86 protein-coding genes and 2 tRNA genes (2 of these 88 only partly in view) are annotated in these 115,343 nt (G+C 41.2%); 50 read left to right on the plus strand and 38 right to left on the minus strand.

Translation table 11 applies throughout. The features are described from left to right. Window positions 1–256: the beginning of an SCO family protein gene (locus MWU82_RS01185; protein ID WP_215947736.1), read on the minus strand. The gene continues 419 nt to the left of window position 1, outside the view; the window shows 256 of its 675 coding nt (coding positions 1–256); the start codon lies at window positions 254–256; its stop codon lies beyond the left edge, outside the window. 163 nt (window positions 257–419) lie between these two features. Here MWU82_RS01185 and rseP point away from each other — a divergent pair, with 163 nt between their 5' ends. The 3 genes from rseP to MWU82_RS01200 all read left to right on the plus strand — a co-directional run bounded on the left by rseP (window position 420) and on the right by MWU82_RS01200 (window position 2,582). Then, the gene (gene rseP, locus MWU82_RS01190; protein ID WP_215947737.1) at window positions 420–1,736 is read left to right on the plus strand and encodes an RIP metalloprotease RseP; all 1,317 of its coding nucleotides are present in this window, start codon (window positions 420–422) and stop codon (window positions 1,734–1,736) included. 104 nt (window positions 1,737–1,840) lie between these two features. Further along, window positions 1,841–1,914: transfer RNA gene (locus tag MWU82_RS01195), tRNA-Asn, on the plus strand. Window positions 1,915–2,252: 338 nt separating this feature from the next. After that, on the plus strand, window positions 2,253–2,582 hold the full coding sequence (locus tag MWU82_RS01200) for a YegP family protein (RefSeq protein WP_215947759.1): 330 nt from the start codon (window positions 2,253–2,255) through the stop codon (window positions 2,580–2,582). A 284-nt stretch (window positions 2,583–2,866) separates the two neighbouring features. On the opposite strand, the gene MWU82_RS01205 is transcribed toward MWU82_RS01200, so the two are convergent. Next, complete coding sequence (locus tag MWU82_RS01205; RefSeq protein WP_247094933.1) at window positions 2,867–3,478, minus strand: RNA polymerase sigma-70 factor; 612 nt, start codon at window positions 3,476–3,478, stop codon at window positions 2,867–2,869. Between the two features lie 112 nt (window positions 3,479–3,590). Here MWU82_RS01205 and MWU82_RS01210 point away from each other — a divergent pair, with 112 nt between their 5' ends. From MWU82_RS01210 to MWU82_RS01250, 9 genes are all read left to right on the plus strand, one after another. Next, window positions 3,591–4,760 (plus strand): FecR family protein, encoded by a 1,170-nt coding sequence (locus MWU82_RS01210; protein ID WP_247094934.1) that lies wholly within the window; start codon window positions 3,591–3,593, stop codon window positions 4,758–4,760. Between the two features lie 108 nt (window positions 4,761–4,868). After that, window positions 4,869–8,291, plus strand: a complete 3,423-nt coding sequence (locus MWU82_RS01215) for a TonB-dependent receptor (RefSeq protein ID WP_247094935.1) — start codon at window positions 4,869–4,871, stop codon at window positions 8,289–8,291. 10 nt (window positions 8,292–8,301) lie between these two features. Next, a complete protein-coding gene (locus MWU82_RS01220; protein WP_247094936.1) occupies window positions 8,302–10,083 on the plus strand; it encodes a RagB/SusD family nutrient uptake outer membrane protein in 1,782 nt (593 codons plus the stop codon). Between the two features lie 448 nt (window positions 10,084–10,531). Further along, complete coding sequence (locus tag MWU82_RS01225) at window positions 10,532–12,112, plus strand: arylsulfatase (protein ID WP_247094937.1); 1,581 nt, start codon at window positions 10,532–10,534, stop codon at window positions 12,110–12,112. A gap of 29 nt (window positions 12,113–12,141) precedes the next feature. Further along, window positions 12,142–13,731 (plus strand): sulfatase, encoded by a 1,590-nt coding sequence (locus MWU82_RS01230; RefSeq protein ID WP_247094938.1) that lies wholly within the window; start codon window positions 12,142–12,144, stop codon window positions 13,729–13,731. A 22-nt stretch (window positions 13,732–13,753) separates the two neighbouring features. Next, entirely contained in the window at window positions 13,754–15,670 is a 1,917-nt protein-coding gene (locus tag MWU82_RS01235; protein ID WP_247094939.1) for a glycoside hydrolase family 97 protein, read from the plus strand. A 67-nt stretch (window positions 15,671–15,737) separates the two neighbouring features. After that, the gene (locus MWU82_RS01240) at window positions 15,738–17,330 is read left to right on the plus strand and encodes an alpha-L-fucosidase (RefSeq protein WP_247094940.1); all 1,593 of its coding nucleotides are present in this window, start codon (window positions 15,738–15,740) and stop codon (window positions 17,328–17,330) included. Next, on the plus strand, window positions 17,317–18,810 hold the full coding sequence (locus MWU82_RS01245; RefSeq protein WP_247094941.1) for a sulfatase: 1,494 nt from the start codon (window positions 17,317–17,319) through the stop codon (window positions 18,808–18,810). The genes MWU82_RS01240 and MWU82_RS01245 overlap by 14 nt, the downstream gene beginning before the upstream one ends. A 70-nt stretch (window positions 18,811–18,880) precedes the next feature. Further along, on the plus strand, window positions 18,881–19,876 hold the full coding sequence (locus tag MWU82_RS01250) for a family 43 glycosylhydrolase (protein ID WP_215947773.1): 996 nt from the start codon (window positions 18,881–18,883) through the stop codon (window positions 19,874–19,876). Window positions 19,877–20,021: 145 nt separating this feature from the next. Here MWU82_RS01250 and MWU82_RS01255 read toward each other — a convergent pair whose 3' ends face one another. Next, on the minus strand, window positions 20,022–22,394 hold the full coding sequence (locus MWU82_RS01255) for an outer membrane beta-barrel family protein (RefSeq protein WP_247094942.1): 2,373 nt from the start codon (window positions 22,392–22,394) through the stop codon (window positions 20,022–20,024). A 206-nt stretch (window positions 22,395–22,600) separates the two neighbouring features. On the opposite strand from MWU82_RS01255, the gene MWU82_RS01260 reads away from it, so the two are divergent. The 3 genes from MWU82_RS01260 to MWU82_RS01270 all read left to right on the plus strand — a co-directional run bounded on the left by MWU82_RS01260 (window position 22,601) and on the right by MWU82_RS01270 (window position 25,646). Continuing rightward, window positions 22,601–23,617: a histidine kinase gene (locus tag MWU82_RS01260; protein WP_247094943.1), complete on the plus strand. Its 1,017-nt coding sequence runs from the start codon at window positions 22,601–22,603 to the stop codon at window positions 23,615–23,617. Next, a complete protein-coding gene (locus MWU82_RS01265; protein ID WP_215947775.1) occupies window positions 23,614–24,321 on the plus strand; it encodes a LytTR family DNA-binding domain-containing protein in 708 nt (235 codons plus the stop codon). Before MWU82_RS01260 ends, MWU82_RS01265 begins: the two co-directional genes overlap by 4 nt. A 287-nt stretch (window positions 24,322–24,608) precedes the next feature. After that, entirely contained in the window at window positions 24,609–25,646 is a 1,038-nt protein-coding gene (locus MWU82_RS01270) for a LacI family DNA-binding transcriptional regulator (RefSeq protein WP_215947776.1), read from the plus strand. Between the two features lie 62 nt (window positions 25,647–25,708). Here the strand turns inward: MWU82_RS01270 and MWU82_RS01275 are convergent, their stop codons facing one another. From MWU82_RS01275 to MWU82_RS01320, 10 genes are all read right to left on the minus strand, one after another. Beyond that, window positions 25,709–27,319 carry an altronate dehydratase family protein gene (locus MWU82_RS01275; RefSeq protein ID WP_247094944.1) on the minus strand — a complete coding sequence of 537 codons (1,611 nt, stop codon included), beginning with the start codon at window positions 27,317–27,319 and terminating at the stop codon, window positions 25,709–25,711. A 34-nt stretch (window positions 27,320–27,353) separates the two neighbouring features. Further along, window positions 27,354–28,799, minus strand: coding sequence for a tagaturonate reductase (locus MWU82_RS01280; protein ID WP_247094945.1), 1,446 nt, complete (start codon window positions 28,797–28,799; stop codon window positions 27,354–27,356). A 320-nt stretch (window positions 28,800–29,119) separates the two neighbouring features. After that, window positions 29,120–30,163 (minus strand): Gfo/Idh/MocA family oxidoreductase, encoded by a 1,044-nt coding sequence (locus MWU82_RS01285; protein WP_247094946.1) that lies wholly within the window; start codon window positions 30,161–30,163, stop codon window positions 29,120–29,122. A 156-nt stretch (window positions 30,164–30,319) separates the two neighbouring features. Next, window positions 30,320–31,594, minus strand: a complete 1,275-nt coding sequence (locus MWU82_RS01290) for a TRAP transporter large permease (protein ID WP_247094947.1) — start codon at window positions 31,592–31,594, stop codon at window positions 30,320–30,322. Beyond that, window positions 31,591–32,055, minus strand: a complete 465-nt coding sequence (locus tag MWU82_RS01295; RefSeq protein WP_247094948.1) for a TRAP transporter small permease — start codon at window positions 32,053–32,055, stop codon at window positions 31,591–31,593. Before MWU82_RS01295 ends, MWU82_RS01290 begins: the two co-directional genes overlap by 4 nt. A gap of 4 nt (window positions 32,056–32,059) precedes the next feature. Beyond that, a complete protein-coding gene (locus tag MWU82_RS01300; protein WP_215947782.1) occupies window positions 32,060–33,040 on the minus strand; it encodes a TRAP transporter substrate-binding protein in 981 nt (326 codons plus the stop codon). 238 nt (window positions 33,041–33,278) lie between these two features. Continuing rightward, window positions 33,279–33,905, minus strand: coding sequence for a phosphoribosyltransferase family protein (locus MWU82_RS01305; RefSeq protein WP_215947783.1), 627 nt, complete (start codon window positions 33,903–33,905; stop codon window positions 33,279–33,281). After that, window positions 33,898–34,566 carry a dienelactone hydrolase family protein gene (locus MWU82_RS01310; protein WP_215947784.1) on the minus strand — a complete coding sequence of 223 codons (669 nt, stop codon included), beginning with the start codon at window positions 34,564–34,566 and terminating at the stop codon, window positions 33,898–33,900. The genes MWU82_RS01305 and MWU82_RS01310 overlap by 8 nt, the downstream gene beginning before the upstream one ends. A gap of 422 nt (window positions 34,567–34,988) precedes the next feature. After that, entirely contained in the window at window positions 34,989–35,354 is a 366-nt protein-coding gene (locus MWU82_RS01315) for a hypothetical protein (RefSeq protein ID WP_215947785.1), read from the minus strand. Window positions 35,355–35,761: 407 nt separating this feature from the next. Beyond that, a complete protein-coding gene (locus tag MWU82_RS01320) occupies window positions 35,762–37,027 on the minus strand; it encodes a PQQ-dependent sugar dehydrogenase (RefSeq protein ID WP_247094949.1) in 1,266 nt (421 codons plus the stop codon). Window positions 37,028–37,223: 196 nt separating this feature from the next. On the opposite strand from MWU82_RS01320, the gene MWU82_RS01325 reads away from it, so the two are divergent. Further along, window positions 37,224–40,250, plus strand: a complete 3,027-nt coding sequence (locus MWU82_RS01325; RefSeq protein WP_247094950.1) for an aminotransferase class III-fold pyridoxal phosphate-dependent enzyme — start codon at window positions 37,224–37,226, stop codon at window positions 40,248–40,250. 168 nt (window positions 40,251–40,418) lie between these two features. On the opposite strand, the gene MWU82_RS01330 is transcribed toward MWU82_RS01325, so the two are convergent. The 12 genes from MWU82_RS01330 to MWU82_RS01385 all read right to left on the minus strand — a co-directional run bounded on the left by MWU82_RS01330 (window position 40,419) and on the right by MWU82_RS01385 (window position 56,344). Next, a complete protein-coding gene (locus MWU82_RS01330) occupies window positions 40,419–41,696 on the minus strand; it encodes a DUF3570 domain-containing protein (RefSeq protein WP_247094951.1) in 1,278 nt (425 codons plus the stop codon). Between the two features lie 7 nt (window positions 41,697–41,703). Further along, on the minus strand, window positions 41,704–41,913 hold the full coding sequence (locus tag MWU82_RS01335; RefSeq protein ID WP_215947789.1) for a DUF4266 domain-containing protein: 210 nt from the start codon (window positions 41,911–41,913) through the stop codon (window positions 41,704–41,706). 4 nt (window positions 41,914–41,917) lie between these two features. Then, window positions 41,918–42,817 (minus strand): FAD:protein FMN transferase, encoded by a 900-nt coding sequence (locus MWU82_RS01340; RefSeq protein WP_247094952.1) that lies wholly within the window; start codon window positions 42,815–42,817, stop codon window positions 41,918–41,920. 86 nt (window positions 42,818–42,903) lie between these two features. Next, on the minus strand, window positions 42,904–43,338 hold the full coding sequence (locus MWU82_RS01345) for a thioredoxin family protein (RefSeq protein ID WP_247094953.1): 435 nt from the start codon (window positions 43,336–43,338) through the stop codon (window positions 42,904–42,906). A 35-nt stretch (window positions 43,339–43,373) separates the two neighbouring features. Then, the gene (locus tag MWU82_RS01350) at window positions 43,374–43,823 is read right to left on the minus strand and encodes a Rieske 2Fe-2S domain-containing protein (protein WP_247094954.1); all 450 of its coding nucleotides are present in this window, start codon (window positions 43,821–43,823) and stop codon (window positions 43,374–43,376) included. Window positions 43,824–43,968: 145 nt separating this feature from the next. After that, on the minus strand, window positions 43,969–44,877 hold the full coding sequence (locus tag MWU82_RS01355) for an alpha/beta hydrolase (protein WP_247094955.1): 909 nt from the start codon (window positions 44,875–44,877) through the stop codon (window positions 43,969–43,971). 934 nt (window positions 44,878–45,811) lie between these two features. Beyond that, window positions 45,812–47,044 (minus strand): Gfo/Idh/MocA family oxidoreductase, encoded by a 1,233-nt coding sequence (locus MWU82_RS01360; RefSeq protein ID WP_215947793.1) that lies wholly within the window; start codon window positions 47,042–47,044, stop codon window positions 45,812–45,814. A 336-nt stretch (window positions 47,045–47,380) separates the two neighbouring features. Further along, window positions 47,381–49,231: a right-handed parallel beta-helix repeat-containing protein gene (locus tag MWU82_RS01365; protein ID WP_247094956.1), complete on the minus strand. Its 1,851-nt coding sequence runs from the start codon at window positions 49,229–49,231 to the stop codon at window positions 47,381–47,383. Window positions 49,232–49,312: 81 nt separating this feature from the next. Then, the gene (locus MWU82_RS01370) at window positions 49,313–51,613 is read right to left on the minus strand and encodes a glycoside hydrolase family 95-like protein (protein WP_247094957.1); all 2,301 of its coding nucleotides are present in this window, start codon (window positions 51,611–51,613) and stop codon (window positions 49,313–49,315) included. Window positions 51,614–51,630: 17 nt separating this feature from the next. Beyond that, window positions 51,631–54,441: an NPCBM/NEW2 domain-containing protein gene (locus tag MWU82_RS01375; protein ID WP_247094958.1), complete on the minus strand. Its 2,811-nt coding sequence runs from the start codon at window positions 54,439–54,441 to the stop codon at window positions 51,631–51,633. Window positions 54,442–54,765: 324 nt separating this feature from the next. Further along, on the minus strand, window positions 54,766–55,602 hold the full coding sequence (locus MWU82_RS01380; RefSeq protein WP_215947797.1) for a sugar phosphate isomerase/epimerase: 837 nt from the start codon (window positions 55,600–55,602) through the stop codon (window positions 54,766–54,768). A 13-nt stretch (window positions 55,603–55,615) separates the two neighbouring features. Further along, on the minus strand, window positions 55,616–56,344 hold the full coding sequence (locus tag MWU82_RS01385) for a phytanoyl-CoA dioxygenase family protein (protein WP_247094959.1): 729 nt from the start codon (window positions 56,342–56,344) through the stop codon (window positions 55,616–55,618). A gap of 85 nt (window positions 56,345–56,429) precedes the next feature. Between MWU82_RS01385 and MWU82_RS01390 the strand changes: the two genes are divergently transcribed. Continuing rightward, window positions 56,430–57,290 carry a helix-turn-helix domain-containing protein gene (locus MWU82_RS01390; protein WP_247094960.1) on the plus strand — a complete coding sequence of 287 codons (861 nt, stop codon included), beginning with the start codon at window positions 56,430–56,432 and terminating at the stop codon, window positions 57,288–57,290. A gap of 595 nt (window positions 57,291–57,885) precedes the next feature. Here MWU82_RS01390 and MWU82_RS01395 read toward each other — a convergent pair. The 4 genes from MWU82_RS01395 to MWU82_RS01410 form a co-directional block, all read right to left on the minus strand. Beyond that, window positions 57,886–59,394 (minus strand): RagB/SusD family nutrient uptake outer membrane protein, encoded by a 1,509-nt coding sequence (locus MWU82_RS01395; RefSeq protein WP_247094961.1) that lies wholly within the window; start codon window positions 59,392–59,394, stop codon window positions 57,886–57,888. Window positions 59,395–59,414: 20 nt separating this feature from the next. Beyond that, on the minus strand, window positions 59,415–62,822 hold the full coding sequence (locus tag MWU82_RS01400) for a TonB-dependent receptor (protein ID WP_247094962.1): 3,408 nt from the start codon (window positions 62,820–62,822) through the stop codon (window positions 59,415–59,417). A 123-nt stretch (window positions 62,823–62,945) separates the two neighbouring features. Beyond that, window positions 62,946–64,190 (minus strand): FecR domain-containing protein, encoded by a 1,245-nt coding sequence (locus MWU82_RS01405; RefSeq protein ID WP_247094963.1) that lies wholly within the window; start codon window positions 64,188–64,190, stop codon window positions 62,946–62,948. Window positions 64,191–64,290: 100 nt separating this feature from the next. After that, the gene (locus MWU82_RS01410; RefSeq protein WP_247094964.1) at window positions 64,291–64,881 is read right to left on the minus strand and encodes an RNA polymerase sigma-70 factor; all 591 of its coding nucleotides are present in this window, start codon (window positions 64,879–64,881) and stop codon (window positions 64,291–64,293) included. A 224-nt stretch (window positions 64,882–65,105) separates the two neighbouring features. Between MWU82_RS01410 and MWU82_RS01415 the strand changes: the two genes are divergently transcribed. The 17 genes from MWU82_RS01415 (at window position 65,106) to MWU82_RS01495 (ending at window position 89,589) form a co-directional block, all read left to right on the plus strand. Further along, a complete protein-coding gene (locus MWU82_RS01415) occupies window positions 65,106–65,972 on the plus strand; it encodes an AraC family transcriptional regulator (protein ID WP_247094965.1) in 867 nt (288 codons plus the stop codon). A 103-nt stretch (window positions 65,973–66,075) separates the two neighbouring features. Next, complete coding sequence (locus MWU82_RS01420; protein ID WP_215947804.1) at window positions 66,076–67,398, plus strand: L-fuconate dehydratase; 1,323 nt, start codon at window positions 66,076–66,078, stop codon at window positions 67,396–67,398. Between the two features lie 49 nt (window positions 67,399–67,447). Next, entirely contained in the window at window positions 67,448–68,224 is a 777-nt protein-coding gene (locus MWU82_RS01425) for an SDR family oxidoreductase (RefSeq protein ID WP_215947805.1), read from the plus strand. Between the two features lie 132 nt (window positions 68,225–68,356). Beyond that, a complete protein-coding gene (locus MWU82_RS01430) occupies window positions 68,357–70,600 on the plus strand; it encodes an alpha-L-fucosidase (protein ID WP_247094966.1) in 2,244 nt (747 codons plus the stop codon). 34 nt (window positions 70,601–70,634) lie between these two features. Further along, complete coding sequence (locus tag MWU82_RS01435; protein WP_247094967.1) at window positions 70,635–72,986, plus strand: PDZ domain-containing protein; 2,352 nt, start codon at window positions 70,635–70,637, stop codon at window positions 72,984–72,986. Between the two features lie 12 nt (window positions 72,987–72,998). Next, entirely contained in the window at window positions 72,999–74,582 is a 1,584-nt protein-coding gene (locus MWU82_RS01440; protein ID WP_247094968.1) for an arylsulfatase, read from the plus strand. A gap of 99 nt (window positions 74,583–74,681) precedes the next feature. Further along, entirely contained in the window at window positions 74,682–75,542 is an 861-nt protein-coding gene (locus MWU82_RS01445) for a fumarylacetoacetate hydrolase family protein (protein WP_247094969.1), read from the plus strand. A gap of 30 nt (window positions 75,543–75,572) precedes the next feature. Beyond that, a complete protein-coding gene (locus MWU82_RS01450; protein WP_247094970.1) occupies window positions 75,573–77,723 on the plus strand; it encodes a TIM-barrel domain-containing protein in 2,151 nt (716 codons plus the stop codon). 21 nt (window positions 77,724–77,744) lie between these two features. Then, the gene (locus MWU82_RS01455) at window positions 77,745–79,139 is read left to right on the plus strand and encodes a sialate O-acetylesterase (RefSeq protein ID WP_247094971.1); all 1,395 of its coding nucleotides are present in this window, start codon (window positions 77,745–77,747) and stop codon (window positions 79,137–79,139) included. A gap of 26 nt (window positions 79,140–79,165) precedes the next feature. Next, window positions 79,166–80,506, plus strand: a complete 1,341-nt coding sequence (locus MWU82_RS01460; RefSeq protein WP_247094972.1) for an alpha-L-fucosidase — start codon at window positions 79,166–79,168, stop codon at window positions 80,504–80,506. Window positions 80,507–80,530: 24 nt separating this feature from the next. Next, a complete protein-coding gene (locus MWU82_RS01465) occupies window positions 80,531–82,090 on the plus strand; it encodes a sulfatase (protein ID WP_247094973.1) in 1,560 nt (519 codons plus the stop codon). Between the two features lie 7 nt (window positions 82,091–82,097). Next, complete coding sequence (locus tag MWU82_RS01470) at window positions 82,098–84,473, plus strand: alpha-L-fucosidase (RefSeq protein ID WP_247094974.1); 2,376 nt, start codon at window positions 82,098–82,100, stop codon at window positions 84,471–84,473. Between the two features lie 19 nt (window positions 84,474–84,492). Continuing rightward, a complete protein-coding gene (locus MWU82_RS01475) occupies window positions 84,493–85,275 on the plus strand; it encodes an SDR family oxidoreductase (RefSeq protein ID WP_247094975.1) in 783 nt (260 codons plus the stop codon). 59 nt (window positions 85,276–85,334) lie between these two features. Beyond that, a complete protein-coding gene (gene fucP / locus MWU82_RS01480; protein WP_247094976.1) occupies window positions 85,335–86,645 on the plus strand; it encodes an L-fucose:H+ symporter permease in 1,311 nt (436 codons plus the stop codon). Between the two features lie 60 nt (window positions 86,646–86,705). Beyond that, window positions 86,706–87,035, plus strand: a complete 330-nt coding sequence (locus tag MWU82_RS01485; protein ID WP_215947815.1) for an L-rhamnose mutarotase — start codon at window positions 86,706–86,708, stop codon at window positions 87,033–87,035. 38 nt (window positions 87,036–87,073) lie between these two features. Continuing rightward, the gene (locus MWU82_RS01490) at window positions 87,074–88,333 is read left to right on the plus strand and encodes a DUF6786 family protein (RefSeq protein WP_247094977.1); all 1,260 of its coding nucleotides are present in this window, start codon (window positions 87,074–87,076) and stop codon (window positions 88,331–88,333) included. A 98-nt stretch (window positions 88,334–88,431) separates the two neighbouring features. Beyond that, on the plus strand, window positions 88,432–89,589 hold the full coding sequence (locus MWU82_RS01495) for an alpha-hydroxy acid oxidase (protein ID WP_247094978.1): 1,158 nt from the start codon (window positions 88,432–88,434) through the stop codon (window positions 89,587–89,589). Window positions 89,590–89,646: 57 nt separating this feature from the next. Here MWU82_RS01495 and MWU82_RS01500 read toward each other — a convergent pair whose 3' ends face one another. The 7 genes from MWU82_RS01500 to MWU82_RS01530 all read right to left on the minus strand — a co-directional run bounded on the left by MWU82_RS01500 (window position 89,647) and on the right by MWU82_RS01530 (window position 99,957). Beyond that, window positions 89,647–90,660 (minus strand): LacI family DNA-binding transcriptional regulator, encoded by a 1,014-nt coding sequence (locus MWU82_RS01500; RefSeq protein WP_215947818.1) that lies wholly within the window; start codon window positions 90,658–90,660, stop codon window positions 89,647–89,649. A 206-nt stretch (window positions 90,661–90,866) separates the two neighbouring features. Next, window positions 90,867–92,351, minus strand: a complete 1,485-nt coding sequence (locus tag MWU82_RS01505; protein WP_247094979.1) for a sodium:solute symporter — start codon at window positions 92,349–92,351, stop codon at window positions 90,867–90,869. A 285-nt stretch (window positions 92,352–92,636) separates the two neighbouring features. Then, window positions 92,637–93,860, minus strand: coding sequence for an exo-alpha-sialidase (locus MWU82_RS01510; protein WP_247094980.1), 1,224 nt, complete (start codon window positions 93,858–93,860; stop codon window positions 92,637–92,639). A gap of 80 nt (window positions 93,861–93,940) precedes the next feature. After that, window positions 93,941–95,101 (minus strand): sialidase family protein, encoded by a 1,161-nt coding sequence (locus tag MWU82_RS01515; RefSeq protein WP_247094981.1) that lies wholly within the window; start codon window positions 95,099–95,101, stop codon window positions 93,941–93,943. A 76-nt stretch (window positions 95,102–95,177) separates the two neighbouring features. Next, window positions 95,178–96,365: a sialidase family protein gene (locus MWU82_RS01520; protein WP_247094982.1), complete on the minus strand. Its 1,188-nt coding sequence runs from the start codon at window positions 96,363–96,365 to the stop codon at window positions 95,178–95,180. Window positions 96,366–96,456: 91 nt separating this feature from the next. Continuing rightward, on the minus strand, window positions 96,457–98,238 hold the full coding sequence (locus MWU82_RS01525) for an L-fucose isomerase (protein ID WP_247094983.1): 1,782 nt from the start codon (window positions 98,236–98,238) through the stop codon (window positions 96,457–96,459). Window positions 98,239–98,271: 33 nt separating this feature from the next. Continuing rightward, a complete protein-coding gene (locus tag MWU82_RS01530; protein WP_247094984.1) occupies window positions 98,272–99,957 on the minus strand; it encodes a ribulokinase in 1,686 nt (561 codons plus the stop codon). A 288-nt stretch (window positions 99,958–100,245) separates the two neighbouring features. Here MWU82_RS01530 and MWU82_RS01535 point away from each other — a divergent pair. Both MWU82_RS01535 and MWU82_RS01540 read left to right on the plus strand, forming a co-directional pair. Continuing rightward, window positions 100,246–100,317 (plus strand) — tRNA-Arg (locus MWU82_RS01535). A 236-nt stretch (window positions 100,318–100,553) separates the two neighbouring features. Continuing rightward, the gene (locus tag MWU82_RS01540; protein WP_247094985.1) at window positions 100,554–101,813 is read left to right on the plus strand and encodes a site-specific integrase; all 1,260 of its coding nucleotides are present in this window, start codon (window positions 100,554–100,556) and stop codon (window positions 101,811–101,813) included. A 418-nt stretch (window positions 101,814–102,231) separates the two neighbouring features. On the opposite strand, the gene MWU82_RS01545 is transcribed toward MWU82_RS01540, so the two are convergent. Further along, entirely contained in the window at window positions 102,232–103,143 is a 912-nt protein-coding gene (locus MWU82_RS01545) for a helix-turn-helix domain-containing protein (RefSeq protein ID WP_247094986.1), read from the minus strand. Between the two features lie 380 nt (window positions 103,144–103,523). Here MWU82_RS01545 and MWU82_RS01550 point away from each other — a divergent pair, with 380 nt between their 5' ends. From MWU82_RS01550 to MWU82_RS01615, 14 genes are all read left to right on the plus strand, one after another. Then, the gene (locus tag MWU82_RS01550) at window positions 103,524–104,240 is read left to right on the plus strand and encodes a Crp/Fnr family transcriptional regulator (RefSeq protein WP_247094987.1); all 717 of its coding nucleotides are present in this window, start codon (window positions 103,524–103,526) and stop codon (window positions 104,238–104,240) included. Between the two features lie 87 nt (window positions 104,241–104,327). Beyond that, a complete protein-coding gene (locus MWU82_RS01555; protein WP_247094988.1) occupies window positions 104,328–105,074 on the plus strand; it encodes a hypothetical protein in 747 nt (248 codons plus the stop codon). A gap of 256 nt (window positions 105,075–105,330) precedes the next feature. Further along, window positions 105,331–105,783, plus strand: a complete 453-nt coding sequence (locus MWU82_RS01560) for a nuclear transport factor 2 family protein (protein ID WP_247094989.1) — start codon at window positions 105,331–105,333, stop codon at window positions 105,781–105,783. Window positions 105,784–105,811: 28 nt separating this feature from the next. Then, window positions 105,812–106,261 (plus strand): nuclear transport factor 2 family protein, encoded by a 450-nt coding sequence (locus MWU82_RS01565; RefSeq protein ID WP_247094990.1) that lies wholly within the window; start codon window positions 105,812–105,814, stop codon window positions 106,259–106,261. Between the two features lie 14 nt (window positions 106,262–106,275). Next, window positions 106,276–106,893 (plus strand): flavodoxin, encoded by a 618-nt coding sequence (locus tag MWU82_RS01570; protein WP_247094991.1) that lies wholly within the window; start codon window positions 106,276–106,278, stop codon window positions 106,891–106,893. Window positions 106,894–106,936: 43 nt separating this feature from the next. Beyond that, window positions 106,937–107,380: a putative quinol monooxygenase gene (locus MWU82_RS01575; RefSeq protein ID WP_247094992.1), complete on the plus strand. Its 444-nt coding sequence runs from the start codon at window positions 106,937–106,939 to the stop codon at window positions 107,378–107,380. Between the two features lie 115 nt (window positions 107,381–107,495). Continuing rightward, entirely contained in the window at window positions 107,496–107,963 is a 468-nt protein-coding gene (locus tag MWU82_RS01580) for a (2Fe-2S)-binding protein (protein WP_247094993.1), read from the plus strand. Window positions 107,964–107,981: 18 nt separating this feature from the next. Then, window positions 107,982–110,240 carry a molybdopterin cofactor-binding domain-containing protein gene (locus tag MWU82_RS01585; RefSeq protein ID WP_247094994.1) on the plus strand — a complete coding sequence of 753 codons (2,259 nt, stop codon included), beginning with the start codon at window positions 107,982–107,984 and terminating at the stop codon, window positions 110,238–110,240. A gap of 575 nt (window positions 110,241–110,815) precedes the next feature. Further along, window positions 110,816–111,106 (plus strand): helix-turn-helix domain-containing protein, encoded by a 291-nt coding sequence (locus MWU82_RS01590; protein ID WP_247094995.1) that lies wholly within the window; start codon window positions 110,816–110,818, stop codon window positions 111,104–111,106. Further along, window positions 111,100–112,293 carry a virulence-associated E family protein gene (locus MWU82_RS01595; RefSeq protein WP_247094996.1) on the plus strand — a complete coding sequence of 398 codons (1,194 nt, stop codon included), beginning with the start codon at window positions 111,100–111,102 and terminating at the stop codon, window positions 112,291–112,293. Before MWU82_RS01590 ends, MWU82_RS01595 begins: the two co-directional genes overlap by 7 nt. Before the next feature lie 227 nt (window positions 112,294–112,520). Continuing rightward, window positions 112,521–113,384, plus strand: a complete 864-nt coding sequence (locus MWU82_RS01600) for a toprim domain-containing protein (RefSeq protein WP_072859860.1) — start codon at window positions 112,521–112,523, stop codon at window positions 113,382–113,384. Window positions 113,385–113,469: 85 nt separating this feature from the next. Further along, window positions 113,470–113,766: a mobilization protein MbpA gene (mbpA, locus tag MWU82_RS01605; RefSeq protein ID WP_072859859.1), complete on the plus strand. Its 297-nt coding sequence runs from the start codon at window positions 113,470–113,472 to the stop codon at window positions 113,764–113,766. Further along, on the plus strand, window positions 113,763–114,629 hold the full coding sequence (locus MWU82_RS01610; RefSeq protein WP_072859858.1) for a relaxase/mobilization nuclease domain-containing protein: 867 nt from the start codon (window positions 113,763–113,765) through the stop codon (window positions 114,627–114,629). Before mbpA ends, MWU82_RS01610 begins: the two co-directional genes overlap by 4 nt. 20 nt (window positions 114,630–114,649) lie before the next feature. Beyond that, the gene (locus tag MWU82_RS01615) at window positions 114,650–115,114 is read left to right on the plus strand and encodes a DUF6730 family protein (protein WP_072859857.1); all 465 of its coding nucleotides are present in this window, start codon (window positions 114,650–114,652) and stop codon (window positions 115,112–115,114) included. A 49-nt stretch (window positions 115,115–115,163) separates the two neighbouring features. On the opposite strand, the gene MWU82_RS01620 is transcribed toward MWU82_RS01615, so the two are convergent. Beyond that, window positions 115,164–115,343, minus strand: partial view of a hypothetical protein gene (locus MWU82_RS01620; RefSeq protein ID WP_072859856.1) — the 3' portion only. It continues 168 nt past the right edge of the window; only the last 180 of its 348 coding nucleotides appear in the window; its start codon lies off the right edge, out of view — the gene reads right to left on this strand; its stop codon occupies window positions 115,164–115,166.

A 115,343-nucleotide genomic window follows, 5' to 3' on the forward strand; every position in this document is an offset into this window, starting at 1 on the left:
TATAAATTTTGTTCTCGTAGTCTTTTTGGGTCACCAATTTTCCGTTCTGATTGGTCAATGCAAAATCGGCAATGGTGTGGTATTTTTTTACGTGCTGCAGGGTGCTGTCCACCAATTCGAAGTTTACCATGGCTGGTTGATAGACAGGCAGAATTTCTTTAGGTTGAAGGGCATTGTAAAAGAGGGTAATGATTACAGCCGAAACTATCAGAAGTACAATGCCGAAGAATTTGAATTTGGCAAAAAACGAACGCATTTTTTTTTGGTAAAGGTAAGGTAGACGGCAATATATTTCAAGCAACTAAAGGGCGATCCCTACTAAATGTTTCTTAAAAAGACCTTTGGGGGAATAGTTTTTTTTTTAAGACCATGTAATAATGTACTTTTGTGCGTTTTTAAAGTTTTAAAAAAAATACTTAATGACGTTAGCAATACAGATTGTACAGTTTGTACTTATCATATCCATTTTGGTGATCCTTCACGAATTGGGCCATTTTCTTCCCGCAAAATATTTTAAGACGAAAGTAGAAAAGTTCTATTTATTTTTTGATGTCAAGTTTTCCCTTTTCAAGAAGAAAATTGGGGATACTGAGTACGGAATTGGTTGGTTGCCCTTGGGCGGTTATGTAAAGATAGCCGGAATGATCGATGAGAGTATGGATACCGAGCAAATGAAGCAGGAGCCGCAGCCCTGGGAATTCCGCTCCAAGCCGGCTTGGCAACGTCTTATCATAATGACAGGCGGGGTTATTGTAAACTTTTTGTTGGCTTGGGTAATATATACTACTATGTTGGCAAGTAATGGTGATACCTATATACCGTCCGATAATTTAAAATATGGAATTCTGGTGGACTCAATTGGAGAACAGTTGGGGTTGAAGACCGGAGATCAAATTTTAATGGTGGATGATAAGAAGACCAGAAAATTCAACGAGGCGGTTTTAGATATCATTCTTGGGGATGAGGTAACGGTTAAAAGGGATGGCCAGGAAATTACCGTTCCCTTGTCGGATGAAGGCAAGGAGACCGTTTTTGCTACCCAGGGTAAAAATTTCTTGGATTATAGAAAAAAGGCGATAATTGCTAAAGTGGTTCCCAATTCGGTAGCCGAAAAAGCAGGCCTATTGCCAGGAGATGAAATAATTGGGGTAAATGGGGAGTCCACGGAGTTTTGGGATGAATTGGTAACAAAAATAAAGAGCTCTGCCAATCAGGAATTAGACATTAGCGTATTAAGGAACGGTACTACCAAGCATTTGGGATTGACTGTTCCCGATGAAGCTGTAATAGGGATAGAGTTGGATATTACCGATATTAGGGTTACCGATAATTATAGTATTCTTGAGGCCATTCCTGCGGGCTATAAGCGTACCATTCAGGTATTGACGGATCAAATAAGGCAATTTAAGGTAATCTTTAATACCAAAACAGGTGCTTACAAACAGGTTAAAGGACCAATTGGAATTGTAGAATTAATGCCGGAAACTTGGAATTGGACCTTCTTTTGGAACTTTATGGCCATGTTCTCGGTTTGGTTGGCATTTTTAAATATTCTGCCAATTCCGGCATTGGACGGGGGGCATGTAATGTTTTTATTGTATGAAATAATTTCTGGTAGAAAGCCTAGTGAAAAAGTATTGGAAACCGGCCAAATAATTGGTTTTGTTATACTTATGGGGCTTATGGCAGTGGTATTTGGGAACGATATCTGGAATATCATCAAGAAGTTTTTATAGGGGAAATAAATATTTTTAAAATTTAGGTGCAAAACAGCCATTTTTTGTTTGGCGTATTTGAAAAAACATTTATATTTGCACCCGCTTAGGCGATAAAAATACACTCCTCCTTAGCTCAGTTGGTTAGAGCATCTGACTGTTAATCAGAGGGTCCTTGGTTCGAGCCCAAGAGGGGGAGCAAAAAATAAAAGAGCTGCACGAAAGTGTGGCTCTTTTATTTTTACCCGTTTGGAGCGAGAAGTTTACCCTGAGCGGAGCCGAAGGGAGCCCAAGAGGGGGAGCAAAAGTGGAAATCCAACTTATGAAAATAGGTTGGATTTTTTTGTTTAAGGCATATTCTACAGTGTCAAACGGATTTTGACCGATTGTTGTGTTTATGCAAAAATTGTCCAATGTCTTCTATAAACCAAGTTCTTATTATGTTTTATAACAGATCTTATCGTGGGCGCTAGATCATTTATTCAAATGAACGTCAAAAAATATATTATATTTAAGTCTTAAAATAAAATATTACAAATGGGAAAATTTGAAATTAAAAAAGACAAATCCGGACAGTTTCGGTTCAATTTAAAGGCATCCAATGGACAGATCATTTTGGGAAGTGAGGCGTATACTACCAAAGCAGCTTGTGATAACGGGATATCATCCGTAAGAACAAATTCGCAAGAAGATGGCAGATATGAGCGCAATACGGCCAAAGATGGCAGCCCATACTTTAACCTCAAGGCATCCAATGGTCAAGTAATCGGCAAAAGCGAAATGTATTCAAGTTCCTCTGCCATGGAAAATGGTATTGCTTCTGTTAAGAAAAATGCACCTGAAGCTACAGTTGAGGATAACTCATAATGGTCTTTGGAACAACAACAGTACATGTTGATAATTACCAGGAAAGGCAGTCATAAAGGCTGTCTTTTTTATTTTTTAACCATTTAGTAAGAGAGGTTTACCCTGAGCGGAGCCGAAGGGGGCTAACAAAAACGGGATCCAATCTATTTAGTAGGTTGGATTTTTTGTGGCAATTAAGCATTCTTTATATTATAAGGGCTTTTTCAATAAGTTCTTTATAAGCCACTTAAACAATGTTCTAATTGTTCAATTAATGCATACTATGGAAGAGAATATATTCGGAGCTATTTCTTTCCAATAGATAGTTGATCGTTTTTTAGGGTTCTAAATATGAGGAATAGAACCTGATGCATTTCCTCTCCTATTGATTGCCTCAGGATAGAAAAAGCTTTAGTGATATGGGCCTCGACCGATTTAATAGATACTTGCTTATATTCGGCGATTTCTAAATTGGTGAGTCCATCTTGCTTACTTAGTATAAATATTTCTTTACATTTTGGAGGTAGGTCCTGAATTGCCCGTTTTACTAATTTTATTCTTCGTTCAAAGGCATGTCCATCTTCATTTTCTACCATGGTGGTAAGGGCATCAATATATTTTTTCTCTAAGGGAACTACTAATTTCTGTTTGCGGTATTCGTCTATAAATTCGTTGTAGACCGACTTATAAAGAAAACTCCTAATTTCAAAATCGGTTTTTAACCGATTTCGTTTCTTCCAGGTACGAATAAAAACATTTTGGACAATGTCTTCAGCAGCTTTCTCATCATTTATAAGACTATAGGCATAAATACATAGCTTATGATGGTACGTATCCACTAGAAACGTATAAGCATTGGAATCCCCTGATTTCAGAGCTTCAATCAATTGTAGGTTGTCAAAATATTCGAATGGCATATGGTAATTTGGTAATAATAGTCGGTTAATTTGGGCAATTTATAAAAAAATGCATTTAAAAGTTAGGGTATTGTAAAATTGATACGTATTAATTGTAAATAGTACGTTTCTAATGAGCAATAAAAAAGCAAAGGAGCTAATTACCAAATTCCTGACACGTCAAGCCTCGGCAGCCGAGTTGGATATGTTAGCAGTATGGTTGCAAGATGCTGAAAACGAAAAATTGTTCAAAGACTATGTCCAAACAAATTATGCCATTGAACACGAAATGAGACAATTTGATCCCAATAGATTAAAAACCAAATTGCAGCAATTAATGGACGAAGAGATTAAGGCTGTTAGACGAAAAAAGATCCGTAAAATTATTAACTATTCGGCTGCAGCAATTGTCACGGTTTTATTGGCCACTGGCTATTTTCTTAAGAACAACAGTTTTAATGAGCCCATTGAAACGAAACCCAGAATAATTAGTAATAATATTAATGTTGGATCTAACAAAGCCACTTTGACCTTGGATGACGGTTCTCAAGTTGTCTTGGGAAAAGGGAACGCCTATAAAACACAAAATGTTCACAGTTCTGGTGAAAAAATTGTCTACGGAACAGACAGAAGTAATATTGCAAAAGAGGTCTATAACTATTTAACTGTACCAAGAGGTGGGCAGTTTCATCTGATATTATCTGATGGTACCGAAGTTTGGTTAAATTCGGAGTCCCAACTTAAGTATCCTGTGTACTTCAAAAAAGGCCAAACCCGTAAGGTAGAACTGGTATACGGAGAAGGATACTTTGCTGTTTCCCCGAGTACGGAACATGAAGGTTCAAAATTTGTAGTTTCCAACAAATCCCAAGAAATTGAGGTGTTGGGTACCGAATTCAATATTAAGGCCTATAAGGAGGAAGCAAATATTTATACCACCTTGTTAGAGGGTAAGGTTGTAGTTAGTACTACAAATGGAAAACGAGAACTGGAACCCTCACAACAAACGAACTTAAATCTTAATGATAACAGCATGCAAGTTGCTACCGTTAATGTTTATAACGAGATTTCATGGAAAGACGGCGTTTTTAGTTTTAGAAAAAAGCCTCTAGGGGAGATTATGAAGGTGTTATCGCGCTGGTATGATATGGATGTTAATTTTGAAAATCCTGAGCTGGAAAAAGCAGGGTTTAACGGAGTGTTGGGTAAAGATCAGAAAATAGAAGATATATTGAATACTATAAAAAATTTCAGAGTTATAAAGGACTATGAAATTATTAATAAAACAATACTCTTAAAATGAAAATAATTTTTAAAAAAGGGAGCGAAGGAGAACATTTAGCGGTGCATCAACTTCGTCCCTTTAAAGCGTATTACTTAAACCAATGTCTAACCAATACCATGTAAATTTATGAAAATTAAATTAATTCAGTCCCGGTCGTTTGTCCGGATGCGGGTGCTATTTATGATGATGAAAACCTTTATTTTTTTATTGTGTACAACCGTTTTTGGGATAACTACGGAAACATCATTTTCTCAGGAGAAAGTAACTATAGATGCCGACAAGGTAGTTTCTGTAGATGAGGTCTTTGATATTATTCAAAACCAGACCAAGTATCGTTTCTTATACCCTGACGATCTATTTGAAAATGCTCCACAAGTACAATTGAAGAAAGGAGAGATTGGGGTGGATGAGCTTCTAAAACAAAGTTTGTCCAAGAGTGCTGTTGAATTTGAGCTGTCCAGAAAAAATCGCATTGTGATTCGGGAACGGCATACCAATACCTTGCCTACCGCAGAAGTTTCGCTGCAGCAGCAACAATATGAAGTTTCGGGTACTGTGACAGATCAGGAAGGTCAGCCCTTGCCAGGTGCAAATATTGTTGAAAAAGGAACATCCAATGGGGTAACTGCCGATTTTGACGGGAATTTTTCAATTCAATTGGAAAGCGAGAAAGCCACATTGGTTGTGTCGTATATCGGATTTGCTTCAAAAGAAGCGCAGCTTGATGGACAAGCTTCAATAACTATTGTGCTGGAGGAATCTGCAGCCGGATTGGAAGAAGTTGTAGTCGTGGGTTATGGCACTCAGAAGAAAGAGACTGTCACCGGGTCTGTGGCTACTGTTCAGTCCGAGGATGTTACGGTAACGCCCTCTCCTAATCTACAACAAAACCTTCAAGGTAGATTACCTGGGTTAAACCTTAACCTAGGCCAAGGACGTCCCGGAGCCGATGGTTCTACAATAAATATTAGAGGTTTTGGAGCTAATGGCTCAGGAGGTAATCAGGGGGAAAGTCCCTTAATTATTGTTGATGGCTTTCAACGCGACTTTTCACAACTTGATCCAAACGAAATAGAATCGATATCTGTTTTAAAAGATGCGGCAGCTGCGGTATATGGAGTTAGGGCCGGTGCCGGTGTTATTTTGGTCACTACTAAAAGAGGTAAATTGGGAAAGCCCGTGGTTACTTATAATACCACATATTCACTTGCTGATTTTACGAGTTACCCTAAGTTTGCAGATTACCAAGGTTATTTAAAAGCTGTTTTACAGCATAGGGATGGTAGTAATGACGGGGTTGTTGATAACATTACTAGTGAAAGATTGGCATTGCTAGAAGCGGGGGATCCTGGGACGGATTGGTTTGATGTAATTACTAATCGTTTTGCTCCACAGGCTCAGCACAACTTAAATGTAAGGGGGGGTAGTGAAAAAATAAAATACTTTACCTCAATAGGCTTCTTGGATCAAAAGACAATATGGGCATCAGGAGATTTTGGCTATGAGCGTTATAATGGTTCTATAAATCTAGATTTTGAGGTTTCAGACAATCTTTCTGCTGCGGTTCAATTAGGCTGGAGACGTGAATTACGAAGTTCCGATAGGTCTTTTGAGTCAAGTGATTTATTTTCCATTGGTTGGTCTAATCCAGCTTTCCCTAGTTCTTTGCCAGATCCGGATAAAGTGCCTGGAGCTAATATTGATAATCCGCGTAGTCCACTCTCAGCTACTAGGAGAGATATTGCAGGTTATGATGATACCAGAACAGATAATATTAATGCTTCGGCAGAATTAACGTATAAAGTTCCTGCTATAAAAGGGTTGAGTTTTACAGGAAGAGCTGGTTATTTACAAGTTTATAGATTTCGTAGTGTTTTATCAAAGCCATACGATTTATGGTACTTAACAGATACTGGTTATAAAAATCAAGTTGGTAGAGAGCAAACTACATTGAGTGAGCAAACCTATAGATTTGAACGCTTAACTACCAATATAAGTGCAAATTATAATACTAGTTTTGGAGAACATAACTTAAATGCACTTCTACTTTTTGAAAGTATTAGTGAGCAAACAAGAGATTATAGTGCTAACGGAAATGATTTATTGTCTAGTGCAACTCCCTTTTTATTTGCTAACAATCCAGATTTTGCCACTGTGTCAGGCGGAGGATCAGAATTAGGAAGGTCAGGTATTGTTGGACGTTTAAATTATGACTATGCAAGTAAATACCTATTAGAGTTGTCTTTTAGACAAGATAAATCATCATTCTTTCCAGAAAATTCTAGAACTGGTTTTTTTCCAGGAATATCTGCTGGTTGGGTACTGTCTAAAGAGAATTTCTTAAAGGAATCAAAGGCAATAAACTTGTTAAAATTAAGAGGGTCCTATTCTCGCTTAGGAAATGATGGATCAAATACCTATGATTATATTGATGGTTATGAACAGTTAAGAGGCGAAGACGGATATGTTTTTAATGGAGATTACCAATCTGTAATACGTACGTTAGGTATTCCTAACCCCCGTATTACTTGGCAACTAAGTGATTTGTACAACGCAGGTTTGGAAATGAAATTTGTGAACAATAGGTTGGGACTAGAAGTTGATGCGTTTTACAGAAAAAGAAGTCAATTGTTGGCTTTAGATCCTGGAGTGGTAATTGTAAATACGTCAGGAGCCCAATTACCTTTTGAAAATATAGAAGAAAGAGATAATAGAGGTTTTGAAACTGCATTAAATTTTAGAGGGGGTAAGGAAGATTTTAAATATAATTTTTCTGCAAATGCTTCTTGGTCTAGGGAAAAATGGGTAAAAAACTTTAGTGACCCAGAAGAATTTATTACTGAGGACAGAGAGCGCATAAATAAACTAAGTGGCAATTGGATAAATAGAACTTTTGGCTATGCTTTTGATGGCTTTTTTACACAAGAAGAAATTGATAATTTAACAATAGATTATTTTAATGGTCAAAGTCCTAACCTAAGAGAGGGTGATATTAAAATAAAGGATACTAATAATGATGGCAAAATTGATCAAGATGACCGAATACTAATAGGTCGTAATACAGTACCTGAGATCTTATATGGTTTTAACACAGAGCTTAAATATAAAAACTGGGATTTTACTATGTTTTGGCAAGGGGCTTCCAATTTTAACCAGAACTTTAGCGGTCAACAAATAGGTATTTTTGTGCAAAATAGCGGTACTGCCACACCTTACCAATATATTGTAGATAATTTATGGACAGCTGAAAATAATGGAGTTGGGGCAGAATTTCCTCGGGATTTAACGGGTCCTACCAATAGTTTAACGCTCGATAAATACTTTATGGATTCTGGTTACTTACGCCTAAAGAATCTCGTTGTTGGTTATTCTCTGCCAAATGAAATTTTGGAGAAATCTGGAATTGATAATATAAGACTATCAGTTAGTGGAACCAATATATTAACCTTTGATAAATTAGGTGTATTTCCATGGGATCCCGAAACGGGGGGTGTTAATAATTACCCCGCACAACGTCAATATACACTTGGTTTAAACGTAAGTTTCTAAAAAATAAAAAATGAGAAAAATAAAGATTTTAGTTATAGTTTCCTTGTTGGCCAATATGGCATGTCAAGACCCTTTGGATGCAACAAGATTGGATGTAATCTCAGCAAATGTGGTATGGGATGATGCTAATTTAGTTGATGCCTATATGGCCGATGTATTCAATAGAATAGATGTGGTGTACCAACCAGAGTATGGTAGAGTAAATAATGAGCTTTATGCGGAAACCAGTCTTGGGGCTGAAGGTCGATTTAGGGGTCCTGCGAACGGTTATTCAGATGTAGGCGGTAGTGTTAATGGCAGCAATACAGATCATGTCATGGCTTATTGGAGATGGCAGCTAATGCGTGTTGTTAACGAGGCCATAGCACGATTATCTGATGAAAATAGCGGTTTAACCACGGAATATCGTGAACAGCGTTTGGGACAGGCATTTTTTTCTAGGGCGATAATGTATTTTCAAATGGTAAAACGTTATGGTGGTGTGCCTATTATTTTAGAAATACAAGATGTAAGTTTAGACCCAGAGTTACTTAAAGTCCCAAGAAGTACGGAAAAAGAAACATACGATCAAGTATTAAGTGATTTCAATAAAGCAATAGCCTTATTGGAAGATAAGCCATTGGGTGGTTGGGAGCCAAATCTTGACGCTGCTATTGCATTTAAAAGCCGTGCTGCTTTATATGCGGGCAGTATCGCAGAGTTTGATGACTTACTTCCTATGAAAAAGGATGGTTTAGTTGGCATTAGCGCTTCTAACGCAGACAACTATTATACTCAATCCTTGGAAGCTTCAAAACTTTTAATGCCAGCACCTTTTGGTACGGGCACTTACCAGTTAAGACCTGGCGCTACATCATCTGAATATCGTCAAATATTTGACGATATTGGAAGTGCTAATGATACTGAGAGTATAATGTTTCAGCAGTTTAGCGGGCAAGGAGGAATCACCAATAGTTTGGATACGCATACTTTGCCTAGGGCACTCCCTGACCATGCTAACTGGGGAGCAGCTGAAAATGTATATTTTGAAACTATTACTTGGTTTGATTATAAAGATGGTACTGAAGGAGAACAATTACCTGATGGATCAGGAACTTTAGAAGACAATATAGGGCCAAATACATTTTATGACCTGAAAGAATTATTTGATGCTAGAGATCCACGGTTTAAAGCTTCAATTGGTTATCCGGGAATGGTTTACGCTGGGGCACCTGCATATTTTCATGAAGCAGTTACAGATCCTGCGGCTGCCTCTGCTGCTGGAGTGCCTACATCGTCTCCACGTCAAAACCGAATTCAATCGGCGTTAGCAGCCTATAAACTAGCAAACACAGCAACACCTGTCGTAGCTTCTGTTCAAAGTAATAACCCGCTTATGATAATGAGACTGGCAGAGATTTATTTAAATTATGCTGAAGCCGCTTTTGCTTTAGGACAAACTGATAATGCTTTGGATGCGGTAAATGCAATTAGAGAAAGAGTTGGTATGCCATTGTTAAGTACGATAACCTTTGACGATATAGTGAATGAACGTAAGTTGGAATTAGCATTTGAAAGACATAGGTATTGGGATTTAAAGCGATGGAGAATAGCTAGTGATTTTTTAAATCAACAATATACTGGTGTTCAATTTACATGGGATGTTGCAGCTGATACGTACTCCATTACAAGAAAAACGAGTACGGAATCTGTAGTGCGTCTATTTAAGCCACAAGATTATTATTTGCCTATTCCAGTAGATGATATTGAAAATAACGATGTTCTGATCCAGAATCCTGGATTTGAGCTTTAGTATATTCCTTATGATTTAGATTCGAAATCTTGCATCCAAAAAAACCAAGACAATTTGTTTTGATGATATGTATGCCTGAACCTATTAAAATCCGAGGTACAATTAACGTGTTATAAATTAGTAGTTTTATTTTTTAAAGGGCAGATTTTTGATCTGTCCTTTTTTTCCACTAATTCCTTTTGCTATTCCTATGGCCGTCTGGCTTCGGCATTACCTAGGTAGTGTTAGGTGTTTTTTCATATAGCAGGATTTTTTAATGTCATGAATATTTTAACTATTAAGCCTTTAAAATCATTCGTTCATGCAAAAAAAGTACCACAAGAGGTGCTTTTACTAGTGGCAGTATCAATATCCTTTGTCTAATTTTAAAAAATTTAAAAATGATTTTTTTAGAAAAAGTCTAGGGATTCCTAAAAGCAAATTAAACAACATCTAAAGTATTTCACTTATGAAAAAAGTATTCAATTTTATTACAATACTGTTCGTTTTCTCCCAACTCTCCGTCCATGCCCAAAGGAATAAAGCAACGACAGAAAAAAGAGCAGCCCAAAACCCCAATATCATCTACATCCTTGCAGATGACCTGGGTTATGGCGATGTTAAAGCTTTTAACCCCGAAGGTAAAATTGCCACCCCAAACTTGGACGCTATGGCGGCCAATGGGGTTAAGTTTACCGATGCCCATACTTCATCGGCGGTATGTTCTCCAACTCGCTACGGCATATTGACTGGGCGATATAATTGGAGAACCTCCTTGAAGAGCTTTGTGCTAAGCGGTTATTCAAAATCCTTGATAAAACAAGAACGTACCACCATTGCCGAAATGCTTAAAACACAGGGCTACAATACAGCCTACGTAGGCAAATGGCACTTGGGCTGGGACTGGGATATTCAGGATAAGAATCCCAACTTAGAGCATAATAAACTTAATGCAAACCCAGAGGTGAACTTTGCCTCTCCCGTTAAAAATGGCCCAGCTACCCATGGGTTCGACTATTCCTTTGGTTTTTGTGGCTCCCTTGATATGGCGCCCTATGTATATGTGGAGAACGATATGCCTACTATGGTGCCGACCAAGACCACCGTATCGGTCGATGAAAAAGGCATTTGGAGAAAAGGACCTACTTCAGACGATTTTGTTCATGCTACCGTGCTTCAGGATCTGACGGACAAGGCCGTTAAATATATCGATGAAAAGGCCAAGGGCAAATCCCCGTTCTTCTTATATTTCCCATTGCCCGCACCACACACACCCATTTTACCAACCACGGAATTTTTGGGCAAGAGCAATACCAATATGTACGGCGATTTTGTAATGCAGGTAGATGATGTGGTAGGCCAAATAAGGGCCGCCCTTAAAAAACAGGGCATATCCGAAAATACTCTCTTGGTGTTTACCAGTGACAATGGCTGTTCTCCAAAGGCCGATTTTGAAGAGCTTGCCAAAGTAGACCATGATCCCAGCTATGCTTTTAGGGGAACCAAAGCCGATATCTTTGAAGGAGGGCATCATGTACCTTTTATAGTAGAATGGCCTAATAAGGCTCCAAAAAATACAAGTACGGACAAAATTATCTGTACCACCGATTTTTTTGCCACTTGCGCAGAATTGACGGGGTATAAAATTAAAGATACCGAGGCGGAGGATAGTTATAGTATGCTGTCTCTTATACAAGGGAAAAAGGATGAGGAAATACGTGAATATACCGTACATCATTCCATAAATGGATCTTTTGCCATCAGACAGGGCTCTTGGAAGTTGAGTATTTGTCCCGGTTCCGGAGGTTGGAGCTACCCAAGGCCACAGGATATAAAACAAGAGAAACTGGATTTGCCCGCTATGCAGCTATACAATTTGGCGGCCGATATTGGGGAAACAAAAAATTTGATAGCCCAATTCCCGGAGAAGGCGGCAGAGCTTAAGTCGGCCCTAAAAAAAATCATTCTCGATGGGAGGAGTACGCTTGGAGCCAAACAGGAAAATGATGGTATGGAAGGTTGGGAGCAAATAGAAGGTATTATAAATTAAATTTTCAACTATTCAAACTACACAAGTCCATGCGAAGGTTTTATATATCCATTCTCTCCTTTCTTTTGGTATTCACTGTTTCCTGTCAAAAACAGGAAAGTAAGGGTCAACCCAATATTGTTTTCATCCTTGCCGATGATTTGGGCTATACAGACCTGAGTTGTATGGGCAGTACCTACTATGAAACACCCAACATAGACAGGATAGCAGATCAAGGAACTATTTTTACCAATGGGTATGCCGCCAGTAGGGTCTGTAGTCCCTCACGGGCAAGTATAATGTCCGGTAAATTTACTGCTAGACACGATATTACGGTACATATTGGGTCCCCTTCCGGTGAAGCTTGGCGAAAAAGGAATCGCTTTACAAAACTGCTTCCTGCAGAATATACCCATAACCTGCCCAAGGAGTATATTACCATGCCCGAAGCGTTGAAACAGCACGGTTATAAAACTTTTTTTGCCGGAAAATGGCATTTGGGGGACAAGGGTTCCTGGCCCGAAGATCATGGATTTGATATCAACGTAGGCGGCTGGACGTCCGGAGGGCCAAGGGGAGGTTATTTTTCTCCCTATGAAAATCCGAATTTGGAAAACCTGAAGGATGGGGAGAACCTCTCGCATCGCCTTGCCAAGGAAACGGTGAAATTCATTCAAGAAAATAATCCTCAGAAAACCGGAAAACCCTTTTTTGCCTATCTTTCCTTTTATGCAGTGCATTCGCCCATTCAGACCACTCAGGAAAAATGGAAGAAATACCGGGACAAGGCAGTGCAACAAGGAGTGGCGGAAAGCGCCTATAGCATGGGAAAATTTTTGCCCATTCACCAGGTGCAGGACAACCCAATTTATGCTGGCTTGGTAGAGCAAATGGATGAGGCTGTTGGGCAGGTGCTTTCAGCACTCGAAGAGTTGGGGCTTGAGGAAAATACCATTATTGTGTTTACGTCCGACAATGGAGGGGTGGCAGCGGGGGATAATTTTTCTACCACTAACAAACCCTTGCGGGCTGGTAAGGGATACCAGTTTGAGGGCGGTATAAGGGAACCCTATTTTATCAAAATTCCCGGTCTCTCCAAGGGAGGTGATAGAATTGACTATCCCGTTTCCGGAACAGATTTTTATCCCACATTCTTGGAGTTGGCAGGTGCACAACAGCTTCCAAAACAACATAGTGATGGCATTAGCCTTCTCCCTTTGTTTAAAGGGGAATCATTGGCCGAGCGTGCCCTTATCTGGCACTTCCCGCACTACGGTAACCAAGGGGGGGAACCTTCTTCCATTATTCGTAGGGGCAACTGGAAACTTATTCATTACTATGAGGATGGAAGAAAAGAACTCTATAACCTGTCTAAAGACCTTGGTGAGACAACGGATGTTGCGGCGGACTATCCTGATAAGGTACAAGAGCTGAATAAGGAGTTGTTCGACTATCTAAAAGAGGTGGGGGCCAAATACGCAAAGCCCGATCCTGAATATTCAGAAGAAAAGGCCAGGGAGTTTTTGCACAAAATGGAATATGAAAAGATGCCTGCACTGGAAAAACAACGGATGGAAATGTTATCCAATGATTTTGATCCCAACAACAACTGGTGGGGCAGTATGGTGACCAAAGATTAAAAATGTATAAATTAAAATTATAATGATAGTGCGAAGAATGTTCTTTTTTATTGCCTTGCTGACAGCGTTGGTATCTTGCCAAAAATCCCTGGATAATATCAACCTTACTTCTCCAGATGGTAATCGTTCTATAGAGATACAACTTGTTGATAATAAGTTGAATTATCAGGTTGGCTCTCAAGGTGTAGAACTTGTCGGGACTTCGGAATTGGAAATAGTACCAAACGCGAAGGTGACTATCTTGAATGCCACAGAAATTGAAAAAGACGATAGCTGGAATCCTGTTTGGGGGCAGCAAAGCAGCATCCGTGACCATTATAAAGAACTTCAATTGGATCTAAATATCGATGGAGTAGAGGGAAAATTGTTGGCCAGGGCGTATAATGAAGGAGTTGCTTTTAGATTTGTCCTCAACGAAGGCGAGAAACCAAAGGAGGCCATTTTTAAATGCACTTACAATTTGCCCAACGGAAGTAATTATTTTACACCAGCAGGCGAAAGTGAACCATTGGGCCCCGTGGATTATAAAGGACTCACCGATTATTTACAGGACAAAGGTCCTAAAAAGAAAAAAATTAGTGTGCCTTTAGTGGTTGAATCTACAGACCAATCCTTTATGGCATTATTGGAGTCGGATCTTTATGTGGCCAATGGTATGGATCCCATGCATCTTGATGTTGGGGGGATGGAAGGAAAAATTGCATCAATTAACAAAGTAGTATTAAGTGAAAAGGAATGGACCAGTCCTTGGCGGGTAATTCTTTTTGGGAAATCGGCTGGCGACCTTGTGGTGAACACAGTGCCCATCAATTTGGCAAGTCCGTCCAAACTTGATAATACGGATTGGATAAAGCCCGGAAAGACCTTGTGGGATTGGCGGGTTCATGGTTACACCGCTCCTGATGGGTTTGTGTATGGCATTAATACCGAAAGCTATTTCCGTTTCATCGACTTTGCCGCTGAAAAGGGAATCGACTATTTTCTTATCGATGATTCCTGGTATAAGGAGGTAACCAAAGGGCATTTTGAGCTTTCTGATAAACTGGACCTGAAAAAGGTAATCGATTATGCCGCGGAAAAGGAGGTAGATCTAATGTTGTATTATGACAGGAGGCATGGAGAATATGGGGATGATGAACTTTTTCCTTATTACCAGTCTTTGGGAATGAAAGGCATCAAATACGGATTTATGGGCAGTAATGTGGATTTTACCAGGGAGGCCATTCAGAAAAGTGCAGCAAGTGAGTTGCTGATCGATTTCCATGACAGTCCGGTACCTTTTACAGGAATACGACGTACCTACCCTAATGCCATTACTCGGGAATACTGCCATGCCCAGCAAGATTCACGTAGGGCCTTTACCCCCGAGTCGTTCATTAAAATGGCACTGATAAACGCCATCACCGGTCCTTTGGATATGAACAACGGCAATTTTGATCTAACGGGGATCAACAGTGGGCTACGACAAAAAGGCCCACGGGAAACAAATACTTATTTTTCAACCGTGACCTCCGAAGCAGCTAGAACGCTTATCATTTTCAGTGGTTTGGTCTGTATCCCAGATGCCCCGGAAGCGTATGAAGCCAAGGCCGATCTTTTCGAATTTATTCAAAAATTGCCTGTTGGGAAATGGGACGAGAGCAAGATCCTGCATTCCAAAATAGGCGAATATATTACAACGGCAAGGCGCCACGGTAAAGAATGGTTTATTGGAAGCGTTTATAACCAACAGGGAGGAACTCTGGACATTGATCTCGACTTTTTGGAGGCCGATAAAGAATACGATATCACCTTTTATGAAGACACTAGTGAAACCCATTGTAAGACCAATCCAGAAGCTTACCAGGTTAGGAACGGCAAAGTTAAAAAAGGAGATGTTATTAAGGCCGTAATGGCACCGGGAGGCGGACATTGTATGTGGATACGGCCAACAAAATAAACATCCTTTTAAAGATAGTAGGTCAAGATTTTGAAACCGCGTATAAGTAAATCCAAATAGATAAAAAATGAGAATTAAAAATTCAATCTTATTTGCCATTACAACATTATTATTGGTGTCCTGCAATTCAGAAAAAAAGAAAGAAACTACTGTAAAATTACCTTATGACGGTAGTTGGGAATCCCTTCAAAAAATGCCAGTACCCGATTGGTTCAATGACGGGAAAATAGGAATCTTTATTCATTGGGGGCCATACAGTGTTATCGGTCACCGTAAAGAAGGAAGAGGGTATGCAGAACACGTTCCTAAACTTATATACGAAGATTCAACATATTATTATAACTATTTAAGAGAGCGTTGGGGTGCCGCACCTCCGGAGTTTGGTTACAAGGATATTATTCCCGAGTTTAAAGCTGAAAATTGGAATCCTGACGACTGGGCTAAACTCTTTGCCGAGGTCGGTGCAAAATACGTGGTATTAACAGCAGAGCATCATGACGGCTGGGCCAACTGGGATTCGGACCTTACGCCTTGGAATGCCATGGACATGGGGCCCAAAAGGGATATCGTAGGTGATTTGGGAAAAGCGGTTAAGAAACAAGGTTTAAAATATGCTCCATCCTATCATAGGGAAAGACATACCAGCTTTTTTACCACCGAAAAGTACGTGGTAGACGCAGAGGCACGGCCAGATATCCTTGAGGAAATTAAGCGTGTTCCGGAGGCGGAATCACTCTATGGACCGTTTGGTTTCAGTAAAGAGGCCGTGGATGAATATGTAGCTCGGTGGAAAGAAATTCAGGAGAAATACCAACCCGACTTTTTATGGATAGACGATATTCCTATTTTTACCAGGGATGGGAACGATACTCGAAAAAACCCCCAGGAATTTAAGCCAGTAATCCAATATCTCTATGACCAGTGTCGTCTTATGATCACCGATTTTATGAATAATGGAGTGGAAAGGGGGCAGGAAGTCTATGTTAACAACAAGGGAGGCAATAGAAACTGGCCCGATGGGGTAGGCTGTTTGGAAAAGGACAACCTTAAACTGGACGTAATTGGCCCAAAATGGCAGAGCTGTACCACCTTTGGTACCTCCTTTGGATATTTGGAAAACGACACTTACAAGACCGTAGAAGACGTTATTAAGGAGATGGTAGAGGTAATTTCCAGAAATGGTAACTTTTTGGTAAATATCGGACCCAAGGCTGATGGCACTATTCCAGAGGAGCAATTGGAGCGACTGAACGAAATGGGTAGGTGGCTGGAAATAAATGGGGAGGCCATTTATGGAACCCGCTATTGGAAGGTAAATGAACAGGAAAAGGGAAATCTTGCTTTTACTACCAAGGGAACAAAGCTCTTTGCAATTGCATTGGAAAAACCAGTGAATTCTATAGTTATTGAAGCTACCAAAGGATGGGCAGAGAATGAAGTGAAGTCGGTTAAACTTCTAGGATCCGAGGCTGAGGTTAAATGGAGCATAACGTCTGAAGGCTTGGAGATTATATGCCCTGCAGACTTGGGAAAAAGTAAATATGCCTGGTCCTTTGAAATAGCAACAAATAGTGTACAACACGCTCCCAATGCCATACAAACGGATGCGAATAAGGCGTTGAAAGGGACCAAAAAGGTAGATTTGGATGGGAATCATTAAAAAGGCGATAGCGGTCGTTCTCGGTTGTTGGATACTGTCTTCCTGTAAGTCAGAAAAAAGGCCGAACATTATTTTCATCATGGCAGATGACCTAGGGTGGCAAGATGTGGGCTTTATGGGGAGTAATTGGTTTGAAACCCCCAATCTGGATCAGCTGGCAGGGGAAAGCCTTGTCTTTAGCAATGCCTATATGTACCCCACCTGTTCCCCTTCACGGGCAGCTTTGTTAACGGGTAAACAGTCGTTTAGGACGGGAATATACAATGTGCCGGTACTGGAGAAAGGGGATAACCAACACAATATATTTTCGCGTTGGACGGTTGACCTGGAACATACCATGTATTCAGAACCTTTAAAAAATGCAGGTTACCGATCCATCCACCTGGGAAAATGGCATGTGGTAGGTCCCAATCCAGAAGAGGAAACAGATTATCCATTTGAAAAACCCTTAAAGCAACCTGCCAACGGAAACTTGGATTGGTTGGCAGACCACTTATCCATCGATATTCAAAAATACTATCCTTTGGGAAAGGGGTTTCATGAGAACGTAGGAGGCACCTGGTGGGGCGATCCTGCCCGCGGGTATACGGAAGGCTATAAATCTAAAAGCGGTGGTTATAAGGCCCCTTTCAAGAATCCTTTTATTGGGGACAGGGACAATGATGAATGGTTGACCGACCGGTTGACCGATGAGGCCATCAATTTTATTGAACGCAATAAACAGCAACCCTTTTTGGTGAACCTTCACTATTATGCACCACATCGCCCTACAGTGCCAAGAAACAAGGAGTCGTTTCAGAAATTTATGGATAAAGCGGCTGATTCCATAACAGGTCAAGGAGAAAATAACCGTGAAGAAATTGCCGGCTACGCCACAATGATAGCCTCTATAGATGAAAATGTGGAGCGCATTTTTGATTATTTGGATCAGGAGGGGTTGAGGGAAAATACCATAGTGATATTCACTTCCGATAACGGATTTAACGGTTTGCAGAGCGGCACAAATACCTTGCGCGGTGCCAAAGGAACTATTTACGAAGGCGGCATACGGGTACCTGCTTTTGTAAATTGGAAAGGTTATGTTGAGGCCGGGGTTTCAGAAACCCCGATATGCGGAATGGACTATTTTCCCACATTTTTAGAGTTGGCCCAGGTGAAGGGTTATGAGGGAAAACTTGATGGGGAAAGTTTGCTGCCTTTGTTGAAAAAAGCTGCATTTAAAGAGCGGGCGCTATTTTGGCATGTGGCAAGTACCTATAAAAATCCGCCCTGTTCCATAATCAGAAAGGACAAATGGAAGCTGATCCAGTATTTAAACGATGGTAAGGTAGAATTGTACAACTTGGAAAAAGATTTAAAGGAAGCTCATAATTTGGCGGAAAATAATCCTGAAATAGCTTCCCAATTGTTGAATGAACTAATAACTTGGCGAAAAAACAATAAAGTGCCGCTTCCGCCGGCGTCCGTACTACCATTTTAAAGAAAAATTCATAACAAGAAAACTTATGCAAAAATCAGTTAAAAAACCCCTGAATGTAATAAATGTTTGTATGGCATTATCAATACTATTTTTGACAAGCTGTAAATCCAAAATCGAGGAGAAACCAAAAGAAGTAGAAGAAGTTGCAAGTCAATCACAGGCAGCGACTACCACATTTACCTATCAGGAGATTCCGGGCATAGGAATAGACAGTCTGTACAACAGACGGGACAATAGTGATGTTATAAATGTAGGGGACACCTATTATGTGTGGTATTCTCGAATGGATAGACCAACAACGGCAGGGTATTGGGCAACCATTTGGTATGCTACCTCAAAGGATGAGGGGCGTACCTGGGAGGAGCAGGGCATGGCCTTGGATGTTGGACAGCAGGGCGAATTTGACAGCCACTCTGTTTTTACCCCCAATATATTGGCCCATAAGGGAAAATATTATTTGTATTACACGGGTGTAAAACCTACCCCAGGTAATGCAAAAAAGGAGTTTGAAAATAATTCAACGAACGACTTTACCGCCATTGGCCTGGCAGTTGCCGATAGCCCGGAAGGTCCTTTCGTTAGGGTCAAAAACAATCCGATTTTGGAAGTTAGTGAGGTACCCGAGGATTTTGATAGTTACCGGATAGATGATGCCAGTTTGTTGGTAAAGGATGATAAAATTTGGTTGTATTACAAGGGTCGCTCTATTGTTCATGGAAAAAAAGGGCCCGGGCTCACAAAAATGGGGGTCGCTTTGGCCGACCAACCAGAGGGACCTTATAAAAAGCACCCCGAACCCTTGATCGATAGAGGACATGAAGTATTGATCTGGAACCAAAATGGTGGGATTGCTTCCCTGGCATCACTGAGTAAATCCATACATTGGGCCAAGGATGGAATTAACTTTTCCCCAATAGAAGAAAATCTAAAGAAAATTCCAATAGCTCCAGGCCTTTATCGCCCACATTTGGAGGATGGCAACCAGGTCAAAGAAATTCCGGGATGGGGTATTTCCCTTAAGGGCAAAAAAGGAGTCGTCTACCTAGAGCGTTTCGAAATGGAGTAATAGGGATAGGGCTCCCACTAAAAATTGGTTAGTGCTCATTGGGAACTGGGGCATTATACCAAATTAGTTCCTGACGATCCAAACAAAAAAATCCAACCTATTCAACTAGGTTGGATTTTTTTGTTAGCCCATACGAGGACTTTGTTTACCTTCTACGTTGTCCGGAATACTGCATGGCCTCTCCCTTACCGAAGCCATAGCTAAAGCCAAGGGCCACAAATGTGCCTCTTTGACGGCGATTGTAAACCTCGTAATTGGCCTGGGCAATTTGGCTCTCGTCCACCCTAGAGGCGAATAGGTCCCTTACGCTTAAATTGAGGACGGCCTTGCCTTTCATTATATTTTTTCGAAGCCCCATATCCATAAACAGCATATCACTAACGTCACTTTGTACCGTTTGGTAACTGGACTGATAGTTGCCTGTCATTTCCAAATCGAAATCGGAAGGAAGTTTAATTTTTGTCATTAATTTGGAAGTCCATTGTTGGTTGCTAAAATCGAAAACCGTGGTCTCGAAGATGCCATCCCTTTGAAATTGATTATAATTAAAATCCCCGTTCAAGGTTAGCCATTTGGCAGGACTATACTTCGCATTGAATTCTATTCCAGTAGCTTTATTGGTTCCAATATTCTCTGGCTTGGTGGTGCTAACGTTGTTTTCGAAGGTAGTAATACGCTCTATTACGTCTGTGGTATAGCGGTGGTACACCCCAAAATTTATACTGGCAGGACCTAAAAGGTAAATACTGGTAATTTCATAGGAATCGGTAAATTCGGGCTGTAGGTCGGGATTACCCTGGCGTACGCTATAATTGTTTCGGATATTGAAAAAGGGATTCAAATCCCACATTCTTGGTCGGTAAATACGTTTGGAGTAACCAGCTTGAACGGAAACCTTGTCGCTAAATTTATAGGAGCTGTGAAGACTGGGAAAAAAATTACCGTAGTTTTGATCGTTAGTCGAGCTTGTAGTAACAAGCAAGGTATTCTGATCGGTCTGTTCCAAGCGTAAGCCTCCCTTTATGCCCCATTTTTTTCCTTCATATGAACCGGTACCGTATAGGCCTAGCACTTTTTGATCGAATTCAAAGACGTTGGTCAGACCGGGGTCGTTAACAAAGGCACCGTCGGTGAAATTATTTACCTCATAATCATTGCTTACGTCGTTCATGACATATTGCGCCCCTGTTTCCAAGGTCCACTCGTCAGTTATAGGATTGGTATAATCCAGTTTAAAGGTAAATATAGCTTCTTTAAAATCTGTTCTAGTCTGCTGTCTGCTATCATTGTCATCCCCGGAAATGGTGGTATTCAAGAATTCGGAGGATTGGTCCTTCCCAAAGAAATTTCCTAAGCCACTAAAAAGCAGGGTATGGTCCTCATGGTTCTCGAAATCCTTTTTATACTGTAGTTCATACTGAAATTTAGGATTTTTTGCGTCTGTAACTTCGGTTCGCTCCCATTCTGAGCTAATGGTATTGTTGGAGTCTAAGGCCACAAAACTGGTGTTGGAGGGTTGTTCCTCTATTTCCATGGCAAAGTTGCCTGAGAGAGTTAGTACGTTGTTGTCATTAATGTGATAATCGGTTCCAAGGACTATATTATAATAGGTTTCATTTCGGTACTCGGTACCATTACTAAGAATGGTGGTGTTGTTTTCCAAATCTACGTTTCTGGTTTCAAGGTCGTTGGGCATATCCCTAAGGCCTATTCCCAATTGCGTGAACAGGTTAAAATTCTCTGTTCTTCTGTTTAGGCTTACCCCAACACTATGGCTATCAGGCGCCCCAGTATTCACCGAGATGGAGCCATTGAGTCCTTTGCGCTCCTCCTTTTTTAAAACGATATTGATTATACCTGAAGTCCCTTCGGCATCATATTTGGCTGAAGGGTTGGTCATTACCTCAATCTTTTCAATCATATCTGCCGTAATAGTTCCCAGGGCATTTCCTTCTTCACTAGCAATGATGGATGGCTTTCCGTTGATGAGAATCTGAACTCCCTGGCTCCCCCTCAGACTAATGCGACCTTCAATGTTAACGTTAACGGATGGAACATTGTTTAAAACTTCCAAGGCACTTGCCCCAGTAGTACTAAGATCTTTGCCTACGTTGAATACTCGTTTGTCCAATTTAAATTCGGTACGTGAAACCTCGCCCTGTACCACTACTTCCTGTAGTTGTTCTGCATCCTCTGTAAGGGCAACCTTCCCTAAATCTATAGTTTTACCCTGTGTTGGTGGCGGTCCAAATGTTTTGGTCCGGAAACCTAGAAAACTTACCTCTATATAATAGTCGGACGCATCGGTCTCCAAGCTAAAACTGCCATCATCCATAGTGGTAGTGCCATCTATTGGTTTTTTGGTTTCGTTATCGCCGACCATTACCGTTGCATAGGCAATAGGCTGTCCGCTGGATTCCTCCACCACAGTTCCCTTTATGGTTACCTGTGCCATGGCAACAGGGCAATAGAGTATGAATGAAGTAGCGATTAACAATTGTACCAAAATTTTTTTCATGGCTTCCTTTATTAATTTTAATTGTAAGAATTACAAAGATTCATTTTTTTACCGAGATGAGAGGGGTATTTTCTGTGAACGACAAAAGTATTCCATTGAACGACAGCGGGTAGTTTTTATGTAGGGCATACGCCGTTTGGGGGTTTAATTTTGCCGTTGACGTAGCACTATTTTTTGAAATGGGAGCAATAGCTTAGATTTGGATTATGAAAAAAGCCATGATTTCCAGGAAGGAACTGTTCTTTCAAGTCGTGCTCCATATCCTGGTGCTGCTTTTCTATTCCTTCGACAAGAACAATCCGGGGATTACCTTTGCCCAACTGGTTTTCTTTTTGGTCTATACCGTTTTTGCCGCTTTTATTACCTACTTCCTAATGCCCAGATTTTTATACCGAAAAAAATATTGGCAGTTTTTGGGATTGGTGGTTTTGGTGTTGTTTGGTGTGATTTGGGCCGAAGAGCTTTTGGAACTGGTTTTTTATCCAGGAACCAAAAGAGCAAGAATTGTTCCTGGGATTTATTATGCCGTTTTCGATGTTTTGCCGGTAATTGGAATTTTGTCGGGATTTAAGTTTGCTTGGGATGCCATAAGTTCCCAAAGTGAAGTAGAAAAGTTAAAAATGTCGGCACAGGAAAATGAACTACAATTTTTAAAATCGCAGATTAACCCACATTTTTTGTTCAATAATTTGAACAATCTTTACTCATACGCCATTGATAATTCCCCTAAGACACCTACCATTATTTTGGAACTATCCTCGGTATTGCGGTATATGTTGTACGATTGCAAGGAGAAGTATGTGCCGCTATCCAAGGAAATAGAACACTTAAAAAACTATACCCAATTAAGTGAATTGCAGATTGAAAATAGGGGAACCGTAGATTTTAAAACAGATATTATAGGGTCCGGATACCGAATTGCGCCGCTAATATTGACCGTATTTGTGGAAAATTCCTTTAAGCACAGTACCGCTAGTCAATCAGAAGATATTTTTATCAGCGTAGATATCCAAGTATCTGAAAATGGCCTATTACAATTTGAATGCTCCAATTCCTTTCGGCGTGAAACCAATACTGACGATCTTTCCCATGGCATAGGTCTTCAGAACGTTAAAAAGCGTCTAGGGCTTATTTATCCTGGAGCCCATAGTTTATCAATTGAGGAAACAGATACCACGTATTCTGTTAAGTTGAACATTGATCTTAATAAGGGAAGCGCATGATCCGTTGCATAATCATAGAGGACCAACCGCCCGCACAGCGTGTACTACAAAAGTATATAGGTGAAATGAAGAGTTTGGAGCTCAAGGCTACTTTCGCGGATGCCCTCAAGGCCATGGATTATCTAAAAGCGGAAGAGGTAGACCTTATTTTTTTGGATATCCATTTGCCCAAGATTTCGGGAATGGATTTTTTAAAGACTTTGAACAAGAAACCTCATGTGATATTAACCACGGCCTTTTCAGAATACGCACTTGAAAGTTATGAATATCAAGTGACGGATTACCTGTTAAAACCATTTTCTTTTGAACGCTTCGTAATGGCCGTTTCCAAAGTTCCTGCACCTAATTTACAAAGATCTACCGCGGAAAGGGATTTGGAAAGGAAGACAGTTCCAGAGGTGATTTTTATAAAGTCGGGCTACGAGCATCTTAAAATTGCAGTTGCAGATATTTTTTATATCCAATCCGAAGCGGACTATACCGAAATTTTCACCACTGAAAAAAAACATCTGACCTCCCATTCCTTAAGGTATTGGTTGCAGACCCTACCATTGGACCAGTTTGCCCAGGTACATAAATCCTATATCGTGAATACACGGCAAATTGTGAAGGTATCTGGAAAGCGTATCATTTTTGACAAGGAAACGTATGTACCTATTGGGCGCGCCTTTAAGGAAGATTTTGTAGAAAAGTACTTGAAGTAAGGGTTAAGGATAGACAATTGTACCTAAAGCTCCTTAATCATGGCTCCCAAATTACACCTTCAGCTTAAATTGCAATCGATTACAATCTAATGGTTAAAATAGTATATCTTGCCAAGGTTATACCTAAACGCTCTTTAAAAGGAAGGCCTTGTCCAATAGAAGACGGGAAAAGGAATGCGCACCTATTGCATTTATTTCCTTTAATTTTATGCCTGTTTAGGACTAAGTTTGTTCCCAATTAATAGCTGACAATAGTGATATTGTTTAAGAACCAAGTTAGATAATTCATGAAAAAGAAAACGACCATATACGACATAGCGACAAAACTTGGTCTCACTGCTGCAACCGTTTCCAGGGCCCTGAACAACAATACCAAAATAAGTGTAAATACTCGCAAGCTGGTTCTGGAGACTGCCTTGGAAATGAATTATGAGCAGAACAAGTTGGCTTTGGCCCTTAAAAGCGGTAAGAGTTATAATGTAGGCGTTATTGTTCCAAGGATAGATAGTAATTTCTTTTCATCGGTTATACGTGGTATTGAAGAAGAATTGTACCCTAAGGGTTACCACGTAATAATCTGTCAGACCCACAACCAGGAACATATAGAAAACGAAAAAATAAATTCGCTTGTAAATGTGCAGGTGGATGGCATATTAATGTCTATTTCCAATGCCAATCTGGAAGAAAATAAGGGGTTTAACAAACTTCTAAAAAATAAAAAAACGCCTTTGGTCTTTTTTGATAGGAAGAAGGATATAAAAGGTATCAGTTCTGTAACCATTGATGATTTTAAAGGTGGTTACGATGCTACCAAACATTTGTTGGACCAAGGTTGTAAGCGTATAGCACACCTATCCAACGATCGGAATTTTGAAATATTTAGGAATAGATATTTAGGTTATAAGCAGGCCTTGGCTGATAATGGAATTGATTTTGATGAAAGCTTGGTTATTGAAACACAGAGTAACGTTCTTGATGGCAGAAGAGCTGCCCGCCATCTTTTGGATATGAAAACTCCACCAGACGCTATATTTTCTTCCAGCGATTTCGCTGCTTTGGGAGCTATTCAGGAAATTAAGGAAAGTGGACTTAATATTCCCGAGGATATTTGCGTAGTAGGTTTTTCCAATGAACCCTTTACCAGATTTATGGAACTTACTACCATTACAACTGTTGATCAATTTCCGCTGGAAATGGGAAGAACCGCCGCTCAGGTTTTTTTGGAAGAAGTAAGCAATACTGAGGACACTAAAATAACCAAAAACGTGGTGTTGACACCCCAACTGATTATTAGAAAATCTTCATTAAAACAGAAAGAAGGTTAAAGAATTATTTAAATTCTTCAACCTTCCATTATTTTATAATTAGGGCAATTGTCTAACAAATATTATAAAGACACTCCTCTACGCCAAGGAATAAAATCATTTTGATTTAATAATTTGGCTTTGGTCTGAATTTTTCCACTGGCCACTTCGATTATAAAGTCCAACATTTCTCCTGCCATTTCTTCAATAGTTTTTTCACCCCGTATTACCGCTCCGGTTTCAATATCAATAATATCGGGCATTCTTTCCATTAGTTCCGTATTGGAAGATACTTTTATAATTGGGGCAATAGGATTTCCTGTTGGTGTTCCCAATCCTGTAGTAAACAGAACTACGTTGGCACCTGAACCTACCATGGCCGTAGTACTTTCCACATCGTTTCCGGGAGTACACAATAGGTTAAGACCGGGTTTGGTAATGTATTCGCCATAGTCCAAAACATCTTGGATAGGAGAGGTGCCTCCTTTCTTGGCAGCTCCTGCAGATTTCATGGCATCGGTAATTAAGCCGTCCTTAATATTTCCTGGCGAAGGGTTCATGTCAAAACCAGAACCTGCGTCTACAACAGATTTTTCGTAGGCCTTCATTAACTTTAGAAACTTCTGGCCCTTATCGTCTTCAACACATCTATTTACCAATTCCTGTTCTACACCACATAGTTCCGGAAATTCTGATAGTATGGCCGTACCATTAAGTGCTGCCAATAAATCTGAAACGGCCCCCAAGGTGGGATTTGCGGATATACCTGAAAATCCATCCGATCCCCCACATTCCAGGCCAACCCGTAATTTGGACAATGGAGCAGGTCTACGTACTGCATTATTGGCCTTTTTAATGGCTTCAAAGGACTCTTTGACAATGGCCGATAACATCTCATCCACCGTACCCATTTGCTGTTGTTCAAATATGAGTACAGGTTTGTTCAAGTTGGGATTTATGGTGTGCAAAGCTTCTTTAAAAACACTTATTTGAAGGTTTTGGCAACCCAAGCTCAATACGGTGGCGCCAGCCACATTTGGGTTATTTACATAGCCTGCCAGTAATTTGGCCAAACTTTCGGAATCTTGCCTTATGCCGCCACAACCCCCTGGGTGGGTTATAAATTTTACATCAATATTGTCAAATACATTACTGGAATTGTTTTCAACGGAAGTTTCTTCCGCAGTGTTGTTCACCAAGGAACGAAGCAACATTTGATGTGGATTCACTTTTTGTTTTAAAAGCTCCTTTTCAAAAACTTCCTTTAAGATTTCGATGTTCCTGTTTTCACAAAAAACCAAGGGGAAAAATAGCCATACATTTTCGGTACCTACCTGTCCGTCTTCACGATGGTACCCTAAGAATGTTCGATCCTTCCACTTCTCCACATTGGGGGCGGTCCAACCTATGGTTTCCGTTTTTCCAAAAACTTTTTCGCTCTGGTGCTTAACATTTTCTGTAGTTAAAACATCTCCTTTTTCTATGACACCATTGGCGCTTCCTACGAGTACACCGTACATAAAGATAAGGTCTCCGGATTCAAATTTTTGCAGGGCAATTTTATGCTTTAATTTGATATCGGATATCACAGTAATTTCCTCACCTTCAAATGATATTACTTCCCCTGCCTTTAAATTAACCAAAGCAACTGCAACGTTGTCCGATGAATTTACCTTTATAATTTTACTTTTCATTTTATCTTCCTCTTATAAGTTTTACTCTAATGGTTTAAAACCTTTTACTGTAATTGGCAAAGCCTACTTCAATACCATTTGCATCAATTTCTTCCAAAGCTAGGGCAACTGCTTCGGTGAGATTTTCCACCTGGGTTAAGTCCTCCCCCCAATACGATGTATTGCTCAAGGTTTTTTTGGCGATATCCAAATAATTATTGGATTTCCAGATTTGTGCAAATGCCTCCACTATGTCAGCACTATCATTTACTGGTAAATCCGCGCCCTTCCAGGTTCCCTTATAAAATCGGATTAAGGCCGCGAAGGCGAAGGTTAGGTTTGTTGGTAATTTTTTGTGGATGTCTATGTATTCCAATAAGCTTGGCAATACCCTCACCTTAAATTTTGAAATTGAATTTAACGCAATACTGGATAAGTTATGAATAATAAACGGATTTCTAAATCGGTCTAAAACCTCTTCCGCAAAGCTGTCCAGCTCTTCTTTTCCCATAGGAAGCGTATGGTTTATTTCATTAAAAATGGCATCATTCACAAACTTGCCGGTAAAGGCGTTATCCACGGTTTGTTTTACCGTTGTATTCCCATATAAAAGGGAAAATGGTACCATTGAGGTATGTGCACCGTTTAATATTCGGACCTTCCTAGTTCTATATGGCTGCATATCCTTTACAATCTTAACGTCCAGATCCGTTTTATGAAAAGGTAATTTTTCTTTAAGCTTATCCTCTCCTTCAATGACCCAAAGTAGAAATGTTTCCGCAGCTACTATTAAATTGTCCTTATAGGATAGTTGGGCATTGTAATCTTCAATTTCATCCTTTGGGTATCCCGGTACTATACGGTCTACCAAGGTGTTATGGAATGTGGAATTTGTGGTAAGCCAGGTTTTAAAGTCTTGGCCCAGTTTCCAGTCATCGGAGTATTTCAATACTATTTCCTTGAGTGTATCAGAATTATAATTGATTAGCTCACAAGGAATTATAGTTAGGCCTTTATTGGCATCGCCTTTAAAATGTTTGAAACGTTCATACAATAGCACCGTTAATTTAGCGGGAAATGAACTTGGTGGCTGCATATCCAATGTGTCTGTGGCAACATAAGCTATACCGGCTTCCGTAGTATTGGAAATAATAAACTGAAGTTCCTCTTCCTTGGCCAAACTTAAGTAGTCCTTGAAATTGCTGTAAGGGTCAATACCTTTTACAATATTGGTAATAAGCTCTTTATGCTGAATTTCCTTACCTTTCTGTATTCCTTTCAAAAACAGGGTATAAAGTCCATCTTGCTCATTAAGCATTTTTACCAAACCTTTTTCAATAGGTTGGACCACCGCAATCCCGGCATCAAAATTAGCTTTCTGATTTAATTTTTGGAAAGCAAAATCCACAAATGCCCTTAAAAAGTTTCCTTCCCCAAATTGTACGATCTTAATTGGTGGGGTCGACTCTAAATTGGTGTTTTTTCTGTTTAATGGTTGCATATTACTTTTTTAAAATGTTATTATGTCTTGAACCGATTATCCTATTGGATGCACTTAAGCTTTTATAATCATATCCATGCAATAATGTAATCGATTGCACAAATGTAGTGGAAATTATTTTATATCCAATTTTTTCCATCTTGGTTCTAATAGTTTTATTTTGATTTAAGGTGATTTGAGCCAAGAAAATAAAAGGTATTTAGCTTGAGGCTCTTCCCAAGTGCCAACTGTCCACAGGACTTGATTGTCGCTCTTGGGTCTTTTCAACACCAGTGTATTTAACGGAGGCAGTTAATTCCTATTTCAAAATCAGTTCCCATCTATAATTCCACGACCCTCTTTTCCTTGTTGCTTTTCAGAGCCGCCTCGATTATTTTTATAACGTTCATGCCGTCTGTTGCGGAGACTGGGACCGACTTGTTATTTCTTAAAGCTTGGTAGATACCTTCGTAATACGCCATATAGTCCCCATTTAAAGTTGGGACGTATTCCTTGATAATTTTACCATCCTTTTCTGTATGCAACATTCCTTTTTCTTTTTCCGGTTCTGCTCCCCAGTTTTGTGTACCTGGTGTTTTTTCTGCCTGAAGGGCAGCCTCCTGTACATCGGCTTTGGATTTTATAAAAGAGCCTTTGGTTCCGTGAAGAATATTTCCAGGCAAAGCCTCACGAACGTAATAGCTGGATTTCAATATTACCCTATGGTTGTTATAGAACAATTTTACATCAAAATAATCCCCTACCTTGGAATTGGGGCGAAAGGTGTCCAGATCGCCGAAGACGGCATTTGGCATACCAAACAACATCAAAGCCTGATCTATCAAATGTGAACCCAAGTCATATATACTTCCAACGGCGGCCGTGGGTATTTCCTTATGAACCTTGTAACTCAGCCCTGGGTCATAACGATCATAATGGATTTCCGCCTCTACAATATTTCCTAGCCAGCCCTCATCCATTACTTTTTTTACCGTCTTAAAATCACTGTCATATCTTCTATTGTGAAACACAGAAAGTGTTACCTTTTTCTCCTTGGCCAATTGGGTCAATTCTTCCGCCTGTGCTACGGTAGCCGTAAAGGGCTTTTCTACAATTACGTTTTTCCCTGAATTTATGGCCTGTTTGGTAAAATCATAATGCGTTACACTTGGTGTATTTACCACTACCAATTCTATATTTTTATCTGCCAACAATTCCTCCAAGGTGCGGAAGGTTTTTATATTTGGATATTTGGCCTGGGCGTTGTTCTTGGTTCTCTCCCAAACTCCGTATAAATTAAATCCGGGATGTACTTCAATGAAGGGGGCGTGAAAAACGAATCCACTCATTCCAAAAGAGCATAAGGCTGTATTTATGGGTTTCATAGGCTTAATTTTAAGTATATTAATTTATAGGTTTTAGATAATAACCGACTAAGAAATTATCCTTTGTAAAAATTTTATGTTTCATTTAGGGGCCTGAAATATCAATTTTCCTTCAATTTTAAAACAAGGTTTGAACCTTATCTGACTGTTTAAAAATCAATCGATAAACAAGTTTGGCAATGCTAAGGAGAACCACGGAAATAACGTAACTAAAATCAGCACCAAAAAGCTTACCAACAAAAATGGTAGACCAGCTTTACTTACTGCACCAATGGAAATTTTTCCAATACTGGAAGCCACAAAAAGGCAAACCCCCACAGGAGGAGTTGTTAATCCTATAATTAAATTGAGAACGGCTATCACGGCAAAGTGGATCGGGTCCACATCCACGGCAACCGCCACTTTTAAAAGGATTGGAAAAAGTATCAATAAGGCGGCAATGGTCTCCATAAAGGTGCCTACCACGATCAATAGCAGATTGATCAGAAGTAAGACTACATATTTATTGTCCGAAAACCCCAAGATTTCCTTGGATATCTCTTGTGGAATTTGCTCTGTAATCAAGATATAGCCAAAAAGGTTGGCAAAACCCACCAAGACCATAAGGGAGGCCGAAGTCTTCATGCTGTCCAGGATAATGACCTGTGTGTTTTTCAAATTCAATTTTTTATACACGAATTTGCCAATAATCATAGCATAGACTACAGCGATAATCGAGGCCTCAGTTGGCGTAAATATTCCGCCCACAATTCCATATAGGATAATAAAGGTCATCAACAACGACCAAAAGGTATCCACAAAACTGCGTGCTACATCCCTTAGGCTACTGCGCTTATGTTTTGGGTATTTTTTTCGCTTGGATATAAAATAGGCGGTAAACATAAGACCAACGCCCAATAACAATCCAGGGAGTGCTCCTGCCAAAAACAATTTCCCTACGGACAGGCCGCTCAAGGTTGCGGCGATGATCATGGGCACGCTGGGGGGAATTATGGGCCCTATGGTGGAGGAAGCTGCTGTAACAGCACATGAAAAGTCCGTATCGTAACCTTGCTTTTTCATAGCAGGGATCATAATGGAGCCCATACTGGCCGTATCCGAAATGGCCGTACCGGAAATTCCTGCAAAAAGCATTGAAGCACCAATATTGACCAGGGAAAGTCCACCGCGAATATGACCTAAAAGATGGTTGCAGAACTTAATTATTTTTTCAGTGAGCCCACCTTGGTTCATCAGATTTCCAGCAAGTATAAATCCAGGAACACTGAGCAGTACAAAGACATCTATGCCCGAGTACATTTTCATGGGTACAATGATCAAAGGAACCCCTTTGATAACCAAATAGCTTAAGCAGGCAAGTCCCAAGGCAAAGGCAATAGGAAAGCGAAGTATCAGACCAAGAATAAAAACGACAACGAGTATCCAAATCATGGTCTAGAATTTTTCATAATTTTCATAATTTTTCTAAGGAGATAATAACTTATTGATATAGACATTATAAAGATGCTAAAGAAGGCTATACCCATATTGAAGCCCATACTAGGGGATTTTTCAGGTATTCCCAAAATCACGAATTTAATGGCGTATATGGCCATAACCACAAAAAGAATTAGGGTAATTGAGGGTACTGCCAGGTTTAATGTTTTTTTGATCCTTTCTGGAAAACGCTCGTAAAACATGTCCAAATGCACGTAAAATTCATTCTTCATGGCCAGACCTGCGGCGAACGACATGGCATAAATAAAGAAAAGACGTGAGGCCTCCTCTGTCCAAGGTGGGGTATTTATGGGTGTAAAACGACAGATTATTTGAAGCAGCACAGTAAACAACAGACCATATGTACTTAATAAGGTCCCCATTTTAAGCAGGCGGCCAATGGTTTTATTTAACATCGTTTTAGTCTTTTTTAAGTTCTCGATATATTTTTTGTATTTCGGGAGAGAGGCTTTCATAAATAGCTTTCTCACTTTTTTTTGCAAAGGCTTCTTTGTCCACTTCTATAAATTGCATGCCCTCAGCCTTTAATTCCTCCTGTACATTCTTTTCGTTTTCAAGATAGAGCTGGTGTTCATAGGCTTGCATTTCTTTCCCTGCCTGTAGAAAAATTTCCTGAAGGTCTGGGGGCAGCTTCTGAAATTGCTTTTCACCCACTACGGGGTACACCCAACTAATAACATGTCCTGTTAGGTTGAGGTATTTCTGTACCTCGGAGAAACCTGCGTTATGGATCATGGCGAAGGGATTTTCCTGGGCTTCGATAGTGCCCTGTTGTAGTGAAGTAAACACTTCGGAAAACGCCATGGGAGTTGGTTTGGCACCGAGAGCGCTCCAAGTGGTTACAAATGCGGGGACATTGGGTACCCTAATGATAAGTCCTTTTAGATCGTCCGGATGGCGTATTGGTCTATTCGAGGTTAAATGCCGTGGCCCACGTTCAAAATGGCCAAGAGCGCGTAAGCCTGCCTTTTTAATCATTTCCTCTTCCATTAATTTCCCGACGGGACCATTAATATAGCGATTCATATCAGTGGAATCCTTCATTAAAAAGGGTAACTCGCAGAATGTAGCCACTTCAAACCAATTGGTCAAGGTAGACCCGGTGGTGGTCATATCGATAACTTCGGCCTGGATTAGTCGAATGGCCTCGATCTCTTTGGCCAATTGTTCCGAGGGGTACAGCTCCACCTTGATGCGCCCATTGGAACGTTCTTCCACAATTTCTGCAAAATAGGCAAAGGCTTTGAACCAGGCATGGTCTTCATTGACCAATAGAGCGGTCCGCATTAAAAACTCGGGTTCTTTTTTTTGTGTTTCACATTGGGTGAAGAGGAATATGGAGAAAAAAAGGATTATTAATGTAGCAAGGAAACGGGCCATCCGAAATGGATTTATCATGGTATTGGTCCTAAATTGATTATTCCTTATAAATATAACTATTTAGTTTTAACAGCCATAAAAGTTACATGGGGACAAATAGGAAAAATAAAATTTCTTGAATTCAGAGAGAATCTTTTGGCAAGTCAATCAATAATTATGAATTAATACTGTTACTAAGGACTATCTCTTCTTGATGAAGTGCAGGAATAAGTGCTTGGACCAGCGCTTATAACCTTAATTATGCATCAAAATCTTCCAATATTTTAATGGCTTCTTCGTCGGACACCTGATCAAAATCCATATAAAACTGTCCTACGGCCTGAAAATTAAAGGGTGTCTCCAAGCATACTACTTCGCTTATATAGGGAGCGGCATTTAATTTTTGTACTGTTGATTTGGGAGCCACTGGTATGGCAATTATTATTTTTTGCGGCTTTTGGTCATAGACCAGCTGGGCGGTGACCCGTATTGTATTGCCAGTGGCTATTCCGTCGTCGATTATGATTACAATTTTATCCTTTAAGGCTATGGGAGATCTATTTTTAAAATATTGGGCTTGTCTTTTTCTTAGCTTTTCGCGAAGACGTTTCTTTTCTTTCTCTATATAAGCGATAGAAATTTCAATGTTATCGTCTAGGATAATATTGTTGAGGTTAAGAGCCCCGATTGCAAATTCCTTGTTGAAAGGATGACCAATTTTTTTGGAAAGGGCAACATCCAATCTTGCGTTAAGTGATTTGGCCACAATGGCCCCCAAGGGTAATCCGCCCCTAGGGATTGCCAAAACAACAACGTTCTCTCTGTCTTTATATGAAATTAACTTGTTTGCTAACTGCAGCCCGGCATCGATTCTGTCCTTAAACATTTTTTATAGGTTTTTTAGTTATCAGCCATTTCTTAAACCAGGTTGCGGAGAGTTCGGCCACCTTTTCCAGCTTTCCTGGTTCCTCAAAAAGATGGCTTGCCCCTGGTATGGTTTCAAATTTTTTTTCACATTCCACTTTAGCATAGGCCTTGATATTTAATTCCAGGACTGCCGAATCCTTTCCACCAACAATAAATAAGGTTGAAGCTGTAACCTCGGGTATTTCGTCTAAGGCAAGGTCTGGTCTTCCGCCCCTGGAGACAATGGCCTTTATATCATCCTTAAAAAAGGCGGCCGCTCCTATGGCCGATGCCGCCCCGGTACTGGCCCCGAAATAGCCCAAGGAAAGACTCTTTGTTTCTTTTTGTAGTTGTACCCATTTTGTTGCTGCTATTAAGCGTTGGGTCAATAGGTCAATATTGAACCGGGTTTCGTAGTTTTCGTCTTCGCTTTCGGTCAATAAGTCGAGCAATAAGGTAGCCAGTCCCTGTTGATTAAGTATGTTGGCAATGAAATTATTTCTGGGGCTAAGCCTACTGCTACCACTACCGTGGGAGAATATGACCAAACCCTTGGCATTTTCAGGGATGTACAAATTAGCCTTTAATGTTAGTTGATTTAGAGGAATGGCAATGGCGTTATTTTTTTCTTTTTCTAACATTATAATACTATTATGGATTGAGTACTCTTAGGGGATGTTTCAGGAATTATTCCCAAACACACCAACTTTCGTTCACAACAATTTTACGGCCCAGATGGCGGTCTTTTTGGATTGGGAAAAATAGTTGTCGGCTTTACCGACAATTATTAAAGTAGAGTAATTATATAGGTAAAACAATGATATAGGTCATATGCCAATACCGTTGGGGATTAAGGCCTTTAGGTTCCGTAGTGGGACTGTTTGTCCGACACGCTTTAAGTTTAGGAATAAATTTGTTTATGGGAAAGATGTTATAGAATTACCATATATTTTATTCCAAAAAGAAAAAAACCCTTAGGATTAAGGGTTTTTAATTTAAATAAGAATGCTTTTAGCTTTGCCGCACTATTAAGTTTTGGCAACCTAAGTGCTATACTTGCCGACTAAAGTCTGACCAGCTCTTCTGTGTCAATAGCTTCTTTAAGTTTGGCCTTTATATAGCTATGGCTATTAAAAAAGCGCTTTCCGTTTTGTCGCTTTAGGTGCACTACCTTACTGCCATCTGGCATCACTTTCATTTTAGAAACGATCACTTTGCTTTGGAAAAGTGTTTTGTAGTTTGGGATTCCCCCTTTCTTAATGATAAAATTCATCCTTGGCACTTCTATATGTTCATACAGATTTGCTGAGGGACTTCCAATCATTAATACCGAACCAACTTCCAAATCATCAATTTCGTTTGTTGTTGTTGATGCCTGCAGTAACGTCATACCGCAAAAAAAATAAAGTGCTGTTAATACTGTTTTCATAGTTTTACAGGTGTTTTTTAATTGTTTAATCATTTTTACCGTCTAAAAATAATAATTATGGAATATTTATTTTCTTAAGATTTTCATAAATCGGACCTTACAAATGTTTAATTATAGAGCAGGTAATTTTACAAAGGTTGTTTGGTGGAATCCACCGATATCTTTGTAATTGAAGGATGGCGAAATTGTAAATTGTTTGAATCCCATGCTAAAATGCTCTATTCCAATAGTTAGAGTTTATTGGATGATTGGGAATTGGGTAAAAAAAAATCCCTATAGAAAAATTTCTTAAGGGATTTTTATTAATTAAATACTACATTAACGGATTATTGCCCTTTTAGGTCAATAGCTTCCCTATCACTTTGAGAAATAGCTACAAGTGATAGTTTAGGGTACTATCGAGATGATCAATAGGTAATTTTGTATATGGTTCCGTTTAAATCTTCACTTACATACAATTCGCCATCAGGCCCTTGTGCCAATCCACAAGGTCTGTGCTGAATTGGGCCACTGGGATTTGCGAGGTCGATGCCGGAAAAGTTATCCGCAAAAATTTCCCAATTTCCATTTGGCTTGCCATCCTTAAAAGGAACGAAGGCTACGAAATATCCTTTTTTTAGCTCCGGGGACTGTCCGTGGAAAGCAATAAAAGCACCATTCCTATATTTTTCCGGGAACATGGTTCCTGTGTAAAAAAGTAGGTCGTTGGGAGCCAAATGCGCCGGGAATGCCATTATAGGTTCTATAGTGTTTTCACTTCCTGTTTTTTCACCGTCGCCCCCATATTCCGGTGCAAGGATATTCTTCTTCTTAAACTGATCGTAATAGATATATGGCCAACCAGCATCGTCACCATCCTGAAGCTCATATAGAGTTTCTGCAGGAAGTTCCTCACTGTGCTTGGCGGTATAGTATTCAGGATAAAAATCATGGAAAGCTCCCCTGCCATGAACGACCGCGAATAAGGAGTTGGTCTTGTGATTCCAAGCGGTACCCACTGCATTTTTGACTCCGGTAGCATAGCGTTTACCATCAGCGAAGGATTGATTTAATTTATCGGCCTTAAATTGCCATATTCCCCCAGCGGAATCCAGAATAGCACAGGGCATAATACCTTTTCCGGTACCCTCTTCACGACAGGAATCGTTCCAGGAGCCTATAGTGACATAAATGTTGGCATTATCGTCCATTACAAATGATTTTGCATTGTCACGGCCCTTGTCCGCCAATCCGTCCACTATATTTTCTGGATTTTCAATATCGATAATTTCTTCCTTTTCATTTAATTTATAGCGATAGACCCCAGAATTGGAGGAGGTATATAAATAACCATTTTTAATCAAAATGCCTGTTCCAGGGAGATTGCCAAATGGTTGTTCTAGATCAATTTTTCCGTCTTGATCGCTATCCTTTAATAAAACAATAGCCTTTTCGTCTTTTAGTTTGGATCTATTTGCGTAGATATCCCCATTTTTTGAGACGGTCATATGTCTTAGATTCCCCAAATCCTTGGCCACCAGTTCAATGGAAAATCCATCAGGGACCACTATATTGGTTTCATTGATGGGTTCTGCTTTTTTTTCAGATTTCTGCTTGCATTGGGTAGTAAGTGCCCCCAGCAAAACAATCATGGATAATGACTTAAATACAGGGAAGGAAACTGTGTTCTTCATGGATAAATTTTAGTTTGGTTGGATCAAGGGCTAAAGATAGTATATCAATCTTATTTTTTGGTAAAAAACCCAAATTTGGCCTTAGATATACAAGTGTTTTAATTCTTTGTCCTAATGGTCTGGTGAAAATAATATGCTTATTTTGGTTGTTGGATAATTTGTTCATAGGAGCGTATAGGAAAAAGGAACCAAGCTAATGGAGTACAATAAAATTCGAATTACTGCGGATCAAGCTATCAATATTGCGATTGAAAATTTTAACATTCAAGGTACGGCCAAACCATTGCCCGGGGAAATCGATTTTAATTTTAAAATTGATGCAACCGATGGGAGGGCCTATATCCTAAAAATATCCCGTCCGGACGAGAACGCGGATTATTTGGATTTTCAGCAGAAACTGTTGCAATATATCGCAAAAAGTGGTTCTGATTTAACTGTTCCCAGCGTAATTCCGGATAAGAATGGGAGCTTGATTTCGGAGACTAAGGACGATTCAGGTCTAATCAGGAAAGTGCGACTGTTGTCTTGGATAGCCGGTAGGGTTTGGAGTGGTGTAAACCCGCAATTGGATGATCTTCGCTACAGCTTGGGAGAGCATTGTGGAAAACTAACATATGCCTTGCAGGGTTTTGATCATCCAGAGGCCCATCGGAAATTTGTTTGGGATATAGCAGAAGGGGATTGGACCACTGAATATCTGGACCTCTTTAGTAATGGGGACAAAGAAGTCATTTCCTGTTTTCAGGACCAATTTCATCTGGCACAACCCGGTTATGACAACCTAAGGCAGGCTGTGGTTCATAACGATGCCAACGACAATAATGTAATTGTTTCCCCAGATCTAATGACTCCCAAGGTAGTTTGTGCCATAGATTTCGGGGATTCTGTTTATACTCAAATAATCAATGATTTGGCCGTAGTCTGTGCCTACGCCATTATGCACCACAATGATCCGCTTCAGGCGGCTTTGCCTATTGTTAGGGGCTACAACAATTCCTTTCCATTGTTAGAAAGCGAACTGGAGCATTTGTATATGGCCATCGCAATGCGTTTGGTGATATCCGTGACCAAATCGGCCATCAATAAAAAGAAGGAACCGGACAATACCTATCTTTTGATCAGTGAAAAACCGGCATGGGAGTTATTGCGAAAATGGAAGGATATAAATGCCGATTTTGCACACTATAGTTTTAGGGAGGCTTGTGGATTTACTGCCCATCCCGGGGAGGAAAAATTCAAGGTTTGGTCCCAAAGGCAAACCTTTTCTTTAGAAAGGCTATTCCCCAATATAGGGTTTAATGAAGTTTATACTCTGGATTTGAGCGTTTCCAGTAATTGGTTAGGGCATGAAAAAGACTTTAATGACCTGGATTATTTTCAATATAAACTCAAAAAGTTGCAAGGGCAATATCCTTCCAAAATATTGGCTGGAGGATATCTGGAGCCGAGGCCCATTTACACTACATCCTCCTATGATAAAATAGGGAACAACGGAAGGGAGAGTAGGAGTATTCATTTGGGAGTGGATTTTTGGTTGCCGGCCAATACTGCCGTGCATGCTCTTTTTGATGGGGAAGTGGTTACTGCTGTTAATGATGAAGGGGATAAGGAATATGGTGGATTGGTCATTTTAAAACATCAAGGGGAAGGTTTTGAGTATTACACACTTTACGGACATTTGTCAGTTGCAAGTGCTACCCGGAATAAGATTGGCACTTACTTAAAGGCAGGCGATGTCATAGGCATTTTGGGGAATTGGCCAGAGAATGGCAATTGGGCCCCACATCTGCATTTTCAGATTATGTTGTCCATGCTGCAATATAAGATTGACTTTCCGGGAGTGGCTTACTATAGCCAGATTGCCGTATGGAAAAGTCTTTGTCCAGATCCCAACCTTTTGTTTAAGACCAAGGGGCTTGTGGGGAGGAAAACTTCCTCCAATTCAGAAATCATAGACTATAGAAAACAACATTTGGGCAAAAGTTTAAGCCTGCAATACAAGGTGCCCATAAAAATGGTACGTGGGGCAGGGCAGTACCTAATGGACCAATATGGTAGAAAGTATTTAGATACCGTAAACAATGTGGCCCATGTGGGACATGAACATCCAGCGGTAGTAAAGGCAGGGCAGGAACAAATGGCCTTGATCAATACCAATAGTCGTTATCTGCATGAAAACATCAATGAGCTGGCCAAAGAGTTGTTGGAGACCTTGCCACCAAAATTAAGTGTGCTCCATTTTGTTAACTCTGGTAGTGAGGCCAATGAGTTGGCTATCCGGATGATAAAGGCCGCTACCGGTCAGCGCGACATCATTGCCTCTGAAGTAGGCTATCACGGAAATACCAATATGTGTATCGATATCAGTTCTTATAAGTTTGATGGCAAAGGAGGCAAGGGCGCTCCGGAACATACCCATATTTTTCCACTTCCCGATGCCTATAGGGGAAAGTACCAAGGGGAAAATACTGGAGAGCATTATGCAGAGGAGGTTAAGGTACAAATAGATAAGATTCATACAAAGGGCAGGGGAGTAGGGGCCTTTATCATCGAGCCCATTATTAGCTGTGGGGGACAGATAGAGTTGCCAGAGGGATTTTTGGCAAAAGCCTATCAATATGTTAGGGAAGCGGGCGGACTCTGTATTTCTGATGAGGTACAAGTGGGTTGTGGCCGTATGGGCAGTACCTTTTGGGGCTTCCAAATGCATGGGGTGGTACCCGATATTGTGACCATGGGGAAACCTTTGGGCAACGGACACCCTTTAGCTGCCGTAGCCTGCACCCGTGATGTGGCCGAAAAATTTGCCAATGGTATGGAATATTTCAACACCTTTGGGGGTAATCCCGTATCCTGTGCCATTGGTGCAGAAGTCTTGAGAGTGGTGAAACGTGAGAAGTTGCAGGCACATGCCTTGGAGGTTGGAACCTATTTAAAAAAGGAACTCATGGCTTTGGCATTAGATTTTCCAATTATTGGGGATGTAAGGGGCCAAGGTCTTTTCTTGGGGATCGAGTTGGTGAACGGTAAAAAGGAACCTTTGGCAAATAAGACCGATTATTTGGCCAACCGTATGAAAGACCATGGTATTCTTATGAGTACTGATGGTCCGGACCACAACGTTCTTAAAATTAAACCCCCAATGGTCTTTTCCCAGGAAAATGCAGAGGAACTTGTTTTTTACCTCGGAAAGATTTTGGCCGAAGATTTTATGACATTGTAAATAAATATTAGGTATTCACAGATCAATCGCTTCGTATAAGTCCCCACCCTAGCCCCGCCTAAAGTCGGGCAGGCTCTCCCCCAAGGGGAGGGAACTCCTGAGGCGTTTTTATGGTAATTATATTATATAAGGAACGTCAGAATATCCTGTGTGGGTTGTCACCAAATCCTAGTCCATAATAAACTTGGCACCCAATTCAAATATGCTGGCACTTAACCCGGTAGTCCTTTCGTATTGGTTAAACCTAAAACTAATGCTCTTTAAACCAAATTTCCACACTTTGCTCTGGGTAAAAATATCCTTATAGGTAACGCCAAAACCGTATTGATTACTATCAAATTCGGACAGGTCATAATCAGAGGTATAGTATTCATAGGTGGATAATGCCGTTTCCTTGGGGTAAAAATAATCGGAGGCTGTTTGGGTATAATAGCGGTACATAGGAAATACCGTAAACTTATCGGATATCTTTATTGGGATTTCCAAACTTCCGGTGTAAGCGGTAACTCCCCAATCGTCATAATAATACCTAAAATAAGCGCGAAGGCTTATAAGTTCGTTTAAATAGTAGGAAATACGGCCTCCAATAGGTACTTTGAATCTATTGAAGGGTAACTTTTCAACATTATCCGCCAACTGAAATTCTTCAATATAGAAGTCGCCCCTGTCCTGTAAATAGACCCTTTGGTGAGGGGTGGACAATAACCCTTCCTGAAAAATCACATCCAAGGAAAGTGAAGCTTGAAAGCGCTTTGTGATGATCTGGGAAAAATTAAGTGATATGGAATAGGAATTTCGATTCAGTTGATTGAATTCGTTGAACAAAGGAGAATAGGTGCCCGTTCCGGTAATTCTATCATCGAAAAAACCTTCTCGAAGTTCAATGGGGTATTGTGGTTTGTAGGTGTCCAAATACACCTGTCCACTAATTCCCAATTCTGTATTTTTTTCGTTCATGAGATGGGTATAGCCACCTCCGAAACCAATTGAAAAATAATCGTATTCCGCAGATACGGCCAAATTACCACTGAGAATAACATTGCGGTCTTTGGAACTATGGTTAAAGGTCGGGTGGAAATAAGTTAGGGCATCACTTCTGGAGGCACCTGAAGATTCAACCCAAGGACTAGCTGTTTTGTTTCCGTCAAAAGGGTTTATATTGCTCGAGGAGGCCGAAGTATAGGCAGATATTCCCGCATCTAAAGTAAGAACATTGTCCTCACCTATTGGGATGCTAACAATAATGGTCGGGGTCATATCGGTTAGTTTTTCTGTTCCCTCCCCTCCGGTGACAGCGGCATTGTCTCCATCCTGGCTATAATAGCTATAAAGAAGCTCCACTTCGGGAGTTTCCAAGACTTTCTTAACGTATTCCTGGTTGTTCCCTTGGGAAAATCCTGCCAATGAAATCAACCCAAAAATTAATATAAATCCTATTCTCATCATTTTTATTTTAATTACATCCACATCCACCACCTGTTTTTCCCCCATTGGCCCCTGCAGCAGCTTCCCGATATACGTGAAAATTGGTTTCGAAACGCTCCAAGCTTTTGGTAGCCAAGTTCATTTCTTCATCGTTGAGGTATACCTTGTCATATTCCCTTACCGCAACGCATGAGGAAAGTGATAAAATGCCCATAATAAGTATAATTAAGTGTCGCATAATGCTATTGGGTTTTGTTGAATTCAATGTTTTCAGAAGTGTGAATCTGATTTTCATCATCTATAATAATACATTCCACTCCTTTAATTTGGTTTATCATGTTAAGGCCCGTTTCCGTTCCGGTAATAAAAACAGAGGTTGCCAACGCATCACACAATTCCGCACTTGGGGCAAAAATGGTAACACTTAGGATGCCCGTGGAGGGATAACCGGTTCGCGGGTCAATAATATGGCTGTATTTTACCCCATCAAAGGTGACGTATTTTTCATAATTGCCAGATGTAGCAACTGCCGCGTTGACTACCGGGAACCAAGAGAATAGGTTGTCTTTGTTAAGGGGGTTGGTGATGCCCACCATCCAATCGGTTCCATCGGGCTGTTTTCCCCAGGTAGTTAGATCCCCTGAAGCATTTATAATTCCGGATTTTACGCCCTCGGCTTTTAACAAGCTCCTCACCTTATCTGCGGCATAGCCTTTGCCAATGGCACCGAAACCTATTTTCATACCTTCCAATTTAAGGAATACAGTTTGTGCTTTCTTATCCAGTACAATGTTTTGATAACCGATCTTGGCAACCGAATTTGTTATTGCTTCCTTAGATGGCATTTCCGTCATGCTGCCATCGTATCTCCAAACCTTATCAATGGAGGCATAGGTGATATCGAAGGCACCGTCCGTAATTTTGGAGACGGTGATGCATCGCCCAATAAGGTCTATTAATTCAAGATCAACCTTTACAGGTTTAATCCCGGCATTCAGATTGATATCTGAGGTTTGTGAGCTAGGAATCCATGAGGAAATCAACTTTTCAATTCTGGTGATTTCTTCTATGGCCATATCTATATAGTGGTCAGCAGTAACTTCATCCTTTGCAACTATAGTAATATCGAACCGGCTCCCCATTAATTTTGTGGTTCGTCTATGTGCTATTTCCTGCGCAAAAACGAAACATGGGATTAAAAATGCAATTGCGATTAAAGTTGGGTTTTTCAACCTTCGAACGAATTTAAAAGTTCAATATATTCTTTGACTGAAATATTTTTGAATCCAGTTTGCCCCAAGATATTTCCATTGGGGTCCAAAACTAGGACCAAGGGGAAGTATCCGTTTTTATTATACTTTTCTGCGAGTTGGGCGTTTTTATTCTTTTGGTCATCCGGGAGTTGATTTGCTTTCTTTCTAGGAAAATCTGCTCTAAGCATGATCCAATGGTCTTTGGCGTAATTCTGAAATTCAGGGGATTGCCAAATGCTCTTATCCAGTTTAATACATGGAGCGCACCAATCCGAACCAGAAAAGACCAATACTACATTTTGATGATTTTGTTTGGCAAGGGCAGCTGCGGTAGACCAATCGTTTTCCCACTTTTGGGCACTTAAAAGACTTGATACAAAAAGAGAAATAATTAAAATCGACTTTTGCATTGGGCGGGGTTTTGAGAACATAAAGGTATCTATTTTTAGGCGGAAACTGTCAAAATACTTCCACTTATACTAGTCGTATAAATCTTTAATCCCTTACTACCTTTGGAATTTAATCCTTTTCCATTTTGGTCGAAACGGGCATCATGTTCCCCACAAAAGAATTCGTTGTTTTTAAAGACCACTTTCTTTTTAAATTCATGACTGCATATAACAGTGGCGGCAACGTACTTGCCTTCCAGATTTTTGGCTATTACTACATTATTTTTAATGATGTAACCCCCATTATTTTGAAGTTTCCCCGCTTCCGAAGCAGATAAGTCAACAGTAAAGGGTACACTACTAGAGGAAGGGCTGTTTGCACCGGAAGATGAGTCTTCGGCCGTAGTAGGGTCCAACTCTTCTCTTAAACAACTTCCGAGGCAACGAAAGGTAACTGCCATAGCAGCTCCGGCGCCAATAGATTTGAGAAATTCTTTGCGTTCCATAAGTTTAGGGCTATATGTTTTATAGATAACAACTGAAACCTATAAGACCTCACCTAAACAACAAGGTATTTTTATTTATTAAGATTCTTTATTACGAGTATTTAGGCATACTCGTAGTTTGTGGACAACGGTGATATATTAATAACTACAAATTTTTTAACCATCCGATCCATTGATCGGTCCAGGTAGCTAAATGTGATTCTTGCAGTCCCAGGGCAAAACCATGACCCCCAGTTGGATAGATATGCATCTCAGCGGGAACTTGGTTCTTAATCAAGGCAGTATAGAATAAAAGACTGTTTTCTACGGGTACTCCTTTATCATCTGAGGCGTGCAGCAAAAAAGTGGGAGGGGTGTCGGAAGTAACCTGTAATTCGTTGGAGAAATGATCCAACATTTTTTGGGAAGGATTTTCCCCTAGCAAGTTTTTTCTGGAGCCACCGTGGGTATTTGGTTCCCCCATCGTAATTACGGGATAGGCCAAGGTCATAAAATCTGGGCGGGCACTAAGTTGGTCAATAGCATCTTGTTTGGTATACACTTCTTCATTATAGTGGGTGCCCAAAGTAGAAGCTAAATGACCTCCGGCTGAAAAGCCCAAAATGCCAATTTTATCTGGATCAATATTCCATTCTTCTGCGTTAGAACGAACCGTCCTCAAAGCGCGTTGTGCGTCCTGTAACGGAACTTTGTGTTTTTCTGTGACCGACTTGGAATTGGGCAGTCTGTATTTAACTACGATTCCGGCAATGCCCTTTCCGTTAAGGAATTTTGCAAAATCGGTTCCCTCCCAATCATAGGCTAGAATATGGTAACCACCTCCTGGAAAAATTAATACTGCTTGTCCGGTTGCTATTTTTTTAGCCGGAAGATATACTTCTATTTGTGGTATCTGAACTTTGGCGATTCTCACAATATCTGTACTAACAGCTTCTTCCTTTTCGTCGGTTTTTATCGAGTTGGGAATATCGTTGGGCCAGATTGGGAGTACGGTATTTTGGGCGAAAGTGGTCATGGTAAATAAACAGCTAAAAAGGAAAAAAAATAGTTTCATCTTAATTTTTGAATGGTTTGATTCGGCTAAAGATAGAAAATATCGTTGAACAAGAAGGGTTAAAGATTTTCAAGAGCATCCCAGCCCATAAAAAGGGTTTTTAAAAGCGACTTTTGTCGCTATAAGGCCTAAATTTTTGATGCCCTGTAGTTATTACAAGTAACATATTGATAATTATTAGATATTATATATTTTGTAAAATACTGATTAAGAATTGTTTATATATTTGTTAGGCTGCTTAATTTTCTTTTGGAAACATGCTTACAGCATAATGCTCCTTCCCTTGATTAAGGGAAGGTGAATCCTGCGTCCAAGCGCAGGAGACGGAAGGGATTGAAAGTCCAAGACAAGTGAAAAAAGCTTATAGCCTATACAATTCCTTAAGCAAAACCACCGAGTGTTATATTATAAATTAAGTTCCAGCCAAGACTGTGCGACTTCTCGTAGTCCCAAAAAAGGGACTCTGTCGAAGTGACCTCCACAGTCATTTCGTACGACTTGCAGACCAAGGAGCAATTGCGAATATGTATAATACACTTATTTAATATTTCCATTCCAATAGGTTGCACCCCTTCCGTCTCTTTAGCCGATTGCTGAAGATCCACCTTCCCCTCCCGCGGAAAACGCGGGACAGGCTTACCCAAGGGAAGGAGTATTTTCTTAGGTCATTTGTCAAGAATTAAATGGGAGATCCTAGGGAGTATTTCCAATCCCTTTGACCATTTTGAAAGGAATCTTATATCCCACATCAATGGCCATATCATCTGTGTCAACCAATCGCCGATCGTAAACCAGGGCGATGCTATTTTTCATGGTGCACAGGATTAAACCTTCAAGTCCTTGTCTGAATCCAGAACTGTAGGTTTCTCCCTCCATTCCTTAAAGGAGGATAAAAATAATTATATAACTAGGGCGGGGTTAATGTTTGTCCATACTAGTCAAAACTAGGGATATTCATAGATTCACCTCCCTGTAGTGCGGATTTATGCGCAACAATTCCTGGTGCAGTATAGGCTAAGGCTTCATAAATATTGATTTCTGGGTCACGGTTATGTACAATTGCGTCAATAAATTCATGGGTTATAAACGAATGGGAACCATCATGTCCACTCCCATGTCTAAGTGCTGCAGGTAACATATCCGTCTCCCACCATAGGGGCTGATCATATTTTTCTACCCTATTTTTTTTGTTTTTAAAACCGGCATCATCTTTTCCAATTTCGTTGGATGCCCTTACTATTGTGGAATCCCCTCCTCCATGCTCGGACATATAAAAACTCATTTTATCGCCCCGCCATTCTCCCCTTTCAACTTCACGTAGAGCTCCTTTCCAGTTCACTTCTACACGAAAAGGTGTTCCTTTGTTGGTCTTGAAAAAGGCTGTTTCGTTCCAAAAAGGGTTGTTGTACGGATTGTTTTGCAATAATGGACTGTCATCCCCCCAACCCATAGCGGTAACTTGGGTTAGCCGTTCCCCTGTTACGGAAATTAAGAAAGAAGTACAATGTGTAGGATATAACATAGGTGGCACCCCATGTCTCCAAGTGGCCTTGCCATCCTCAAAATATAGTTCCTCCAGTCCTGGATGATTATATTCGGCTGCGGCACTGAACACCTTCCCGAAAGCTCCTTCCTTATAAAACTTTTTAACCGATATGGTAGCCTGTCTATAAACGCTGGTTTCGGCCATCATATAAGTAAGTCCAGTGCGGTTCACCGCCTCTCTTAATTCATAACATTCCTCCAAGGTCCAGGCTGCCGGTACAGCACACAAAACATGCTTTCCTGCGTTTAGGCTTGCCAAAACATGGGCAGCATGGTCTGGAGCTGGAGTGGCAATAAAAACGGCTTCGACTTTGGGATCCTTCAGCAATTTATCCAAGGATTCATAACTTTTTTTACAGGCATATACCTCCATAAGACGGTCACGACGATCGGCACGTAAATCGCTTACTGCTTCTACAATGCAATTGGGGTGTTCATGAAAATAAAAGCTGGCACCAAATCTTCCTCCAACAATACCTATTCTAACCTTTTTATCTACGACCTGTATATTTGCGAAAGCAAAATGAGGGGCTAAGGCCAGGGCGCTGCTTCCCAGTAATGCCGTGCCTAAAAACTTTCTTCTATCGGGATTGGCAGCGATGCCATTTTTTATAGCTTTCATATCTTTTATTATTTCTATTTCGTGTGTAAATCCAAATACCAAGAAATGAATTTGTTTAGGATTTTTCCCTTTTCCAGCTCTTAATTCATCTATTTTGATACCGGATTATAGGGGTTTTCAGATTGTTGGGCGAGGGAGCTAAGTCCGAGGAAAAGCATAAAGGGGTTAAAGAACAGCTGTTTTACTGGAGGCATTATGTGGTACTTAGGAGTTTAGTTTTTTTTTGGCTTGCTATAGGTATATAAATAACGTTAAAAGTTTTGGATAACCCAATAAAAAATTGTCTTTATGCAAGGGTTATGGACCATGTTTTATACGTTATGGACATTGGTTTTGCTATGGTTTGTTAGGGGTTGGGATATGTTTGGATACCGCTTTTTTTAATGCAACTATATAATTGGGGTCATCCGTGCTAATTTCACGGTTTCCTTCCTGATGGATATTTTCCGGTAAGGTATTGTTATAGGCTATGGCCGGAGTTTCTCCATTCGAGAATAAATAGTTGTTTTTTACGAAGTTGGTCGAGGCTTTGTGAAAACGTAAGGGCGATTTTGCAATATTATAGATAAGGTTGTTTTCCACTAGCACGTCTTTGGTTCCTTCATCTAAAAACATCCCGTTGCTTTCCGCTCTCCCCGCATTCACCGAAATATCATGAATATTATTGTCAATCAATTTACTTCCCGGTTGTAGGCCCAACATATAAATTCCCCCACCGTCACTAAGCTTTTGCATTACATGATGAATATGGTTTTCCGCTATGGTATTGTCCCTACAGGGGGTGGGTTCCGGGCTCCACATCCAACCGATGGAAATACCAGTGTAAGGCAGATTATATATTTCATTGTTCTTAAGTATGGTTTCAGCAGTTAAGCCGCACCATATACCCACGGCCCCATAGAATTGCACTCCGCAATCCGAAATATCGCAGTCCTCTACCGTGTTCCCAAGGGCAGCTTGTTGGGGTGCAGCTTTCCACCAGGATTCACCAGAAACGAGTCGGTCTTGTCCCTCGCCTATCATAACTCCATTTCCTGAAATATCCCGGATCCTACAACTTGTGATAGTGCTATTTATCGTTCCAGTTCCTAGCCAAATACCACTTCCTCCCAGGGAATTGAATTCACAATCTTTAAACCGAATATTGTGGGCCCATGTTGTCCGGATAGCGGCTGGCACCACCGCCCATTCTTTATTGCCCTGTTGCGTATCAAAATTACAGGCCTGTATTCCTGCATAGGTCTGGTTAGGGATATTCCATCTGCAGTGTTTGAATCTAATCCCTTCAAAGCTAATATTGGATATGGGGTTCTGTTCACTGCCCTCCACGGCCAATAAGGATTCCGCCAGTGGCACCTCTATGGATAGTTGGGAAGGTTCCAAGTCCATTGGTAATTTTAAGTAAATTTTGGAGGCTGAAGTATCTAAATACCATTCGTATTCCGCATCCAAAAATTCAATATCATTTTCTAAGTAATAACGAGGATTGGGTTCCCAATTATCTAGATTAAAGAAATTCAAACCTTTTGCCCCGATCGAATCCGAAGCTGTAATAGTGTGGGAGTCCAATGATATATCTTTAATCGGAATTCGCGTTATGGACCAATCGTGTAAAACAACCAGTTCTACCTCTCCAGGGATTTTTGGTTGTGGAAAGTCGCCCGTGTGATAAGTAAAGTTGGTTCGTCTATCAGCCCCTACTTCCTTCACCCTAAGATATTCATTGTTGGGATGTCTGGCCCGCATTGCGCGTTTGCCTTTAACGAACAATTCCCGAAAAACCCCAAGATTCTTGGGAACCTCCGAAACCCAGATGCCATCACCTAAATTAGACCAATCCTTGAGTTCCACTGCCCCGGATATTGTAGGACTTGAGCCTTCAACTGCCTTAAATTCGAAGGGAGTACCGCTTTTCTTTATGGTTGAATCTATTACAATGGGATTACTTATGCGGTAGATCCCATCATTAAGCCAAACTACAATTTTCTCAAGTTTACGGGAATCCATGGTTACCAATGCAGCAGTTGCCTTACCAAGAGTTTTAAAAGGCCTTTCATAGGTCCCCGAATTGCTGTCGTATCCAGAAGGCGATACATAGATTTCTTTAATTTCCTGTGCCAAGGAAAGGTTGGCCATCAAAATAAAGACAGCAAAAAAAAGTATTTTAAGATGCGATTCTCTTTTCATATTTCTGGCCGTTTTTAATCTCTCTTTCAGATATAATTTGAAGCATCAAATTATTTTTTATACTTAGGTAGAGGTTATTGTTCACCAAGGTTTAAGCCATATTTCTTGCCCTGGTACGGTTTGTATGATCAGTGTATCGCCATCCCAGGTATGGGTTATTTTATCGTCTATGGAAATTTCTTTTTTCTGAAAGGGGTTCTTAAGCTTAACTTCTCCTCCTTTTTCAGAAACGATCTTTACCCATTTTAATTTTCCGTCTTGTTTTTGGGCGGATATTAAAAAGGCACCTTCTGTCCGTAATTTGCTAAAACCAACGTTCTTCCAATCTGGAGGAATAGCGGGAAAAATGCGTACGGTTCCGGTGTGACTTTGTATTAGCATTTCCTGTAGGCCTGCGGCAAAGGCAAAGTTGCCCTCCAAGGTAAACGGCCTATAGGTGAAATTTGATTTTCCGGTACCCGATTGGTCACCGTTAACATGAAAACTATTGGGCAGTACAAAGGAGGTGGCAAAATCCTTCAATGCTTTTACCGCTCCTTCCCCATCATGGGCTCTTGCCTTTAAGTTAGCCAGCCAGCTAAAGGAATATCCTACCCATTGGCTAGAGCCAGTGGAATCCAAGTTGGCAATGGTCTTTTCAATGACCTCCATATCCTTTGATCCATTTGATGGGTCTATCAATCCAAGTGGGTGTATGGCCATTAAATGGGAGAAGTGCCGGTGTGATTCGTTGAATGATAGGCTAGGGGAAAACATAAGTCCCTGTTCATTTACAGCATAATCTGGCCATTCTTTTAGTATAGCTCTCCATTGGTCTGCCTCTTCCTTTAGTCCTAGCTCCATGGCCAGTTCTGCCGCATGGGAATAGGTCCATTTAATCAGGGCAAGGTCAAAATTGGTTATATCGCCAAACCAGGCCTCACGGGAATTATTATGTATTTCAGGGCTGGAACTCAATGGCAGTTTTCTTTTTCCATCCTCACCCAAAACCGATAATTCGTTAAAATGAATGGCCACCTCCTTGATCCACGGATAGGCCTCGTTTGTAAGAAAATCCTTGTCCATGGAATACCGCCAGTGCAGATAAAAATGTTGCCCCAACCAAGCCCCGACCGTTGGGCCGAAGGAATATTGTATCCAACCCCCCATTGGTTCTCCGGTCAAGGTAGTAACCCCGGGTACGTTAAGTCCGTTAGTGCCGTAGAAATCTTTTGTATATTTTTTAAAAGTAGGTTTGTATTGGGTAAGCCAGTCTATAAATCCTTGTTCCAAATCCAAGTGATTTCCGGAATAGGTAGGCCAATAACTTAATTGTGTATTTAGGTCATGGTGGAAATCGCCTTTCCAAGGCGGTAATTTTCCATTATCAGCGGTCCATACACTTTGCAGGGATATGGGTGGCGCCCCTTGTCTGGCTGCTGAGCCTAATTTGAACATTTCCATATACCATTGGTTTTGCAGAACAGGATCGGGAACCTTGATGGTAGACTTGTTCCAGAAGGTATTCCACCAAGCTATATGACTTTCCATGGAGGATTCAATTCCCTGTTGAAGCGATTTTGTTACCACCTGTTCAGCCGTTTCTTCAGGATCTTTCCCCGAGGTTTGGGAGCTTATGCTCCAACTCCCTTGTAATCCTTTTGGTGTAGGTTTCCACTGGGTGTGCACTTGAAATTTAAAGTCGGACCAACCCTTTTGGTCATAGGTAATAATATGGTCTTTTTGGGTAACCCTACCCCCATCATAATTTAGTCTTCTAAGGTCTTGCCCTGTTACCGGATTATCTGCGCCGGCCTGCTTTACTGAGACATAGGCAGGTGGAATTATGGTGGGGTTCAGATCTCCGCTAATGTTTTCAAAGGTATACCAGCCCAAAGGTTCAGTGGCATGGACAAAGGTTTTAAGTATGGCACCATTCTTCCATTTTACTTCACATATTGCTGAATCCAAATTCAGCTTTACCGATTCTACCTCTCCCAATTCCTTAACGTCGAATTCCAAGGCTCCCCCGGGAATTTTTGAGGGTGCCGGTAATTGGTCATAGGGCACATCATAACGATCCTGTACATTTTTATAGGTATCTTTTTCCCATTGCTCCTTTACCCAATTAAAACCGTAGTTCAAGAAATCTAGATTTTCCATGGGTCGTAAGTCCCAAAGATCAGCTCTGTCCAATGACAATCGGAGTTTCCCGTCATTTTCCCAAACCAAGGCTCCCACAGTTCCGTTTCCCAAGGGAATGGCTTCATCCCAAGTCGTGGCCAATTGATTGAACTTAAGTTTGTATTTGGGAATTCGGTCTAGCTCCACTTTTTTAGGCGTGGAATCGCAACTTGCCATGGAGAGAATTATGGCCAAGATGTACATTGTTTTAGTCGTCATATGTTTTGTTTTATGGCTCAATAAATTACAAACCAAGTACTGCCGTTGGCGGGAATTTCCACTTTTAATTCTACCGAATAATCCCTTGCCAATTCATAGCTTATTCTTTTTCCTTCCTGCTCCTTTATGCTGACTTCATTGGAGTGCCCTGTGTAATAAAGGGGGAGTTTTATAGTTTGGGACAAGGTCTCGTTAGTTGGGTTAAAGAACATTGCAAGTCCCTTTTCATTTAGGTTGGGGTCAACGTGCATAACACCGTCAATTTCCCTTCCATTGGCTCTTTTTAAGTGCACAATGGGAGCGTTGAGAATATGGCGGTACCTTTTGTACCAATCAACCACTTCAATAACGGTCGACTTTGTTTTCTCGGTATCGTACAAGCGGGGGCCCCTATAACAGGCCTGAACTCCCATACCATAGTTTTGCACCATATGGGCCTTATAGGCCTCTAAATGGGTGTCCAATGGCTCTATAGTGGCTTCTGCTCCACCACCGTGGTATTCTGTTAGTGGAACAAAGGTCCAACTCATGCTTGGAAGCCTGTCGTAGGTTCCGTCATACATATTTTGTCTCCCTAGCACCAATTGACGTTCTCGGGGTAGGGACCAATTAACTTCCCTATAACCAATTCCATTTTTAGTACTGCCACTAAGATAGTACCAATCCGGGATATTTAGGGAAATCCCTTTTTCGTTGCACCATTTGTAGAAATTGGTAATTCGTTTCCAGGATTTCCATTGGGAATCCTCCAGGCCCTTATGACCTACATGGGTTGTGGAGGCACATAATTGACCGGGGTAAGAACCGTCGTGCTCCAAGAGATCAAAACCGGTTTTTTCAAAGAAGGTCGTTAATTTTTCAAAATAGTCAATTCCCCACTGGCTGTTCAGGCAGGGCGAACTGCCATGAATTACGCCACCTCTTTTCCCCGTTTCCGGATTAATAACATCTACCTCCTCACTGATCCATCTGCTGGACAACAAGGAATATCCACCCAATTCTATACCCTTGGAATGGGCATAATCTGCCAAGGCTTTAAATTTATTTAAATTATTATCGGACAGGTCTTCCATGTTCAGGCCACTGCCAAAACTTAAAATGACCATTTCGTAACCTGTTTCCGCGCATTGATCAATAGCTGCCCTTACTTTATCATCATCGGTGGTGGTCAAATGTAAAAATAAGGGATTTTCTGTAGTCCAAGGGGCTATTAATTTGTACATAGCATTGGTAGAAAGGCCTTTACGCTGCCTATCGTGACTGTCAAAGGGCATTTCCCAGATTCTGAAGGATTCAAAATTGGTACCTGGGGATATGGTTTCATTGGGTCCGATGGGCAATTTACATTCCAATAAACAAGGAGTGGATAATAGATAACTGGCTTGTGAGGTATAACGTGGATCTTTTTCCCAATGCACAACTTTGTTGGCATTTTTCATGGACATGGAATGAAATTCAAAATCGCTTTCCACATGAATGTTGGGGGTCTCCCAACCGTTTTGTTTTTCTACCGCACTTTCGGCCTCCACCATGGCCAGGATTTCACTTTTAAAATTGTTTAAAACAATGGATTTTGACCCGCTGTTATCAATGGTGAACCATTTACTGATCAAAGGAATGCCATCATGGATTTCATAATGTACCTTCACTATGAGGTTTTGAAATTCTGGATGGGTATAGGAAAAGCTTATTTGTTTACCTTGGGTCGTACTTTTTGGTTTGGAAGACCATCTTTTGTTTGGCCAGTTTATACGCTCTTGAATTTCATCAATCTTAAAATCGGTAAGTTGAAACGATCCAGCCGGACTCCACATTTGTTCTAGCCACTCCTCTTTTAAATAGCCGTATTCAATCTGTCCGTCCAGACCACCAACCGTATATTCCTGCCCATCTATGGTAAGCATGGCCTCTGGACTAACACCACGGAGCAGTGATTCTCCTGATACAAGATTGGTAAAACCAACCGTAGCACAGTTAGGGGTAAGTCGGAAAGTTCTACTGATCAATCCATTGGAAATTACAATTTCCTTTCCATTGGCCTGTTGATAGACTTGAGATGGAACATTTATTTTTTCAACCAACCAATCCGATTTTACTCCTTCTTTATAAATGTTTTGGCCCAGGGGTAATTTTTGTATTAAAGGTTTAATAGTGTTGTTAAAATTGGAATCAACAGTTTTTAATTTATTAATATAGTTGGCATCTACCAATTGTGGTTTAAAATTGGAAAAGTTGATGGTTGCATTCGCCCAAACGGCATGGTCACCAGAGACACCATCACCGCTATCCTCTACGCTGAGTTCCATGACCTGAATACCACTTAAATCTAAATTTACTTGAATGGCCTTGCTTCCACCCGTAATTTTTTTGCTTTTCCACAACAATTTTCCATCTCCTTTTATTACGAATCTAACACTGCCATTGCCCAAGTTGTCTTCCGAGTTGGCAATACCTACAAATGTTTTATCCGCTTCGTGTTGGGTGTAGAATAATTTATTGCCATCGCTCAGCGTATTAAATTTCACATTCTGTGGAAAGTTCTGCTTATCCTGAATCCCAACCTGGGCCTTCAATTTTTCACCCTTACCATCCAGAAAAAAGAAGAGCTTGCTTCCGGATAAGGTTCCAATGCCATTTTTAAATGATACTCCCCCAATTTGAATCGGGACTCCGGTGATTGCCTTGTTTTTTTGGGCAGACCACCAAGGTTGTTCAGGTTTTTCAATATCCAATTCGGAAAGGCTTATAGTCCCTTTTCCGGCATGTTGCGAATGGGTGGATATGGAGAAAAAGAGGAATAGGGGTAAGTAGATTTTTAGGAATTGCATTGTGATTTATATCTAAATTATGGTGTTCTTTAGGTTCTTTGGTTTCAAGAAAAAGTATATCTCGGTAATAGTGGTCTTGTAGTAGCTGGTTGGCTGTAGCTGACTAATGGTTCTTCTCATTGGCGTCTGTTTGTTCAAGGTGAAAAATCCACACTTTACATTATTAAAAATATTAACTATTTGTTAAGACTTTGTAAATATATCGACCAATGGCGATTTCGAAAGGCTTAGTAACGGAATAAAGGGAATAGCCTATTGCTTAATTGATATGTGGTTGACTTTGGAGTCAAGAAAATTGAAATGACCAAGGAATGTTTGGAAAAGCTATGGACAAATAATAGAGGGAATATGTTTTATGGATTCGGCAAGATGATTCTTAATGAACCCGTTAATGTCCCATTGGTCTCCTAATGGTATTTTAGTATTGGTCTTGTATATTGAATAGGGGTGTGGGCCATATTCAGGGGTAATGGTGATAAAGGGACGTTTTTTTTCCAGGGCAGTTTTGATCATTAAACCCCACCATTCGGTAAACAGATTCAACTCAGTTTTATAATTACTGTCCCTAGGGTCAATGACTTGTGGACTCTGGGCCGAACCTACCCTAGCATGGATATGGTGGGTATGTTCAATGGCTTTTTTTACTGCTTTGGGTTGATTTTCCAATAGAGATTCGGCAACGCAACACCAATGGGAAAGGTCGGAGGTTAATTTAAGAAAGGGATGTTCCTCAAGGTAGGGTAAACAGGCATGGGCGGCATAGGAAAAGCGCGAGCGATGGGTTTCATGGGTAATGATTACCCCTGTTTCCAATTCTATTTCATGGGCCGTTTCAATTAGGGCAGAGTTTTGGTGGCGTGTAAAAAAGTCCATACCAGTATGCGAATTTACGAATAGGGGATTGGTTTCCACTAGATTGTACAAATGCCTTTTGTACTGTTCTTGATGCTTGGTAAAATCTACCTCCTTGGTTTCCCAATGCTGTGCCACAAAATCGAGTTCCAAATCCTTCAGCATGGAACAAATTTCGTTCTTTTTAATACTTTCTAAGGGAAGGTCTATTTCTACGCCCTGATAACCGGCGTTTTTTATCTTGTTTAAAAAAACGGACCACGTTAAATCCGAACTTCCCCAACGGGGATATATAAATTTAATTTGCATGCATTGTATTGTTTTAATTTCTCTGCTTTCTTTCCCCAGTATGGTCTACCCCTTGTTCCCTTTCAAATTCGATCATTTTTTTGGGTCTAAAGTTTAAAATTAATGCTCTTCTTTGAGTTTCGGTAGTGTTGCCCTGGCTAAAGTGAAGCGTAAAACCATCATGAAAAGTACATCCGCCCGGATTTAAAGGAATACTTAAGGCTTTTGAGCTGTCGGTTTCGCAATATAGGGCGCCCCCATTGGGTAGGTTTTTGTGGGGGAGAATGGGTTTGCCCTCTGTTTTGGGGATAAACCACATACATCCATTTTCTTCAAACACCTTGTCCAACGCAATCCAACAACTAGCCGATCTTTTATCGGGCATAGCAATCCAATAGGCAGCGTCTTGGTGCCAAGGAGTTGGGGTGTTGGTGTTTGGAGCCTTATTGATCATCATATCAAAATCCAGTTCCATATCCTCTCCTAGTAGATCCTTGGCCCATTGTTCCGCTTTTTTATATGCACTATTATTAATCAGTTCCTGAGCTATGATGCTGGGTCTCATAATTTGGGTTATGCGCTCCACCTTCCTGTCGGCATTATTATCCGCGCCGGCAAGATCACTTCTGAGGTGGGCCGTTTTAGCTTTGTCCTGTAAAAGTGTATCGTATATGGTCCTGAGGGTGTCCACTTCCTCTGGTGTGATTAATTGGTCTATTTTAATAAATCCATCTTTAATGAATTTTAATCTTTTTGTTTCCATGTTGCCGATTTGTGTGGATCAAAGATGTAGTTAAAATACATAAATATCTATCAATTTTGTACTATATTACTTTTTTATACATTTTATGGATAAACCGACTCAAGATAGAAAAGTGTTTAATCTTCAGGATTTTGGAATAAAAAGGGGCTTGGCTTTTGGTCATTACCGATACAAAGAGGTAAAGCCGGGTCTTGAGAGCCATCAGCATGTAGGAGCCTTGGAAATTTGTTATTGTATGAAGGGCCAACAGCACTATAAGATCGGAAACCAATTATTTGAACTTAACGGAAATGATATTTTTGTGGTGCCACCAAACACCATGCACAGTACCGGAGAGTTTCCGGAAGATAAGGGAGAATTATTTTGGATTCAATTTCTTGTAGAAAGCTCAAAAGGTAAATTATGCAATATGCCCAAAAAGCATTCAGATTTCTTGCTCGGTTCACTTTTGGATAAATCACAACATGTTTTCAAGGGCTCGTTTCAACTAAAATTTGTTCTGGAGAAATTGTTCGGTCAGCTGGAGAATTCCGATTCCGTGTTATCGAGAATAATGGTCCATCAGTTGATAACCCAATTATTGTTGGAAACGGTTATACTTTCCAATAAACCCCTGCAAAGTCCGCCGTCCGTAAAGCTGAATCTGCTGGACAGCTTTATTCATAAAAATCTACATAGGATGATTTACGTGGATGAAATGGCGAGTTTGGTGGAAATGTCGACGGGGTACTTTAAGGCTTGGTTTAAGAAGGAAACTGGGATGCCCCCAAAGGAATATGCGAACCGACTAAAGATTGAACAGGCCAAAATGGAATTACTGACCACTAAATCGGTTACTGAAGTGGCATTTGGTCTGGGTTTTGGTTCCTCCCAGTATTTTGCTACCACTTTTAAGAAGTTTACTGGCGCTACACCTAAATCCTATAGAAGGTTGCAAAGGGAATAATGAAACATTAAATTAACTTTGAGGTTACTTCAAAAAAAAAAATCCGGAACCTTGGCGGTATCCGGATTTTTCAAAACTAACTCAACTCAATTTTATCAGGTTTATTTAGAGGAACTTGAAGTAAACCTGAATATTTTAACAATTAACTTCTTATTAAATGAAATCTTATGCAAGATAATTGGTTAGTCCCTTCTAAGCTACCAATTTCCTAACAAACACCGATACTTTTTTTGCACGTTTATCTTTATTGGCTGTTTTGGGGTATATATTTTGAATATTATTTTGGAGAAAGTAGGATTAATATTTTTGAGGCAGCAACCTGCTATTGGAAAGTTTAACGCTTATAAAGTTGGGTTTGGTTAAAACATTCCAAGGGTTCGGGCAGAATTTAAATTACTTATCTGAGGGCCGTATAAAAGACGGTGGTATAAAGCATAATAAACAAAGACACGGGTAGAAATTTCCTGCCCGTGTCTTGTTTAGTTACCTTTTTTATTGAACCTTTTGGGGTTTCAAAAAAAAGCGAATTAAATACTAAAATGCTTTTTCGCCTTTTTGGAATACCTGTTTTAGGTATTCCAAGAGGCGGTATTATTTAGTAACCTGTATTTTGTACTAGGTTAGGATTGTTCTGCATTTCAGATGTTGGTATTGGAAACAAAAGTTCCCTTGCGGTAAGTGCCTTATTTGGCAGGTACGAGAAATTATGCCCCACAAAATCTTCCAAAGCATTGGTTTCCGTGTTATATGCCTTTCTCCATCTAACCATGTCGAACCATGTCTTGTTTTCGAAACTAAGCTCATGGATTCGCTCTATTCGTACCGCTTCCCTAAAGGCATCCTGTGAAAGACCGGTGAGATCGGCAAGCTCGGCACGATCCCGAACTAGATTGACTGCATCATATGCCTCTGTTGTAGGCCCGCTTTGGGCTTCGTTCGATGCTTCCGCATACATCAACAATACGTCGGCATATCTATAAATGCACCAGTTCAAGTCCGATTGGGCACTTCCTTCATTGGCGGTAATATCAAAAAGTTTATAGATATATGGTGCTCCTAGATTGATACTGCTGTTGCGATCGGCCTCCAAGGAATAGCTTGTAAAATAGAATTGCTTTTCTTCTGCCCTCTTGTCGCCCGTCTCATAGGAATCCACAAAGGCATTTGTTGAAAAGATACCTCCGGTTTGGTCGGAATAGGCCGAAATTCCCAAGTTATATGGTAAAATCGCTGCTTGCCAGTTACCAGATTGGATACCCGCCGCGAACTGGGTCATAAAGATATATTCCCCTGTATTTTTGGTCGCAGGGTCGTGCAGCTCGTCATAGGTTTCAAAAAGACCAAACTCTTCCGAATCGATCACCTCTTTGGCCTTGGCGGCGGCAAGTGCGTAATTCTCGGTTTTTTGGAGGGGGTAGCCCGCCATGGTCAGATATACATCTGCCAACAGTGTTTTAATGGCTCCCATAGATACCCTTCCCGATGCATCCCTCCAAGGTAAGTTGGCATTTTCCGCATCTGTAAGATCGCTGACAATTAAATCATATACCGCTTCGGGCGACGATTGTTCAGGGTATAACTGCTCCGAGCCCAAATCTACCGAATTGGTGATAATGGGAATATTCCCGAACATTCTTACCAAACCAAAATAATAGTAGGCCCTAAAGAATTTTGCTGTGGCCAAATAATTTTCCTTATCGGTCTCATCCATATTTATTTCAGGGATTTTCTCTATGGCCAGATTGGCCCTGGAGATGCCGGAATAATATCCGGTCCAGAAACTATTGCCATATCCATTGTCGGAATTGTTAATTAGATCCTTTACCAGGTATATATTGGTAGCCTGTCCCAAAGAGGTATTGGCCAGACCAGTGGCAAACTCGAGCATTAACCAGGTACCTCCGCCAAATCCACTGCTGGTAATCGGAATCAGGGGTTGGTACAATCCATTAACCGCACTTTCGGCATGTGCGGCCGTGGTAAAGTAAGTGTCGGTGGTGAAGTTAGACTCATCTTCTTCATCCAAAAAATTACTACAGGCCGTTATACTTGATATTGTGGTTACGACGGCTATAGCTCTTATAAAGTTTTTATAGAATTTCATTTTTTTTATCTTTTATATGGTTATAGTCCAATATTTAGTCCTAGCATAAAGGTTCGGGGCCTAGGATAATCGTACAGTGAGAATCCTTGATCAAAAGCGCCACCGCCATTCGAACTTTCAGGGTCATACCCCGGATATTTGGTCGATACAAAAAAGTTCTGCACCGAGGCGTATACCCTGAAACGATTCAGGTGCAAGCGCTCCACCAATTCAGGTTTGAAGACATAGGAAAGCATTAAATTTCTTCCTCTTAAAAAGGAACCATCCTTTAATTTCCCTGAATCGTTGTTGGTGTCATATCCGGCCGCAATTGGTCTTATTTGGGCAATATCGGTATCTTGATTGTCCGGAGTCCATGCATTCAATACGGTCGCGAAGCTATTGGCAATGGTCTGACGGTCTTCAGCAGAGTGTTCGTCACGGTACATTACACTATTACCATATTGAAATTGCAGGTCTACCAGTAGCTCAAGATTGCCATATCTGAAGGTGTTTGAAAAAGTTCCAAAACCGTCGGCAATACCTTTCCCAATGATGGCACGGTCATCACTATTGATGGCCCCATCATTGTTAAGATCACGGTATTTGATATCGCCTGGCAATCTATCATAGATAGCTGCCTGAGCGGCTTCATCGGTGTTCCATGTACCCTCATCAATATATCCGAAGAAAGTACCCACGGGTTCGCCAACACGGATCAATGTGGACCCCAAGAAAATATCGGCACCTCCTGAAAGCGCTTTTACTTCATTTTTATTAATTGAAATATTGAAGTTACTGCTCCATCCAAAAAGGTCATTATCAAAATTGACAGTATTCAAATTAATTTCGATACCCTTGTTTTCCAAACTCCCAACGTTTCTAAATACATTGGTAAAACCACTTGAAGAGGGAACCGGAGCATTGAGGAGCATATCGGAAGTCAACTTTCGGTAAACATCAAGCTCCAACCCTATACGATTATTAAAGAGACCCAATTCAACACCGGCATCTACCTGTTCCGTTTTTTCCCATTTCAAATCAGGATTGGCCATACGACCTGGGACAGTATAGGCGGAGCGGGCGCCATTAAAAATTACCGAACCATTGGACAAGCCGGCTAATCCTTGGTAAGCTGGTAATTCAGAGTTACCTGTTGCACCATAACTAGCTCTAATTTTTAGATTGGAAATGGTTTGGTTATCCGAAAGAAAATCCTCTTCGGAAGCTCTCCAGGCCAATGCAGCTGATGGGAAAAAGGCAAACTGGTTTTCCGGTCCAAATTTAGAAGATCCGTCGGCCCTACCTGTAAGTGTCAACAAATATTTGTTCATGTAGTTATAGTTGACACGCCCAAAATATGAGTTTAGCCCGTAAGCAATTTTGCTCGAACTTGGCGTCTGTGGGTTAGACCCTACACCAAGGTTGTTAAAGCCATAAAAGTCATCGGCAAATCCTCGGGTCGATGCTGTTGCACTAAACTGATCAACATGTTGCCAAGAAAGTCCTGCCATGGCCGTTAAGGAATTATTGCTGTCAAAATCCTTGTTATAGGTCAAATAGTTTTCAAATTGCCAAGAATTATAACGTGAGTTTGAGACACTTGCGGCACCATCGGGCAAGGCTATATATCTTAGGTCCTTACCGCCGTAATAATCGTTTCTTTGGTTAATGATATTGGTTCCTACGGTAGTACGCAATATCAGGTTTTTATTGAATTCAATATTTCCGTAGAAGCTACCCAAAACGGTCTGGGTCTTGAGGTAATATCTACGATCGTTCGCAACCGCCACTGGGCTGCCACCACCTTCCATTCCAGGATAATGTATGTTGGAACCCCAAGTGCCATCCTCATAACGTACGGGTATAATAGGTAGGGCTTCATATACTTGACGCATTGTGGTGATACCACCACCTCCAAGTTGATCTACTTGCTTTTCGTCTTGGTCGTTGTAGCTTAGGCTACCTCCAACTTTTAACCAGTCGGTAACCTCCGTATCCAGAGTAAATCTACCTGAATAGCGCTTCAGCCATGATTCTACAATAAGTCCTTCTTCATCCCTGAAGCCCATAAACAGTCCAAAATTGGATTTTTGGTTACCACCTGTAAATGAAAGTTGGTGATTTTGGGTAATAGCGTCCCTAATAGCTTCATCTTGCCAATCGGTATCATAAAGTGGGTTGCCACTGGCATCAAAGAGTCTAGGGTCGGTTCTCTTCAATCTAGGGTCGGTATATCTTCCACCAGCCCATCCTTCCGGGTCAAATTTTTCAGCATTGGCATATGCGATTTCCTCAACACGAAGAAACTCTTCAGAATTTAAAAGATCAAGTTTTTTAGGTAAGGTTCCTATGCTGAAATCCACATCATAATTAAGTCGGGTTTCACCAGAAGTGGTTCCTTTTTTGGTAGATACTAAAATTACACCATTGGCACCTCTGGCACCGTATATAGCAGTCGCGGAAGCATCTTTTAAAACTTCAATGGATGCTATATCATTAGGGTTCAGATAATCTATTGGGGTACTACCGTTAGATAATCCGGTCGCATTAAGGATTACACCGTCTATTACATAGAGTGGTGTATTGGCGATACTAACTGAGGTATTACCACGGATTCTTACTACGGTTCTACCCCCTGGTCGTCCAGAGCCGGAAGTTATGTTTACACCTGCTACCTTACCGGCCATGGCCTGGTTCAAGGAAGCCGCCGGTCTTTCCGCCAATTCTTCGGACTTAATGGAGCCCACAGCACCTGTAAGGTCACTTTTCTTCTGTGTACCATATCCGATCAATACTACCTCATCCAATCCTGCAGCACTCTCTTCCAAACTAACGGAAATAGAGGATTGTCCATTAAGAGGCACTTCTTTTGATGCAAATCCAATATAGCTTACCACCAAGGTTGCATTTTCATTGGCTACATCAAGTGTAAAGTTACCGTCAAAATCTGCAGTAACCCCATTGGTAGTTCCTTTTTCCACTATGTTTGCCCCAGGTAAGGGGTTGCCATCCGCATCGGAAATAGTTCCGCTTACGGTATTTTGGTCAACAGTATTCTTAATTGGAACAACGGATTTATCCAATTTTCCAGTATTTAAGATAATCTGCTTGTTCTTAACGGTGAAATAAACATCCGTTGCTTCAAATATTCTGTCCAGAATATTTGAAATAGGTTCTTTCTTCACATTTACGGAAACAGTTCTCTTTAAATTCACCTTTTCGTGGTTGTACAAAAACCTAAAATCCGAAAGGGATTCTATTTCCTCAAAAACCTGTTGAACGCTTACGTTGTTTAGGTTTAATGAGATTTTTGTATTCTGACCATAGGTATTGGCCTGAATTTTAAATAGAGAAACTATTAATAATAAGGTCGTTAGTTTCATCTTTAAATGATGTTTGCTTAGCCAATCCGAATGGAAAGGCCCTACTAAATTTAATTTTTTCATACTTTTGTAAAGGTTTGGTGATTAAACATTTCGTTTGTTTATATCACTTTCTTATGCCGGGGAATGCGCCAACATTTTCCGGTTTTTTTGTAAAAGTGATACGTCTAGTGCTCATGTTCTCAGTTAGTTTTCATTGGCATCTTCTTTTGGGTTAATATTAGTATCGAGTATTATAATTTTGGAACCTTCATGTAGATACTCAAAGGGAGTGTCTTCTTTAAAGGCTTCCAAGATCTCTTCTATAGTCTCATTTCTAAATGTTGCTGTGTATATCTGATTTTCCAGTTTCCCGCTTCTATCTTCTATGGTAATGTTGAAATGACGTTCCAATTTTGATCTAATGCTATGAAAAGGGGAGGCCTTGAATAAAAGATAGCCATCTTTCCATGCCGTATAAATGTTTGTATCCACTTCTTTAATGGTCATAGTATTGTTGACCTTGTTCCATGCCGCCCTTTGACCTGGTACCAGTTGGGATGAAGTATTTGTATTTGTGTCGGCCCCTTCTTTGTATAGGACTACGGCCCCTTCTACCAACACGGTGCTGATGTCCTCATCTTCCGGATAGAACGATAGGTTAAATTGGGTGCCCAATACCCTTATGTTCATTTCGTCCGCATTTACTATAAAGGGGTGTGCCTTATCTGTGGTAACGTCAAAGAATGCTTCACCTTTTAAATAGACTTTTCGGTCTTGTCCCTTAAGGAAACGCACCGGATATTTAATGGAGCTTCCGGAATTTAACTTTACTTTGGTGCCATCGGACAGAACCAGGTCGAATTGTCGCCCAAGGGGTATATTTAGAGTGTTGTAAACCAATTGGTCTGGAGCTTCATCGGCGGTATATTGCAAAGTATTTCCCTGCTGTGAAGCAACTAAATTTCCGTTTGTAGTGGTAATTTTCCGCTCGCCGTTCTCGGAAATGGTTTCAATCGTGCCATTGGCCAATTGCAAAGTAATTTCGCCAGAATTCGGGTTGCTTTCAAGAGTAATTGGTGCGGTGGATGTCCCTACTGTATTTTGGTTATAAAGGTAAACGCCCACGAGCAATAAGAAGGTTGCTGCAATACCGGACCAAAATCCAATATTTGCGCTTTGAAAAAATGGTCTAGCTTTTTTTTTATTTTCAATGTCCTCTATTTTAAAGAGTATTTTCTGTAATAAAACTTCGGAATCACCTTTTATTCTTTTTTTAATGGGCAGGTTTCCTGTCTTTACATTTTCCCAATGTCTGGCCAATATGCCATTCTTAACGTTATCCAGATCGGAACTATTAATAAGCTCCATTAAACAATCCAATTCCTTTTCGGAAATGGTATTGTCCACCAATTTCTGGAAGAGCTTATCCAATTTGTTCTCGTTGTGCATCTATAGTATTTTGATAACCGTATTACGGGCTGTATAAGTAATACACCTCAAAAATGCAAAAGTCCCAAATTAGGAGTGTTTTTTTTACGAAATAGATAAATTATCCCGTAATCAGGAGGATTGTTAGAAAAAAATATACGGTGTCCACCATGTGTGGCTTTAATTCTGTCCTGATAATTTGAAGGGTTTTCCAGAGATGGTTTTTCACTGTTTTCTGTGTTATTCCCAAAAGATCTGCTATTTCCTCATTGCTTTTTCCCTGTTGTTTGGACAAAATGAAAATGCTGCGTTTTTGAGTGGGAATATTTTCTAGGATATCGTTGACCAAATCCTCATATTCGGCAAGTAGTATACTATTTTCCGTTTCTTCGTTTAATGAAGTAATGTTTTTATAGTATTCCTTTTTTAAGGATTCTTGGCAGGCAATACTCCTTAAATAGTTGTATGCTGCATTTCTTGCAATAGTAAAGATAAAGGCATCAAAAGAATGACTTGCATCAATGGTTTCTTTTTTTGTCCAAATCTTTATAAATACTTCTTGTAGTATTTCCTCGGAGGCATAATCCGACTTCGTAATGGAATGTATGAAATAATACAACCTTTTTTCATACAGTTCAAATATGGTCTTGAATGCCGCTCTGTTTCCTTTTATCAAGGAAGCAATCAATTGGTCTAAGGTTTTTCCTGACATTTCGCAAGCATTTAAATGATTTGAGTTTTGTTTAGAATAATGTAAGGTAGGTTATTTCCTAGAAAAAAATAACCTCTAAAGGTAACATTCGAAAATAAGAGGTATTTTCTTTCATTACAACTAAAAATTACACATTTAGCAATACTTTTTTTGCCAATTCTTTATTCATATAAAAAAAGATGTATATTTAAAATCTCAAATACGCCTTTTGTTATTTATTTTTTATGAAATTACACCTTCTTAATAGGGCTAGTTTACAGAACAGTTCCTTTACAGTTACGCATAACAAATATTCCCATTTTTTAAAAATTTGGCATTATCACCCGGAATTGGAATTGGTTTACATTGCAAAAAGTACAGGAACCCGTTTTATTGGAGACGGAATTGAAAAATTTTCCGAAGGAGATCTCGTTTTGATCGGTAAAAACCTACCACATATGTGGCTTAATGATGAGGTTTATTTTGAGGCTGATTCGGGCTTGGTTTCGGAGGCAATCGCCATACATTTTAAGGAAGATTTTTTAGGGCTGGAATTTCTAAATGCCATAGAAATGAAACCAATACTGCAATTGATCAAAAGGGCTGCCCAAGGAATTAAATTTTCCAATATTGATTCTAAGCTTATTGAAAAAATTAAAAAACTCCATAACCACGAACCTTTTGATAAAACAATAAAGCTTATTCAGATTTTGTACAAATTGGCAAATCATGAGGAGTATCAGCTATTGTCAAGTCCAGGGTTTTTAAATTCCTTTAATAAGACGGACAATAAAGGTTTGGATGAAATTTATGAGTTTGTCTTTAAAAATTTCAATCAACCTATCGGCTCCAAAGATGTGGCGGAGATAGCCAAAATGAATCCTTCTGCCTTTAGCAGGTTTTTTAAACGTATCCACAGAAAGACATTTACCCGTTATTTAAACGAAATACGAATTGGGTATGCCTGTAAATTGTTGATAGAGAATAAGAATAACATTACACCCGTGTGCTATGAATCCGGGTTTAACAACATTTCAAATTTTAACCGACATTTTAAGTCCATAACTGGGATGTCGCCCTCCGATTATATTAAACTTCATACTCAAAATTGACAAATATCTTAATATTGGCAAAAAAAGTATCGAAAATGGTGTTTCTTGTGGTTGTTATAGACAAGGTTTGGGGTTAGTTTTGTTTTGATTAATATTATAAATAATGAACAGCAAAATTATAATTACGGATGTTCTGGTTAAAGACGTCCGATTTCCTACCAGCAAGTCACTGGATGGATCAGATGCAATGAATCCGGATCCGGACTATTCCGCGGCCTATGTAATACTGAAGACCAACCATCCAGATGGACTGGAGGGGCACGGATTGACCTTTACAATTGGTAGGGGAAATGAATTATGTGCAGCGGCCATTCATTCATTGGCGCCCTTGGTAAAAGGAAAATCTTTGGAGAGTTTTACTGCAAATATGGGGGCATTTTGGAAGATGATCACAGGGGACAGTCAATTGCGTTGGTTGGGTCCTGAAAAAGGAGTGATTCATTTGGCTACAGGTGCTGTGGTCAACGCCGTTTGGGATCTTTATGCCAAAGTTGAAAAGAAACCTTTGTGGAAACTATTGGCGGACATGACACCTGAAGAATTGGTTTCTTGTATAGATTTTACTTACATTACAGATGCAATTACCCCTGCGGAGGCTTTGGAACTTCTTAAGGGTAAAGCTGCCTCCAAACAGGAGCGCATAGACCATCTTTTAAAGGAAGGATATCCTGCATATACTACTTCTGCCGGCTGGCTTGGTTATTCTGATGAAAAAATGAGGAGACTATGCAAAGAAGCCAAGGCCTCTGGTTTTAAGCATATGAAAATAAAAGTAGGGTCGGATTTAAAGGATGATATGCGGCGTGCGGCAATAATCCGTGAAGAGATCGGTAACGACTTGAAACTGATGATGGATGCCAACCAGAAATGGGATGTGGATGAGGCTATTGCCAATATGGCCGAGCTTAAGAAGTTTGATCCATGGTGGATCGAGGAGCCGACCAGTCCGGACGATATTTTGGGCCATGCAAAAATTGCAAAGGCCGTTCATCCTATTAAAGTGGCCACAGGAGAACACTGTCAGAACAGGGTTGTATTTAAACAATTAATGCAGGCCGACGCCATTGGTATCTGTCAGATAGATAGCTGCAGGGTAGGAGGGGTAAATGAAATATTGGCCATTCTTTTAATGGCCGCAAAGTTCAATATTCCTGTTTGTCCACATGCAGGGGGAGTTGGTCTCTGTGAATATGTGCAACACCTGTCTATGATAGATTATATTGCCATAAGCGGTTCTTTGGAGAATAGAATAATAGAATATGTGGATCATTTGCACGAACATTTTTATGACCCTGTGGTAATAAGAAATGGGGCCTATATGCCGCCGTCCATGTCCGGTTATAGCATCACTATGAAAGAGCAATCTTTGGAGGACTATAGTTTTCCGGATGGTGTAATTTGGAAGGATGAAGTAATGGCCAAATAGTAGGGAAAAAAGTATAATAGTAAATAAGATAAATAATCTAAAGAATAATATGTCACTTTTTAGTCTAGAAAATAAAACAGCGGTTGTTACCGGTGGTGCCAGTGGTATTGGTGAAGCTATTTCCAAAGCGTTTGCCCGCCAAGGTGCCCATGTGCATATCTTGGAATTTAATGTGGAAAATGGAGAACGTGTTGTTGGGGAAATAGAAGCTAAAGGCGGAAAGGCCAATTTTCACGCTTGCGATGTTTCCAATAATGCACAGGTAGCCAAAATAATTTCCACTATTGGTGCCCAGAGTTATATCAATATTTTGGTAAACAATGCAGGGATAGCCCATGTGGGGAACTTGGAAGGAACCGCCGTAGATGATATGGATCGCATTTATAATGTAAATATCAAAGGGGTTTATAATTGTATGCATTCCGTGATCACCAAGATGAAGGAGAAAGGAGGGGTCATTTTAAATATGGCTTCCATTGCCTCCTCTGTTGGTATTTCGGACAGATTTGCCTACTCCATGTCCAAGGGAGCGGTGCTTACTATGACCTATTCTGTGGCCAAGGATTATTTGGATCAAGGTATTCGCTGCAATAGTATTTCCCCGGCACGAATCCATACGCCATTTGTAGACGGATTTATAAAGAAGAACTACCCTGGTAAGGAAGCGGAAATGTTCGAGAAATTATCCAAATCCCAACCTATCGGAAGGATGGGCAAACCTGAGGAAGTGGCAAATTTGGCGGTTTATCTCTGCTCGGACGAGGCCTCTTTTATTACAGGAACCGATTTTCCTATTGATGGAGGGTATATAAAATTAAACGGATAGGTTAACTGAAAACCTGTTTTTGGACCAATTTAAAAATGGAACTAAATGTCAATTTGATGTTTAGTTCCATTTTATGAAACCAGTAACGCCTGCTTTGGGAATATTCGGAATGATTTCAAACAACAATTCTTAATGAATAAAATAGTTCAATTCGTAGCCATAATGTGTCTTTTGGCGGCTTGTTCCCAGAAATCGGAGCCAAATGCCTTGGTGATGCCGGTGTCGAATACCATTGAAGTCCAGGATACGGACAGTAAGGATTCCATTTTGCTTAAGGCGGCCCATGTGGTGCCTACAGCTAATCAGTATGAGGCGCTGCAAAACGAGTTTATAGCGTTCATTCATTTTGGCCCCAATACCTTTACCAGAATGGAGTGGGGAAATGGGATGGAAGATCCCAAAATATTCGACCTCCAGAATTTGGATACGGATCAATGGTGCAAGGCCATGAAGGATGCAGGTATGAAAATGGTGATATTTACCGCCAAGCACCACGATGGTTTTGTGTTATGGCAAAGCCGCTATACGGAACACGGGGTAATGTCCTCGCCATTTAAGGAAGGAAAGGGGGATGTTCTAAAGGAGTTGTCCGAATCCTGTAAAAAATATGGACTAAAATTAGGGGTGTACCTTTCCCCTGCAGATCTGTTCCAAATAGAAAACAAGGAAGGCCTTTATGGAAACTTAAGCGAGTATACGGAAAGAACCATTCCGAGACCGGTGGAAGGCAGACCATTTGAAAATAAGACTACATTCACTTTTAAAGTGGACGATTACAATGAATATTTTTTAAACCAGCTCTTTGAACTGCTTACCGAATACGGACCTATCCATGAAGTTTGGTTCGATGGTGCCCACCCTAAAAGAAAAGGCGGCCAGACCTACAACTATTTGGCATGGAAAGAATTGATAAGGGCTTTGGCGCCAAAGGCGGTAATCTTCGGAAAAGAGGATATTCGTTGGTGCGGTAATGAAGCTGGTAAAACCAGGGATACGGAATGGAATGTAATTCCCTATTTGGAAGACCCCGACCAGATGAACAGCTTTGCAGATTTGACCGAGGAATCCTTAGGAAGTAGGGAAGATCTTTATAAGGGCAAATTTCTTCATTACCAACAGGCGGAAACCAATACTTCTATCCGTGAGGGGTGGTTTTATAGGGATGACATTGATCAGAAAGTCCGAAGTACAGACGATGTATTCGATATTTATGAAAGATCCGTAGGGGGTAATTCTACTTTCCTTCTCAATATTCCACCTAATAGGGATGGTAAATTTTCACCTGCCGATGTCTCCGTATTGGAAGAGGTTGGTGCAAGGATCAACGAAACCTATGGTTCTAATTTGCTGTCCGGAGCTAACGGGCCTAAAGAGGTTTTGGATGATGACCTGTCTACTTTTAAATTGATGGGCCAGGGAGCTCAAGAGATGGTCATTGAAACCAATGTTCCGATTACTATAAACAGATTGGCCATTCAGGAAGCAATTAACACCCACAGTGAGCGTGTGGAAAAGCATGCTTTGGATGCTTGGGTAGACAATGCCTGGAAAGAAATTGCCACGGCCACCAATATAGGTTATAAGCGAATTTTACGTTTCCCGGAAGTTACTACCCAAAAATTGCGCATTAGAATCTTGGAATCCCGGTTTTATCCAGCTATTGCAAGCGTATCCGCCCATTATTATAAGGCAAGGCCACCACGGCTCAGTATTGAAAGATCGGTAGAAGGGGCAGTAACCATATCCCCCAAAAAGGACAGTTTTGGTTGGAAACCGCACGGAGAAGATGTAGCCGGAAACATAAATTCTGGTTACAACATTCGCTTTACTACCGATGGTAGCGAACCTACTGCGGCTTCAGAAATTTATCATCTGCCCTTTAATATTCCTTCGGGTGAGGTGAAGGCGGTATCAGAAGTAAATGGAAAATTGGGGAGTGTTGCCTCGCAGCTTTTCGGAATCGTAAAAAAGGATTGGAAGCCCCTAGGGGAAAATAGTATTAAGGGGGAACATTCTGCTTTAAACGCCTTCGATGGTGATCCCGAAACCTACTGGAGCTCCGTTGAAAAATCTGGGCCGCACTTCATCAATATAGATCTCGGGAAGGAATATACCGTGAGTGGATTCACATACACCCCCCAAACTTCTTCGTCCGAAGGGATGATAGAAAAGGGTGTTGTTAGGATAAGTGCAGATGGAAAAACCTGGAAAAATGTTGAAGATTTCCAGTTTGGAAACTTAATAAACGATCCAACCACTAGGACCCATATGTTCAAGTCCAAGATCAATGCCCGATATATTGGGATTGAATCTAAAGTGATTGCCGGAAACGGTAAAACCGCGGCCATTGCGGAATTGGATTTTTTATTGGATTAATAATTTGAATACGATTTCTTTTTAAATTTTTTTAATGAAACAAAAGGCCCTGTATTATTTTGTATTTGCCCTATCCTTGATCGGTTGCTCACCAACTGTATCCGATATTTATATTACTGCCAACAAGGAGGCTTATAAAAATGGGGAGCTGGTTTTTAGTACTATCAACGAAGGTTTAAACGCTGTAACCCAACTTAGAAAAGAGGGTAATAAAAATACCCTGGCCCTTCATATTATGGAAGGGGAACATAGAATAAACGCTCCTATAAGGATATCACCGGAACTTGGTCCTTTGAATTTGATAGGGGAAGGTGCAGGGAAGTCTGTTATTAAGGGATCCAAATTGCTCAACCCTAAATGGGAAAAGTACAATGACCATATTTGGATGGCACAATTGCAGAAGGAGGACAGTTTTGATCAGCTCTTCGTTAATGGAAATAAACAAATATTGGCACGTTACCCCAATTACGATGAGAATGGTGGACACTGGCAGGGTCATGCCGAAGATGCCATTTCCCCGGAGAGGATAAAGACTTGGGGCAATCCTGCAGGAGTCATAGTGCATGCTATGCATAGGGGAGAGTGGGGCGGATTTCATTATGTTTCCACAGGGGTAGATGAAAATGGCGAGCTTATATTGTCAGGGGGGTATCAGAATAATCGTCCCTCACAAATGCATGCCAAGTACCGTATGGTAGAAAATGTATTCGAAGAATTGGATGCTCCTGGGGAGTGGTTCTTGGATGGGGACCATAAATTATATTATTGGCCTATAGAGGGGACGGACATTGGTAATGTTTTGGTAGAAGGGGTCCAACAAAAACATTTGGTAGAAATAGTGGGCTCTGAGGAGAATCCAGTTAGGGATATAGAAATAAGCGGAATTAGATTTGAACATGCCCAGCGTACTTTTATGGAAGAATATGAGCCATTGCTAAGAAGCGATTGGACCATTTACAGAGGGGCTGCCCTTTTTCTTGAAGGGACACAAAACGTGAAAATTAGAAATTGCGAACTGACCAATTTGGGAGGTAATGCTCTTTTGGCAAGTAACTACAATAGGGAGCTGCGCATTGCGGAAAATCATATACATGATGTAGGGGCGTCAGGTATCAGTTTTGTGGGTAGTCCAGAAGCTGTGAGGTCGCCTTCGTTTCAATATGAAGAATTTGTTCCTTTGGCGGAAATGGATACCGTTTCCGGACCAAAATCAAACAAATATCCAAGCAATTCCATAGCAGAGAACAATCTAATTTATCGCATAGGAAGGGTAGAAAAGCAAACGGCTGGGGTACAGATTGCCATGGCCATGGATATTACAGTAAGTCACAACAGTATATACGACGTTCCAAGGGCCGGGATTAATATTGGAGATGGCACTTGGGGCGGACATATAATTGAATACAATGATGTTTTTAATACCGTCTTGGAATCTGGAGATCATGGGGCTTTTAATTCTTGGGGAAGGGACCGATTTTGGCACCCCAAACGTGAAACTTTGAATGAAATAGTGGCCGCCAACCCGGAAATGCCCAAGTGGGATGCCATTCATACTACGGTAATCAGAAATAATAGGTTTCGTTGTGATCATGGCTGGGATATAGATCTGGACGACGGATCTTCCAATTACCACATTTACAACAATGTATGTTTAAATGGTGGTATTAAATTGCGCGAAGGATTTTATCGCACCGTGGAAAACAACATTATGATAAATAACGGCTTCCATCCACATGTATGGTTCAAGAACAGTGGAGATGTTTTTAAGCACAATATTGTTTTCACTGAGCACAAGGATATACGATTACAGGCTTGGGGCAAGGAAGTGGATTATAACCTCTTTCCAGATGAGGCAACCTTGAAGCAAACCCAAAAAAAAGGGGTGGATAATAACAGCATTTTCGGCGATGCATTATTTGTTGATGCAAAATTGGGGAACTATAAGGTTAAAGAGGAATCGCCTGCATTTAAAATAGGATTTAAAAACATAGATATGGATAGCTTTGGGGTTACCAATATTGAGCTTAAGTCCTTGGCCAAAACCCCTACGATTCCTACTATGTTTTTTGGCGATAGCGGTGAAAAGGATGCAGTGGTCCAATGGTTGGGGTCACAGATCAAAAGTATTACTACAATGGCCGAGAGGTCGGCTTCAGGCCTAAACAAGACAGCAGGGGTCCTTGTGTTGGCCATAGAACCGCAGACTGTTATTGGTGAATCCCCACTAGAGATAGGAGATGTTATTATATCCGCCGAAGGCGATGAAATAAATACGGTGGCAGATTTAATGAAAACTTACCAAAATAATAATTGGAAAGGGAAATTGAATCTAACTATATTTAGGAATCAAAAAGAAAAGCAGCTATCATTGACCACTAAAAAGTAAGGAAAAAGAATTATGAAGGGTTGGTATAAGTATTTTATTGTAGCAGTATTGATCGGTGGAACTATCTATGGTCTTAATGTTAAAACAACCAGTATAGAGGAAAAGCGGCCTAATATTATTTATGTTTTGGCCGATGATCTGGGATATGGTGATATTGCCATCTATAATCCAGAAGGTAAAATAAAAACGCCCAATCTGGATGCTATGGGATCCGCAGGAATGATTTTTACGGATGCACATACCTCCTCTGCTGTCTGTACCCCTACGCGATATGGAATTATTACCGGAAGGTATAATTGGAGAAGTCCCTTAAAAAGTTCAGTGCTTACAGGGAATTCCAAGGCATTGATTCCTAGAAACAGAACTACCGTAGCCTCCTTGCTCAAAAAAGAGGGCTACGAAACCGCATTTATTGGCAAATGGCATTTAGGGTGGGACTGGGCCCTTAAGAATCCCGGTTTGGAATCTGGTGAAGGTTGGAATCCAGAGGATTTTGATAATATAGATTTTTCCAAGGAGGTTAAGAATTCGCCAAAAACCCTTGGTTTTAAATACTCTTATGGGCATTGTGGCTCATTGGATATGGCGCCATATGTGTACGTGGAAAACGGTATGCCCACCATGGTCCCGGATAGCGTTACCGAAAGTAAGACTAAATATGGTTGGTGGCGCAAGGGGCCTACCGCCCGGGATTTTGATTTTGATGATGTTACGCCGAACTTTTTTAGAAAATCCTTCGGTTATATCAAAGAAAAAGCAAAAGGAAAGTCACCATTCTTTTTGTATTTGGCATTGCCTTCACCCCATACGCCCATTTTGCCAACAGAGGAATGGAAGGGAAAAAGTGATCTAAACCCTTACGGGGATTTTATGATGATGATAGATGCCTATATGGGACAGTTGACCGAGGTGATAAGACAAGCAGGAATTGAAGACAATACCATGGTGATCTTTACAAGCGACAATGGCTGTTCCCCTGCTGCCAAGATCGATGAAATGTTGGCCAAAGGGCATAGTCCCAACGGCATTTTAAGAGGCCATAAGGCAGATATTTTTGAAGGGGGACATCGAGTGCCTTTTATGGTGAAATGGCCCGCCAAAATTAAGCCGGATTCCAAATCGGACAAGACCATATGTACCACAGATTTGTTGGCTACCTGTGCAGATATAGTGGATGTTGAATTGGAAGATGACGAAGGGGAGGATAGTTTTTCGTTTTTACCGCTGTTGACCAATCCCGCGTCCAAAGATTATCTTAGGGAGGCTACCGTGCATCATTCCATTAACGGGAGTTTTGCTATAAGAAAGGATAATTGGAAAATGATTTTTTGCCCAGGGTCGGGTGGGTGGAGTGATCCCAAACCTAATTCGGAAGGGATAGGGGAGCTCCCAAAATTTCAGCTGTACGACCTAAGTAAGGATCCGCGGGAAGAGAATAATGTTTACGGTCAGTTTCATGAAGTGGAAAGTGCCCTGACCAGACTAATGGTCACCTATATTGAAAATGGAAGAAGTAGGGTCGGGGAAAAGCAAAAGAACGACGCTGAAGGATACGGTACTAAGGATTGGAAACAATTGGAGGTATTTTATAATTGATTTTAAAATTTGAAAATTCCTCAATTTGAATGTTTATTTTCAGAAATGAGTAAGGAGAAACAAAAATTATATTAATAGTAATTCAATAAATAGAAACAAATGAAACTAATAAGATTTGGAGAAGTAGGAAAGGAAAAACCGGGAGTGCAATTGGAAAATGGTACCCGATTGGACGTATCGGCCTTTGGAAGGGATTACAACGAGGATTTCTTTGGGACGGATGGCTTGGCCCAGCTAAAAGATTGGTTGGCAAAAAATGAAAGCAGTTGTCCTAAAGTGGACAATGGTGTACGTTTGGGCGCACCGTTGGTGAGACCATCAAAAATTGTTTGTGTAGGTCTTAATTATGCCAAGCATGCTGCAGAAAGTGGCATGGCTGTGCCTAAGGAGCCAGTATTGTTCTTTAAGGCTACCTCTGCAATCGTTGGTCCTAACGATGACGTGATTATTCCAAAAGGAAGCGAAAAAACAGATTGGGAAGTGGAGCTTGCCGTAGTTATTGGCAAAAAGGCATCTTATGTGTCGGAAGCTAACGCTTTGGATCATGTTGCCGGATATGTGTTGCACAACGACTACAGTGAGAGAGCCTTTCAAATAGAACGTGAAGGACAATGGGTTAAAGGAAAAAGTTGTGACACTTTTGCTCCTGTAGGACCTTTTATTGCCACCAAAGACGAAATTAAAGACCCTAATAATTTACACTTGTGGTTAAAATTAAATGGGGTAACGGTTCAGGATAGTTCAACTTCCGATTTTATTTTTAATGTGCAAGAGGTGGTGAGCTATATCAGTCAGTTTATGACTCTATTGCCAGGGGATATTATTTCTACTGGGACACCTTTTGGAGTGGGACTAGGTTTCAACCCCCCTAAATATTTAAAGGCTGGGGATGTAGTAGAATTGGGAATTGAGGGACTTGGAAGTTCCAAGCAAACGGCTAAGACCTATAGCGGGAAATAAGAACCACTTAAACCAACCAATCCAACCGGCATGATTTCCAAATTCCATTTCATCGTTTTATGCGCGCTGCTTTCCGTGTGCCCTCAGGTTAATGGGCAAGAATTGAAGTGGACCGAGATTGAAAATGGAATTTGGAAAGCCAGTGTTGGGGAGCCAGAGGATATAAGCTTGCTTAAGGCTGCGGATATACGGCCCAAGGTTAAGGCACTTGACAAACTGCCCGCCGCCGATTTTCCTTTTCCGGAATATAGGATCAAAACAAAAATAGTTGATGGAAAGACTTATTTGCAATTTCCTTTGAGCAGGGAGGAGCAGATTTATGGCTTGGGACTCAATTTTAAAACAGTACACCAGAGAGGCCGCATCATGCAATTGCATGTGGACCACTATGGAGGAAGGGACGATGGGCGTACACATGCCCCAGTTCCTTTTTATGTGTCTTCCAAAGGGTATGGCGTGTTGATAGACGCGGCCAGATATATTACCGTGTATGCCGGGACTGGTATTAGGGTAGATGCCGACGACAAACCGGTTTTGAGGGACAGGAACACTGATCCCCAATGGCAGGCGCAACCTTATTCCGATGCCGTGGAAATTTTGGTACCGGCAAAGGGAACCGATGTTTATGTATATGGAGGTTCTACCCCCATGGAGGCTGTACAACGCTATAATTTATATAACGGAGGTGGTTATATACCCCCAAAATGGGGCCTTGGATTTACCCAAAGGGTACCTACGCTTTACAGTCAGTATGATATTGCCCAAGAAGCCCAAGAGTTTGAAGATCACGATTTTCCTTTAGATTTTATTGGAGTGGAGCCAGGCTGGCACAGTATGGCCTATCCCTGTACTTTTGAATGGGACAGGACAAGATTCCCAGATCCAAAAAAGTTCAATAATGAATTATTGGCAGATGGGATTAGAACAAATTTATGGTTGAATCCCTATGTGTCCCCGGTAAGTTCCTTATATCCGAAATTAAAAAATCTTTCCGCTTCACATACGGTGTGGAATGGAATTGTTCCGGATTTGATGCTTCCCGAAACCCGGGATATTTTTAAGGAACACTTTGTTCAAAATCATTTGGATCTTGGGGTCAGCGGTTATAAAATAGATGAGGTGGATGGTTTTGATTTTTGGATTTGGCCAGATGTAGCTACATTTCCCTCAGGGTATAGTGGGGAGCAAATGCGACAGGTCTATGGTCTACTAATCCAGGACATGACCGCCAAATGGTTCAAGGAAAGGAATCAGAGAACTTATGGTTTGGTAAGGGCTTCCAATGCTGGAGCCAGTGCTATGCCCTATGTAATATATAACGATTATTACAGTCATAAAGATTTTATAACGGCCCTGGTCAATAGCAGTTTTATTGGGGTGCTATGGACGCCGGAGGTAAGGGCCTCCAAGACGGCCGAGGAGTGGTTAAGGAGAATGCAATCTGTTTGCTTTTCACCAATGGCCATGCTCAATGCCTGGGCGGACGGTACCAAGCCTTGGTCATTCCCTGAAGTGGAAGAGGCGGTAAGGGATGTGGCCAATTTAAGGATGCAACTATTGCCTTATATTTATTCTACTTTTTCCCAATATTATTTTGAAGGTTTACCACCCTTTAGGGCCATGAATTTGGTGGAGGGCTTTTCCTATGACCAGAAGGTAGCCGAAGGGGAATTGGATTCTACGGAAAATCCCTATAAAGTAGCCATTAAAAGTGAGATAAAGGATCAATACATGATGGGCGATAATATTTTGGTGGCCCCCATGTTTGAAGGGGAAAAGGAGAGAAAGGTAATCCTGCCAAAAGGAAAATGGTTCGATTTCTACGATGGCAATTTCGTAGGTGAAAATGAAGTGATTACAGTTGCTCCCGGTTTGGAAAAAATTCCATTGTTTGTAAGGGATGGTGGAATAATTCCTATGCGACCGGTTCAAAGACAGGCTCCAAAATTGGGCGAGAAAGTAGATTTGATTATCCGTCACTATGGGACCAAGGAAGGGGAGTATACCCTCTACGATGACGACGGACTAAGTTTCGATTTTGAAAAGGGACAATTTACCAATGTAGAAATACAAGTCAAAAAGGACCGGAAAGGAAAACTTGTAGGCACAATAGGTAGCCCTGAAAAAGGGAAACCATATAGCTATAACAAAAAGGTGACCTGGGAATTTAAAACCAAATAATATCTACCTAAGAACTGAAATATGAAAAAACTATTAGGATTATTGCTCTTGCTTTTTGTCTCCAATACCTATGGGGAAATTTGGCTTCCTTCCATTCTTTCGGATAATATGGTACTCCAACAAGAGTCGAACGTTACTATATGGGGATGGACAACGGCTACCAGCGAAGAGATAACGGTTTATGGCACTTGGAATAATGAAAAAGTGACCACCAAGGCTTTTCAAGGGGTTTGGTCCTTACAATTGCCTACCCCGAAAGCAGGGGGCATCTATAGCGTTATGGTGGAAGGCCACGAGAAATTGGAGTTGAAGAATGTGCTAATAGGAGAAGTTTGGTTGGGTTCTGGACAAAGCAATATGCAATGGACTCCAAAACATGGTTTGGACAATGCGGAAGAAGAAATAAAAAACGCCAATTACCCTGAAATACGCTTTTTTCAGGTAGCACAGCAAATATCGGACAATCCCCAGGACCAACTAAAGGGTAAATGGGAGGTTTGCACCCCTGAAACTATGGAGAAGTTTAGTTCTGTAGCTTATTTTTTTGGTAGGGAATTGCATCAAAAATTGGGTGTTCCTGTTGGTGTTATCAACTCCAGCTGGGGAGGCACGCCAGTGGAAGTTTGGTTGAAAAAAGAATTGATTACGGAGGATACTGAATTGAAAAAAGCCGCAGAAAAACTGAACGAGGTTGCCTGGTGGCCAAGTAATCCGGGCTTGGCCTACAATGCCATGATACACCCCATTACTAAATTCAATATAGCAGGTTGTATTTGGTACCAAGGGGAATCCAATAGGGTAAATCCTGTTTCCTATTACAAATCCTTTCCCTTGATGATAAAGTCCTGGAGGGAGGAATGGGACAAGGACCTACCCTTTTATTTCGTACAGTTAGCCCCTTATAAATATGACGACCCTATGGATACGGATGCGGCACATGTAAGGGATGCGCAATTGTATACAATGCAAAATTTGGATAATACGGGTATGGTGGTTACCAATGATATTGGAAATTTAGAAAACATACACCCCACAAACAAGCAGGACGTAGGACACCGTTTGGCGCTTTGGGCCTTGGGTAAAACCTATGGGAAGGATGGCCTGGAATATTCGGGTCCTGTTTACAGGTCCATGGAAATTAAGGGAAAAAAAATAGTCCTTCATTTTGATCATGCCGATAAGGGATTAATGAAAAAAGGAAAGGACCTACGGGAATTTATTATTGCCGGGGAAGACGGGGTGTTTTATGCCGCTAAGGCCAAAATTAGAGAGAATACGGTAGAAGTATCCTCTTCAAAAGTAAAAAAACCAGCGGCGGTCCGATTTGCTTTTACCAATGGGGCATTGCCCAATCTTTTTAATTCAGAGGGTTTACCTGCCTCCGCTTTTAGAACGGATAATTGGGAGTTGAAATAAATTATATTAGTTACTGATAAGATTACATGAAAAAACTATTTACCTCTATTTTACTTTTGGCCATCACGGTGAATTTTGCCCAAGAACAGGTCATGGATACCGTTTTGCAGAACGAGCAAAAGATGCAATGGTTCAAGGACGCCAAACTAGGAATTTTTATCCACTGGGGCTTGTATTCCGTAAATGGGATCGATGAATCCTGGTCGTTCTATAATGGCTATATTTCCCATGAAAATTATATAAAGCAAACCAAGGGGTTCACCGCTAAAAAATACGACCCAAAAGCTTGGGCTGATTTAATAAAGCGCAGTGGCGCCAAGTATTCGGTAATCACTTCCAAACATCACGAAGGTTTTGCCCTTTGGGACACTAAGTTTGGAGATTTTAACGTCATTAAGAGCTCGGCTGCAAAAAAAGATGTGTTAACGCCCTTTGTTTCCGAACTCCGAAATAATAATTTAAAAGTGGGCATTTATTATTCCTTGCCAGATTGGTCATACCATGATTACACCCACTTTACAAGAGATTCCATTAGATATAAAATCTCCGAAGAACCCAAACGATGGAACAAGTTCCTAAAATATTATCAAGGGCAATTGAAGGAGCTCTCCGATAATTATAATCCCGACCTATATTGGTTTGATGGGGATTGGGAACACAACTCCGAGGAATGGGAAGTGCCCAAGGTACGGCAAATGCTTTTTGATAGGAATCCCAATACCATTTTAAATTCCAGACTGCGGGAGCAAGGCGACTACGCCACTCCAGAACAAGGTATGCCCATTACAAGGCCAAAGAACAAATTTTGGGAACTATGCCTTACCATGAACGACTCCTGGGGTTTTCAAAAAAACGATCACAACTATAAAACTACGGACCAGATTATTGGAATTTTTGCTGATGTAATCGGTAATGGAGGAAATATGCTATTGGACATAGGTCCCAAAGGCGATGGAAGTATTCCTGAGGAACAGGTCGCCATATTGGAAGGTTTGGGGCGATGGACCAACAAGCATAAAGAGGCTATCTACGGCACACGTTCCGGGATTCCCAAAGAACATTTTTATGGTCCTACTACCTTATCCAAAGACGGGAACATTCTTTATTTGTTCGTTAAAGGCAATTCGAATGGTGAGGTAGTTATACGTGGACTTAAAAATAGGATCAACCGTATTTATGTAGTGGGCGAGGGGACCAAGTTGTCTCATCAGGTTATTGGTAAGGTCTATTGGAGCCATTACCCAGGGATAAATTATATAAAGTTGCCAGAACATGTTCTGGATGAAAATATGACCGTTATTGCCGTTTTGCTGGATGGTAAGGTAGATCTATATCGCGAAGATGGTGCTGTGATAGAAAGTAATTAAGCCATTGTTAGAAAAAGTATACAGATGAAAGGATATGTATTGTGGTGTTTAAGTGTTGGTATTCTAGCATTGGGCTGTAAGGAGAAAGCGATTCCTAAAAGCGTTGATGTACCCGCCACCCCCAATATTGTACTTTTTTTCGTGGATGATATGGGCTGGCAGGACACTTCAGTTCCATTTTGGAGTGAAAGAACGCAGTATAATGATCTTTACCAAACCCCAAATATGGAGCGCTTGGCAAAAGAGGGTATGAAATTTACACAGGCTTACGCCACCGCAGTATGTTCACCGACCAGGGTAAGTCTTATGACAGGGATGAATGCCGCCAGACATAGGGTAACCAACTGGACCCTTTACAAGGATAAGTTGCAACCGATGGAAACCAACCACAAAACCCTTCAATTTCCCGAATGGAACGTAAATGGGTTAAGCCCGGTTGCAGGGGTAGAAAAGGCGGTACATGCTACTCCCTTGCCGCAGGTATTGAAGGAAGCGGGGTACTATACCATACATTCCGGAAAAGCACATTTGGGTGCCATCGGAACCCCAGGCGAAGATCCTTTGAAATTAGGTTTTGAAATAAATATAGCAGGCCATGCTGCCGGAGCTCCTGGAAGTTATTTGGGTACCGAAAATTTTGGGAATGGTCAGGAAGGAAGGAAAGTATGGGCTGTTCCTGGACTGGAAAAGTATCATGGCAAGGACATATTTTTGACCGAGGCCATAACCCAAGAGGCAAAATTGGCCATGGATTCCGCTTTGGAAAAAAACAGACCCTTCTTTCTGTACATGGCACATTATGCGGTACATACACCCATTATGCCCGATAGCAGATTTGTACAGAAATATTATGACAAAGGGCTGGATTCCACAGAGGCCAAATACGCTGCTTTGGTAGAAGGAATGGACAAGAGTTTGGGCGACATTATGGATTATCTGGATGATAAAAAGATTTCGGACAATACTATTATCCTTTTCATGTCGGACAATGGTGGACTAAGTGCTGTGGCCAGGGGCGGGGAAAAACACACCCATAACAAACCCTTGAGCAGCGGGAAGGGCTCGGCCCATGAAGGGGGGATTAGAGAGCCAATGTTGGTAAAATGGCCAGGGAAAATTAAACCTAATTCGGTAACCGATCAACAAGTTATTATCGAAGATTTCTACCCGTCCATTTTGGAAATGGCAGGGGTTAAAAACTATACAACTGTGCAGCAGGTAGACGGAATTAGTTTTGTTCCTGTAGTTTCAGGAAATACCGCTACTGCTAACCGTCCCTTATTTTGGCATTATCCCAATGAATGGGGACCGTCGGGTCCCGGAATAGGGGCTTCCAGCAGTACCCGAGTGGGAGACTGGAAATTTATTTATTACTATAAGGACGGTACCATGGAGTTGTTCAATATCAAGGAGGATATTGGTGAAACCAAAAATTTGGTAAAAGAGCAGCCGGCAAAAGCACGGGAGTTGGCAAAGATATTATCGAATTACTTAAGGAAAGTGGAGGCCCAAATACCCTCACAAAAAGATACCGGGGAGCAGATTGCCTTTCCGGATGAGGTTTTAAATACCTCCAATAGGTAAAAGGAATATGAAGCTAAGATTGTTTGTACTTTGTTGTTTTGGTCTTGTTTTGGGTTTTGCCCAAAATGGGGAAGACGACCTATACCTATACGATAATTTTAAAGCAGTGTCCCAAGAGAATGTTTTTAAAACAGAAGGATATTACAATTGGGGAAGTTCTATAATCAAGGAAAGGGATGGAAAATACCATCTGTTTTATTCCCGCTGGAAAAAAGAATACGGTTTTAATGGGTGGCTTACCCATTCGGAAATTGCACACGCCACAAGTAAAAGTCCGGCCGGACCATGGAAATATAAGGAGACTGTGCTCCGCGGCAGTGGTCAAGGTAATTGGGATGCCATTACGGCGCATAACCCAAAAATCAAAAGTTTTGAGGGAAAATATTATTTGTACTATATAGCTACCAATATGGGTGGCAAGGATTATACCGATGAGGAATTGATTGAAACCGCAAAAACGGGTTATACGCACCCCAATTGGAAGATTTTACGGCCCAGCCAGCGTACTGGGGTGGCGGTATCAAATTCGCTTAATGGACCTTGGTCAAGGTTGGACAAACCTCTTGTGGAACCCTCTGGAGCAATTACTACACTTACCGTTAATCCGGCTATTGATAGAGGTAAGGATGGCAAGTATTATTTAATTGTAAAAGGCGATAAGCCCAACGAAAAGAAATTTATTAGGAACCAAGCGGTGGGGGTTTCGGAACATCCCGATGGCCCCTTTGAGATTCAGGAGAAACCGGTAATAGATTACATGGATACCGAAGATATGTCTATTTGGTACGATGAAAATCGGGATAGGTTCTATGGCGTTTTCCATGCGCATAATTATATTGGCCTGGTAACTTCGGAAAATGGGACCGATTGGGAAAAGGCCAATGAGTTTGTTCTTAAGAATAAAGAAATTTTATTGGAAGATGGAACTGTCATCTTCCCGGATAGAATGGAACGTCCGTTTATTTATCACGAGAACGGTCAGCCAAAAGTGTTGTCCGTAGCGGTAAAGAAAGGGGATGAATCCTACACTGTCTTTATACCCATAATCAAAAATGAATTCCCGGTGCCCAACAAAAGGCAATTGGCATGGCAGAAGGCAGAACTGGGTGTAGTATTTCATTATGACCTTCATGTGTTCGATGGGGTAAAATATGGGCAGGGAAACAATAGAATCGACCCAGTAGAAGACTATCAAATTTTTAATCCTGAAAAATTGGATACAGATCAATGGGTAAAGGCAGCCAAGGATGCCGGTGCCAAGTTTGCCATTTTAACGGCTACCCATGAGACGGGGTTTGCCTTGTTTCAATCAAAGGTAAATCCATACAGTGTAAAGGCTCTAAATTGGAAAGATGGGAAAGGGGATGTAGTGGCAGATTTTGTAGCCTCATGCCGAAAGTATGGAATAAAACCGGGCATCTATCTTGGGATCAGGTGGAATTCATTTTTGGGGGTGCACGACTTCAAAGTAAATGGTGAGGGCGATTTCAAGAAGAATCGACAGGAATGGTATAATAGGATGGTTGAGGGAATGGTAAAGGAAATTTGTACCAATTATGGGGAGTTGTTCCAAATTTGGTTCGATGGTGGTGCCGATCATCCAAAAAATGGTGCGCCGGATGTTTTGCCTATTGTAAGGCAGTACCAACCCAATTGTTTGTTCTATCACAACGGGCAATTGGCAGAAGCTCGGTGGGGCGGTTCGGAATCCGGCACGGTTGCGTATCCCAATTGGTCTACCTTTCCTTATAGGGCCACAGGAGCAGGGGAAAGCGCCAAAAGGAATATAGTGGACAACAACTTTCAATTGCTGAAAGAAGGGGATGCCAAGGGTAAGTATTGGGTTCCTGCAATGGCAGATGCTCCTTTAAGGGGGTATAACGGCCGACACGAATGGTTTTGGGAACCAGGGGATGAGGCCCACATATTTCCTTTGGAAAAATTAATGGATATGTACTATAAATCCGTTGGAAGAAACGCCACTTTAATAATAGGCCTTACTCCAGATCCGGAGGGACTCCTGCCCGAACCAGATGTGCAAAGGTTGAAGGAGTGGGGAGATGAGATAAAAAGGAGATTTTCCAATCCCTTGGCAAGTACAAATGGGAAGGGGAGATTATTGGAGTTAAGATTGAAGGAACCCGTGGAAGTAAACCATGTAATACTTCAGGAGGATATTGTAAAAGGAGAAAGAATAAGAAAGTATCGAATTGAAGGTTACTCAGGAGGTCACTGGATTAATTTGGCCAATGGGGAGAGCATTGGAAATAAAAGAATTGAGAAATTTGATACTGTAAAATTAAGTAGATTACGAATAAAAATTATAGATTCGGACGGTTTAGGGCATATTAAGGATTTTAGTGCCTATTTCGTTGCAGAATAAGGACTTTAAATAAAGAAAAATGGATTTACAACTCAAGGATAAAGTAATTATAGTTACTGGAGGTTCCAAAGGAATCGGTCATGGAATAAGCGTACTATTGGCAGCTGAAGGCGCAATCCCGGTCATTATTGGAAGGGATAGAAAAAGTATGCTGGAGGTGGTTGCGGATATCGAAAGAAGTGGAGGAAAAGCCTCTTTTGCCACGGCAGAACTAACCGATCCGGTACAATGTAGACAGGCCGTTGAAAGCACCGTTGAAAAGTTTGGTAAGATCGATGGTGTCGTTAATAATGCAGGAATCAATGATGGTGTTGGCCTGGAGAATGGGAATTATGAAGATTTCTTGAGGTCTATTAACCGTAACCTTACCCATTACTATTTAATGGCCCATTATGCGTTGCCAGAATTAAAGAAAACCCAGGGAGCCATTGTTAATATAGGTTCCAAGACCTCCGTGACCGGGCAGGGTGGAACATCGGGCTATGCCGCGGCCAATGGAGGGCGCAATGCCATTACCCGGGAATGGGCCGTGGAATTACTTCCATATAATATAAGGGTCAATGCAGTTATTGTGGCTGAATGCTATACTCCATTATACGATCGATGGATCAAGACCTTTGATAATCCCGAAGAAAAATTAAAGACTATAACAGATAAGATTCCACTGGGACAAAGAATGACTACGGCTGAGGAAATTGCAAGTACAGTAGCCTTTTTGCTTTCCAATAGATCTAGTCACACCACTGGGCAATTACTCTTTGTAGATGGCGGATATACCCATTTGGACCGATCAATTTCATAAATATCTAAATAAATAGTTTAAACCAATAAATCAGTAAAAAAATAATAATCAACAATCCAATGAAAGACCAAAGACCACCTGTAGTATCTAAAAAGGTACTTATTCCCTTTATTTTAATTACCTCCTTATTTGCCCTTTGGGGTTTTGCGAATGCAGTTACCGATCCCATGGTACAAGCCTTTAAAAAAGTATTGGAACTTTCCAATTCCCAAGCTGCTTGGGTGCAGATGGCGTTTTATGGGGGATACTTCTGTATGGCGCTTCCCGCCGCACTTTTTGTGCGTAAATACTCCTATAAAGTGGGGGTGTTAATTGGGTTGGCCTTGTACGCAGGAGGTGCTTTATTATTTTACCCCGCTGCCATAACGGAACAATTTTGGTTCTTTTGCTTGGGACTCTACGTGCTTACCTTTGGGTTGGCATTTTTGGAAACCACTGCCAATCCCTATATTTTGGCTATGGGCGCACCCGAAACGGCTACCCAGCGTTTAAATTTGGCACAGGCCTTTAATCCAGTGGGGTTGTTGTTGGGTCTATTGGTGGCACAGCAATTTGTACTAAAAAAATTACAGTCGGACGATATTGCGGATTATTCTTCTTTGGAGGAGGCACAAAAGGCCTTGATCAGGACTACGGATCTAATGGTAATTCGCGATCCTTATGTTATTCTGGGCTTGGTGATTCTAGCTGTTTTTGTCCTGATTGTTATTAGTAAAATGCCACAGGCCAAGGATGAAGGTGGTATTCCAAGTTTGGGGGATACTTTTAACGGTTTGTTCAAGAACAAAAAATATGTGCTAGGTGTTGTGGCCCAAATATTTTACGTTGGTGCCCAGATCATGTGTTGGACTTATATTTATCAATATGCCGAAGCCATAGGGATCTCCAGTGAGGATGCTGCCAATTACCAGTTTGCGGCCTTCATCCTTTTCTTGGTGGGTAGGGCCATTGGTACCTATATGCTAAGATTTATGAGCCCTGGAAAACTGTTGATGTACTTTGCCGTTTTTGCAACACTGTGCTGTGTTGGCACCATTTATATTGAAGGTATAATAGGGTTGTACTGCTTGGTGGGGATTACCTTTTTTATGTCCCTTATGTTCCCTACCATCTACGGAATTGCACTGAACGGACTTAATGAGGAGGAATCCAAGATTGGTGCAGCAGGTCTTGTGATGGCAATTGTAGGCGGAGCCCTTATGCCAAAGCTTCAGGGAATGATTATTGATGCTGGGGGCAATGCCGTTAACGACATACAGATTATGGGCGCTACCGAGGTGAATTTTTCCTTCATCCTTCCTGCGCTTTGTTTTGTGTATATCGCCTGGTACGGGTTACGTGTATTTAAAAAGTATGAATTGCAAGCCTAAGGAACCGGATTGGTCTCTTGGGCGGCATTTAATAAAAATAAACCAAAAAATTTTAAAGTAATGAAAAGATATTGTTTGGCATTGGATCTTAAGGACGATCCCGAGTTGATTAAGGCCTATGATGATTACCATAAGGAAGTTTGGCCAGAGATCCTTCAAAGTCTTAGGGAGTCCGGTATACAGGATATGGAAATCTATAGGGTGAGGAACCGTATGTTTATGATCATTGATGCGGATGACAATTTTTCCTTTGAAAAAAAGGCAAAGATTGATGCCAAGTATCCAGAAAATGAGAAGTGGGAGGAATTGATGTGGAAATACCAACAGGCACTACCATTTGCAAAACCCGGGGAAAAATGGATGCAGATGGAAAAGGTTTTTCAATTATAAAAACTAAAAAGCAAAGGCAAAAGCTAAATGATACCAGCATGGAAAGTATTGCTAATTTTTATGGATTTAGAAGTGTACTAAGATTAATAGTACTTTGTGCTTTCCTGTGTTCTTTGGGTTGTAAAACTAAAAATGAGCAGAGCGCAAATGCTGTTGGGGTAGAAAAGGAGGGTTATGCAAAAGGTTCTTTTGGGTATGACAGGGAGTTTTTGTCCAAGCACTATAAAGACTTGGTAGTTCTGGAAAATGGGGAGTCGAGCATCTTGATTTCTCCGGAACTTCAGGGACGGGTTATGACGAGTACAGCCTCTGGCGACGAGGGGAAAAGCTTTGGGTGGATCAATCATGATCTTATTGCATCGGGAGAAAAAAAGGAACATTTTAATCCCACAGGTGGTGAAGAGCGTTTTTGGTTGGGACCTGAAGGAGGACAGTATTCCCTCTACTTTGAAAAGGATGCCAAGTTTGAGTTGGACAATTGGTACGTTCCCAAGGAATTGGATACCGAAGCCTTTAATTTGGTAAGAAGCAGGAAAGATAAGGCCTTCTTTGAAAGGGAAATGAAATTGGTGAATTATACCGGAACTACCTTCGATTTACGCGTGCAAAGGAATATTACTCTTTTGGACAAGGAAGATGCCGCTGAAATTCTCGGGCTCAATATTCCTGAAACTCTAAAAATGGTAGGATTTGCCTCAGAAAACAACTTGACCAATATAGGACCGGAAGATTGGGATAAGAAAACAGGCCTAATGTCTATTTGGATATTGAGCATGTTCAATTCCTCCGACCAAACCACCATAATTGTACCATTTAAAAAAGGGGATGAGGATATTTTGGGCAAGAAGGTAACGGACGATTATTTTGGGAAGATTCCTAGCGAGCGTTTACAGGTCCAGGATAGTGTCCTGTTTTTCAAGGCAGACGGAAAAGAGCGGGGTAAAATAGGAATTTCCCCCCAAAGGGCACTTCCGGTGATAGGGAGTTTCGATGCCAAGAACAGGGTACTTACCATTGCCATGTTTAGTCTGCCCGAAGGTGCTACGGATTACGTTAATTCACTATGGGAGTTGCAGGAGTTTCCCTTATCGGGTGATGCCGTAAATGCATATAACGATGGTGGTGGGTTAGGTCCATTCTATGAATTGGAAAGTTCATCCCCGGCAATGGATCTAAAATCCAACGAAAGCAGCAGCCATATCCATCAGACTTTTCATTTCGTGGGAGACGAAGGTGAACTGGACAAACTGGCCAAAGGAATATTGGGGGTGTCCATTAGAGAATTATCCAATGAGTAGTAAATAAAAATATTTTCTCCCTTCAAATTTTGCAATAATAATTTGGGAGAGGGAAAGCAAAAGAGAAATATTCAAGAACAATTGCAGATTAAAATGCCATGGAGAAAAAAAAAGAAATAAAGATCAACAGCAAATATCCATCCGTTGTTGATTTACGGAACAAAGCCCAAAAAAGGATTCCCAAGTTCGCTTTCGAGTACTTGGATGGGGGCTGTAATGAAGATGTAAATTTACATAAGAATACTGCTGAAATTAGGGATATAGAGTTATTGCCCTATTACCTTAGCAAGCATACGGGGTCCAGTATGAAGACCGAATTGTTCGGACATGTGTATGATGCCCCTTTTGGAATAGCCCCAGTAGGTCTCCAAGGATTAATGTGGCCCAATGCCCCGGAAATATTGGCTAAATCGGCCTTTGAGCATAATATTCCGTTTATTTTAAGTACGGTGACCACCAGTAGTATAGAACGCATTAGCGAGATTACCGAGGGCAGGGCCTGGTTTCAACTTTATCATCCTACAGAAGATGCTGTTAGGGATGATATTATTAAAAGGGCCGAGGCCGCGGAGTGTCCGGTACTGGTTATTTTATGCGATGTGCCAACCTTCGGTTTCCGTCCAAGGGATGTGCGCAACGGACTGGCCATGCCTCCAAAAATGTCGGTAAAGAATATACTTCAGGTACTTGGTAAGCCAAGTTGGGCATTTAATACTTTAAAATATGGACAGCCCAATTTCGAAACCCTTAGGCCTTATATGCCAAAAGGCTTGGATTTGGCACAATTGGGGAAATTCATGGACCAGACCTTTTCAGGTAGGTTGAATGAGGAGAAGATAAAACCTATAAGGGATATGTGGAAGGGTAAATTGGTGATCAAGGGGGTTGCCAACGAGGCCGATGCGGAAAGCGCCATTAAACTTGGTTTGGATGGTATTATAGTTTCCAATCACGGCGGTAGGCAATTGGATGCCGGCGAATCTACCATAAAGCCTTTAACAAGAATAGCTGCAAAATATGGCGACCAAATAAAGGTGATGATGGACAGTGGCCTTAGAGGTGGTCCGGATATTGCCAGGACCATGGCCAGTGGTGCGGAGTTTACTTTTATGGGGCGCTCCTTTATGTACGGGGTAGCGGCATTGGGCGCCAAAGGTGGGGATCATACCATTTCACTTTTAAAAACTGAATTACAACAGGTAATGGAACAGATTTGCTGTGAGGATGTAAAGGACTTCCCAAATCACCTTATTTAGTAATTCTTTTTCTTGAGAAATATTACAGGCTAGTAGGCATTGGGGCCCTAAAGGATTTTAGGGTTCCAATGAACTGCTTTCCAATCTGGTATCAAAAGATATCTGTTGCAGCTCTTGGGTAGGTTCCTGAATCTGTTCTATAAGGATACGCAATGCTTTTTGTCCTATTTCCTTTATAGGTTGATGGAGATAGGGGATAGGGTCTTCCAAGAAATTATATGACGAATTTTGGTCGAATACCACCACATCTACCTTTTTAAGTATCTTCCTGTCCAAGCCCAACATTTGGGTCAATCCTTCTTCGGCCAGGGTGTTGGTATGAAAGTAGATGGCATCAACTCCGGCATCCTGTACCAACTCTTTAACCACCCTCTTCATATCCGCTTTTAGGGACCTGTGATTAATTTTTTTTATCAATTCGGTATCAACGGGCAACCCGGCCTGTTTAAGAGCTTCTACGTAGCCCTGATGTCTTTCTTTGTAGTGGTGCAAGGTTGAATTGTAAAGTACGGCCCCTATTTTTTTGTTTCCCTTTCCCAGCAAATAGTTGGTGGCCTGCATAGAGGCCTTAAAGTTGTCTACGGTGACGTAATTGGTGGTAAGGTCATTGAAGAATCTATCTATCAATACAAAAGGAATTCCTGCTTTGGCCAGATCGGCAATTATATCTCTGGAACCTTCGGGTGCTGCAATGATAAAACCATCTACCTGTCTCATTTTAAGGAAATCCAAAACCTTGTTGAATTTTTCTACCTTTTCGTCCGAAGATCCAAATATCACTGTATAGTCTTGGGAAAAAGCTTCATCCTCTATAGTCCTCGCCAGATTGGAGAAGAAGGGGTTGGAAATATCGGCCACAATAACTCCTATGGACCTTGTTTTATTGGTCTTAAGGCTTCTCGCGTTCCAATTGGGATGATAATTCAATTCCTTGGCCACCTCCCTTATTCTTTTGGCGGTCTTTTCGGAAACCCTGTTCTCCTTACCTTTATTGCTCAATACATATGAAACCAGAGGTATGGAAACACCCACAATTTTTGCAATATCCTTTAGTGATGTTTTAGGTTTCATGTGCCTCTTTGGTTAAAGTTGCCCGATGGGCGCCAATCTTGTTTGTAATATATTGTTAATAAGTAAGTTATAGGTACGGGGGCAAATATTTTCAAAAGGACAAAATTACGAAATTCATACTAAATAGAAATATTGGCCTTTATTTTGTGATTAAAGACAAAATTCCATTCTTGTACCCTTTCCATCCAATGAAACTACCACCTTATTTAATTCTCATAGATTTCATCGGTCTTTTTATTGAATATGGATATTAGGAAGCCCACTAAGAATATGGCCGCAGTCCCAAATACAATAGTCAAATAGGTGTGAAAGGAAGCACCTAGGGAATCCTCACCGAAAAGGGTGCCTGACAGGCTCATCCAAACAATGACCAAAATACCCACCAATACCCCGATAAGGGCTCCTTTTACATTTTTAGTTTTGGAGAATAGTCCCAAAAGTAGCAGTCCCAACATGCCGCCACTAAAAATGGAGGAGAGTTTCCACCATGCGTCAAGGGCACTTTTTACGTTTATCATGGCTATGGCGATAACGATTCCTATTACGCTAATGATAGCCGATGAAATATAAAGTACGCGCATTCCCTCTTTGTCCGATGCCGTCTTTTTAAAATATTTATTGTAATAATCCGTAAGAAAAACGGTGGCTGAACTATTAAAACTTGTTGATATGGTGCTCATTCCTGCCGCAAAAATGGAGGCTATCATTAGTCCGGTTATTCCTGCAGGCAGGGCATTCACTATAAAATAAGGGAATACGCTATCGCTTTTATTTATATCCTGCAACTCTACCGGTAAGGTGGCCGCTGAATGGTAATAGGCAAAAAGCGAGGTGCCAATAAAAAGAAATATAGCAGAAATGGGCAGGTAGATCAATCCTCCTATCAATGCAGATTTTTGAGCTTCCTTATCAGATTTGGAGGCCATATAGCGCTGAACATAATTCTGGTCTATACCATAATTCTGCAAATTGATGAATACACCGTAGACCAAGACTACCCAGAAAGTAGGTTCGGTGAGGCTAAGACTGAAACTTCCAAGTCCAAATTTATCATTCTCTGCAGCAATGTCGAAAACCTGTCCAGGACCTTCGGGCATATTAAAGAGAATAAAGCCAACGCAGACTAGGGCACCAACAATTAGAATTATGCCCTGAATGGCGTCTGTCCATAATACCGCGGTAATTCCGCCCAACATGGAGTAGATGGATACTACCAAACCGGTAAAAATAATGATGGTGACCATATCCCAACCAACAATGGCGTTCAAGGTAAGGGCCAAAAGGTAGAGTATGGTTCCGATACGCATTAACTGGGTTAATAAGTAACAAAGAGACACATAGATTCTAGCCCATGCGCCAAAACGTTGTTCCATATAGGTATATGCAGAAGGACTATTGATCTTTCTGTAGAGGGGAACAAAATATTTTACGGCTATCAAGGAGGCAATGGGAAGGGAGAGGCTAAACGCCAGGGCATTCCAATTGGATTGATAGGCATTCCCCGGCAGGGCAAGGTAACTTATGCTACTCACAAAGGTTGCAAAAATGGACATGGTAACTACCCAGCCTGGGATATCGTTGTTGCCCATGGTGTAGGAAGAGGAAGTTCTACTCTTTTTAAAAAATGAGCCTCCGAAAAGGGCTATTCCACCTATGTAAATAAAGAATACGATTAAATCTAAACTGTTCATTATTGTTGGCTATTTAGGTTATATGGTATAAGCTCTAAAAGTAGGATATTCGTTCTACTTAAGTGTTGGTTAATTGTAAAATCCTCAAATTACTTTAATGGTCAAGACATTGGATTAATTGGTCTTGCCTAACGAAATTGATTTTCAGATTATTAATTTTTGCTTTATCGATTAAGCAATGATAATTAATTAATTCATAATATCAAAAGAAAGTGGATTTATTTTCAGGGGATGCTGGTTATGTAGGCTTAAATTACACTGCCCTCTATATGTTGAGGATGAAGTTTATTTATTGTTCATTTTGATTTCATCCAAATCCGAGACCTTTACTTTTACCACTTCTATTTTCTGTTTGGCATCCCCGGCAAAGGCTATCAATAAATATCCATCGTGTTCCAATACATGGGGGTAATCTATGTGTCTTCCTCCTACCAAATAACCCATTTTGGTAAAGACCATCCCATCATTACTAATAGCCAAGGTTAAAGGGTCCCTTTTTTTATAATTGGAATTGGAGACCAGGACATATCTTCCATCCTGTAATCGGAGGCCGTGAAATTTGGATCGGGCATCGGGGAAGTTGGTTTGCACCGGTGGACTCCAGGTACGGCCATTGTCGGTTGAGAAGGAGCGATATAAAAACCCACTTTTGCGATTGTCCCGAAATAGCCCCATCAAGTTTTTATTGTCGGGCAAGATCCACCAATAAGGCTCCTCCGCTTCCAGTTGTGTATTTGTTCCAAAAACAGGGTAAACTTCCCATTGATCAAACTGCTCTTCTGCACCCACCATAAAATCGACACCTTTTTCAACATAGTCAAAAGGCCTGCGCGACATTAACCACTCTCCTGTAGGTAATTTTTTGGGCGGAAAATTATTGATCGCATTTTCCATAACTATGCCATGGTACTCCCATGATTCTGATTCTTTGTTCCATTTAAAGGCATGGAGGGCCAAGGTTGGACCAAAAAAGCCTTTGGCCTCGTCCAATGAGGCCAATGCCAAAAATTCACCTTTGTATTCCCAAAAGCCTCTCGAAATCCACCTGAGGCCCTGATCTGTTCTAGTGTTGTAATTGGGGGATTCCGGGCCCGAGCCTTCAGGATAAGTGGTTAGGAATTTTGGTTTGTCCCATTGCAGACCATCGGTGCTGGTGGAATATTTAACTACCTGACCCACTCTATCTTCAACCCCGGGGCCATCGCTCCACATAATCCAATAACGATTGTCATGATAGGCCAAATAATTGTGTTGGTTAACACCATCTGGGGTAACATCGCTTACCATAGCATGCTCCACTGGGATTTTAGGCAGTTCATCAAAATCAATTTTATGTGGATCCTGGAGCCATTCTCCCTGCAGCATCAATTTAGAGGTGGGATTGGAAACCGGATTCGGATAATCTTCGGTTTTATCCTCTTTACATCCAGAGAATACAAGTAGAATAAGCATCATCAAAAACATGACAACAATAGACGGCCACTTTTTAAATATTTTATAATTCTCCATGCTTATCTTTTGGATGTCATAAGTGTTCTTTATAACAAATATCTTGTCAGTTGTTCTTTGGACCAATTACTATTTGCAGACTACAACTGCTTTGGGTCTATTACCACATGTTTAACAGATTGCCTTAAATAGGTATAGGTGATATGAACCAAGCCATCAGTTGTTTGAATAATGGCAGGGTATGAATATCCTGATTCGGCCGGTACATTTTCCAAGGTCATTACAGGCTTCCAATTGATGCCGTCATCGGATATCGCCAGATTGATCATATTTCTCCCCTTGGGTTCTTCTCCCTCTTTTGTGGTGTGATTGTATATAAGTAATTGTCTGTTGTCTTTTAGGGTCACAGCATCTGTTCCCGAATTGGGGTTTGGAAGCTCTGTCGCCGTCATTTTACTCCAGGTCCGGCCTTGATCCTCGGACCAACTTTGGGAAATTACATTTTGTCTCGTTCTACATAGAACTTGCATTTTACCATTGGGATAGGTAAGTATACTGGGCTGAATGGCATCAAATTCCTTCCCATCGTTAATTGGGCCTACAACTTCCCAGGTTTTGCCGTTGTCCTTACTTATTTCAAAGTGTACCATCCAATCCACATCCCCATCTTCTAATTTAATTTCTGTACTGGTAGGGCTAATGATAGTTCCGTCTTCCAATTGTATAGGTTTGTTTTTGACAGGTCCTAACAAATGTCCAATTTTCTCGTCGGTTCCCATTTTTTCTGGTTTGGACCATGTTATTCCACCATCGGGAGAAGTCATCAACATTCCCCACCATGTCCTAGGGTCAGGTCCTTCTTTATAGAACAACAACAGCGGACCTTCTGCCGGCTGAAACAGTACTGGATTCCAAAGAGGGTAACGCAGAGTGTCATTTTGCACGCCATTCACCACTTCTTCCGGCCATGTCCATTTACCATCTACCATGCGTGATACCCGAATACCAACATCTGGGTTCTTCTCATGGGTGCCTGCAAAAAATGCGCTCACCAGCCCGGTGGGTGTTTCCACTATGGTAGAGGCATGGCATTCCGGTGTGGGTTTGTTATCCAAGGGGTAGATAAGCTCCCCGCTGAGGTAGGCGCCTTGACCAGGTTGGGACAAGGGGGGCAATGTGAAATTACCTGTAATATCGTTGCCGCTTTTAAGTTCTTCTGTTGTTGCAGTTTTCTCCGTTTTGCTCTTGCAGGAGAAAATGATAAAAGTGAGTGCTGTTAGAAAATAGTGAATGCTTTTCATGGTGATTTTTGTTTTATCTATTTGACAATCAATAAATGGGAACTTATTTTAGGCTGTATGTTTATGATAATGAAATTTAATCTTCAGTGGATGGGGGATCCCAAATGGTAGCCGCAATATAGCGTTCCGGACCGGTGTTCTTGTCCATAAAATAATAAAGGGCCACTATTTTGCCGTCTGCCCGTTGCACTACCCTGGGGTAACCAAGATCTTTTCCGGAACCGTCATCACGCAGTACATAATCCTTGCTCCATGTACGTCCATTGTCTTTACTGATTTTTGCCCTGATTTCACTCTTGTCACGCTTGTTTTTGATATCCTTCTCCAATGCCCTGTATCCATATATCAGGCATATTCTTCCGTCTTTCATTTTAACTATGGCTGGGGGATTGCCCTGTCCACAATTTTCCACTGGGTTGGGCAAGGGGTTCCAGGTTAAACCATTATTTTGGGAAAGGTAGGCGTCAATAAATTGGCCCGATTCTTCCCTTCTGCGCGTAGTTACCAAAATTTCTTTATCGGATATTCTAACGGAAGCTGGCATGATGGAAAACCCTTCTGGTTCAGGTCCGATCCAAGAAACGAAGTCCCAATTCTTTCCACCATCAATAGTTTTTACACACATAACACGACCCTCTTTTCGATTGGCTTTGGCTGCAGTAAGAAATAGCATACACTCATTTTTACCATCAATAATATAGTCGGTTCGTGCTCCAATTCCAGGTGTATTAAAATTGGACAAGTTATACGGGCCTTCCCAATCGTGTCCCCTGTCATAGGAATACCAAATGCGTGATTCTGCCCCGTGGTGGTCCGTCATACGTACCGTAAAGGCCAGATTGGGGTTGGTAAAATCTATTTGTTCGGCAGGAATGGGTTCAGGAGCCTTTACGTCTTTTCTTAATTGCCCATGGTAACTGCCGTTATCGGGAACCACGAGATCTCCGTCTACCGCTCCAGGGTCTTCCACCGTCCATGTTTCACCCCCGTCAAGACTTCTGGCCAGCATATGGAGTTCCGTGTTTTCTTTATCGAAATTATGACGATCGGGACCCAAATCCTTGTAAGTGCCCTTTGAAAAACCTACCAAAATCTCATCGCCCCAATTCCATGCGCCATGGTTGGCGGGCCAGCCGCCGAACATACCGGACTCATAATATACTTTTACATGTTTTACAGATTCTTGTGCAAGCTGTGCATGTAGACTGAGGGTACAGAAAAAGTACAGCAGCGCAATAATCAAAGTGCATCTATTGTTAGTCATATATTTTGTGTCAGGGTGAGGACATAGTTTTTATTTTCTTCAATATATAAAATATGGTGGTTCCTTGTAGTCCGAAAAATCTATTACTGGCTTAATAAAGCGGGCCGTAATTCTGGCAAGCTCTGTAATCGGCTGCTTCTTGATCCATTCCAAAGGAAGCCCAATCCTTGGGTCTAAAAATACGCTCGGGTTCAACATTATGCATGTTTACAGGAATCCTAAGCATAGAACAGAGTGTTATTATTTCGTCTCCAAAATGGCCATAACTGAAAGCCCCGTGATTGGCTCCCCAATTATTCATAACGCTATAGACATCCTTAAATGCTTGATCTTGGTTCAATCTTGGGGCGAACCAAGTAGTAGGCCAAGTAGGATTGGTCCTCTCATCTAAAGTTTTATGTACTTCTTCAGGTAGTTCTACCGTCCATCCTTCAACTATTTGCATTACAGGCCCCAATCCTTTTACCACATTGATCCTACACATGGTTACGGGCATTTCGCCTTTGGTAACAAAATGGGAGGAGTATCCGCCTCCTCCAAAATACTCGTACATAGCTGGTGGCCAGTCTGTGGCTTCCAAGCATTTTTTAGCTTCTGATTCTGAAATCTCCCAGAACGGTTTCATGGCAGGTTTCCCATTTATTTGTTGTTGTCCTGTACCGTCCAACGTTGAAGATCCGGAATTGATCAAGTGGATTATACCATTGGCTGCTTTGCCCTTAAGCTTGTGACCAGTAACCCTTTCTATGGAAGCTGGACTCCAAAAGGTTCTTACATCGGAGAACATCTGTGCCTGGTTGGTCAATAGATAACCAAATAACATGGAGATGCCGTTTAAACTGTCATTTTCGGTGGCCATCATAAATGGTGGTCGAATTCCGCTCCAATCGAAGGAAGAGTTTAGGATGGCTTCCATAAAATCGCCATTGGGCATATAATCGTTCCATTGTCGTTGCCCTTGGAACCCGGCTGCAATGGCGCCGTGCCCTAGCGCTTCCTCTCCGAAGCCCAATTCGGCCAATTTTGGATTGCCGATCATTAAATCTCTGGAAATCAAGGTCATTTTAACGACGGTTTCCCATTCTTCATCCATGCGTTCCCTGGATTTCTGCAGGTCTTTTGCATTGTAATTTTTACCTTCCTTGCAGTTCTTCTTGGTCCATTTTAATGCTTTTTTAAATTCTTCCGGATCAAATATGCCGTTTTGCATCCTACGGTTTACCTCGCTCATATCTACATATTCGTTGCGCATCCCTAAGTAATCCTGAAAAAAACTTTCATTGACTATGGAACCGGCTATCCCCATGGAAACAGAACCTATGGATAGGTACGATTTACCGTTCATCATGGCCACCGCCAATCCGGCTTTGGTAAATTGCAATAACAGTTTTTGAACATCTTCAGGGATGTTCTCGTCATCGCTGTCCTGCACTTCTTTTCCGTAAATACTAAAGGCAGGCACCCCTTTTTGGGCATGTCCGGCCAAGGCGGCCGCTAAGTATACTGCCCCTGGTCTTTCCGTACCGTTAAATCCCCAAATGGCTTTTGGTCGCGTGGGGTTCATATCTATAGTTTCCGTTCCGTAACACCAGCATGATGTTACTGTGATGGAAAGTCCTACCCCTTCTCTAAGAAATTTTTCCTCACATTTTTGTGCTTCCGGCACCCGTCCAATGGTGGTGTCCGCAATGACACATTCTACTTTTGTTCCGTTATAGTTCTTAAGATTGTTGGAAAGAAAATCCGCTACTCGTTGCGCCATGGCCATGGTGGTCTGTTCCAATGACTCCCTTATACCGCCCAAACGGGCATCGATTACCGGTCTTATTCCTACTTTTGGTATTGCTCCTAGATGGTTGTGTTTGTTTTGCATTGCTTAAATTTTCTTGTATTAATTATTATTTTTTTAGGCTTTCTGTAATTCTTGGGTTTCTACAAAGTGGCCCAATGCGTTGTAATTGTCATATAGCTCCATATATTTTTTTGCATTTTCGGGGATGGGGTAATATTCTTTTTGAAATCCGCTGCCCATAGCATTTTGTGCTTCAAGAAAGGTATTGTAGATTCCCGAGGCTACCGCTGCTGCCATGGCCGCTCCAAGGGCACATGTCTGTTCCGATTTAATTATCCGAATAGGGAAGTTGAGGACATCGGCCAGGATCTGCATTACGAATTCGGACTTTTGGGCCACTCCGCCCATCGCGATAATACCGTCTATACGGACACCCTCGGCTTGGAATTGTTCTACTATTTTTTTGGAACCAAATGCCGTAGCTTCTACCAAGGCCCTAAAGATATGTGGGGCCGTAGTTCCCAAGGTCAGGCCTTGAATGGCGCCTTTAAGATTTTGATTGGAGTCCGGCGTTCTCCTGCCGTTCATCCAGTCGAGCGCAATTATTCCAGAAGTGTCGATTTCTATTTTACTGGCAGCCAAAGTCAATTCGGTAAGGATGCCATCGGCCATTTCTTCCAACAATTTTGATTTGGTTTCCCTGTCCAATAAGTTGCTGTCCCCAATGATTTTGTTTGCGGGCCACAGCAACAATTCCCTATACCAGGCATAAAGATCGCCGAAGGCAGATTGCCCGGCTTCCAGTCCGATCATATTTGGAAGAATGGACCCATCTACCTGTCCACAGATACCGCGGATGGCCTTATTTCCTATTTCTTCCGTAGGAGCAACGATCATATCGCAGGTAGAGGTGCCGATCACCTTTACCATATGGTAGGGTTTTATGGCGCTGCCAATGGCTCCAATATGGGCATCGATTGATCCTGTGCCAATAATTACATCTTTGGGCAGTCCCAATATTTGTGCCCAATCTTCGGAAATGGTTCCAACGGCCTGATCCGAGGTGTAGGTGTCTTTATATAAACGCTCTCTTAATCCGGTTAGGAGAGGGTCCAATCTGGACCAGAAGGTTTCCGGGGGCAGTCCGTCCCAGTCTGGGTGCCACATGGCCTTGTGCCCTGCCGCACACCTGCTTCTTTTTAAGCTTAGGGGATCGGTATTTCCTGTGAGGAGGGCCGGAATCCAGTCGCAGTGTTCTATCCAGGAGTGGGCCGCTTCACGTACTTTTTTATCTACGCGCAGGGTATGCAGTATCTTGGCCCAAAACCATTCTGAGGAATATTCCCCACCACTGTATTTGGTATAGTCAACGCCATTTTTTTGGTGTGCCAATTCGTTGATTTCCTTGGCTTCCCCAACGGCTGTATGATCTTTCCAAAGTATAAACATGCCGTGTGGATTTTCTTCAAAACCTGGGAGCATTGCCAAGGGGGTGCCCTCCTTGTTTATAGCTATGGGTGTTGAGCCGGTGGTGGCGACGGAAATAGCAGCTATGCCGTTTATGACTTCCTGGGAAAGGGGAGCAACAGTCTCTTTAATGGCTTTTTTTAGGCCTTCAATGTAATCCAAGGGGTGTTGTCTAAACTGATTGATTTCCGGTCGGCAGTACATGCCTTGGCCCCATCTTTCGTATAAGGCAACGGCCTGACCCATAATCTGGCCATTGCTGGTATCTATTATCATGGTTCTTACGGAATCCGTTCCATAGTCGACCCCAAGGGTATATTTCCGGTTTTGCATAAGTGGTTGGATCAGTTATTTAAATTAATTTAAACGTTTAAGCAAGCAATGTAAAAAATTATCTCCATACTCCTGTTATAAATCTGATTTTTTAACAAATGGGAATATTGATGAATAATTGAGGTTTTTTGAGGCCCTAAAATGCGATTTTCCAGGGTGTCTGTCGTAAAAAGTCACTCAAAAATCGCAGCCCATTGCAATTATTCAAAAACTATCCATAAAGTATCGAGTATTTTTATCAAATAAATTTTACTTTTGCACCCGCGGTTTAGATAATAAACTGCCAATGGCCTCATAGTTCAACGGATAGAATAGAAGTTTCCTAAACTTTAGATCCAAGTTCGATTCTTGGTGAGGTCACTTTTTAACTTGTAAAGTGGGTTAAATTAATACAAATTTAACTGATTTACAGTGTTTTAGATATATTTTGATATCAAATGATGTCATTTGATATCAAACGATAGAGTTCACAAATCGTCAACATTTTTTTTAAATGTTTTCGTAACTTGAAGCAACTTATTTTCAAGGTCTAAGATGAACTTTTTTTGGTGATTTGACTTTCGTCTTCAATTTAGTTCAACTTAAAGATGATTGTTATGCGCTCTACCACAACATTTTCTATCCTATTCTGGATATACGCTAAAAGAACCAAGAACAACCTTGCTCCGCTCTATGCAAGAATAACCGTAGATGGGAAAAAGCTCAATATTAGCCTTAAGAGGCGAATCGATATACAGCTTTGGAACCCTCAGAAGCAAAGGATAAAGGGAACGGGTAAAAATGCTCGGGACCACAATCAATACCTTGACGAGGTGCATTCCAATCTTTTTCAATGCTATCAGGAATTAAGGGCAGAGGGCAGGCGTATCACTCCCCAGATAATCAAATCCAAATTTGTTGGGGATGCTAAAGTAGTGCATTACACAATAAAGGATATTATCGAATATCACAATGCCAAAATGTTCCACAAACTCCATCACAATACTTCACGGCTATACCTCATTAGCCAAAAGTATATCCTACTTTTTTTAAAAAAAGAATACAGGTTGGATAACATTGAGCTGGCCGCACTGGACTACCAGTTTATCCTGAACTTTGAGAATTTCCTCCGTGGGCATACCCCACGGCATTATCAAAAGAAAATAGGGAATAATGCGGTCATGAAGCATATACAGCGACTTCGCAGAATGGTTACCCTGGCATATCAAATTGAATGGATAGACAAGGACCCTTTCCGTAAATTTAAACAAAAATTGGTGCCCACACACAGGGGGTATTTAACTGCCAAAGAACTGAAGAACTTGGAGGAATTGGAAATTGACTCCGAACGATTAAAAACGGTAAGGGATATGTTCATATTCAGTTGTTATACGGGTATCAGCTATGCAGATTTAATGCTGCTTACCAAGCAAAGTGTGGTATTGGGAATAGACGGAACATACTGGATCATTACCAAGAGGCAAAAAACGGGCAATGCAGTCAAAATTCCGTTGCTTTCAAAAGCTTTTGACCTGATAAAAAGTTATATGAAAGATAAACGCTCTATTGTGAACGGCACCTTGTTCCCGAAAATATCAAATCAAAAACTAAATGCCTATTTAAAGGAAATAGCCCAGCCGGCGGGAATCCAAAAGAACCTCACCTTTCATATGGCTAGGCATACTTTCGCTACCACTGTCACCTTAACCAATGGGGTGCCCATTGAAACCATTTCTAAAATGCTGGGGCATACGAAACTGGCAACAACTCAAATTTACGCCAAGGTCATCGAGAGAAAGGTATCAGATGATATGCAATTGTTAAGGGAGAAATTGGAAGTAGATATTGAAGTTGGGGTACCAGAATTGGAAAACTGATCGAATCAGAAATGTTCAAACAATTTAATACTTAATAATTTTCTCATATGGGATTGCCTAGTTTAGCACCTCTCACCTCAAAATCTGGTTTGTTGGGATTTGTTTGAACATAAACTACAGGTGGCTCGAATGGCCATAAAGAATGGATGAGGAAGGAATATTTTTACGCTTGTACGTTAGCTGGCGGAGTATCCTCAATTACCCCTTCAACAAACATACAGTGTTTATGGCCATTTTACGTATTGTCTAATACAATTCATAATATTACCGTTCTTGTTCACGGATCCAATACAGGGTTTATGAAAGTTAAATTGCCTTTGACATCCTTGTTAGAGTAGGCATATGTTGTAATCGTTATTTCCAATCCCTTTCTGAATGAATCCATCTGATTTTCATATACATCGAAACTAGTCGAGACTCAATTCAAATTCCTAAATTCACTCGGCGAATGACCTACCCGCTGTTTAAAGAGTCTGGTAAAATGCTGTGGATATTTGAAACCTAGTTCATACGCTATCTCACTAACCGACTTTGAAGAATCAAATACCCTTTCTTTGGCCACTTCGATCATTTTTTTTTGAATATACTCTTGTGCGGATATACCTGTCTCTTTTTTTACCAGATCTCCAAAGTAATTGGAAGATAAGTGTAATCGCTCTGCAAAATAACCTACCGTAGGAGTGCCATACTTATGCGGCTTATCTGAAGTGAAATATTCGTTCAAAAATTCATCGAATTCTTGCATGGAACTAATATTTTCAATCTCACGGGTCAAGAATTGCCGGTCATAGAAACGTGTGCAATAGTTCAAAAAGAGCTCGATGTTAGCTACAATCAGTTTTTTGCTGTGCTTGTCCAGGTTCTGCTCCAGTTCAAACTGAATTTTTTCCAATAAGCTTAAGATCACCTTACGTTCTTTTGCTGAGAGATGGAGCGCCTCGTTACTTGAATAGGCAAAAAAATTATAGCTATGCATTTTTTTTCCCAATTCGGTACCCAATAATAGGTCTGGATGAAACAGCATCGCATAGCCCTTGGGCACGTAATCGGGATCAAAACCGCCAAGCTCTATGGTCTGGTTGGGAGCCATAAAGACCAGGGTTCCCTCGTCATAATCGTAAGGTTTGCCTCCATATTGCAGTTTGCATCCCTTGGCATCCTTCAAGAAAATAGCATAACAATGAAAATGAAAGGCATCATAATCTTTGTTCACATATCCTTTCTTGTTCACCTCCACAAAATCAACGATACCCACCGATGGATGCAAAACCTCTTGATTTCTCAAGTTTAGGTAATCACCAACCGTATTGATGTGCAGTACATTTTTCATGGACTTGTGATTTTTTGTTAAATATAAGCCATTGATTACCAGTAAATCAAGCTTCATGTTCGAAATCTGTAATCATGGTAGGTATATCCGTAATCTGGGTATGCTTTTTTGGTTATTGACATACTACCTTTGTGTGAGATGAATAATAAGTAGGGGAGTCAAGGGTTCGACTATACATTCCAGACTCACTTAGGAGATAACTTTTTAATAAGAGTAGGATGAAAAAAAAGAATACTAGGAAAAGATCTTGAAGTATCTGAAGTCGGACTTGGATGTATGGGAATGAGCTATGGTTACTGACCTGCCAAGGATGAAAAGGAAATGACTCAATTGATGCGAAATGAGCTCGAAATGGGAGTCGATTTTTTGATACCGCTGAAGTGTACGGTCCTTACATCAATGAAGAATTGGTGGGAAAGGCCTTAAAGCCGTTTAAGAGTGAGGTGAAAATAGCAACCCAATTCGGGTTTGGTTATAACGTTGGAAAAGCTGTAACTTTCAGTATGGAATCCGTACCTTTAATTAAACATTTCGAAACCTACCTCCCTTTTGAAGAATCTGAAATTTTATTGATCGAAAGCAGGATTTCGAGTCGTAAACTAAAACGCCGTGAACACCTTATAATTACGGGCGACATCTGTAGACATTACACATTTGTGGTCAAAGGAGTTTTGCGGATGTACGGGATTGACCCAAACGGGAGGGAACATAATATTCTATTCGCTGGCGAAAATGATTGGATTGCTGATATTACCAGTTTTCATGATGCCAAACCAGGCGAATCTAATATTCAAGCTATTGAACCCTCCGAAATTGTTCAGATTGCGCAACAAGACTTGTATCATTTGTATTTAAACATTCCGAAACTAGACCGCATCTTTAAAGTGATTACCGAAGAAAAATATGTAGAGTTACAAAACAGGGTCTTTCAAAACATAAGTTCTACTGCACAGCAACGGTATACATATTTCCAAGAGAAATACCCGCATTTGGCCTCCAGATTGCCTAATACACAAATTGCTTCTTATCTGGGTATAACCCCCGAATTTTTGAGCATTATTCGAAAGGAAATGGTAAAGGGGAGATCCAAAAAATAATGGGCTGTTCATTTTTCTTAAACTAGTTTAAGGGTAATACTTTCATGGTCTTTCCATCTTTGTAATATTATTTTAAAATTTAAAATCATGAAATTATACCTTGTATTATTCATTGGTCTATGGGCAACTAGCTCTATAGGTCAGAACCTAAAACTAAAGAACCAGGAATTTGAATTACACAATGCAAGAGGCTCCATTATTAAATTTCAAGGAAAAAAAGTACTGAAAATTGAACGGGATCTAGAGGCGTTGCCTTTTGATGAGAATAATATTGAAGCAACTGTAGATGAACCCCACTATGCCCGGTTAATTGGACTGGAAGATTTTGAAAATGGTACAATTGAAGTCAAAATGTACAGCCAATTACAAGATCCCGCACCCTACCCTGGTATTGCTGGATTCATAGGGGTGTATTTTAGGATTAAAGATGACGACTCTGCTTTTGATGGGATTTATGTTAGGCCAAAAGTAGGTCGAGTAAATAATCAGCAGTACAGAAATCATACTGTACAATATATTTCTTATCCACATGCAAAATTTGACATGTTGCGAAAATCAGATCCGGGAAAATACGAAAGTTCTGCCCCAGTTGATTTAAATGAATGGATTACTATGAGAATTGAAGTGAACGGAGATTTTGCAGAGATGTTCATCAATAATGCAAAGTACTCTACTTTTGTGGTAGATAAGTTGTTAGGAACTAATAAGATTGGAGCAGTTGGTCTTTATGTTGATATTGGTACTATCGGGTATTTTAAAGATTTAAAGGTTACGAAACACGCCTTTAAAAAGAATGAAAAAGATAAAGATAATGTAAAGGTTAATGATATTTAATCTTGTGATTGTTCAAGATCAATTATTTATAGCTTATCGATTTCAATAATCTAATCCTGTATAAGTTTAAGAGCCCTTTTTTAAAAAGGCCTTTTGCATTAATTATAGTTAATATTTTGATAACAAATGATTTACCTTTCTTTAATCCGTAATAATGGTAGAATAATCCGTAACTAAGGTATGCGGTCTGACTTTTATATAATATAAGTTTGGTAAAGGTATTTTTTGTAATAATAAACCGTTTAATAATTATAATATGAGAGTAATAGTAATAGGATTTTTTTTAGCGTTGTTGAGTGCACCTTCCTTCTCTCAAAGCGCCGGAATCGACGAAGAAATCAAGGAACTTTCCAAACAAAAATGGCAATGGATGGCCGATAAAAATGTGGACAAGCTGGCAACCCTTTTCCATGACAAATCAAAATTTGTACACATGAGCGGCTCCTGGAAAAAGGACAGGGAACTTGAAATCATAAAAACCGGAAGCATTTGGTACAAAAATGCCGACGTACATGATGTGGCCGTGGAAGTTTTTGGGGATGATACCGTGGTACTCTGGAACCGCATTACGCTCACGGCGCACGTAAGGGGAAATGATGTTACGACGGAGTTTACCGTAACGGAATTTTATCAGAAGGAAGGGAATGATTGGAAATTGCTGGACCTGACCTTTAGCAGTGTAAGGGACACACATGAAATTGAACATTAATAAGTTTTAATCCTTTAAAAAATATAACATGAACATAAAAGCGACCATTTTTGGACTTTTTGTCTTTTTTATAAGCGGACAAATAGTCTTGGCACAATCCACGGACCTAGAAAAAGAAATCACGGAGTTATCCCAACAAAAATGGCAATGGATGGCCGACAAGGATGCCGACAAACTTGCGGAACTTTTCCATGACAAGGCCAAGTTTGTGCACATGGGCGGCACCTGGGGCAAAGACCGTGAAGTGGACATCATTAGAAACGGATTCATCCATTACAAAAAGGCTGATGTCCATGAAGTCATGGTCGAAGTGTTGAACGATAATACAGTCATTCTTTGGAACCAAATAACACTATTGGCGGTCGTTGGTGACAATGAGGTTACCACACCCTTCATGGTAACAGAAGTTTATGTAAAGCAAAATGACAGATGGAAATTGGCAGACTTGACCTTCAGCAAACTCCTTACAAGAGACTAGAATAATTCGATGTCATGAAATTTGTAGCCTACACTTTGTGTTTATTTTTTTCCCTTGGCTTAGCCAATTTGGGGTGGGGAGAGTTCGGTGTAATAGGAAATTGCCAGATTCCTGAAAGGACGCTGATTATTTATCTCTCCCGCACCAACAATACCAAGGCCGTTTCCAAAATGATACATGAGCAGGTGGGCGGTAAGCTGATTGCGCTGGAATTGGAGAACCCCTATCCGGAGGATTACGATGCCATCGTACAGCAGGTGGCCCAAGAAAACAAAAGCGGGTTCCTGCCCCCCTTGAAAACGAAGTTGGATATGGATACTTATGATACCATTTTCTTGGGATTCCCTACTTGGGGCATGCAACTGCCGCCGCCTGTAAAAAGCTTTTTAAAGGAATACGATTTGACAGGCAAGACGATCATTCCCTTTAATACCAATGCAGGATATGGATTGGGGAGCAGCCTGAAGACATTGAGGGAGCTGAGCCCCAAGAGCACCATTCTAGATGAATTTTCAGTAAAGGGGGGAGTGGAACGGAACGGTATTTATTTTGTGATGGAAGGAAAACGGAAAGTCGAGGTCAGGGAAGCGGTACAACAGTGGTTGAAACGAATACAGGTTTTAAAGGACTAAATTACTGTATTTCAAAGAAGTATAATTCGATAACAACAATTGCATGAAACGTTTAAGTTTATATAAAATTTGTTCGATTGTTTTATGTAGTATGATGACCGTTATTGTTTCTAGCCAAGAAAATGCGTTCGATAAGCAAACATATACATTGGAAAACATGATGGTTCGAATCGCAAAGATCGAAGTGGAAGAGGATTACCTTGAGGAATACATAGCTCTCCTTAAAGAGGAAGCGGAAGCCTCCGTCCGATTGGAGCCAGGGGTCATCTGTATCTATCCCATGTTCCAGAAAGAAAAGCCTACCCAAATCCGATTGTTGGAAATCTATGCGGACAAGGGCGCCTACGAATCACATTTGCAGAGTCCTCATTTCAAGCATTATAAAGAGACTACCCTACCAATGATAAAATCCTTGCAATTGGTGGAAATGGAAGCGATTGATAAGGAAACCATGGCAAGTATCTTCAAGAAGATGAAAACGCAATGAAGATGTGAAAATGACATTTATTCAATAAAAATCAACAGAATAGTAGAGGGTTTTGAAATACTAAATCCCATAAAATCAGTAACTTTAGAACAGTCGCTATAAAAACAAGAATATCATGGCATCATTTACACTCAACATCAACGGAAAAACACAGGAGGTGGACGTCGACCCGAACACTCCCATGCTCTGGGTACTGCGTGACCACCTAAAATTGGTCGGCACAAAATATGGCTGCGGTATCGCGCAATGCGGGGCCTGTACCATCCATTTGGGCGACAGTGCGGTACGCTCGTGCCAATTACCGGTATCGGCTGTGGCCGAACAGCAAATCACGACCATCGAGGGGCTTTCCGAAAACGGCGACCACCCGGTACAACAGGCATGGCTGGAGGTCGATGTCCCCCAATGCGGCTATTGCCAAGCAGGACAGATCATGACCGCCTCGGCTTTGCTCATTCAGAACCCGAAACCCTCGGACACGGAGATTGAAACAGCCATGGACGGGAACATATGTCGATGCGGAACGTATACACGTATCAAGAAGGCCGTGCAATTGGCGGCAGGTAACCCAACCAATTCATAATTCTAAAAATATAAAACCATGACACTCGTAAAGACAAAAATTGGAAGACGCGCCTTCATCAGAAATACAAGCTTGGCAAGTGGCGGCTTGGTCTTGGGTTTTAATATGTTCAATTCCTGTAAGCCGAAGCAGACAGAGACCATAGCAATACGGAAAATGCCCAAGGAATGGTTTGAGATAAACTCATACCTTAAAATTGGGGAAAACGGATTGGTTACCATTATGGCGCCCAACCCGGAATTTGGGCAAGGGGTCATCACGTCGATGCCCATGATCGTGGCCGATGAACTGGATGTCGCATGGAAGGATGTATTGGTAGAACAGGCTAATTATGATTCCAAGGAGTATGGCCCACAATTTACCGGAGGTAGCCAGGGGATACGTAGAGGCTGGGAAAGTCTACGTATGGCAGGGGCCGCCGCAAAACAGATGTTGAAGGAAGCCGCGGCCCAGATTTGGCAGGTTCCGGTAGCCGAGATTATAGTTTCTGAAGGTGTTTTGAGCCATAGGGCCTCAGGAAGTTCGGCAGGGTATGGCGAAATGGCTGCCGCTGCTGCGAAACTGGAGGTTCCCGAAGAAGTTCCCTTAAAGGCGGTAAAAGACTTTACCATCATCGGGAAATCAAAAAAGAGCGTGGAAAACCACAAAATCGTTACTGGGAAACCCCTCTTTGGTATAGATTATCAGTATGAAGATGCTTTAATTGCCATGGTCGAGCATCCTCCCGCATTTGGCCTGAAGTTAAAAACCTACGATTCTACCGAGGTACGCACCATGCCCGGCATTGTGGATGTGTTCACTATAAAGACACTTGAGGATGACTTTAAACGCGGATATTTTGACACCAACGCCTTCACCGACCTGATCGCGGTTGTGGGCAAAAGTACTTGGGAGGTCATGAACGCCAAAAAGAAGTTGATGGCGGAATGGGAGCCTATTGCCGATTCTACCTTCAAAATGGACCGCTTTGGAACGGAAATTGATGTGGAGGTGCCCAAAGGACTGGAGAGTACGGAGGCACACTACGAAAAAATGAAGGCAATGGCCGGGAAATCTGGCACTGCGGTCCGTAAGGATGGTAATCCGGAGATAGCTTTCAAAAACGCTGTCCAAGTCATTGAAAGATCTTATACTTGTCCCTTTCTAGCCCATAACTGTATGGAGCCTATGAACTTTTTTGCCCATGTGACCGGTGAGGGAGCAAAGCTCGCAGGACCCCTACAGGCACCAAGCTTAACAGGAGCTACGGTGGCATCGCGTTTGGGAATACCCGTGGAAAAAGTCGATATTGAACTGACCCGTATGGGCGGTGGATTTGGTAGAAGGGCATACGGACATTATGCTGTTGAAGCGGCACTTATCTCACAACAGGCGAAAGCACCTGTAAAATTGGTCTACAGCCGTGAGGATGATATGACCGCTGGTATTTACCGTCCGTCCTATCACGCCACCTACAAGGCGGCATTGGATGAAAACAACAATCTGGTTGCATTTCATGTAAAAGCAGGCGGGATTCCGGAAACTCCGTTGTTCGCCAACCGTTTCCCCGCTGGGGCGGTGGACAATTATCTTGCCGAACAATGGGAGGTAAAATCCAATATCACCATTGGGGCCTTTAGAGCCCCGCGATCCAATTTTGTAGCCGGGGTGGAACAAGCATTTTTGGACGAGGTGGCCGAAGCCGCTGGAAAGGACCCCATCGATTTCCGTTTGGAATTGTTGGAAAGGGTCAAAAACAATCCGGTTGGTAAGGAAAACGATTATGAACCAGACCGATTGGCAGGTGTTCTCAAACTGGTACGCGAAAAATCGAATTGGGAAGAAGTTCCATCAGGGGTCCATAGAGGTGTATCTGCCTATTTCTGCCACAACAGCTATGCCGCCCATGTGGTAGACGTAGTTATTGAGGGCGACACCCCAAAAGTCCAGAAGGTGGTCTGTGCCGTTGATTGTGGCATTGTGGTAAACCCCGATGCAGCAACCAATATGGCCGAAGGAGCCATTGTGGACGGAATTGGCAATGCCATGTTCGGAGAGCTAACCTTTAAGGAAGGCCGAACCGAGCAGAAAAACTTTGACAGGTACAAGATGATCCGCCATAGTGAAGCACCAAATAAAATAGAAGTCCATTTCGTAAAGAACGACATCGACCCCACGGGATTGGGCGAACCCCCGTTCCCACCCGTCTTCGGGGCATTGGCCAATGCACTTTATAAAGCCACTGGACAACGACATTATCATCAGCCTTTTGTTTCACAAAAACAGTTGATAGGTTGAATTGCTCTTATTAATGTTTCATTAAAGGAATGTCCCAATATGCAGTTGGTACCATGACGCCCCATATCTAAGTCACTTACTGAAGTTTAAATTCCCACGATCTTAGGCTATCCCACAATTATTGATTTGATATCAATACTAGTCATGTTGTGGATGGCATTTGTGATCTTGGTTGATCGTGTTATTAGTAAGGTATTTTGAAATTGTTGATATTTGAGTAATGGATATAATTCGATTGATCCAAATCCCTAAATCCCTCTTTTTTGAGATTATAGTTGTCCTGATTACTTCGTTTAATTGTTAATAACTGCCATTATTCAAATAAAGGGTCATTTTAACAGTGATTTTTTTTGACATCAATTGATATCATATGACATCAAATAAAATCATTAAGTATGAAAGGCAATATTATTAGGTATAGTTTGTGGTAATTTGTTGTTATTCAATTAGTTGTGGATAACTATTTTTGTTTCTTCCCTTTTTCATTTTCCTATTTTCATACATTTAACCAACTACAATACTGTAGGAAAACAAAAGCGCTTTTGTTCATTCTGTAACCCTAAAAAAGAAACAAAATGGACAATATTTTTATACTCGAACGACTGGATCGTTTGGAAAGACTATTGACGGCCCATAAAGAGGTACTGACCTTTGAGGAAACCTGTGACTATACCGGTATATCCAGAAGCTATCTTTACAAACTTACTTCCTCTGGAAATATTCCACATTCCAAGCCCAACGGGAAACTGATCTTCTTTGAAAAGAAGAAGCTGAACGACTGGCTACTGCAAAATAGTATTTTGTCCCCAGGCTATATCGAGAACAATACCAAGAGAGATACTTCCAAAAATTCAAGTTCATGTTAGCTGGTGAAAGGACAGATGGCCTTTACAAGGTAAAGGATGCCAAAAAAAAGACCATCTATGACTATACGATCGAATACCTGGAAGAGAAGTATGACATTATGTACAACGAGATATCCCATGATTTCCAGATATCCTGTAAACAGTCAACCGAATGGTCCTATCTGAACCTCAATTCCCTGATCATTGAACTGGCCAAGGCAGGTGTGGATATCAGCACTGGGAAACTGGAAATCCTGATCAGATCGGAACTCATCCCGAAATACAATCCTATCAGGGCGTATTTTGATTCACTTCGGAAATGGGACGGGGAGGACCATATCTTAAAATTGGCCTCCTACGTTCCCACCTATGATGATACGGCCTTTGTCTATCACCTCAAAAAATGGTTGGTCAGGGCCATAAAATGTGCCCTGGAACCGGCCTATTTCAATAAACAGGCCCTGATCATCAGCCACAAGGGACAAAGCTCGGGCAAATCCACCTGGTGCCGCTTTATCTGCCCCCCGGAACTCTCCGATTATATGGCAGAGGACATCAGCAACGACAAGGACGCACGCATCCAATTGTGCCGCAATTTTCTGTACAACCTGGACGAATTGGCCGTACTGACCAAAAAGGATGTGAACGCCCTGAAAGCATTCTTTTCCAAGACCTTTATCAATGAACGCCTTCCCTATGACAGGAAGAATACGACCCTTCCCAGGATCTGTTCCTTTTTGGGCTCCACCAATATGTCCTCTTTTCTGAACGACGAGACCGGGTCCGTGCGTTGGCTGTGCTTTGAACTCAAGGACAGGATAGATTTCTCCTATTCCAAGGAAATGGAGATCAAGGACGTCTGGATGCAGGCATACCATCTCGCCTATCATGATCCCAATTTCAATCCGGAGCTCACCTTGACCGATATTTTGGAGAACGAGGAGCGCAATAAAAAATACACCAAATTGACCACCGAGGAGGAACTGGTCTCCAAATACTTTGAAAAATCCAACGACATAGTGGATTTCGTGACAGCCTCGGACGTGTTGGTGAAGTTAAGGCACCTCAATCTGAGACTGAACCAGATCAACCTGGGGCGGGCACTGTCCGGGTTCAACTTCCAAAGGGTAAAACATCCCAAGCGGCAGGTCTATGGGTATCTGGCCAGACCGGTATTTACTGATAGCCCTCTGGAGATGGAAGTTTAAAAAAAGTGCATAAGTACCTACCTAGTTACCTAATGGACCATGACCTTCCCAACAGCGGGTGCTACCTTAAGGTAGGATATATTAACCTTTGGTTACCTAGGTATTACCTAACCTACCTTTTAGGGTAGGATGGGTAACATCAAAATCAGTACTACCTAGGTTCTTAACCTATATAAACAGGGACTTAGGTAAGAAGGTAAGAGAAAACCCAACAAAAGAACCGGCTGATGAAAAGAAAAAAAACATTTAGGACACGGTGTGAAACAGCCCGGGATTTTCCCATCGAAAAGGCGCTGGCAAAACTCGGGCACTTTCCCACCCGGACAACGGTCAAAGAAGCTTGGTTCCTGAGTCCTTTCAGGTCAGAAACCCAAGCCTCTTTCAAGGTGTCCAGGTTATTGAACAGATGGTACGACCATGGGGCGGGGAAAGGGGGCAACGTGATCGACCTGATCTGTCTTCTGAAAAGATCATCGGTTAAGGAAACCTTGGATTGGTTGGAAAACGGCCAGATCTCTTTTTCTTTTCACCAGCAACTTTTTAACGGATTTGAGGAAGAGAGGATCAAAATCAGGGATGTAATGGAACTGCGCCATCTTGCCCTAAAGGAGTATGTGGAAAAAAGGGGAATTTCCCTAACAACTGTCAAGAGACTATGCAGGGAAGTACACTATAGCTTGAGGGACGGCATGTACTTCGCCATCGGGTTGCAGAACGATTCTTATGGATGGGAACTACGCAATAAATATGTAAAGAACTCAAGTTCCCCAAAGGATATGACATACATCAATTATGGTAACCGTGGTCTTGTCATCACCGAGGGTATGTTCGACATGTTGAGCCTTTTGGAACGGGACAAAGAACTAAGAGAGGGGAACGACCTTCTGATATTGAACTCCCTGGCCTTTGTAGAAAAAGCGTTTGGACTAATTGATAGTTATGAATCCATAGCGCTCTATCTGGACAATGACAAAGCTGGAAAAAGAGCAGTTGGAATATTAATGGAACAGAGCCCAAAATTCAGGGACATGTCCTATGTGTACAAGGATTTCAAAGATGTGAACGCATGGTGGATGTCGAAAAAACTATGACCCTTCAGGGAAGGAATTCAAGATGTGTCTTTGTTGCCACAAAGACGATCTTGCTTTGCTCCCGAAGGTCGCAAAGAAGTAAAAAATGAAAAGGACCTATATCAGATTCAGATGTTCCCTATTCGAGAAGAAACTGCTAAGAATCAAGGCCAAAAAGAGCGGTCTGAGCGTCAGCGAATATTGTCGTCGTGCCGCTTTCGGGGACAAGATTATCGAACGTCTGACCGAAGAACAGATAGATATCTATAAGATGCTGATCAAGTATGCGGTTAACTTTAAACTGATCGGGAACATGTTCCGAAAACGAAATCCCAAACTAGCAGAAGAGGTCACAAAACTGGCCGAAGAAATACGGGACCACCTTTATAATTTCAAAAAATGATAGGCAAGGGCAAATCTATATCGCACACCGGGGCTTCCATGTCCTATGGCTGGAAACAGGAGAAGGATGCAGAGGTCGTATTCTCCCAACATCTGGCCGGGGAAAACCCCGAACAGATTACGGAAGAATTCAAGATCATCCAAGAGCAGAATGCCAGGTGCACGAACAATACCCTGAGCTTTGTCCTCAGCCCTACCATCGAGGACGGAAAGAAACTTAGCTCCAAGGCCCTCAAAGAGATTACGGAAAAGTTCCTCAAGGAAATGAAATTGCTGGAGCATCAGGCCATCGGCTTTGTACATAGGGACCAACAGCATACCCATGTCCATGTGTACGTGAACCGAATAGATTTTAATGGTAAGGCCTATAATGACAGTTTTATCGGAAAAAGGAGCCAGCAGGCCGCGGAACGGGTGGCGGAGAAATTGGGGTTCACCACGGTACGGGAAGTACAACTGGAAAAATTGGACCATATCAAACTTATACGATTTGAGATCAAACAGGTACATGAAAAGGTCATGGCCGAACACCGCCCCAAGGATCTGGACCGGTATATCAGATTAATGGGGGAAAAGGATATAAATGTTGTGCCCAGCATCAACAAGTCGAACCAATTGCAGGGATTCCGATTTGAATTTAAAGGACATAGCTTAAAGGGGAGCGAGGTGCACCGTTCCATGTCAGGCAGCAGATTGGCCATAGGGATAGAGGAACATGCAGGAAGGGGCTTCGTCAAAAACAAGGACAATACCGTCAGCCTCTTAGGAAAGGCCACGGAGCTCAGTGGGAACATTGCCATGAAGGTAGCGAAAAAGGTTATTGTGAAGACCATTAAAAAAGGTATGGGAATCGAGATAGGATAGTAATAATTAAAGATTAAGATATGGCAAGGTTGGACGAGATTACGGAACTATTGACCGACGAATTGGATGGATTGAAACAGATGCTGGTGAAACTGGAGACCTTGAGCAAGGAACTCACGGGTTCGGAAACGGTACAGGATATTTCGACGATCAGAAAAGAACTGAAGGAACTCAACAGAACACAGGAGGATTATTTTAAAGTACAGGATGGACGAACGATTCAAATAGAGGATCAATTGAAAAAGTCGCAGATTATCCCTGAATGGCTATTGTTCATGGTTAGTTTGGTCCTTATCCTATCCCTGTCAATATCTGGCTATTTGGGCTATCAGGTGGTACAGTTCGAAGAAGAAAAGGTGAAAGCCTTCGAAGAAGGAAAAGTGGTTATTTCAAAGGAACTGAATAGCTTTTTTAAACAGCATCCTGATATCTATAAGGGGTTTCTGGAATGGTCCAGAAAAGCGGAAAATACAGATCAAAACTAGGTTGAAGTTTATATACACCCCACTTATTAAATATAGATAATCAATACTTTTATTCCAGTTCCATTTTGGTGATCTCAAATGGCATGGCGCATATATCCTCCGTTTCAAAGGTCTCGTACATATACCCACTAAACCTTACCTTTAGACCATCCTCCTTAAATTCTTCTGAAAGGTTGCAGGGGGCCAAAGGGAGGTATATGTTAGGAGGTGTAGAAATTCCAATTATGGT

Source organism: Arenibacter sp. S6351L (genome assembly GCF_023016025.1).
In the GTDB taxonomy this organism is placed as follows: domain Bacteria; phylum Bacteroidota; class Bacteroidia; order Flavobacteriales; family Flavobacteriaceae; genus Arenibacter; species Arenibacter algicola_B.

What these genes read in the sequence shown, in the direction of transcription:
- MWU82_RS01510 (WP_247094980.1), bottom strand. Translation starts at nt 93,860, where the DNA reads ATGGAGAATTATAAAATATTTAAAAAGTGGCCGTCTATTGTTGTCATG.
- MWU82_RS01580 (WP_247094993.1), top strand. Translation starts at nt 107,496, where the DNA reads ATGGCATCATTTACACTCAACATCAACGGAAAAACACAGGAGGTGGAC.
- MWU82_RS01255 (WP_247094942.1), bottom strand. Translation starts at nt 22,394, where the DNA reads ATGAAAAAAATTTTGGTACAATTGTTAATCGCTACTTCATTCATACTC.
- MWU82_RS01260 (WP_247094943.1), top strand. Translation starts at nt 22,601, where the DNA reads ATGAAAAAAGCCATGATTTCCAGGAAGGAACTGTTCTTTCAAGTCGTG.
- MWU82_RS01485 (WP_215947815.1), top strand. Translation starts at nt 86,706, where the DNA reads ATGAAAAGATATTGTTTGGCATTGGATCTTAAGGACGATCCCGAGTTG.
- MWU82_RS01460 (WP_247094972.1), top strand. Translation starts at nt 79,166, where the DNA reads ATGAAAAAACTATTTACCTCTATTTTACTTTTGGCCATCACGGTGAAT.
- MWU82_RS01405 (WP_247094963.1), bottom strand. Translation starts at nt 64,190, where the DNA reads ATGCACAACGAGAACAAATTGGATAAGCTCTTCCAGAAATTGGTGGAC.
- rseP (WP_215947737.1), top strand. Translation starts at nt 420, where the DNA reads ATGACGTTAGCAATACAGATTGTACAGTTTGTACTTATCATATCCATT.
- MWU82_RS01590 (WP_247094995.1), top strand. Translation starts at nt 110,816, where the DNA reads ATGGACAATATTTTTATACTCGAACGACTGGATCGTTTGGAAAGACTA.
- MWU82_RS01245 (WP_247094941.1), top strand. Translation starts at nt 17,317, where the DNA reads ATGGGAATCATTAAAAAGGCGATAGCGGTCGTTCTCGGTTGTTGGATA.
- MWU82_RS01295 (WP_247094948.1), bottom strand. Translation starts at nt 32,055, where the DNA reads ATGTTAAATAAAACCATTGGCCGCCTGCTTAAAATGGGGACCTTATTA.
- mbpA (WP_072859859.1), top strand. Translation starts at nt 113,470, where the DNA reads ATGAAAAGGACCTATATCAGATTCAGATGTTCCCTATTCGAGAAGAAA.
- MWU82_RS01595 (WP_247094996.1), top strand. Translation starts at nt 111,100, where the DNA reads ATGTTAGCTGGTGAAAGGACAGATGGCCTTTACAAGGTAAAGGATGCC.
- MWU82_RS01370 (WP_247094957.1), bottom strand. Translation starts at nt 51,613, where the DNA reads ATGACGACTAAAACAATGTACATCTTGGCCATAATTCTCTCCATGGCA.
- MWU82_RS01205 (WP_247094933.1), bottom strand. Translation starts at nt 3,478, where the DNA reads ATGCCATTCGAATATTTTGACAACCTACAATTGATTGAAGCTCTGAAA.
- MWU82_RS01305 (WP_215947783.1), bottom strand. Translation starts at nt 33,905, where the DNA reads ATGTTTAAGGACAGAATCGATGCCGGGCTGCAGTTAGCAAACAAGTTA.
- MWU82_RS01355 (WP_247094955.1), bottom strand. Translation starts at nt 44,877, where the DNA reads ATGAAACTATTTTTTTTCCTTTTTAGCTGTTTATTTACCATGACCACT.
- MWU82_RS01600 (WP_072859860.1), top strand. Translation starts at nt 112,521, where the DNA reads ATGAAAAGAAAAAAAACATTTAGGACACGGTGTGAAACAGCCCGGGAT.
- MWU82_RS01560 (WP_247094989.1), top strand. Translation starts at nt 105,331, where the DNA reads ATGAGAGTAATAGTAATAGGATTTTTTTTAGCGTTGTTGAGTGCACCT.
- MWU82_RS01250 (WP_215947773.1), top strand. Translation starts at nt 18,881, where the DNA reads ATGGCATTATCAATACTATTTTTGACAAGCTGTAAATCCAAAATCGAG.
- MWU82_RS01540 (WP_247094985.1), top strand. Translation starts at nt 100,554, where the DNA reads ATGCGCTCTACCACAACATTTTCTATCCTATTCTGGATATACGCTAAA.
- MWU82_RS01450 (WP_247094970.1), top strand. Translation starts at nt 75,573, where the DNA reads ATGATTTCCAAATTCCATTTCATCGTTTTATGCGCGCTGCTTTCCGTG.
- MWU82_RS01575 (WP_247094992.1), top strand. Translation starts at nt 106,937, where the DNA reads ATGAAACGTTTAAGTTTATATAAAATTTGTTCGATTGTTTTATGTAGT.
- MWU82_RS01340 (WP_247094952.1), bottom strand. Translation starts at nt 42,817, where the DNA reads ATGGGGAGCCGGTTCGATATTACTATAGTTGCAAAGGATGAAGTTACT.
- MWU82_RS01385 (WP_247094959.1), bottom strand. Translation starts at nt 56,344, where the DNA reads ATGGAAACAAAAAGATTAAAATTCATTAAAGATGGATTTATTAAAATA.
- MWU82_RS01215 (WP_247094935.1), top strand. Translation starts at nt 4,869, where the DNA reads ATGAAAATTAAATTAATTCAGTCCCGGTCGTTTGTCCGGATGCGGGTG.
- MWU82_RS01515 (WP_247094981.1), bottom strand. Translation starts at nt 95,101, where the DNA reads ATGAAAAGCATTCACTATTTTCTAACAGCACTCACTTTTATCATTTTC.
- MWU82_RS01365 (WP_247094956.1), bottom strand. Translation starts at nt 49,231, where the DNA reads ATGAAAAGAGAATCGCATCTTAAAATACTTTTTTTTGCTGTCTTTATT.
- MWU82_RS01585 (WP_247094994.1), top strand. Translation starts at nt 107,982, where the DNA reads ATGACACTCGTAAAGACAAAAATTGGAAGACGCGCCTTCATCAGAAAT.
- MWU82_RS01555 (WP_247094988.1), top strand. Translation starts at nt 104,328, where the DNA reads ATGAAATTATACCTTGTATTATTCATTGGTCTATGGGCAACTAGCTCT.
- MWU82_RS01210 (WP_247094934.1), top strand. Translation starts at nt 3,591, where the DNA reads ATGAGCAATAAAAAAGCAAAGGAGCTAATTACCAAATTCCTGACACGT.
- MWU82_RS01265 (WP_215947775.1), top strand. Translation starts at nt 23,614, where the DNA reads ATGATCCGTTGCATAATCATAGAGGACCAACCGCCCGCACAGCGTGTA.
- MWU82_RS01310 (WP_215947784.1), bottom strand. Translation starts at nt 34,566, where the DNA reads ATGTTAGAAAAAGAAAAAAATAACGCCATTGCCATTCCTCTAAATCAA.
- MWU82_RS01230 (WP_247094938.1), top strand. Translation starts at nt 12,142, where the DNA reads ATGCGAAGGTTTTATATATCCATTCTCTCCTTTCTTTTGGTATTCACT.
- MWU82_RS01345 (WP_247094953.1), bottom strand. Translation starts at nt 43,338, where the DNA reads ATGCAAAAGTCGATTTTAATTATTTCTCTTTTTGTATCAAGTCTTTTA.
- MWU82_RS01400 (WP_247094962.1), bottom strand. Translation starts at nt 62,822, where the DNA reads ATGAAAAAATTAAATTTAGTAGGGCCTTTCCATTCGGATTGGCTAAGC.
- MWU82_RS01285 (WP_247094946.1), bottom strand. Translation starts at nt 30,163, where the DNA reads ATGAAACCCATAAATACAGCCTTATGCTCTTTTGGAATGAGTGGATTC.
- MWU82_RS01240 (WP_247094940.1), top strand. Translation starts at nt 15,738, where the DNA reads ATGAGAATTAAAAATTCAATCTTATTTGCCATTACAACATTATTATTG.
- MWU82_RS01505 (WP_247094979.1), bottom strand. Translation starts at nt 92,351, where the DNA reads ATGAACAGTTTAGATTTAATCGTATTCTTTATTTACATAGGTGGAATA.
- MWU82_RS01350 (WP_247094954.1), bottom strand. Translation starts at nt 43,823, where the DNA reads ATGGAACGCAAAGAATTTCTCAAATCTATTGGCGCCGGAGCTGCTATG.
- MWU82_RS01300 (WP_215947782.1), bottom strand. Translation starts at nt 33,040, where the DNA reads ATGGCCCGTTTCCTTGCTACATTAATAATCCTTTTTTTCTCCATATTC.
- MWU82_RS01410 (WP_247094964.1), bottom strand. Translation starts at nt 64,881, where the DNA reads ATGTCAGGAAAAACCTTAGACCAATTGATTGCTTCCTTGATAAAAGGA.
- MWU82_RS01465 (WP_247094973.1), top strand. Translation starts at nt 80,531, where the DNA reads ATGAAAGGATATGTATTGTGGTGTTTAAGTGTTGGTATTCTAGCATTG.
- MWU82_RS01395 (WP_247094961.1), bottom strand. Translation starts at nt 59,394, where the DNA reads ATGAAATTCTATAAAAACTTTATAAGAGCTATAGCCGTCGTAACCACA.
- MWU82_RS01390 (WP_247094960.1), top strand. Translation starts at nt 56,430, where the DNA reads ATGGATAAACCGACTCAAGATAGAAAAGTGTTTAATCTTCAGGATTTT.
- MWU82_RS01270 (WP_215947776.1), top strand. Translation starts at nt 24,609, where the DNA reads ATGAAAAAGAAAACGACCATATACGACATAGCGACAAAACTTGGTCTC.
- MWU82_RS01220 (WP_247094936.1), top strand. Translation starts at nt 8,302, where the DNA reads ATGAGAAAAATAAAGATTTTAGTTATAGTTTCCTTGTTGGCCAATATG.
- MWU82_RS01610 (WP_072859858.1), top strand. Translation starts at nt 113,763, where the DNA reads ATGATAGGCAAGGGCAAATCTATATCGCACACCGGGGCTTCCATGTCC.
- MWU82_RS01375 (WP_247094958.1), bottom strand. Translation starts at nt 54,441, where the DNA reads ATGCAATTCCTAAAAATCTACTTACCCCTATTCCTCTTTTTCTCCATA.
- MWU82_RS01615 (WP_072859857.1), top strand. Translation starts at nt 114,650, where the DNA reads ATGGCAAGGTTGGACGAGATTACGGAACTATTGACCGACGAATTGGAT.
- MWU82_RS01455 (WP_247094971.1), top strand. Translation starts at nt 77,745, where the DNA reads ATGAAAAAACTATTAGGATTATTGCTCTTGCTTTTTGTCTCCAATACC.
- MWU82_RS01475 (WP_247094975.1), top strand. Translation starts at nt 84,493, where the DNA reads ATGGATTTACAACTCAAGGATAAAGTAATTATAGTTACTGGAGGTTCC.
- fucP (WP_247094976.1), top strand. Translation starts at nt 85,335, where the DNA reads ATGAAAGACCAAAGACCACCTGTAGTATCTAAAAAGGTACTTATTCCC.
- MWU82_RS01200 (WP_215947759.1), top strand. Translation starts at nt 2,253, where the DNA reads ATGGGAAAATTTGAAATTAAAAAAGACAAATCCGGACAGTTTCGGTTC.
- MWU82_RS01275 (WP_247094944.1), bottom strand. Translation starts at nt 27,319, where the DNA reads ATGAAAAGTAAAATTATAAAGGTAAATTCATCGGACAACGTTGCAGTT.
- MWU82_RS01225 (WP_247094937.1), top strand. Translation starts at nt 10,532, where the DNA reads ATGAAAAAAGTATTCAATTTTATTACAATACTGTTCGTTTTCTCCCAA.
- MWU82_RS01360 (WP_215947793.1), bottom strand. Translation starts at nt 47,044, where the DNA reads ATGAAAGCTATAAAAAATGGCATCGCTGCCAATCCCGATAGAAGAAAG.
- MWU82_RS01415 (WP_247094965.1), top strand. Translation starts at nt 65,106, where the DNA reads ATGAAATTACACCTTCTTAATAGGGCTAGTTTACAGAACAGTTCCTTT.
- MWU82_RS01380 (WP_215947797.1), bottom strand. Translation starts at nt 55,602, where the DNA reads ATGCAAATTAAATTTATATATCCCCGTTGGGGAAGTTCGGATTTAACG.
- MWU82_RS01445 (WP_247094969.1), top strand. Translation starts at nt 74,682, where the DNA reads ATGAAACTAATAAGATTTGGAGAAGTAGGAAAGGAAAAACCGGGAGTG.
- MWU82_RS01325 (WP_247094950.1), top strand. Translation starts at nt 37,224, where the DNA reads ATGGAGTACAATAAAATTCGAATTACTGCGGATCAAGCTATCAATATT.
- MWU82_RS01420 (WP_215947804.1), top strand. Translation starts at nt 66,076, where the DNA reads ATGAACAGCAAAATTATAATTACGGATGTTCTGGTTAAAGACGTCCGA.
- MWU82_RS01335 (WP_215947789.1), bottom strand. Translation starts at nt 41,913, where the DNA reads ATGCGACACTTAATTATACTTATTATGGGCATTTTATCACTTTCCTCA.
- MWU82_RS01280 (WP_247094945.1), bottom strand. Translation starts at nt 28,799, where the DNA reads ATGCAACCATTAAACAGAAAAAACACCAATTTAGAGTCGACCCCACCA.
- MWU82_RS01440 (WP_247094968.1), top strand. Translation starts at nt 72,999, where the DNA reads ATGAAGGGTTGGTATAAGTATTTTATTGTAGCAGTATTGATCGGTGGA.
- MWU82_RS01545 (WP_247094986.1), bottom strand. Translation starts at nt 103,143, where the DNA reads ATGAAAAATGTACTGCACATCAATACGGTTGGTGATTACCTAAACTTG.
- MWU82_RS01330 (WP_247094951.1), bottom strand. Translation starts at nt 41,696, where the DNA reads ATGATGAGAATAGGATTTATATTAATTTTTGGGTTGATTTCATTGGCA.
- MWU82_RS01490 (WP_247094977.1), top strand. Translation starts at nt 87,074, where the DNA reads ATGGAAAGTATTGCTAATTTTTATGGATTTAGAAGTGTACTAAGATTA.
- MWU82_RS01525 (WP_247094983.1), bottom strand. Translation starts at nt 98,238, where the DNA reads ATGCAAAACAAACACAACCATCTAGGAGCAATACCAAAAGTAGGAATA.
- MWU82_RS01235 (WP_247094939.1), top strand. Translation starts at nt 13,754, where the DNA reads ATGATAGTGCGAAGAATGTTCTTTTTTATTGCCTTGCTGACAGCGTTG.
- MWU82_RS01520 (WP_247094982.1), bottom strand. Translation starts at nt 96,365, where the DNA reads ATGACTAACAATAGATGCACTTTGATTATTGCGCTGCTGTACTTTTTC.
- MWU82_RS01500 (WP_215947818.1), bottom strand. Translation starts at nt 90,660, where the DNA reads ATGAAACCTAAAACATCACTAAAGGATATTGCAAAAATTGTGGGTGTT.
- MWU82_RS01495 (WP_247094978.1), top strand. Translation starts at nt 88,432, where the DNA reads ATGGAGAAAAAAAAAGAAATAAAGATCAACAGCAAATATCCATCCGTT.
- MWU82_RS01320 (WP_247094949.1), bottom strand. Translation starts at nt 37,027, where the DNA reads ATGAAGAACACAGTTTCCTTCCCTGTATTTAAGTCATTATCCATGATT.
- MWU82_RS01425 (WP_215947805.1), top strand. Translation starts at nt 67,448, where the DNA reads ATGTCACTTTTTAGTCTAGAAAATAAAACAGCGGTTGTTACCGGTGGT.
- MWU82_RS01435 (WP_247094967.1), top strand. Translation starts at nt 70,635, where the DNA reads ATGAAACAAAAGGCCCTGTATTATTTTGTATTTGCCCTATCCTTGATC.
- MWU82_RS01570 (WP_247094991.1), top strand. Translation starts at nt 106,276, where the DNA reads ATGAAATTTGTAGCCTACACTTTGTGTTTATTTTTTTCCCTTGGCTTA.
- MWU82_RS01290 (WP_247094947.1), bottom strand. Translation starts at nt 31,594, where the DNA reads ATGATTTGGATACTCGTTGTCGTTTTTATTCTTGGTCTGATACTTCGC.
- MWU82_RS01470 (WP_247094974.1), top strand. Translation starts at nt 82,098, where the DNA reads ATGAAGCTAAGATTGTTTGTACTTTGTTGTTTTGGTCTTGTTTTGGGT.
- MWU82_RS01565 (WP_247094990.1), top strand. Translation starts at nt 105,812, where the DNA reads ATGAACATAAAAGCGACCATTTTTGGACTTTTTGTCTTTTTTATAAGC.
- MWU82_RS01530 (WP_247094984.1), bottom strand. Translation starts at nt 99,957, where the DNA reads ATGCAAAACCGGAAATATACCCTTGGGGTCGACTATGGAACGGATTCC.
- MWU82_RS01315 (WP_215947785.1), bottom strand. Translation starts at nt 35,354, where the DNA reads ATGAAAACAGTATTAACAGCACTTTATTTTTTTTGCGGTATGACGTTA.
- MWU82_RS01430 (WP_247094966.1), top strand. Translation starts at nt 68,357, where the DNA reads ATGAATAAAATAGTTCAATTCGTAGCCATAATGTGTCTTTTGGCGGCT.